Annotated in this window: 93 protein-coding genes, 1 rRNA gene, 1 pseudogene and 1 riboswitch (1 of these 96 cut by a window edge); of the genes and pseudogenes, 79 read left to right on the plus strand and 16 right to left on the minus strand. The window is 38.3% G+C overall.

Annotated features, from left to right (window positions below):
- The first annotated feature begins 75 nt into the window (after positions 1 to 75).
- Positions 76 to 1035: an NAD-dependent epimerase/dehydratase family protein gene (locus IGJ49_RS04290; protein ID WP_010735925.1), complete on the plus strand. Its 960-nt coding sequence runs from the start codon at positions 76 to 78 to the stop codon at positions 1033 to 1035.
- Positions 1036 to 1146: 111 nt separating this feature from the next.
- Here IGJ49_RS04290 and IGJ49_RS04295 read toward each other — a convergent pair whose 3' ends face one another.
- Positions 1147 to 2301 (minus strand): serine hydrolase domain-containing protein, encoded by a 1155-nt coding sequence (locus tag IGJ49_RS04295; protein WP_438722521.1) that lies wholly within the window; start codon positions 2299 to 2301, stop codon positions 1147 to 1149.
- 216 nt (positions 2302 to 2517) lie between these two features.
- Here IGJ49_RS04295 and mltG point away from each other — a divergent pair, with 216 nt between their 5' ends.
- The 10 genes from mltG (at position 2518) to IGJ49_RS04345 (ending at position 14415) form a co-directional block, all read left to right on the plus strand.
- Complete coding sequence (gene mltG, locus IGJ49_RS04300) at positions 2518 to 3693, plus strand: endolytic transglycosylase MltG (protein ID WP_224434607.1); 1176 nt, start codon at positions 2518 to 2520, stop codon at positions 3691 to 3693.
- A gap of 139 nt (positions 3694 to 3832) precedes the next feature.
- Positions 3833 to 4312: a transcription elongation factor GreA gene (gene greA, locus IGJ49_RS04305; RefSeq protein ID WP_010735922.1), complete on the plus strand. Its 480-nt coding sequence runs from the start codon at positions 3833 to 3835 to the stop codon at positions 4310 to 4312.
- 180 nt (positions 4313 to 4492) lie between these two features.
- Entirely contained in the window at positions 4493 to 5224 is a 732-nt protein-coding gene (liaF, locus tag IGJ49_RS04310) for a cell wall-active antibiotics response protein LiaF (RefSeq protein WP_010735921.1), read from the plus strand.
- Positions 5221 to 6294 (plus strand): two-component system sensor histidine kinase LiaS, encoded by a 1074-nt coding sequence (liaS, locus tag IGJ49_RS04315; protein ID WP_019723158.1) that lies wholly within the window; start codon positions 5221 to 5223, stop codon positions 6292 to 6294. The genes liaF and liaS overlap by 4 nt, the downstream gene beginning before the upstream one ends.
- Positions 6291 to 6923 carry a response regulator gene (locus tag IGJ49_RS04320; RefSeq protein WP_438722525.1) on the plus strand — a complete coding sequence of 211 codons (633 nt, stop codon included), beginning with the start codon at positions 6291 to 6293 and terminating at the stop codon, positions 6921 to 6923. The genes liaS and IGJ49_RS04320 overlap by 4 nt, the downstream gene beginning before the upstream one ends.
- A 289-nt stretch (positions 6924 to 7212) precedes the next feature.
- The gene (locus tag IGJ49_RS04325) at positions 7213 to 10284 is read left to right on the plus strand and encodes an N-acetylmuramoyl-L-alanine amidase (protein WP_438722527.1); all 3072 of its coding nucleotides are present in this window, start codon (positions 7213 to 7215) and stop codon (positions 10282 to 10284) included.
- A gap of 84 nt (positions 10285 to 10368) precedes the next feature.
- A riboswitch (M-box (ykoK) riboswitch) is annotated at positions 10369 to 10544 on the plus strand.
- Between the two features lie 145 nt (positions 10545 to 10689).
- Positions 10690 to 12081, plus strand: a complete 1392-nt coding sequence (gene mgtE / locus IGJ49_RS04330) for a magnesium transporter (protein WP_153830341.1) — start codon at positions 10690 to 10692, stop codon at positions 12079 to 12081.
- A 186-nt stretch (positions 12082 to 12267) separates the two neighbouring features.
- Positions 12268 to 12933, plus strand: a complete 666-nt coding sequence (locus tag IGJ49_RS04335) for a potassium channel family protein (RefSeq protein ID WP_010735916.1) — start codon at positions 12268 to 12270, stop codon at positions 12931 to 12933.
- 15 nt (positions 12934 to 12948) lie between these two features.
- Entirely contained in the window at positions 12949 to 13251 is a 303-nt protein-coding gene (locus IGJ49_RS04340) for a HesB/YadR/YfhF family protein (RefSeq protein ID WP_010735915.1), read from the plus strand.
- Positions 13252 to 13467: 216 nt separating this feature from the next.
- Positions 13468 to 14415, plus strand: a complete 948-nt coding sequence (locus tag IGJ49_RS04345) for a phosphoglycerate dehydrogenase (RefSeq protein ID WP_438722531.1) — start codon at positions 13468 to 13470, stop codon at positions 14413 to 14415.
- A gap of 55 nt (positions 14416 to 14470) precedes the next feature.
- Here the strand turns inward: IGJ49_RS04345 and IGJ49_RS04350 are convergent, their stop codons facing one another.
- Complete coding sequence (locus IGJ49_RS04350; RefSeq protein ID WP_349520060.1) at positions 14471 to 15277, minus strand: DUF1189 domain-containing protein; 807 nt, start codon at positions 15275 to 15277, stop codon at positions 14471 to 14473.
- A 188-nt stretch (positions 15278 to 15465) separates the two neighbouring features.
- Here IGJ49_RS04350 and IGJ49_RS04355 point away from each other — a divergent pair, with 188 nt between their 5' ends.
- From IGJ49_RS04355 to IGJ49_RS04370, 4 genes are all read left to right on the plus strand, one after another.
- Positions 15466 to 15939, plus strand: a complete 474-nt coding sequence (locus IGJ49_RS04355; RefSeq protein WP_438722533.1) for a GtrA family protein — start codon at positions 15466 to 15468, stop codon at positions 15937 to 15939.
- A gap of 81 nt (positions 15940 to 16020) precedes the next feature.
- Positions 16021 to 16623: a superoxide dismutase gene (locus IGJ49_RS04360; protein ID WP_010735911.1), complete on the plus strand. Its 603-nt coding sequence runs from the start codon at positions 16021 to 16023 to the stop codon at positions 16621 to 16623.
- A gap of 128 nt (positions 16624 to 16751) precedes the next feature.
- Positions 16752 to 16952 carry a cold-shock protein gene (locus tag IGJ49_RS04365; RefSeq protein WP_010735910.1) on the plus strand — a complete coding sequence of 67 codons (201 nt, stop codon included), beginning with the start codon at positions 16752 to 16754 and terminating at the stop codon, positions 16950 to 16952.
- A 134-nt stretch (positions 16953 to 17086) separates the two neighbouring features.
- Positions 17087 to 18514 (plus strand): IS1182 family transposase, encoded by a 1428-nt coding sequence (locus IGJ49_RS04370; RefSeq protein ID WP_438722536.1) that lies wholly within the window; start codon positions 17087 to 17089, stop codon positions 18512 to 18514.
- Between the two features lie 79 nt (positions 18515 to 18593).
- On the opposite strand, the gene IGJ49_RS04375 is transcribed toward IGJ49_RS04370, so the two are convergent.
- On the minus strand, positions 18594 to 18866 hold the full coding sequence (locus IGJ49_RS04375) for a hypothetical protein (RefSeq protein ID WP_438722538.1): 273 nt from the start codon (positions 18864 to 18866) through the stop codon (positions 18594 to 18596).
- Positions 18867 to 19332: 466 nt separating this feature from the next.
- On the opposite strand from IGJ49_RS04375, the gene IGJ49_RS04380 reads away from it, so the two are divergent.
- Together IGJ49_RS04380 and IGJ49_RS04385 are read left to right on the plus strand one after the other, a co-directional pair.
- On the plus strand, positions 19333 to 20547 hold the full coding sequence (locus IGJ49_RS04380; protein WP_224434610.1) for an LCP family glycopolymer transferase: 1215 nt from the start codon (positions 19333 to 19335) through the stop codon (positions 20545 to 20547).
- Between the two features lie 398 nt (positions 20548 to 20945).
- Entirely contained in the window at positions 20946 to 22709 is a 1764-nt protein-coding gene (locus tag IGJ49_RS04385) for a carbohydrate-binding protein (protein ID WP_438722541.1), read from the plus strand.
- Positions 22710 to 22822: 113 nt separating this feature from the next.
- Here IGJ49_RS04385 and IGJ49_RS04390 read toward each other — a convergent pair whose 3' ends face one another.
- A complete protein-coding gene (locus IGJ49_RS04390) occupies positions 22823 to 23305 on the minus strand; it encodes a TspO/MBR family protein (RefSeq protein WP_438722543.1) in 483 nt (160 codons plus the stop codon).
- 365 nt (positions 23306 to 23670) lie between these two features.
- On the opposite strand from IGJ49_RS04390, the gene IGJ49_RS04395 reads away from it, so the two are divergent.
- The 3 genes from IGJ49_RS04395 to IGJ49_RS04405 all read left to right on the plus strand — a co-directional run bounded on the left by IGJ49_RS04395 (position 23671) and on the right by IGJ49_RS04405 (position 27095).
- The gene (locus IGJ49_RS04395) at positions 23671 to 25221 is read left to right on the plus strand and encodes a fibronectin type III domain-containing protein (RefSeq protein ID WP_438722545.1); all 1551 of its coding nucleotides are present in this window, start codon (positions 23671 to 23673) and stop codon (positions 25219 to 25221) included.
- Between the two features lie 364 nt (positions 25222 to 25585).
- On the plus strand, positions 25586 to 26164 hold the full coding sequence (locus tag IGJ49_RS04400) for a lytic polysaccharide monooxygenase (RefSeq protein ID WP_010735899.1): 579 nt from the start codon (positions 25586 to 25588) through the stop codon (positions 26162 to 26164).
- A 214-nt stretch (positions 26165 to 26378) separates the two neighbouring features.
- Complete coding sequence (locus tag IGJ49_RS04405; protein WP_010735897.1) at positions 26379 to 27095, plus strand: YcjF family protein; 717 nt, start codon at positions 26379 to 26381, stop codon at positions 27093 to 27095.
- A 115-nt stretch (positions 27096 to 27210) separates the two neighbouring features.
- Here IGJ49_RS04405 and rlmD read toward each other — a convergent pair whose 3' ends face one another.
- Complete coding sequence (gene rlmD, locus IGJ49_RS04410; protein ID WP_010735896.1) at positions 27211 to 28587, minus strand: 23S rRNA (uracil(1939)-C(5))-methyltransferase RlmD; 1377 nt, start codon at positions 28585 to 28587, stop codon at positions 27211 to 27213.
- Between the two features lie 105 nt (positions 28588 to 28692).
- Here rlmD and recX point away from each other — a divergent pair, with 105 nt between their 5' ends.
- From recX to ntdP, 3 genes are all read left to right on the plus strand, one after another.
- Positions 28693 to 29493 carry a recombination regulator RecX gene (gene recX, locus IGJ49_RS04415; protein ID WP_010735895.1) on the plus strand — a complete coding sequence of 267 codons (801 nt, stop codon included), beginning with the start codon at positions 28693 to 28695 and terminating at the stop codon, positions 29491 to 29493.
- Positions 29486 to 30670, plus strand: a complete 1185-nt coding sequence (gene mutY, locus IGJ49_RS04420; RefSeq protein ID WP_010735894.1) for an A/G-specific adenine glycosylase — start codon at positions 29486 to 29488, stop codon at positions 30668 to 30670. The genes recX and mutY overlap by 8 nt, the downstream gene beginning before the upstream one ends.
- Positions 30671 to 30762: 92 nt before the next feature.
- Positions 30763 to 31296, plus strand: a complete 534-nt coding sequence (gene ntdP, locus IGJ49_RS04425; RefSeq protein WP_010735893.1) for a nucleoside tri-diphosphate phosphatase — start codon at positions 30763 to 30765, stop codon at positions 31294 to 31296.
- Positions 31297 to 31356: 60 nt separating this feature from the next.
- Here ntdP and IGJ49_RS04430 read toward each other — a convergent pair whose 3' ends face one another.
- Positions 31357 to 31791: a GNAT family N-acetyltransferase gene (locus IGJ49_RS04430; protein WP_023519399.1), complete on the minus strand. Its 435-nt coding sequence runs from the start codon at positions 31789 to 31791 to the stop codon at positions 31357 to 31359.
- A 135-nt stretch (positions 31792 to 31926) separates the two neighbouring features.
- On the opposite strand from IGJ49_RS04430, the gene IGJ49_RS04435 reads away from it, so the two are divergent.
- The 4 genes from IGJ49_RS04435 to IGJ49_RS04450 all read left to right on the plus strand — a co-directional run bounded on the left by IGJ49_RS04435 (position 31927) and on the right by IGJ49_RS04450 (position 36845).
- The gene (locus tag IGJ49_RS04435) at positions 31927 to 33051 is read left to right on the plus strand and encodes an AI-2E family transporter (RefSeq protein ID WP_023519400.1); all 1125 of its coding nucleotides are present in this window, start codon (positions 31927 to 31929) and stop codon (positions 33049 to 33051) included.
- 126 nt (positions 33052 to 33177) lie between these two features.
- Entirely contained in the window at positions 33178 to 34554 is a 1377-nt protein-coding gene (locus IGJ49_RS04440) for a hemolysin family protein (protein ID WP_010735890.1), read from the plus strand.
- 245 nt (positions 34555 to 34799) lie between these two features.
- Complete coding sequence (locus IGJ49_RS04445; RefSeq protein ID WP_010735889.1) at positions 34800 to 36380, plus strand: peptide chain release factor 3; 1581 nt, start codon at positions 34800 to 34802, stop codon at positions 36378 to 36380.
- A gap of 243 nt (positions 36381 to 36623) precedes the next feature.
- Positions 36624 to 36845: a hypothetical protein gene (locus IGJ49_RS04450; protein WP_010735888.1), complete on the plus strand. Its 222-nt coding sequence runs from the start codon at positions 36624 to 36626 to the stop codon at positions 36843 to 36845.
- 18 nt (positions 36846 to 36863) lie between these two features.
- Here the strand turns inward: IGJ49_RS04450 and IGJ49_RS04455 are convergent, their stop codons facing one another.
- A complete protein-coding gene (locus IGJ49_RS04455) occupies positions 36864 to 37184 on the minus strand; it encodes a DUF1827 family protein (protein WP_438722551.1) in 321 nt (106 codons plus the stop codon).
- A gap of 195 nt (positions 37185 to 37379) precedes the next feature.
- Entirely contained in the window at positions 37380 to 39617 is a 2238-nt protein-coding gene (locus IGJ49_RS04460; RefSeq protein ID WP_137072107.1) for an ATP-dependent Clp protease ATP-binding subunit, read from the minus strand.
- A 542-nt stretch (positions 39618 to 40159) separates the two neighbouring features.
- Here IGJ49_RS04460 and IGJ49_RS04465 point away from each other — a divergent pair.
- The 6 genes from IGJ49_RS04465 to IGJ49_RS04490 all read left to right on the plus strand — a co-directional run bounded on the left by IGJ49_RS04465 (position 40160) and on the right by IGJ49_RS04490 (position 45896).
- Positions 40160 to 40426 (plus strand): phosphocarrier protein HPr, encoded by a 267-nt coding sequence (locus IGJ49_RS04465; RefSeq protein ID WP_002287602.1) that lies wholly within the window; start codon positions 40160 to 40162, stop codon positions 40424 to 40426.
- The gene (gene ptsP, locus IGJ49_RS04470; protein WP_019723966.1) at positions 40426 to 42153 is read left to right on the plus strand and encodes a phosphoenolpyruvate--protein phosphotransferase; all 1728 of its coding nucleotides are present in this window, start codon (positions 40426 to 40428) and stop codon (positions 42151 to 42153) included. Before IGJ49_RS04465 ends, ptsP begins: the two co-directional genes overlap by 1 nt.
- 164 nt (positions 42154 to 42317) lie before the next feature.
- Positions 42318 to 43358, plus strand: a complete 1041-nt coding sequence (locus tag IGJ49_RS04475) for a glycosyltransferase family 4 protein (RefSeq protein ID WP_349520048.1) — start codon at positions 42318 to 42320, stop codon at positions 43356 to 43358.
- 23 nt (positions 43359 to 43381) lie between these two features.
- Positions 43382 to 44605 (plus strand): glycosyltransferase family 4 protein, encoded by a 1224-nt coding sequence (locus IGJ49_RS04480; protein ID WP_349520046.1) that lies wholly within the window; start codon positions 43382 to 43384, stop codon positions 44603 to 44605.
- Positions 44606 to 44692: 87 nt separating this feature from the next.
- Complete coding sequence (locus IGJ49_RS04485; protein ID WP_023519406.1) at positions 44693 to 45580, plus strand: NAD(P)-dependent oxidoreductase; 888 nt, start codon at positions 44693 to 44695, stop codon at positions 45578 to 45580.
- An 85-nt stretch (positions 45581 to 45665) separates the two neighbouring features.
- Positions 45666 to 45896: a YkuJ family protein gene (locus tag IGJ49_RS04490; RefSeq protein WP_010735881.1), complete on the plus strand. Its 231-nt coding sequence runs from the start codon at positions 45666 to 45668 to the stop codon at positions 45894 to 45896.
- A gap of 30 nt (positions 45897 to 45926) precedes the next feature.
- Here IGJ49_RS04490 and IGJ49_RS04495 read toward each other — a convergent pair whose 3' ends face one another.
- On the minus strand, positions 45927 to 46883 hold the full coding sequence (locus IGJ49_RS04495; protein ID WP_438722554.1) for a GIY-YIG nuclease family protein: 957 nt from the start codon (positions 46881 to 46883) through the stop codon (positions 45927 to 45929).
- 309 nt (positions 46884 to 47192) lie between these two features.
- Between IGJ49_RS04495 and fabT the strand changes: the two genes are divergently transcribed.
- From fabT to IGJ49_RS04550, 11 genes are all read left to right on the plus strand, one after another.
- Positions 47193 to 47633 (plus strand): fatty acid biosynthesis transcriptional regulator FabT, encoded by a 441-nt coding sequence (gene fabT, locus IGJ49_RS04500; protein WP_010735879.1) that lies wholly within the window; start codon positions 47193 to 47195, stop codon positions 47631 to 47633.
- 9 nt (positions 47634 to 47642) lie between these two features.
- A complete protein-coding gene (locus IGJ49_RS04505; protein WP_010735878.1) occupies positions 47643 to 48605 on the plus strand; it encodes a beta-ketoacyl-ACP synthase III in 963 nt (320 codons plus the stop codon).
- A gap of 54 nt (positions 48606 to 48659) precedes the next feature.
- Positions 48660 to 48884 carry an acyl carrier protein gene (locus tag IGJ49_RS04510; RefSeq protein WP_010735877.1) on the plus strand — a complete coding sequence of 75 codons (225 nt, stop codon included), beginning with the start codon at positions 48660 to 48662 and terminating at the stop codon, positions 48882 to 48884.
- Positions 48885 to 48993: 109 nt separating this feature from the next.
- Positions 48994 to 49914 (plus strand): ACP S-malonyltransferase, encoded by a 921-nt coding sequence (fabD, locus tag IGJ49_RS04515; RefSeq protein WP_438722557.1) that lies wholly within the window; start codon positions 48994 to 48996, stop codon positions 49912 to 49914.
- 10 nt (positions 49915 to 49924) lie between these two features.
- On the plus strand, positions 49925 to 50662 hold the full coding sequence (fabG, locus tag IGJ49_RS04520) for a 3-oxoacyl-[acyl-carrier-protein] reductase (RefSeq protein ID WP_010735875.1): 738 nt from the start codon (positions 49925 to 49927) through the stop codon (positions 50660 to 50662).
- Positions 50663 to 50674: 12 nt separating this feature from the next.
- Positions 50675 to 51910 (plus strand): beta-ketoacyl-ACP synthase II, encoded by a 1236-nt coding sequence (fabF, locus tag IGJ49_RS04525; protein ID WP_010735874.1) that lies wholly within the window; start codon positions 50675 to 50677, stop codon positions 51908 to 51910.
- Positions 51911 to 51912: 2 nt separating this feature from the next.
- The gene (gene accB / locus IGJ49_RS04530; protein WP_438722559.1) at positions 51913 to 52392 is read left to right on the plus strand and encodes an acetyl-CoA carboxylase biotin carboxyl carrier protein; all 480 of its coding nucleotides are present in this window, start codon (positions 51913 to 51915) and stop codon (positions 52390 to 52392) included.
- A gap of 19 nt (positions 52393 to 52411) precedes the next feature.
- Positions 52412 to 52831, plus strand: a complete 420-nt coding sequence (fabZ, locus tag IGJ49_RS04535) for a 3-hydroxyacyl-ACP dehydratase FabZ (RefSeq protein WP_010735872.1) — start codon at positions 52412 to 52414, stop codon at positions 52829 to 52831.
- A gap of 7 nt (positions 52832 to 52838) precedes the next feature.
- Positions 52839 to 54218, plus strand: a complete 1380-nt coding sequence (locus IGJ49_RS04540) for an acetyl-CoA carboxylase biotin carboxylase subunit (RefSeq protein ID WP_023519411.1) — start codon at positions 52839 to 52841, stop codon at positions 54216 to 54218.
- Position 54219: 1 nt separating this feature from the next.
- Complete coding sequence (gene accD, locus IGJ49_RS04545; RefSeq protein ID WP_023519412.1) at positions 54220 to 55089, plus strand: acetyl-CoA carboxylase, carboxyltransferase subunit beta; 870 nt, start codon at positions 54220 to 54222, stop codon at positions 55087 to 55089.
- The gene (locus IGJ49_RS04550) at positions 55082 to 55867 is read left to right on the plus strand and encodes an acetyl-CoA carboxylase carboxyl transferase subunit alpha (RefSeq protein ID WP_010735869.1); all 786 of its coding nucleotides are present in this window, start codon (positions 55082 to 55084) and stop codon (positions 55865 to 55867) included. Before accD ends, IGJ49_RS04550 begins: the two co-directional genes overlap by 8 nt.
- 772 nt (positions 55868 to 56639) lie before the next feature.
- Here the strand turns inward: IGJ49_RS04550 and IGJ49_RS04555 are convergent.
- The 3 genes and pseudogenes from IGJ49_RS04555 to IGJ49_RS04565 form a co-directional block, all read right to left on the minus strand.
- Positions 56640 to 56972: a hypothetical protein gene (locus IGJ49_RS04555; RefSeq protein WP_409173782.1), complete on the minus strand. Its 333-nt coding sequence runs from the start codon at positions 56970 to 56972 to the stop codon at positions 56640 to 56642.
- Positions 56969 to 57223 (minus strand): annotated as a pseudogene (locus tag IGJ49_RS04560) (hypothetical protein); the annotation flags it as partial. The gene IGJ49_RS04555 and the pseudogene IGJ49_RS04560, both read right to left, overlap by 4 nt.
- Positions 57207 to 57380, minus strand: a complete 174-nt coding sequence (locus IGJ49_RS04565) for a hypothetical protein (protein WP_438722562.1) — start codon at positions 57378 to 57380, stop codon at positions 57207 to 57209. The gene IGJ49_RS04565 and the pseudogene IGJ49_RS04560, both read right to left, overlap by 17 nt.
- Positions 57381 to 57509: 129 nt before the next feature.
- Between IGJ49_RS04565 and IGJ49_RS04570 the strand changes: the two genes are divergently transcribed.
- From IGJ49_RS04570 to IGJ49_RS04645, 16 genes are all read left to right on the plus strand, one after another.
- Complete coding sequence (locus tag IGJ49_RS04570) at positions 57510 to 58025, plus strand: hypothetical protein (RefSeq protein WP_438722564.1); 516 nt, start codon at positions 57510 to 57512, stop codon at positions 58023 to 58025.
- A gap of 465 nt (positions 58026 to 58490) precedes the next feature.
- A complete protein-coding gene (locus IGJ49_RS04575; protein ID WP_137072119.1) occupies positions 58491 to 59084 on the plus strand; it encodes a type IV toxin-antitoxin system AbiEi family antitoxin domain-containing protein in 594 nt (197 codons plus the stop codon).
- Positions 59085 to 59096: 12 nt separating this feature from the next.
- Entirely contained in the window at positions 59097 to 59954 is an 858-nt protein-coding gene (locus tag IGJ49_RS04580) for a nucleotidyl transferase AbiEii/AbiGii toxin family protein (protein ID WP_153830347.1), read from the plus strand.
- A gap of 327 nt (positions 59955 to 60281) precedes the next feature.
- Positions 60282 to 61100 carry a transporter substrate-binding domain-containing protein gene (locus IGJ49_RS04585; RefSeq protein WP_137072123.1) on the plus strand — a complete coding sequence of 273 codons (819 nt, stop codon included), beginning with the start codon at positions 60282 to 60284 and terminating at the stop codon, positions 61098 to 61100.
- A gap of 11 nt (positions 61101 to 61111) precedes the next feature.
- Positions 61112 to 61801: an amino acid ABC transporter permease gene (locus IGJ49_RS04590; RefSeq protein ID WP_019724123.1), complete on the plus strand. Its 690-nt coding sequence runs from the start codon at positions 61112 to 61114 to the stop codon at positions 61799 to 61801.
- A gap of 13 nt (positions 61802 to 61814) precedes the next feature.
- Complete coding sequence (locus tag IGJ49_RS04595; protein ID WP_349520034.1) at positions 61815 to 62549, plus strand: amino acid ABC transporter ATP-binding protein; 735 nt, start codon at positions 61815 to 61817, stop codon at positions 62547 to 62549.
- 316 nt (positions 62550 to 62865) lie between these two features.
- On the plus strand, positions 62866 to 63393 hold the full coding sequence (locus tag IGJ49_RS04600) for a YqeG family HAD IIIA-type phosphatase (RefSeq protein ID WP_010735865.1): 528 nt from the start codon (positions 62866 to 62868) through the stop codon (positions 63391 to 63393).
- Positions 63390 to 64499, plus strand: a complete 1110-nt coding sequence (gene yqeH, locus IGJ49_RS04605; RefSeq protein WP_349520032.1) for a ribosome biogenesis GTPase YqeH — start codon at positions 63390 to 63392, stop codon at positions 64497 to 64499. Before IGJ49_RS04600 ends, yqeH begins: the two co-directional genes overlap by 4 nt.
- A gap of 15 nt (positions 64500 to 64514) precedes the next feature.
- Entirely contained in the window at positions 64515 to 64826 is a 312-nt protein-coding gene (gene yhbY / locus IGJ49_RS04610; protein ID WP_019724120.1) for a ribosome assembly RNA-binding protein YhbY, read from the plus strand.
- 12 nt (positions 64827 to 64838) lie between these two features.
- Complete coding sequence (locus IGJ49_RS04615) at positions 64839 to 65486, plus strand: nicotinate-nucleotide adenylyltransferase (RefSeq protein WP_137072127.1); 648 nt, start codon at positions 64839 to 64841, stop codon at positions 65484 to 65486.
- Positions 65476 to 66060, plus strand: a complete 585-nt coding sequence (yqeK, locus tag IGJ49_RS04620; protein WP_023519420.1) for a bis(5'-nucleosyl)-tetraphosphatase (symmetrical) YqeK — start codon at positions 65476 to 65478, stop codon at positions 66058 to 66060. The genes IGJ49_RS04615 and yqeK overlap by 11 nt, the downstream gene beginning before the upstream one ends.
- Before the next feature lie 24 nt (positions 66061 to 66084).
- Entirely contained in the window at positions 66085 to 66438 is a 354-nt protein-coding gene (gene rsfS, locus IGJ49_RS04625) for a ribosome silencing factor (RefSeq protein WP_034688417.1), read from the plus strand.
- Position 66439: 1 nt separating this feature from the next.
- A complete protein-coding gene (locus tag IGJ49_RS04630; RefSeq protein WP_010735859.1) occupies positions 66440 to 67201 on the plus strand; it encodes a class I SAM-dependent DNA methyltransferase in 762 nt (253 codons plus the stop codon).
- A gap of 77 nt (positions 67202 to 67278) precedes the next feature.
- Complete coding sequence (locus tag IGJ49_RS04635) at positions 67279 to 68460, plus strand: nucleotidyltransferase (protein WP_137072130.1); 1182 nt, start codon at positions 67279 to 67281, stop codon at positions 68458 to 68460.
- A gap of 98 nt (positions 68461 to 68558) precedes the next feature.
- Positions 68559 to 69278: a YebC/PmpR family DNA-binding transcriptional regulator gene (locus IGJ49_RS04640; RefSeq protein WP_029594248.1), complete on the plus strand. Its 720-nt coding sequence runs from the start codon at positions 68559 to 68561 to the stop codon at positions 69276 to 69278.
- Positions 69279 to 69758: 480 nt separating this feature from the next.
- Positions 69759 to 70397 carry a hypothetical protein gene (locus tag IGJ49_RS04645; RefSeq protein ID WP_019724515.1) on the plus strand — a complete coding sequence of 213 codons (639 nt, stop codon included), beginning with the start codon at positions 69759 to 69761 and terminating at the stop codon, positions 70395 to 70397.
- Between the two features lie 199 nt (positions 70398 to 70596).
- On the opposite strand, the gene helD is transcribed toward IGJ49_RS04645, so the two are convergent.
- Positions 70597 to 72879, minus strand: coding sequence for an RNA polymerase recycling motor HelD (gene helD / locus IGJ49_RS04650; protein WP_137072131.1), 2283 nt, complete (start codon positions 72877 to 72879; stop codon positions 70597 to 70599).
- Between the two features lie 196 nt (positions 72880 to 73075).
- Here helD and IGJ49_RS04655 point away from each other — a divergent pair, with 196 nt between their 5' ends.
- The 7 genes from IGJ49_RS04655 (at position 73076) to IGJ49_RS04685 (ending at position 82380) form a co-directional block, all read left to right on the plus strand.
- Positions 73076 to 74887 (plus strand): heavy metal translocating P-type ATPase, encoded by a 1812-nt coding sequence (locus tag IGJ49_RS04655; RefSeq protein WP_409173785.1) that lies wholly within the window; start codon positions 73076 to 73078, stop codon positions 74885 to 74887.
- A 110-nt stretch (positions 74888 to 74997) separates the two neighbouring features.
- Positions 74998 to 75177: a 2-hydroxymuconate tautomerase gene (locus IGJ49_RS04660; protein WP_002287649.1), complete on the plus strand. Its 180-nt coding sequence runs from the start codon at positions 74998 to 75000 to the stop codon at positions 75175 to 75177.
- A gap of 324 nt (positions 75178 to 75501) precedes the next feature.
- Positions 75502 to 77436 carry a threonine--tRNA ligase gene (gene thrS, locus IGJ49_RS04665; RefSeq protein WP_019723795.1) on the plus strand — a complete coding sequence of 645 codons (1935 nt, stop codon included), beginning with the start codon at positions 75502 to 75504 and terminating at the stop codon, positions 77434 to 77436.
- Positions 77437 to 77595: 159 nt separating this feature from the next.
- Complete coding sequence (locus IGJ49_RS04670) at positions 77596 to 78351, plus strand: AraC family transcriptional regulator (RefSeq protein WP_349520022.1); 756 nt, start codon at positions 77596 to 77598, stop codon at positions 78349 to 78351.
- Between the two features lie 89 nt (positions 78352 to 78440).
- On the plus strand, positions 78441 to 78845 hold the full coding sequence (locus IGJ49_RS04675) for a VOC family protein (RefSeq protein WP_349520020.1): 405 nt from the start codon (positions 78441 to 78443) through the stop codon (positions 78843 to 78845).
- Positions 78846 to 79123: 278 nt separating this feature from the next.
- Positions 79124 to 79969: a MurR/RpiR family transcriptional regulator gene (locus IGJ49_RS04680; protein WP_010735849.1), complete on the plus strand. Its 846-nt coding sequence runs from the start codon at positions 79124 to 79126 to the stop codon at positions 79967 to 79969.
- A 254-nt stretch (positions 79970 to 80223) separates the two neighbouring features.
- On the plus strand, positions 80224 to 82380 hold the full coding sequence (locus IGJ49_RS04685) for a peptidoglycan D,D-transpeptidase FtsI family protein (RefSeq protein ID WP_041684181.1): 2157 nt from the start codon (positions 80224 to 80226) through the stop codon (positions 82378 to 82380).
- A gap of 154 nt (positions 82381 to 82534) precedes the next feature.
- Here the strand turns inward: IGJ49_RS04685 and IGJ49_RS04690 are convergent, their stop codons facing one another.
- The gene (locus IGJ49_RS04690; RefSeq protein WP_010735846.1) at positions 82535 to 83344 is read right to left on the minus strand and encodes a Cof-type HAD-IIB family hydrolase; all 810 of its coding nucleotides are present in this window, start codon (positions 83342 to 83344) and stop codon (positions 82535 to 82537) included.
- Between the two features lie 292 nt (positions 83345 to 83636).
- Between IGJ49_RS04690 and IGJ49_RS04695 the strand changes: the two genes are divergently transcribed.
- Positions 83637 to 85073 carry an NCS2 family permease gene (locus tag IGJ49_RS04695; RefSeq protein WP_010735845.1) on the plus strand — a complete coding sequence of 479 codons (1437 nt, stop codon included), beginning with the start codon at positions 83637 to 83639 and terminating at the stop codon, positions 85071 to 85073.
- Between the two features lie 154 nt (positions 85074 to 85227).
- Complete coding sequence (locus tag IGJ49_RS04700) at positions 85228 to 86424, plus strand: multidrug efflux MFS transporter (protein ID WP_010735844.1); 1197 nt, start codon at positions 85228 to 85230, stop codon at positions 86422 to 86424.
- Between the two features lie 45 nt (positions 86425 to 86469).
- Here IGJ49_RS04700 and IGJ49_RS04705 read toward each other — a convergent pair whose 3' ends face one another.
- Positions 86470 to 86664: a YjzD family protein gene (locus tag IGJ49_RS04705; protein WP_010735843.1), complete on the minus strand. Its 195-nt coding sequence runs from the start codon at positions 86662 to 86664 to the stop codon at positions 86470 to 86472.
- A gap of 223 nt (positions 86665 to 86887) precedes the next feature.
- Here IGJ49_RS04705 and dnaE point away from each other — a divergent pair, with 223 nt between their 5' ends.
- The 3 genes from dnaE to pyk all read left to right on the plus strand — a co-directional run bounded on the left by dnaE (position 86888) and on the right by pyk (position 93244).
- Positions 86888 to 90202, plus strand: coding sequence for a DNA polymerase III subunit alpha (gene dnaE / locus IGJ49_RS04710; RefSeq protein ID WP_349520015.1), 3315 nt, complete (start codon positions 86888 to 86890; stop codon positions 90200 to 90202).
- A gap of 166 nt (positions 90203 to 90368) precedes the next feature.
- Positions 90369 to 91331, plus strand: coding sequence for a 6-phosphofructokinase (pfkA, locus tag IGJ49_RS04715; RefSeq protein ID WP_034691339.1), 963 nt, complete (start codon positions 90369 to 90371; stop codon positions 91329 to 91331).
- Positions 91332 to 91459: 128 nt separating this feature from the next.
- Entirely contained in the window at positions 91460 to 93244 is a 1785-nt protein-coding gene (gene pyk / locus IGJ49_RS04720) for a pyruvate kinase (protein WP_010735840.1), read from the plus strand.
- A gap of 80 nt (positions 93245 to 93324) precedes the next feature.
- Here pyk and IGJ49_RS04725 read toward each other — a convergent pair whose 3' ends face one another.
- Positions 93325 to 94215, minus strand: a complete 891-nt coding sequence (locus IGJ49_RS04725) for a LysR substrate-binding domain-containing protein (RefSeq protein ID WP_019723060.1) — start codon at positions 94213 to 94215, stop codon at positions 93325 to 93327.
- 234 nt (positions 94216 to 94449) lie between these two features.
- Here IGJ49_RS04725 and IGJ49_RS04730 point away from each other — a divergent pair, with 234 nt between their 5' ends.
- The 7 genes from IGJ49_RS04730 to IGJ49_RS04760 all read left to right on the plus strand — a co-directional run.
- Positions 94450 to 95415 carry an AEC family transporter gene (locus IGJ49_RS04730; RefSeq protein ID WP_019723059.1) on the plus strand — a complete coding sequence of 322 codons (966 nt, stop codon included), beginning with the start codon at positions 94450 to 94452 and terminating at the stop codon, positions 95413 to 95415.
- A gap of 175 nt (positions 95416 to 95590) precedes the next feature.
- Positions 95591 to 96160 (plus strand): YceD family protein, encoded by a 570-nt coding sequence (locus IGJ49_RS04735; protein WP_010735837.1) that lies wholly within the window; start codon positions 95591 to 95593, stop codon positions 96158 to 96160.
- 57 nt (positions 96161 to 96217) lie between these two features.
- On the plus strand, positions 96218 to 96397 hold the full coding sequence (gene rpmF, locus IGJ49_RS04740) for a 50S ribosomal protein L32 (protein ID WP_010735836.1): 180 nt from the start codon (positions 96218 to 96220) through the stop codon (positions 96395 to 96397).
- Positions 96398 to 96602: 205 nt separating this feature from the next.
- Complete coding sequence (gene gndA, locus IGJ49_RS04745; protein WP_023519428.1) at positions 96603 to 98024, plus strand: NADP-dependent phosphogluconate dehydrogenase; 1422 nt, start codon at positions 96603 to 96605, stop codon at positions 98022 to 98024.
- A 187-nt stretch (positions 98025 to 98211) separates the two neighbouring features.
- Positions 98212 to 98898 carry a response regulator transcription factor gene (locus tag IGJ49_RS04750; RefSeq protein ID WP_010735834.1) on the plus strand — a complete coding sequence of 229 codons (687 nt, stop codon included), beginning with the start codon at positions 98212 to 98214 and terminating at the stop codon, positions 98896 to 98898.
- Positions 98895 to 100397, plus strand: a complete 1503-nt coding sequence (locus IGJ49_RS04755) for a HAMP domain-containing sensor histidine kinase (RefSeq protein ID WP_065096743.1) — start codon at positions 98895 to 98897, stop codon at positions 100395 to 100397. Before IGJ49_RS04750 ends, IGJ49_RS04755 begins: the two co-directional genes overlap by 4 nt.
- A 732-nt stretch (positions 100398 to 101129) precedes the next feature.
- Positions 101130 to 102494, plus strand: a 16S ribosomal RNA gene (locus IGJ49_RS04760) (it continues 196 nt past the right edge of the window).

The raw sequence follows: 102494 nt of genomic DNA on the forward strand, positions 1-102494 counted from the left end.
ACACTGCATAGTGTTCAATATCTTATCATGGTAAAATAGGTTTATATTTTTTAATAAATAATTGGAGTGAATAAAGTGGATAAAATATTAATTACCGGTGGAGCCGGGTTTATCGGTTCAACAATGGCAAATCATCTAGGAGATCATAACGATATTGTAGTTATTGATGATTTATCAATGGGGAATAGAGAGAATTTAGATCAAACAAAAAAAATCACTTTTATTGAAGGTGATGTCAGTGATAAGCAAAAAATGGAAAAGATTTTGCAATCTCACCAGTTTGACTATATCTTTCATTTAGCTGCTATAGCTAGTGTTGCTGATTCCGTTGAACGGCCGTTGGAAACTCATCGAGTGAATTTTGATAGTGTCTTGATGTTACTTGAGTTGATTCGTAAGTATCAGCCAAATTTAAAGCGTATTGTATTTAGCTCTTCTGCAGCTGTTTATGGAGATGAACCAACACTACCTAAAAAAGAAGAGTCAGTTATTCGACCGTTGACGCCTTATGCTATTGATAAATTTGCCGCTGAACAATATGTACTTGATTATTGCCATTTGTATGATGTGCCAGGAACTGCGGTACGTTTCTTCAACGTATACGGTCCAAATCAAAATCCAAATTCGCCATATAGTGGGGTGATCTCGATTTTAGTGGATCGCTATAAAAAGCAACTTGCAGGTGAAAAAGCGTCATTTACTTTATTCGGCGATGGGAGTCAATCAAGAGATTTTGTCTATGTCGAAGATGTTGTGCAAGCTTTATTACTTGTTTCAAAAGAAGAAAAAGCATTAGGGCAACAATTCAATGTTGGAACGGGAAACAGTACAACTTTACTTGAGTTGATCCAGACAATCAATCAGATTCTTGAAGTTGAATTACTGTTAGATTATCAAGAGGAGAGAGCAGGAGATATCCATGACTCTTTAGCTGATATCACTAAGCTTTCAACCCTTGGTTACCAACCTAAACATAGCATACTAGATGGCATGAGAAAATATTTAGCAACAGAAATAAATATGACAAAATCATAAAATTTCTATATCTAGGGAACAACTGAGAAAACCTTGTATCAAGCCAAATTACTTATACAAGGTTTTCTTCATTCTTATTCAATTATCACAGATGACAGGTAAGCAAATTGCTTATTCATCATTTCCCATCAATTTATAAATCTGATCTCTAAGATCGGTGGCTGTTGTTTTATATTTTTTATCGGCTTGGATATTACTTTCTAATACAACTGCATCAGAGGTATCTTTTTTCATTGCTAATACCGCATGGAAACGATTGATGTTTCCTTGAGCAAATATGGTATCTCTCCCACTGTAGACCCCGCCGTTATATGGACGTCCATTCAAATTCTTTCCCCAAAGAGAAAAAAGTAAATCTTGTGGAATCAATTTTCCTTTTAATACTTTTGTAAAAAATTCATTCAAGTCATAGACGGACATACTGATATTTCCAGTTCCTAATTCATTACGTATATCTGTTTCAGATTCAGTCAAAGCTTGATGATAATCATCGTCTGGACTCATTTGATAAGAGACTGCGTGTTCTGAAGTGTTTTTGACTTGGTCATAGAAGGTCGTCTGTTTTAATTGTAAAGGAGTGATGATTTGGTCATACACCAACTTTTCGTATGGCTGATGAGTTAATTTCATTAAAATACCTGTTAGTAACGTGAAATTCAATGGTTCATATTTGTAACTTTGATCATTGGTATATTCGAGATGGTCTAGGGCAAACTGGATCACCTCTTGGTCATTCATCGGTACGGTCGGAGAAGCTGTTTTTTTCAATCCTGATCGCATATATAATAAGTCTTTGATCGTGATTTTATTGCTACCGTTGATTTGGGGATAAAATTTATCCAGTTTTGTATCTAGAGAAAGTTTCCCTATATCAACTTGTTTTAGAATCAGTAGTGCAGTCATTGCTTTTTGGATCGAGCCAATTTGATAATACAAAGATGGAGTATTTGGTTGCTGTGCTTCTTCGTTAGCGTATCCGTAGCCCTTTTCAAGGATCACTCGATTGTTTTTACGAATATAGATAGATCCGACATAATCATTTTTTTGTAATAATTGGTCGATTTGATCGGCAAGGACCTGTTCATCTTTGGTCAAATCTAGGGAATCGTTTGCCACTTGAATCGAGGCGGATACTCTTGACTGGGCCATTTCATAGGTAGCCCAAGTGATAATCCCAATAGTGACGACTAAAATGAATAAGCAGATTTTTTGAGAAAAAGAAAAATGGGAAGCTTGTTTTCTTCTTAAATGTTTCCTTGTGTTCATGTACATCAATCCTTCCTGTCAAAGAGCTTAGTGATTTAAATAAGCAGATTATTGTTATTTAGTAAATAAGAATTATTTTATTTTCTATTTTAAGCCGAAGATAATCGATTTACTACTTACAATTTTGACATAAGAATTGTTAAAAATAATTCACCTCCGCCTGAATTTCATGTATAATGAATAAAGTTATGAAGTTGATAGTAAGGAGGAGTTGTTTTGTCAGAAAACAAACAACATCCAGATGAGAAGAGACGACGACAAAAGAATGCAACTGATTCGACAGATGTAGTCAGTAAGCGAAAAGACCTACGTAAAAAAGAAGATAAAATCGTAGGAAAAATTATTTTAGTGATTGCGCTTACGTTGCTAATTATTGGATGTGTATTTGGTTTTACGGTCTATCGCTATATTGATAGTGGCTTAAAACCTTTAGACCCAGAGAATGAACAATTGGTTTCAATCGAAATCCCTAGTGGTTCTTCAAATAAGCAAATCGGAGAGATTTTAGAACAAGACCATATCATCAAGAGCGGTATCGTATTTAATTATTATACAAAATTTAAAAATATGACTGGCTTTCAGGCTGGCTTCTACCAATTAGCCCCTAACATGACGTTAGATGAAATCGGTAAAGAGCTCCAAGAAGGTGGAACCTCAGAACCTACAGAAGTGGCAGATGGGAAGATCACGATACCAGAGGGATTTGATGCAGAGCAGATTGCAGAACGAGTAGCAAAAATCACTGGGAAAGATAAACAGGAATTTTTAGATCTACTAAAAAACGAAGCCTTTTTCACGGAATTGACCCAAAAATATCCTGATTTATTAGAAAGTGCAGCTAAGGCAGAAAACACCAAGTATCGCTTAGAAGGTTACTTATTCCCAGCGACTTATGATTACTATAAAGATATGTCACTCAAAGATCTGATCATTCAGATGGTCGATAAAACGAATACCGTGTTACAACCATACTTCTCAACGATCAAGCAGCAAAATCATACGGTTCAAGAAATCATGACACTTGCTTCATTGATCGAAAAAGAAGGGGTATCTGAATCAGATCGTAAAAATATTGCCAGAGTTTTCTATAATCGGATTGACATAGGGATGCCATTACAATCAGATATTTCTATTTTATATGCGTTAGATGAACACAAAGAATTTGTCTCTTATGAAGATACGGCAGTCGATTCACCATATAATCTTTATACAAATAAGGGATATGGTCCAGGACCGTTCAATAGCCCGAGTGAAGCAGCTATCCAAGCTGTTGTTGAACCAGCAGAGAATGATTATTATTATTTTGTCGCAGATATCTCTACAGGTGAGGTTTATTTTGCAAAAACATATGAAGAGCATATAGAATTAGTACAAAAATACGTAAATAATTAAAATTGAGCGCTGGCTGTAACTTTATTTATTTTTAGAAAAACATTTACATTTTAGAAAAAGCATGGTAATCTTTTTTGGACTGTAGTCCGTAAAAGATTACCTTTTGCGGTATTCCATAGAAAAAGGAGAAGAGTTATACATGGTAGAAAAAGTATATCCTATGACGCTTGAAGGAAAAGCGAAGTTAGAGCAAGAATTAGAAGAATTAAAAACAGTTAAACGGGGAGAAATCATTGAACGAATCAAAATTGCCCGTGGCTTTGGTGATTTATCTGAGAACTCAGAATATGAGGCAGCTAAAGATGAACAAGCTTTCGTAGAAGGACGTATCACGACAATCGAGAATATGATCCGTTTTGCACAGATCATTGACAATGATGGCGTTGATTCGGATGAAGTATCTATTGGTAAAACAGTGACGTTCATTGAGTTACCAGATGGTGAAGAAGAAGAGTATACGATCGTGGGAAGTGCTGAGGCAGATCCTTTCTCAGGAAAAATCTCAAATGATTCACCGATTGCACAAGCTTTGATTGGCAAATATAAAAATGATGAAGTAACAATTTCAACACCTGGTGGCGATATGCAAGTAAAAATCGTCAAGGTTGCGCAAGCATAAGTTGAAATTTAGACACAGATAATCAATTATTGGTTTGTCTATACAAAAAGGTCTGGGATCATGACACAAAGTCCCAGGCCTTTTGCTGTAGAAAGCGATAGTTACATCTAAAGTCCTATAGCATCTCGAAACAAAAATAGGTATGATAAAAAAGAGAATGAAAAGGAAAGGAGAATAGCGATGAATAGCTCTTGGCGCTTTTTTATAGTAGTAGAAGCCTTACTATTGATCTTTGCAGTTTGGCAAATCGTAAATAATGTTGAATTATTACTATTAGTTTTATTTGGTATTTTTAATATCTATCTTGCATTGCGAAAATCACCGAGATCGGGATTTCAGAATTTTCAATTTGTACTAGGTGGACTAGTTATTTTTTTCAGTTTGATCAATAGTCCTGCGCTATGGATAATGGCAGTCTTTGCTGTCTTGTTCATCGGTCTTAAAGGTGTAGAGATTTCTGGGATCGATCTAACCAAAAATGCTTTTTGGCGAAAAAAACAAATCATTATGGTTCAAACAGAGCAAGTGAAGTCCCACAATAATGAACGAAAAAAACAACAATTATTCGGTAACCAGCGAATTGGTAATGATGTGTACGAATGGGATGATATTAATATCTCTCTACTTTCAGGAGACACGATCATCGATTTAGGGAACACCTTGTTACCTAAAGACGATAATATCGTTATCGTCAGAAAAGGAATCGGTCGGACACGCATCTTAGTTCCTTTAGGGATTGCAATCAGTCTCGAACATGCAACGTTAGTAGGAAATGTACAATTTGAAGAAGAACAATTTGCATTGAAGAACGAGTCGATTAAAATCTATAGTAACGATTACGATGAAAATCCACGTCGTTTAAAAATCATTACGAACACATTACTTGGGGATATCGAGGTGATTCGAGCATGATAGAGAAACTTTCTCGACCGATGCTAGCTATTTATGCTTCGATCGCCTCATTTATCGTCATTTTATTTTCTTTTTTTACTTATTTTTACGCAAGTAATCAAACTCATTTTTGGCGTACTTTATTAAGTGCCAGAATTTTATACGTGCCATTGATCTTTCACTTACTAGCAATTTCGTCAGGTGTCGGTTTAATTGTTTTTTTGATTGTCTCTCTTTTACAAAAAGCACGTTATGGGAAAATCGAAGAGCAGTTACGGGCAATTTCATCCGGTAACTATGAAGCAAAAGTTTTAAATGATTCCTTACCAAGTGCATCTGACGATATATATGTTAAAGAAATTGAAAAGGAAATCACTAAAATCAAAGAAAAAATGATCGAAGTGTCAAGTGAACTTCAAATATTGACGAGTCGACCTCAATATGTCGATGGACAAACAAAAGAAGAAATCTTAGAATTAGAAAGACATCGTTTAGCGCGTGAGCTACATGATTCAGTTTCCCAGCAATTATTTGCAGCGATGATGATGATGTCTGCTCTGACGGAACAAGCAGAAAAAAGTGATACGCCTGAAATGTTTCGTAAACAACTAAGGATGGTAGCAGATATCATCAATGCTTCACAATCTGAAATGCGTGCGTTGCTACTACATTTGCGACCAGTCAATCTTGAAGAAAAAAGTTTGAAACAAGGGATTGAACAATTATTAAAAGAATTAAAAAACAAGATACAAATTGCATTGAAATGGGATATTGAAGATATCACTTTGTCTGATTCGATTGAAGATCATCTCTTTCGGATCGTTCAAGAATTACTTTCAAATACGTTACGCCATGCAAAAGCAAATGAATTAGAAGTGTATCTGCATAAAATCGATAATAATCTTTTATTACGAGTGATCGATGACGGTACTGGCTTCAATATGAATGAAACAAAAACTGGCAGCTACGGACTAAACAATATTAGAGAACGTGTAGCAGGTATTGGTGGGACAGTAAAAATCATTAGTTTCAAAGGACAAGGGACAAGTGTAGAAATTAAAGTTCCTTTAATAAAGGAGGCGGAAAAATGATAAAAGTATTACTAGTCGATGATCATGAAATGGTACGTTTAGGGGTTTCTTCCTATTTGTCGATCCAAGAAGATATCGAAGTAATCGGAGAAGCAGAAGATGGACGAAAAGGCTACGAAAAAGCCATGGAACTTCGTCCGGACGTGATTCTAATGGATTTAGTCATGGAAGAAATGGACGGGATCGAATCTACAAAAGCAATCCTCAAAGATTGGCCAGAAGCAAAAATCATTATTGTCACGAGTTTTATTGATGATGAGAAAGTATATCCGGCTATTGAAGCTGGCGCAACAGGCTACTTACTTAAAACATCGACAGCCCATGAAATCGCCGATGCGATCCGCGCGACTCAAAGAGGTGAACGTGTGCTTGAACCTGAAGTAACCTCGAAAATGATGGAAAAGATGAGTCGGCGTAATGAGCCAATCTTGCACGATGATTTAACGAATCGTGAAAATGAGATTCTTATGTTGATCTCTGAAGGAAAGAGCAATCAAGAAATCGCAGACGAATTGTTTATTACTTTGAAAACAGTCAAAACACATGTTTCTAATATTTTAACAAAATTAGAAGTGGAAGATCGTACGCAAGCTGCCATATACGCATTCAAGCATGGATTAGTGAAGTAAGTAGACTTATGACTTATGATCTAAACAGTAAGCACATTTTTGCTAAGTATAAATTGGAACATAAATTATAAAGTATCCCTGTTTTCACATTGATAAGGGAAAACAGTACCCTGATCCAAAGCAAAATGTTATTACTTTTGTTTTGGATTTATTTGTGTTTGCTAATTACAAATTACATTGTTTGTTATTTTGAATTCTTTGTTATCATGTTCTTTTCATTTGGGTCTTTTTATAGTTTAATATATTATAGGACAATATAAGTTCGATTTAAAAAATAAAGGAGAATGTCATGAGAAAAAATTGGATAGGCATGTTATTAAGTTTCTTATTACTGTCAGGCTCGATCACGCCAAGTGTTTACGCATTATCGATAAACGATAGAACAAATACGTCACAAGGAAGTACTTCGCAAACAAACGAAACTACAGCAACATCATCTAATGTCCCTTTGATAGAAAGTACTAATCCCACCACAGAGGAAACCACAGGAACAACAGAAAACTCTGCAGAAAATTCATCTAAAGATATTTCTGTTGATGAAGTTCATTTCCCAGATCAAAATTTCCGTCAAGTATTGATTGAAATGATGGAGAAGAATCATAGTAACGTATTATCCGATGAATTATTGGCTACAACTGAGTTGGATCTTAGTGGTAGAAATATCAAATCATTGGATGGTATCGAATATTTTAAACAGTTAAAAAAACTGGAAGTTCAAAATAATGAGTTAGAACAAGTAGATGTCTCGGCTCTTTCAGAGTTAACTTACCTTGATGTTTCTAAAAATAAACTGTCAACAATTGATTTGTCGATGAATGATCATTTGACTTATTTTAACGGGAAAGAACAATTGATTAATGCAGAAGCATCAAAAGATGATCGTGAATGGGTGATCAATCAAGACAATCTAAAACCGGAATTAAATAAGATCGATATTAACTCAACTAATTGGGAATACAATGGATCCGTTTTTACTACTGTTGAACCTTCGGCACTAAATTATAGTTACCAAGTAGAGTTTTCACAAAAAGCAATTTTAGAAGAAACATCTAATCGCTCACTAGATATCACTGTAGACGTGAAATTTTTAGAACAAAATAGCGTTGAATCAATTATTCCAAAAGAAGAAAAAATAGAAATGATCCAAGGCGAAACTAAACAACTTGAGTATTCGCTTGTTCCAGAAAATGCTGAGATTATTACTCCAAATTGGGTATCAGTAGACAATAATATTGTTGAAGTGGATGAAAAGGGTCTGGTGACAGCAAAAGCAATCGGTGAAACAGAAGTATTATTAAAAGATGGCGAGAGAACATTAGGAAAGTTCAACATACAAGTAGAAAAAAATAACAATGATTCAATAACCCAAGCGAATCGCCCAGAACAAACGGTGAGCAATCGTGCAGAAGTTTCTAAACCATCCGTCAGTTATCAAACACACGTGCAAACTTACGGTTGGCAAAGTACCGTAGCTGATGGTGCTACTGCAGGTACGATTGGTCAAGGTAAAAGAATTGAAGCCATTAAAATCCAATTACCAAATAATTCATTAAATGGCGATATTGAATATAGTAGTCATGTACGAACGATTGGCTGGCAAAATTATGTGAAAAATGGTGCTACATCAGGAACGACAGATCTTTCTTTACGAACAGAAGCAATTAGGATTCGCTTGACTGGAGAGATAAGTGAACAATATAGCGTCTATTATCGTGTGCACTCAGCTTATTTTGGTTGGTTAGGTTGGGCAAAAGATGGCGAAGATGCAGGTAGTTCAGGATTTGGGTACCAAATGGAAGCTATCCAGATCCAACTAGTCAAAAAAGGAGAAGTTGCCCCAACTCAGAGCACAGCTTTCTATGACAAAGATAAACTCCCTAATCCTAATGTCAATTACCAGACGCACAGTCAGTCAGTCGGGTGGCAACCCTATCAGTCAAATGGTTCAACTGCTGGAACGATGAATCGTGGATTAAGAATAGAGGCTGTAAAAATAAATGTTTCGGATACACCAATCCCTGGCTCCATTGAATATTCTAGTCATGTGCGTTCTATTGGTTGGCAAAATTATGTGCGAGATGATGCGATTTCCGGAACAACTGATCGTAAACTTCGAACAGAAGCAATTCGAATACGTTTAACTGGTCAGTTAGCAGAACACTATGATGTTTATTATCGCGTGCACTCAGCTTATTTTGGTTGGCTAGGTTGGACAAAAAATAATGGCAATGCAGGAAGTGCAGGATTTGGTTATCAGATGGAAGCTATGGAAGTAAGGCTGGTAGCCAAAGGGCAATCTGGACCAGCAGCTAGTACTGCCTTTTATGATAAGGATACAATAAAAAATCCTAATGTTAATTACCAAACGCATAGTCAATCGATTGGTTGGCAAGGTTATCAAATGAATGGTGCAACTGCGGGAACAGTGGGACGTGGCTTTAGATTAGAAGCATTACGAATGAATATCTCTAGTACACCTATTCCAGGAACAATAGAATATAGTACACACGTTCAATCGATTGGCTGGCAAAACTATGTGAATAATAATACTCTTTCGGGAACAGAGGGTAGAAAATTACGAGCTGAAGCGATAAGGGTGAGATTAACTGGTCAGTTAAGTCAACATTATGATGTCTATTATAGAGTTCACTCTGCGCAACTTGGATGGTTAGATTGGGCCAGAAACGGTCAAAATGCTGGGACGTCCAATGTAGCATTACAAATGGAAGCTATCCAAGTTGTACTAGTTAAAAAAGGAGCACCAGCGCCAGGACCTACGTCAAATCCGTACCAAACCTCAATCAATCATCTATTTGTAATGGGACATGGAGCAGGAGATCCAGGGGCTTCATATAACGGTATCAACGAGCGAGACTTTACAAGAAATGAACTTATGCCATATTTACAAAAATGGGCAGGGCGCTTAAAAACAAATCGTATAACCTTTTATGATACAAATGCGGATATGTTCCAAGACACTCGTAGAATGCAGGGTGCGTATACGATTAGTAGTAGTTTTTCTTCTGTAACAGAATTTCATTTAGATGCAGGAGCGATTGGTATTAGTACTGGTGGGCATGTGATTGCGCATCGTAACGGCAACTCATATACGACACAAAATTATGCCATTGCTAATGTGATACGCACACATGTAGGTTTATGGGGCTCTGTTCAAAATACCGGTGGTATCAACTTAAGAAGTGATTTATTGAATTTGAATGTACTACATTCTCGTGGTATCCCTTATCGACTAGCGGAACTAGGATTTATCACCAATACTCGTGATGTAGAAAATATTCGTAGAAACATGGATCAAATTGCTAAAGGGATTGTAGAAGGAGTGACAGGAGAAAGATTGTAAAGTAATCATTTCTGTTTTATCAATTTTTTATCAAATATTAATCCTCTTATTGACAAAAACCAATTTTACCTGTAGGGTTTAATTATAAAAACTTGTTAGGTGAGGCTCCTAAAAGAACACAGGCTACTGCCCTCAAACGTCGAGAGACGCCACAGGGTATAACAGGCAACGTCGGCTTAAGGCGTGCTTAACGTAGCTATCTGGATTATATTTCCAGAATTACGTCTTTTAGTGCTAAAGCTCAGACGAGAAGTTCGTTCAGGTAAACACTGGTACCATTTTGATGGGATCTTATGAGACGGCTTCTTTTGGAGGCCGTCTTTTTTATGTACTTCCTGTTTTTTCCAAACGAATCCATCCAACAAGTTTATATCGAAAAAACGATGTAACAAAGGAGAATACGAGATGAGAACATTAAATGATACAAATAACCTAGAAACACAATTGAAGATTCTTAATTATCTTGAGCAAAAAAAGCTTGAAGAATTGAAGAACTATTTAGCAACGATCGAGAAAGTGGAATTGATCCAACTATTTGTTACGTTACCTTTAGATAAGCAAGTACTGGTCTTTCGATTATTATCAAAAGACAAAGCCCTCGAAATCTTTGAAACATTTGAACCGTCTGTCCAACAAGATTTGCTTCGTTCGTTTACGGATGATGGTGTGATTGAATTTGTGAATGAGATGGCTCCAGATGATCGGGTAAGGTTGTTTTACGAACTACCAGCAAGTGTGACTAAAAAACTATTGGCAGAGCTTTCTGAAGAAGAGCGAGCAACAACGAATCGATTGATGGGCTATGAACATGAGACAGCTGGACGGATCATGACGACTGAATTTATTTCAATTAAAAAAGAAATGACTGTTGAAGAAGCACTGCATAAAATCAGAAGATTAGCGAAAGAAATGGAAACAATCTATATTTTGTATGTGACAGATATGGCGAAAAAAATTGAAGGAGTACTATCGTTAAAGGATCTAGTCATTGCAGAAAGTGATCAACAGATTGAAGAAATCATGATCAAGCACGTCGCTTATGTAACCACAGATACAGACCAAGAAGAAACTGCACGATTGTTACAAGAGTTAGATTTGATCGCTATTCCCGTCGTAGATAAAGAAACACGACTAGTAGGTATTGTGACAGTGGATGACGCCATCGATGTCTTAGAGCAAGAAACGACCGAGGATATGTTCAATGCTGCTGGTTTAGCAGACGTCGCCTCTGTAGAAGCTGATCGTAGTACAGTACTGATTAACGGGAATCTTTGGCAAATATGGAAAGTCCGGTTGCCTTTCTTAGCGATCACATTGGTTGCAGGGATGTTAGCTGGTCTAGTAATCGATGAGTTTGAACAAACGTTAGAATCTGTGGCTGCTGTTGCTATTTTTATTCCTTTGATCATGGATATGGGTGGAAATGTAGGGACGCAATCATCGACGGTTTTTGTTCGTGGATTATCTTTAGGGCACATTGATCTCAACACATTTATCAAGCACTTTTTGAAGGAAACAGGGATTGGTCTAAGTTTAGGGATTGTTGTAGGGATCGTATCTGGAATAGTCGCTTCTGTGTGGCAAGGCATACCATTGTTAGGTGTAGCTGTGGGGATCTCTCTGGTCTTTGCAATGACCTTAGCTGCCGCCCTTGGTTTTTTGATTCCTTTTATCTTATTGAAATTGAATATTGATCAAGCTGCTGGATCTGCACCGATTATTACATCGATCAAAGACATTGCTGGGTTGTTTATTTACTTTATTTCAGTTAACGTATTCTTAGGCTACCTATTGTAGGAATAATTAGTAATATAGCCATACCTTTTTAGTAGAAACATCAAGAAATATTCTATGATCTACCATAGTAGGCCTTCTCTTGATCCTCCATTAAAATGAGTCTTTTCCGTAAAGAAAAGCAGGGTTGCTTTTGTTTTTACAGTGGCTTTGCTATACTTGAAATGGAATGGATAAAGGAGGAGAAAAGTGAAACAGAATTTTGCAATCGTAGGACTTGGACGTTTTGGTGGCAGTATCTGTCGTACGTTAGTCGAAGCTGGTCAAGAAGTTTTAGCTATTGATAGCAGTGAAGACCGAGTGAATGAATATATGAATATCGCAACACATGCAGTGGTTGCGAATGCACAAGATGAAATGACTTTACGATCTTTAGGAATCAGAAATTTTGATCATGTGATCGTAGCAATTGGAGAAGATATCCAAGCAAGTATTTTAGTGACACTGATGGTTAAAGAAATGGGCGTTCCGAATATCTTAGCCAAAGCACAAAATGAGTATCATGCTCGTGTTCTTGAAAAGATCGGTGCAGATCGCGTTGTTCATCCTGAGAGAGATATGGGGATACGGATCGCACATAATCTTGTTTCTAAAAATATTTTGGATTATTTAGAGCTGTCAGACAAATTCTCGCTCGCTGAGATTCGGGTATCTAATCCCAAGTTCTTTAATAAAACATTAGCAGAACTAAATTTCAGACAGCGATTTGATTTGACTGTGGTAGCCATCCGACGCTTCGATCGTTCTGTCGTAGTGTCACCAGCCGCAGACGAATATGTACGTGAAAATGATAATTTACTTGTTATCGGAGAAACAGAAGATGTAGATATACTTGATGATAAAATGAATCAATAAAAAGGGGCTCATCACATGCAATTAACAATAACGGACAAAGCAAAAGAATGGTTTCAAGCAGAGGTAGATTTACCTGAAAATTATGGTATCCGTTTTTTTGGGAAAGTATATGGCAAAACAGAAGTACATGAGGGATTTTCAATCGGTATGTCTGTGGAGTTACCAGAACGTCCGATGAAACAAGAAACGATCGATGGTCTATTATTCTTTATTGATGAAGCCGATGATTGGTTCTTCAAAGGATATGATCTGGTTGTTGATTATGATCCACAATTAGAGGAACCAACGTATCATTTCCAAGAAACAGCAGATGTATAAGGTGAGAAATAGTCTTTTATCTTTAGGAAAAAAGCCTGACGAACGAAAAGTAAGTTTTACTTACTTTCGGATTGTTAGGCTTTTTTTTAGACAGTCAAACGCTGATCCACTTTTACTGTGTTCATTATAGGAAAAAGTCATTCAAAGAATGAAGTGCAACATACTTCATTCTTTTGAGGGATTAAGCTAGACTGATAAGTAGAGAGGATGGGTGTGATGACAAAAAAAATAATTTATTCAGTACGTTCATTTCGTGAAGAATTTATCGAAAAGATCAAAGAAATAGCACCAGAATATTCATTTCAAACGGAAGTAGCATCCGACGAACTTTCTGAAATAGCGATCAGTATCGGCTGGAATGGAGATTATCAAGAAGATATATTCGCTTCTGACAGCTTAAAATGGGTCCAATCTATTTCTGCTGGAGTAGATAATCTTCCATTAAACGAATTCGCTGACAAAGATATTTTACTTTCCAATGCGAGTGGTATCCATGTAGAATCGATCAGCGAGCATACCATGGGCATTATTTTAGGCTATTCTCGTGGATTGTTCCAAGCCCAACGAGCGCAGTTCCTTAAAGAGTGGCTAGGATCAGATATCCATTATCAAGCATTGGCAGATCAAAAATTACTAATTATAGGAACTGGACATATTGGAAAAAAATTGGCACAACATGCAGCTGTATTTGGTTTAGAATGTATCGGCATCAATACATCTGGACATCCAGTGGAAGGATTCAAAGAGACTTATCCATTAGAGAAATTAAAAGAAATTTTACCGAAAGCAACGATTGTGGTGAATATCTTACCTTTGACAGATCAGACAAAAGGGTTATTTGACGCAAAAGTATTTGAAGCTTTTGATAAAGAAGCGCTATTCATCAATGTAGGACGTGGGCCTTCCGTAAAAACATCTGATTTAATAGCTGCGTTAGACGATGGACAACTGGCTTTTGCGGCTTTAGATGTGTTTAAAGAAGAACCATTAGCAAAAGATAGCCCATTATGGGAAAGAGAAGATGTGTTGATCACCTCTCATATTGCAGGTCAGACACCACATTTCCAAACGAAGTTTATGGATATTTTTCTAACAAACTTAAAATCCTACGTAGACAAAACAGAATTAGAAGTAAATGAAATCGATTTGAATGAAGGCTATTAAATGAAGAAGAATCTCTAGAAGAGGTGTGTAATGACTACCTCTCCCAGAGATTCTTTTATTTTGGTAATTGGATTTTTGGCCAGCCTTTGACTGCTTGAGCAAAAATGAATATGCCCGCAAATGCAATAAACGCTGTTGTATCAAAAGTTGGTGCAAAAATCATCAGGATCGTTGCAATAACAGTGGGTAATGATATCGCATAGATCATTGTTTTTAGACAATCGAGAAAAGTTACTTTAGCTAAACGTAATCTTGCATATACATAAGCCGCAAAATTTGCCATAAGTAAAGTGATGATCAGATTTAAAAAGCTAGGATAAATGGAAATCAAAAATACTAATGCTTTGATCCAAAAAGGGATCGTTGCTTCACTTAATGTCCTACGTAAGCTTTCGCCAGTTAGATTTTTTAAAGCATTATTCGTGTACTCAAATTCAAACTGATTATTGTTCAGCAATGCCGAAGTCGTGCCGGTATTCGGTAAAGCTAGAACCAATTTATCCTTTAGCAGACCGACACTTAGGAAATTCCCTATCAAATCTGAAGAGATATCTTCAGGGGTACGTTTTCCTTCGGGGTCAAAGGTAAAGATGATCGAATCCGTTTGATAAATAAAACCTTCATTTGTTGGCGAATCGATTTGTCCATCACGAATCTTAAAATCTGGAATTTCAGCTGCAATTTTTTGACCATCGGACTTGATAGTGTCCAGCACTTGAAAAATTTGGTAAGAAATAGGTAATGCCATTAGTACACTCAAACATAAAAGATAGACTAATGATTTTCCAAATGATACGTTTTTAGCATTTTTAAGCTCGGTGAATCGAGCAAATGAGCTAATGATTAGTTGTTTTGTTGTCATAATTACTCCTTCTGTAGAATTGTCATCACTAGCAATTCTAGCGGAGTATGCTATGAATTACAAGAGTTCTAAAACATTCTCTCACGATAGATAAGGTTATATTCTTATCGATCATTGTTTTCTAGAGATGAAAATTATTAGCAGATAGAGTATGATAGGAAAGAATGATAAATAAGGTAGGTAGAAAAATGAAGATTTATGTTCAATTTAAAAGCTATTTAGAAAGTAAAGGATATTGGGAAGTTTTCATCTATCTATTTTTTGGTGGATTAGCAACAGTTGTCAACTTCGTCAGTTATGCAATCGCGCAACAAATCTTCCAGTTATCGATGCCAGTATCGAATACGATTTCTTGGATTTGTTCTGTTTTATTTGCATTTGTCACCAATAAGGTATGGGTGTTTCAATCCAAATCTCCTAGTTATACGCATTTATTTATCGAATTTGGGAAATTTGTTTTTTACCGAATCGTTTCTTATGGACTAGACATGGGCGCCATGTTCTTGATGATCAAAGGGTTTGAAATGAATGATTATGTCGCTAAAATCATTACACAGATCTTAGTCGTATTGGCAAATTATGTCTTTAGCAAATTATTTATTTTCAACAAGACAGAAATTATCGAAGAACCAGCAGAAACCAGTAAAAAATTGGAAGACTAGGCATAACAATTGAAGAATTTCCCTCACTTTGTTACTCTTTTAGTGTAAAGAGACCCAACAAATTTGAGGAGGAATTTTTTTATGACTTACACATTACCAGATCTACCTTATGCATTTGATGCATTAGAACCATATATCGACGAAGAAACGATGCATTTGCATCATGACAAACATCACAATACTTATGTGACAAACTTAAATGCAGCAATCGAAAAATATCCTGAACTAGGCGAAAAAACAATAGAAGAATTGCTTTCAGACATGGATGCTATTCCATCTGACATTCAAACTGCTGTACGTAATAATGGTGGTGGACATGCGAACCATTCATTCTTCTGGAAAATCATGGCACCAAATGCTGGTGGCGAGCCAACAGGAGCAATCAAAGACGCAATTAACGAAACATTCGGCGATTTTGCAACATTCAAAGAAGAATTCAAAAAAGCAGCGGCAGGACGTTTCGGTTCTGGCTGGGCTTGGTTAGTACTTGAAGATGGTAAACTTGCAATCACTTCTACAGCCAACCAAGACTCACCATTGATGGAAGGCAAGAAACCTGTTCTAGGTTTAGATGTTTGGGAACATGCTTACTACTTGAAATACAAAAATGTACGTCCTGACTACATTGAAGCTTTCTGGAATGTTGTGAATTGGGATGAAGTGAACAAGCATTTCGCAGGCTAAAATAGCGTTCTTCCATTTGCCATGGAATTTAGAAAATTAACGGGGCAATGCTTGCGAGCGTTTTCTAAATTCGGTATAATGTTTTTGCAAGGGTTACTTGCAAGAACTTTTTTGGAGGCTATATATTTATGGAACACGGAACAGTAAAATGGTTCAACAATGAAAAAGGATTTGGGTTTATTACAGTAGACGGTGGAGACGATGTATTCGTACATTTCTCAGCAATCCAAGGCGATGGCTTCAAAAGCTTAGAAGAAGGCCAAGAAGTAGAATTCTCTATCGTTGAAGGTGCGCGTGGTCCTCAAGCTGCTGAAGTATCTAAATTATAAGATCATGTTGACAAAAAAAGAAGATACGGCTTTCCGTATCTTCTCAGACTGTAGACAAACTCCTAAATTTGGAGTGTTGTTTGCAGTTTTTTTGTTTTATACTCATTGTATAAACTATTCTGGGAGTGATTCTAATGATGAGAAAACAATCGATTGAAGGTAGAAATCAATTTGCTATGTTAACAATTGATGATCTTGTACCTAAAGATCACTTAGTTCGAAAGATTGATGCTGCGATTCAGTTTGATTTCATTTATCCCATTGTAGAATCTACGTATTCGACCCATGGTCGTCCCAGTATTGATCCAGTGGTCTTAATTAAATTAGTATTTATCCAATATTTATTTGGTATCCGTTCGATGAGACAGACCATTAAAGACGTTGAAACAAATGTTGCTTATCGTTGGTTTTTAGGTTATTCATTCGAGGATCCTATCCCGCATTTCTCTACTTTTGGTAAAAACTATGTTCGAAGATTTAGAGAAACAACTTTATTTGAAGACATTTTCTCTCATATTCTAGAACAAGCTGTAAAAGCTGGCTTCGTTACGGAAGACAACCTTTATATTGATTCTACTCATATTAAGGCAAATGCCAATAAACATAAGTTCACAAAAGAAATGACCTACGGTCAAGCTAAAGCTTATCAAGATGAATTAGAAGATGAAATAAATAAAGAACGTATTGCTGTAGGAAAACGTCCTTTTACATGGGACACAGAAAGTGAGTTGAGTCTTCAAAAAATAAGTCATTCAGATCCAGAAAGTGGTTACTATGTTAAAGGTGAACGAGAAAAACAATTTGCTTATTCCGCGCATACTTCCTGTGAAGATAATGGTTTTATCTTATCTACATTAATCACACCAGGAAATGTACATGACAGCCAAGTCGCAATCGATCTGGTCAAACAGTCGAAAAGAGCTTTTCCAAATATAAAGCGTGTTGTCGCTGATGCAGGATATAAGACGCCTAAATTTGTTCATTTTCTGTCACACTTGAAACTCTACCCGATTCTTCCATATACTGTACCTCATGGAGTAAAAGGAATGTTTCGTAAAAAAGACTTTGTTTATGATGCCTATTTTGACTGCTATTTATGTCCCAATAATCAACCGTTGTTATTTTCAACTATCACTCGTGATGGTTATCGAACCTATAAATCAAATCCAAAATTCTGTAGGAGTTGTCCATTACTTAAAAACTGTACTTTGAGTACAAAACATCAAAAAATAGTAACTCGACATGTTTGGGCGGATCTTATGGATGAACTTGAACACCAACGCCATACGGCGTTGAATAGAGAAATTTATAAAAAGAGAAAACAAACTATTGAACGAATAGTTGCAGATGCAAAAGAAAAGCATGGTATGCGTTGGACAAAATATCGAGGTCTCGAAAAAGTCGCCACGCACACGATGCTTACGTTTGCTGCCATGAATTTAAAAAAACTAGCCTCATGGCTATGGAAAGCAAAAAAGCCTATGGCTTTTTATTTCAAATTTCTACAAAGACTAATAAAAAGGAGTTGGCAATTAAGCCACTCCTTTTTGTCTACAGTCTGAGAAGATACGGCTTTCCGTATCTTCTTTTTGTTTCTTTATTTTCTCTTTCTGAAAAAAATGGTTTTACAAGAAAAATTAGTTAATTTTGGTTATTGCCAAACATAATTTCTTTGATTTTTTGGACTAAGTGCTTATTATCTGAAGTAGAAAAATCATTGCGGATAGTAATATAAGGAATTTCATTTTCATAGCTGATTATTTTGGTGGGGGCCTCAGTTGTACGAATAATCAATTCAGGATTCAGCAATAATTCATTTGTGAAAAGGACATTCAAATACAAACCTAAATGGTTTTGTAAAACTTTTACATATAATAATTCGATACTTAAAGGATAATCACTTTCTAATTTCACTTTGATCTCTTTATCAAAAAATGTGGGTGGGGCAATGACTAAAAATGCTTCGATCTCTCGCGTATGGAGAGCTACTAGAATGTTTTAACAATATTTACTTGAACAATCACTTATAACAAATAAAAAAGACGGAGAGAACGGAGAAGTTGTTTCATTTCCGGATTTCTCCGCTTTTTTTTGCTGGAAATGCTTAATAGGAAGGCATAAACAAAGTTAAAAAAACTAGTTTTTTTAATTTATTGAACAAAAAATCATAAAAATCCAATAAAACGTATAAAAAGAATCGCTTTCTTTCTTTTCTGTTTATGCGCCCTATGGTATGATAATTAAGAATTTTAAAAAAAATACATATGAATCACGAAGAAAAACACTATTTTTTAAAGTTTTATTAGGATTAAGTAGTTGGATTGCTGAATGATTGGGTGTATGAGAGAATAATCAAGAATATGTATGATAGAGGTGTAGTATGAAGCGGTGGCAAAAAGTGATATTGACTTTGTTGGGAATAGTCGTACTTCTCATCGGCGGAGTTTCAGCTTATGGAATCAAGTTTATGGGAGAGGCGAGCCAAACAGTCAATCGGATTTCAAAACAATCTGATCGTGTATCAGCAAAACGTGACGATCGAGTAAGTATTGATGATCAAGAACCCTTTTCAGTATTATTATTAGGATTAGATACAGGAGGCCTTGGACGAACAGAACAAGGGAGATCCGATACGATGATGGTCGTGACTGTCAATCCACAACAAAAGAAATCAACGATTATTAGCTTGGATCGAGATATCTATACGAATATCGTCGGTTATGGGACGGTCGATAAGTTGAACCATGCCTATGCATTTGGTGGCGTAGAGATGGCAATGGATTCGATCGAACAATTACTTGATATCCCTATTGACCACTATGTCACAATCAATTTGGATGGTATGAAGGACTTGATCGATGCAGTAGGTGGGATCGAGATCGACAATAAAATCGACTTTACTCTAGATGGCGTCCATGTTCCAGAAGGAAAACAAACAGTTGATGGTGAAAAAGGGTTGGCGTATGCAAGAATGCGGCATGAAGATCCTGAAGGTGATATCGGCCGACAAGCACGTCAACGAGAAGTTGTAACGAAAATCGTCAATAAAGTACTCAGTCTTGATGGCGTTAGCAATTATCGAAAACTTTTAGATGCGGCAGGTAACAATGTGACAACTGATTTGGATTGGGATGACATGCTAGATATCGCAACGAATTATACCTCCGCTTTCCAAACAATCAAGCAAGACCAGCTAAAAGGAAAAGATACGACGATCAATGATGTGTACTACCAAATACTAGGTCAAAATGACTTATTATCGATCCAAAATCAATTGAAAAAACAATTAGAGATCAAGCCAAGTGATACGTTGCCTAACTTAAAAAATGATAATGCCTATATGATGTTTTATGATGACTCAGAAAATGGTGAAGGAGATACCACTGCTAATACCACAACCGGTGAGACGTCTGAATATTCACAAGATACGTACAATCAGTATGGCACCGATGGGTACGGTCAGCAGTCGGTCTATTCAGAAGACACCTCTCAATACTACGACCCAAATCAGTATAACCAGCAACAATATTATGACCCATATGGCGGTCAACAAAATGATCAAAGCACAGAGACTTGGACAGGCAATGGCTATTAACAAAGCTTTGTTCTTATGATTTAAACAATAAATAAAACGAGTAGATATCGAAATTTAAGGATACATCCTTAAATTTCGATATTTTTTTAGTTTTTTAAGTTATGTTATTTTTATTTTGTTTTAAGTGTTTTTCTTATAACGGAAAATAATTTAAAATGATAGATAGATTTTATTTGATTACAGAAATGTCTTGAAAATGTTTGTTTATCAGATTTTTTTACGTTAATTTATTCAAAACAGAGTAGTTTTATATATTTTTATTTTTATACTCAAAATTAAAAAACGCTAATTCTTATTTAAAAATGTTATATTTTTAGTTTTTATTTGTTATGATATCGTTGTGCAAGAGGGAAATACATAGCACGAGATAAAATTGTTGATGGGGGATATACATACTAATGAAAAGAAATGTTCGTCTAAAGAAATTATTGGCTGGCGCTGCATTATGCAGTCTGCTAGTCGTACCATTGTTTTTGAATGAACAACAAAGTGCAGCAACAGAACAAACAATCAAAACAACACCTGATTTTGGTGTAGGTCAAGGTATTGAATGGCCAGAACAAGTCGTTGCACCATTTGTTGATATGACAGCTTATACATCAGGTACAGAGTTGTCGAATAATGGCGCGTTGAATCTAGCGGCAATTGCAAAGGAAACTGGGAAAAAATTCTTTAATTTAGGATTCATGCAAGCGAAAGGAATCAAAGATGGTAAGATCGATTGGGCATGGGGCGGATTTGCCGGATTGAGTGAGAATGACAGTGATCAATGGCAATATAAAGGTATCAAAAAAACAATCCGTGAATTAAGAGTGGTTGGTGGAGATGCTGCTGTTTCATTTGGTGGACTGAACACAGGTGCTTTCTGGGAAGTCAGCCATGATGAAGATATGCTTTATGATGCTTATATGGAAGTGGTTCAAGGATATGGCTTTACTCGTGTAGATTTTGACGTGGAAGCAGGGGCGATGGGCTATACAGAAAACTTACTCAATGCGAAAGCAGTCAAACGACTACAAGATACTACAGGAGTACAAGTAACGTTGACATTACCTGTTATGCCGACTGGTTTGATTTCGACTGGACTATCCGTATTGCAAGCTTATTTAGAAGCAGGTGTCGATTTGACCAATGTCAATATTATGACGATGTGTTATGGTCCGAGCGTCATTGATTATGCACAAGGATCATTAGATGCGGTCGACAATACAATGGTCCAATTGAAGAATCATTATCGCCAATATGCTGGTATCACTTTGACTGATGAAGAAGCGTATACAAAATTAGGTACAACTCCTTCGATTGGTTTTGAGAACGAACAACATCCGTACTTCACGACAGAAATGTTCAATCAAGTTGTCGAACATGCAAGAGAACGTAAAATTGGTATGGTTTCTTATTGGTCGATGAACCGTGATGCAAAAACAGATGGTGGACAAGGACAAATAAAGAACCAATTTGAATTCTTAAAAGTGAGTGAAGCATTTGCTGAAGGTAATGAGGGCGGCGGAAGCGAAACTCCGGAAGATAAAGAAAAACCGTCTGTTCCGACAAATCTTTCTGTTGGGGACATTACAAAAAATAGTGCGCATATCAACTGGACGGCGGCGACTGACAATGACCGTGTGGTAAAATATAACGTGAGATTAGTAGGGAATGGACAAACGATCAATGTTACGACTACTTCTCTTTCATACGCGTTTGCAAACTTAAAAGCCGATACAGAATATATGGTAGAAATCAATGCAGAAGATCGTTCTGGAAATATTTCGGATACGGCAAAAGTTGCATTCACAACTTTAGCGGATGTAGTAGATCCAGAGGAGCCGGGAGAACCTGGTGAACCAGGGGAGGCACCTGCATGGGAGGCGACAAAGGTTTATTTAGGTGGAGAAGTTGTATCTTATAAAGGTGCTTTATATCGCGCTAAGCATTGGACGCAAAACAATGTACCGAGCGAGTCAGGCCAATATGGTCCTTGGGAATTGATTTCAGGAACGCCAGAAGGTGGCGATGAGATCGCCGCGTGGGAAGCGAATAAAGTTTATGTACAAGGAAATCGAGTGATGTATAATGGGATCGTTTATGAAGCGCAATATTGGACACAAAACAACAAGCCAAGCGAAGCTGGATTGTACGGTCCTTGGAAACAGGTTGGATAAAACATTCGAATAATAGAATCATATAAAAAAGCTACGTGAGCGATCACGTAGCTTTTTTAAATCATTGTTGTGTGATTCATTCTAGTACGTTGTTATTAGTTAAAACCTATCGATTAATTCAAAATAAAAATCGCGTAATTCAAGATAGATGCAAAAAATACCCATAAATAGTAAGGAATCGTCAACCACATTGCTGTGCGATTGTGCAGCCATAAATGATAGACCAAAGCTGTTAAGAAAATCATTAATAAAGTGATATCGATTGTTGAAATCAAAGTATTTCCAAGGTTGAAGAATAAAGCTGACCATAAAAGGTTGAAGATGAATTGAATAGTAAAGAGCCACAGTAGTTTAGAGCGGTGTTTTTGATTTTGTGTATTTAGAATAAAGTACAAAGAAATGCCTATTAAAATGTAGAGGACCGTCCACATAGGACCAAAAATCCAACTAGGTGGTGCAAAAGCTGGGAGTTGTAACGAGTAATAATATTTTCCTGGATTGCCGCTAAGAATGCCAGATAAAAATCCCAAAGCAACGATTCCGATAATGCAAACCCACAAACGATAATCTTTTAATCGATTGATAGTGTATACCATAACAAAAACTCCTTTCTTTAGACAGTTTAACATAATTATTTATAACAGCACCTATTTATGGCTTGTGATTTATTAAGTTATTTTAAAAAATGTTGATATAGCGTACGTATTGACCGAAATAAATTAGTGACGAGGTGATTAAATCGGTGGTAAAAGCTTTTTTAGGTTGATTTTTAAACGTTGTTGCAATACCGAACATTTTTGTTTTTACTTTTTTATTTAACTATAAAACGGAGATAAAACGATTAAATAACCTTAATTTCTTTTTTGTTTTCGTTATATTATTTTGAGTTATCTGATATTATAAAATTTGTAATCGATTACGAACAAGGAAATGAATTAGTTGAATGGGGAGAGTTTGGAAAATGAAGAAAAAAAGTGTAAAAAGATTATTAGCTGGAGTAGCATTGTGTAGCTTATTAGTTGCACCGTTGTTTTTAAATGAAGAGCAAGGAGCGGCAACAGTGCAAACAGTTCGCGCAACACCTGATTTTGGTGTAGGTCAAGGAATCGAGTGGCCAGAACAAGTCGTAGCGCCATTCGTAGATATCACGGCGTATACTTCAGATGAAGTGCTGTCAAATAAAGGTGCCTTGAATATGGCAGCAATCGCTAGAGAAACAGGTCAGCGTTTCTTTAATCTAGGGTTTATGCAAGCTAGAGGGATCAAAAATGGGAAACTTGATTGGGCTTGGGGAAGCTTCAATGGATTGAGTGAAAGTGATAGTGACCAATGGCAATATGAAGGAATCAAGCAATCGATCCGTGAGTTAAGAGAAGTAGGCGGAGATGCAGCTGTGTCATTTGGCGGATTAAATTCTGGTGCCTTCTGGGAAGTAACGCAAGATGAAGATATGCTTTATGATGCTTACATGGAAGTTATCCAAGGTTATGGTTTTACACGTATTGACTTTGACGTAGAAGCTGCTGCTATGGGGTACCACGAAAATTTAGCAAATGCGAAAGCAGTAAAACGATTACAAGATGCAACTGGGGTTGACGTGACGTTGACATTACCAGTTATGCCTACAGGATTGATCTCAACAGGATTATCTGTCTTGCAAGCTTATTTAGTAGCGGGTGTTGACTTAACTAACGTGAATATCATGACGATGTGTTATGGATCAAGTGTTACAGACTATGCGCAAGGTTCGTTAGATGCGGTAGACAATACAATGGTCCAATTGAAAAATCACTACAAACAATACGCTGGTAAAACATTAACGGATGAGCAAGCTTATGCAAAATTAGGTACGACTCCTTCTGTAGGATTTGAAAATGAACAACATCCTTACTTTACAACAGATATGTTCAACTTAGTTGTACAACATGCCAAAGAACGCAAAATCGGTATGGTCTCATACTGGTCAATGAATCGTGATGCCAGAGTAGATGGCGGACAAGGGCAAGTGAAAAATCAATATGAATTCTTAACTGTGGGTCAAAGATTTACAGATGGTTCTGAGATGCCTGAAGATACACAAAATCCATCAACACCGACAAATGTAGCTTCAGATTTCATTACGACACAGCGTGCGCGTATCAATTGGACGGCATCAACGGATAATGACCGCATTGCTCGTTATAACCTTAAATTAACTGGTGCAGGCGAAACAGTATCAGCGACAACAATGGCTGTTTCTCATACCTTTGAAAACTTAAAGAGCAATACGACTTACACAGTTGAAGTGATTGCAGAAGACCGTTCTGGAAATGTTTCGGATGCAGCAACTTATACTTTTACTACGCTTGAAGAATCAGAATCTACTCTGCCCGCTTGGGACCCTGCAACAGTTTACTTAGGTGGAGAGCGTGTTACATATGAAGGGCTGATCTATGAAGCGAGACATTGGACACAAAACGATATTCCAAGTGAATCTGGTCCTTATGGTCCATGGAGACTTGTGACTAAATAATCCGGCGATTTCTTATTACTCCATAGATAAAATGATAAATAGTAAAAATTATTAATAACTTCTATTGTAAAATGATATTTAAGTTATTATTTATATAGATGTGTAAAAGAAGAGAGTCTTAAATAAGCTCTCTTCTTTTTGTTGGAAAAACAATATGTATATTGAAACATTAAGAAAATATTAAGTGTACAATAGAAACATTTAGGTGATTAACTATCCTTATTGCTAGTTAAATCCTATTAAATCAATCTTTTTATTAGATGTTTTAAATTAGCTTATCTGCAATAAAGTTATAAAAGCATAACGTTTGTTTTTATTTTAGAAAACGTTTACAATAAACCTATCAAATATAGGAGGTTCAGTTATGAAAAAGTTTAGTATTATGATGTTCGTAGGAATTGTTATGTTAGGTTTGTTTGGTTTTGGTACATCTGGTTATGCACATGGTTATGTAACATCTCCAGGGAGTCGTGCCTATTTCGGTACAGCAGCTGCAGGTAATTTGAATCAAAACGTTGGGCGCGCACAATGGGAACCACAAAGTATTGAAGCGCCTAAAAATACATTTATTGATGGAAAAATCGCAAGTGCAGGTGTTAGTGGGTTTGAACCATTAGATGAACAGACAGCAAATCGTTGGCATAAAAGTGTAATTAATGCTGGTCCTTTGAATATCACTTGGAACTTAACTGCACAACATCGTACAAGTACTTGGGATTACTATATTACAAAACCAGGTTGGAACCAAAATCAACCTTTGAAATTCAGCGATTTTGAATTGATTACAAAAATCGATGATAAAGCAACAGTTCCGCCAAAAACAGTAAATCAAACAATTACTGTTCCTCAGGATAGAAAAGGCTACAACGTGATTTTAGCTGTTTGGAATATTTCAGATACAACAAATGCGTTCTATCAAGTAATTGATGTCAATGTTCAATAGAAAAACCTTGAAGAGAAACCTTTTTAACTGATCATATAAAGAACACCTATGAAGTGACTCTCATTTTCACTTCATGGGTGTTTATTTGTATGTTCGAACCATTTAAAATCAATAGGACGAGGTTCGATGATGATCCCATTTTTTGGCGAACTTCAGGTTGTATTGTATGATAGAAATAAGGATACCAAAAGGGAAGGGTTACGGAGGAAATCAAATGAAAAAATTTTTACGGAAAAAAAAGAAAAACAAAGAATCGATTGAAGATACTGTAATCGAAAACGAAGAAACAAAAGTAGAAGAAACATTGGAGCAAACACCTGAGGAACAAAAGGAATTTGCTTCCTTTTTCGCTGAAACAATGAAAAGACTTCCTCAAAAAACAACCGCAGCTATTTTACGAAATTTTGATTCGTCAAAAAGCAAAGCGGAACAAACATTAGCAAAGAGTAAAACACAATTCGATCGTTTATTTGAAGAATTCTTAAAAGGGGTAGATGAACCCTTACGTAGAAAATGCCATGCAACGATTCATGCGGCCTCTTTGACAGCGGCGATCATCGGTTGTTCACCGATCCCTTTTTCAGATGCTTTTTTACTTGTACCAGTTCAGCTAACGATGATGGGACGTCTCCACAAGTTATTTGGACAATCATGGTCTGAATCATTAGGTAAAAGTGTCTCAAAAGAGTTGATCGTTGTTAGTTTAGGTAGAAGTGCAGTAGGGAATATCATTAAGATCATTCCGGCAGTAGGTACAGTGGCTGGTGCAGCGATCAACGCAACAGTCGCTAGTACGATCACCGAATCATTAGGGTGGATCACAGTAAAAATGTTGAATGATGGCGAAGATATTTTTGATGATGTCATGTCTTTCAAAGGGCAAGTTCAAACACTTTTTACTTTATTGAAACGAAAAAAACAAATGAAATAAGGTTTAATCAGAAATAATCGGATAAAAAAATAAGCATTGACCTCGGAAATAGTTTTGACTATTAAGTAAAGGAAAATGCTTATTTTTTATAAGGATTCTGGCTGGCGCTATTGAATTATTTTTTTGTTAATTTCACGACGACTTCACAACGTGCTGTCTGAGGGAACATGTCGACAGACTGTAGATACTCGACGTGAAATACTTTCGCTAATTGGACGAGGTCCCTTGCTAAAGTCGAAACATTGCAAGAAATATAAACTAATTTTTGCGGTGGGTTTTTTAAAATTGCTTGGATCAACTGCTCATCCAAACCAGTACGTGGCGGATCAACAATGATCCCATCCGGACGAAAGCCTTTATTCAACCACTTTGGTAAGAGCTCTTCTGCCGTACCCACTTCATAACGAGTATTCTCATAGCCTAATCGTTGTGCGTTTTTCTGTGCATCTGAAATGGCTTGGGGGATGGTATCCATTCCGCGTACTTCTTTTGCTTTGTTTGCCACACTCAAACCAATTGTCCCAACACCACAATAAGCATCTACGATCGTTTCTTCTGGTTGGATGGCTAAAGCTTTGATTCCCTCACCGTATAAGACTTCTGTTTGTTGAGGATTCAACTGGAAAAAGGCACGAGGTGAAAGATCAAAAGTTACTTCATTGATCCGTTCCTCAATGGCTTCTTTTCCCCAAAGGTGTTTTGTTTCGTCACCCATCACGAGGGAGGTTTTTAAAGGTTGCACGTTTTGCATGATCGAAACGACTTCAGGGAGTTGCTGATTGATCTCACGAATCAGGGCATTTTTTTGTGGGAATTTTTGACTCCTGGTGATAAAGACAACTTGTAGCTCACCTGTCTGTATACCCACTCGAACCATGATCGTGCGGAAAATTCCGCTATCCGCACGTTCATCATAAATCGGTAAATCATATTTATTCAATAAATCGACGACTGTATTCATCACTTTTTGTGTCGCAGGCTCTTGCACTAAACAATCAGTAATTGCCACTAAGTCATGAGAATTGGCTTGATAGAGTCCAGCTTCGATTTTGTCTGTCTGTTTATTTTTTCTCAATTGAAATTGCGCTTTGTTCCGGTAACGCCATGGATCCTCCATTCCAATCGTTGGTAAAAGTGGATACTCACGATAACCGGCGGGTTTGAATTTTTCTAAAGCCTGCAAAAGCAAATCTTTTTTGAAATCGAGTTGTGCATGGTACGCTAAATGTTGCAATTGGCAACCACCACATTCATAGTAGACTGGACATGGAGCAGTCACACGGTCACTACTTGTTTTTTTGACTTTAACGAGTTGTCCTTCGGCATAGCGAGGGGTCGCTTTGGTGATCTTCACTAGGACTTCTTCTTTAGGAAGGGCATACGGAACAAAAACGATCATGCGTTTAAAGTAGCCGATTCCTTCTCCGTTGATCCCTAAACGTTTGATTTTTAATGTGATCGTTTGGCCGTTTTTAACAATTGCTTCTGGCATAGGTATCTCCCTTTTTATCATTATGTGGCTATATTCTAACATATTATAGCGAAAGTTGGGGATTTTCTATGTTATGATAGGAATATATGTTCGAGGAGGGATAGTTTGCTTTCTATTGCAAGAATCAGTAAAGGCAAGGGGCCTTTTTATCAGATCGATCTATCAGATGGCGAAACACTACAAGTATCAGAAGATATTTTAGTACGCTATCGTTTATTAAAAGGACAAGAATTGACAGAAGATAAATTAGCTGAAATCAAAAAAAGTACAGGTTATGATTTTGGTTTACAACAAGCATTAAATTATTTGAGTTACCAATTACGAACGGAAAAAGAAATTCGGATCTATTTAAAAGATAAAGAGATCGGACAAGAAGACCGTCATAAAATCGTTGAAAAACTAAAAGAATTAGGTCTTGTTGACGATTTGACGTTTGGTGAAAGTTACGTCCGAACGAATATGCGTTTGAGTGACAAGGGACCAAAAAAATTAGCACAACAAATGCAACAAAAAGGGCTATCACCAGAAGTGATCGAGCAGTCTTTAAGCCAGTACCCATTTGAAGAGCAAGTAGAAAATGCACGGCAAACAGCGGAAAAGACTTACGAAAAAAATCGTGCCAAAAGTCAAAAGGATCTATTACGGAATATCCAACAGAAATTGATGACAAAAGGATTTACCAATGATGTGATCCAAGAAGCGATGCAAACCTTACCTCAAGAAACTGATCCAGAAGTTGAATATGAGCTTTTAGTACAACAAGGAGAGAAGATCTGGCGTAAGAATAGTCGCTTTGAACCTCAAAAGAGAAAGATGAAAGTAAAGCAGAGTCTCTATCAAAAAGGCTTTGATTTTGAGATGATCCAGCGCTTTATTTTAGAAAAGGAAGAAGAAGCAAGTGAGTAGAGAATGGGAAAACTGGTCCTTAGAAAAAACAAAAGAATTTCAAGAACGTTTTATTGAATGGTATGAGCTTGAAAAGAGAAATCTCCCTTGGCGTTACAATCAAGACCCTTATCGTATTTGGATATCAGAAATCATGTTGCAACAAACCAGAGTCGATACAGTCATTGATTATTTTTATCGCTTTATGGAGTGGTTCCCAACCATCGAAGCGTTGGCGCAAGCACCCGAAGAAAAACTGTTGAAAGCTTGGGAAGGCTTAGGTTACTACTCACGGGCCAGAAATATTCAAGCTGCTGCAAAACAAATCATGGAAGATTTTGACGGAAAGATGCCACGAACACCGGAAGAAATCAGTACATTAAAAGGGATCGGTCCTTATACGACAGGGGCAATCGCAAGTATTGCTTTTGGGCTACCTGAACCAGCGATCGATGGAAATGTCATGCGTGTGGTTAGTCGGCTGTTCTGTATTGAAGAAGATATTGCGAAAGCATCGAGTCGCAAAGTGTTTGATCAAGCCATGCGGAAAATCATTGACGAAGAGCATCCGGGTGAGTTCAATCAAGCATTGATGGATCTTGGCTCAGCAATCTGCACGCCGACCTCGCCTAAATGTGAGGAATGCCCAATCCAAGCATTTTGTTTAGCAAAAGAAAAAGGGATCCAAACCGCCTATCCTGTCAAAACAAAAAAAGCAAAGCCGCGAGATGTTTATTATGTTTGTGCAGCGATTGAAAACGCAGAAGGTGCATTTTATTTTGAACAACGAGATCAACAAAAATTACTGGCTGATATGTGGACATTTCCGATGGTAGAAGTAACGAAAGAGGTATACGAAAAACTAGAAGCAGACTGGCAACCTAAGAACGAAATCAGTTTGTTCGATGAGGTTTTAGTCGCTGAAGAAGGTGCTTCAGTATTGCCTTTTGCTCATGCGGACAAAATCGTATGGCAAAAAAGGCATCTAGGGGAAGTGACGCATATCTTCAGTCATTTGAAATGGCATGTTTTATTGTTTTATGGTCGGTTGCCTAAGACTGAAAAAGACCTATCTGAGACTGGCAAACAGACGCAGTGGCTGATACCAGAAGCATTTGAACAAGTGGTTTTCCCAAAAGTACAAATGAAGCTAGTCGAGCAGTTGGATAAAAATCGAAACAATAGTAATCCTTTCTAGGCAAAGATGATTTTTATTGCTATAATAATTACGATGTCGGTGTAATGAACACCCCAACACAAAGCACAAAATGTTGCTAAGGAAGGATTGCGATGGGAGTTCCAAAAGAAGGAGAGTTTGTAACGATCCAAAGTTATAAACACGACGGCAAATTGCATCGAACGTGGCGCGATACCATGGTATTGAAAACAAGCGAACATTCAATGATCGGTGTCAATGATCATACTCTTGTAACAGAGTCTGATGGACGACGTTGGGTGACGCGAGAACCAGCGATTGTATACTTTCACAAAAAATACTGGTTCAATGTAATAGCAATGATCAGAGAAAAGGGGGTTTCCTATTATTGTAATCTGGCTTCACCTTTTTTATTAGATGATGAAGCATTAAAATATATTGATTATGACTTAGATATCAAGGTTTTTCCTGATGGCGAGAAGCGCTTGTTAGATGTCGATGAATATGAAATGCACAGTCAAATGATGAATTATCCAAGTGATATTGACTTCATTTTAAAAGAAAACGTGAAGATTTTGGTTGACTGGATCAATAATGGAGATGGCCCATTCTCAGAAGGCTATATTGATATTTGGTATGACCGTTACAAGCAATTGTCGCAAAAGTAAACGAAAACAGTAAGTAAGTGAAGGAATCTTCATCTTGCTTACTGTTTTTACTTGGATGCTTCACAAGTTTTTTTTCATGTTGAGATGTTGGATGCCCGCATCTTCGAAGACTTCACCGTAGGCTTGATAATCAAGCTTCTCGTAAAAAGGAATAGCAGTCAGTTGAGCGCCTAATTTTATCGTATCAAATCCTTGTTTTTTAGCAAAAGCCTCTGCTTCTCTTAGCAAGACTTGCCCCAAACCTTGTTGACGGTATTCAGCAAGGATTGCCATACGTTGGACTTTTATCTGGCCATTTTCGAGTGGCAGTAAACGAACAGTACCTTGCGCCTCCTGTGCATCTGTATAAAGGACGAAATGGATACAATGCGCTTCATCCTGATCGATTTCTCTCTCAAAGGGAACACCTTGCTCGACAACGAAGACTTGGTTTCTGATACGTACAGCATCGAGATAGATCGGACTCATCGTATCTTTTGTATGAACTACTTTCATCAAATAGCCACCTTTCTTTTCAGTAGTATACTGTAAAGTGATCGGAATGGAAAGTGCATAAAATAAAATCAAAAATAACAGATTTTTTCAAAAGAATGTTATATACTATCATAAAAAAGGAAAGAAGTGAATTATTTGTTCGATAAGTTAAAACAATCAAAGTTGATGTTCTGGTCATTTGAATTGCTGATTTTAGCAACATTGATCTTAGTCTCCTCGAAAATCAGCTTTGTCTTCCAACCAATCGGGACATTCTTCTCCACATTATTTGCACCAGTTTTGATTGCTGGTTTTTTATATTATATTTTGAATCCAATCGTTGGATTATTGATGAAAACAAAAATGAAACGGATCTGGGCAGTAGCAATTGTACTGTTATTGTTAGTTGCCGCTCTGGTCTGGATCTTGTTAAGTGTCATCCCAAGTTTAGTCCAACAAATATCTTCCTTGGCCTCTAACACGCCGAACTTTATTCGCCAAGTAGAGACTTGGTTAGCAGAAGTTGCACAATGGTCCGTATTCAAAGATGTCGATATCAATAAATATTTTGAACAACTGGATATTTCATATGGCACGATCATCCAACAATTTCTGAGTGGCTTATCTAATAGCTTAGGTTCGATCGTTGGAACGATTGCTTCAGCGACCATCGTTATTATTACCGCGCCGTTTATCTTGTTTTACATGTTGAAAGATGGCGAAAAACTTGTACCGAACATCAAACGTTTCTTTCCAGAAAAACGAAGAGAACAAATCGTCGAGTTGTTAGGACAGTTGAATAAAACGTTAGCTAATTATATTAGTGGCCAAGCAATCGAATGCTTATTCGTTGGTACATTCACCTTTCTAGGTTACTTTGCTCTAGGCGTAGACTATGCCTTCCTTTTCGGAGTAATTGCTGGATTGACCAACCTCATTCCTTATTTAGGCCCATATTTAGGTTTAGCTCCTGCCTTTTTAGTGACAGTATTCAATGATCCATTCAAAGCATTGCTATGTTGTGTAGTCGTTTTGATCGTTCAGCAACTAGATGGAAATATCATTTATCCGAATGTCATTGGTAAATCATTGAAGATCCATCCACTAACGATCATTATCGTTTTACTTGTTGCGGGAAACATTGCCGGTTTACTAGGGATTTTTCTAGGTGTACCTTTTTATGCGATCTGCAAAACAATCATTTCTTATGTCGTCAAGATCGTAAAAGAAGATAAACAAAACGAGAACAAGAAAAAAATCGCGACGACTCTTGAATCTTAATGATCGAATGGCTATTTTTATTGCAAAGAAAATCGCTTTATGATACCATTTTAACGTGGCTACCTTTAGCCACGTTTTTTTCTTTAAAAAAATAAAAATTTAAATGAATAAGGAGAGAATGCGATTATGAATGCTGACCCTGAGAGTCAGTCGCTGTTAGCGCAAATTTTATTATTGATCATTTTGACATTGATCAATGCTTTTTTAGCAGCTTCCGAAATTGCAGTTGTATCGATCAATAAAAATCGGATCGAACAAAAAGCGGAAGAAGGAGATGTTAAATCTAAAAAGCTTTTAAAAATATTGCAGAACCCAAATAACTTCCTATCAACTATCCAAGTAGGAATCACTTTGGTCAATATTTTATCTGGTGCATCTTTAGCTAATACTTTATCCGTAAGATTAGCCCCACTACTAGGTGGCGGTGCCGCAGCAAGAAGTATTGCAAATATTATCGTACTGGCTATTTTGACCTATGTTTCGATTGTTTTTGGAGAATTATACCCGAAAAGGATCGCTTTGAATAAATCAGAAGAGGTAGCGAATTTTACCTCAGGTATGATCCGAATGATCGGTGTCGTAGCGAAACCTTTCGTGTGGCTGTTATCTGCATCTACCAGCTTGCTGGCACGGATAACACCAATGACTTTTGACGATGAAGATTCAAAGATGACCCGCGACGAAATGCGGTATATGCTTGAAAACGAAGGGGTATTGAACAACGAAGAGTTGGAAATGCTTCAAGGTGTCTTTTCCTTAGACACAAAAGTTGCAAGGGAAGTAATGGTTCCTCGAACAGATGCTTTTATGATCGACATTAATGACTCCATTGAAGAAAATGTCAACGAAGTACTATCGGAGAATTACTCAAGGATTCCTGTTTATAATGAAGACAAAGATAAAGTTGTCGGAATCCTTCATACGAAAAATTTATTAAAAGCTGCCCATAAATTTGGGTTCGAAAACTTAGAGATCAAAAAAATCATGCAGGAACCACTTTTTGTTCCAGAAACGATTTTTATTGATGATCTATTGTATGAAATGAAAAAAACACAAAACCAAATGGCGATCCTATTAGATGAATATGGCGGAGTCGTAGGTTTAGTGACCTTGGAAGATCTACTTGAAGAAATCGTTGGAGAAATCGATGATGAATCAGATGAAGTAGAAAATCTCTACGAACAAGTCGGTGACTATGAATACATCATTCAAGGTCGAATGCTGATCGATGAATTCAATGAGGCGTTTGAAAGTAATCTCCACATGAGTGATGTGGATACGATGGCCGGCTACTTGATCACAGCTTTAGGCATGATTCCCGATGAAGGAGAAAAACTTTCATTTGATGTTGAAAACATTACCTTGATTTCTGAAGAAATGGAAGGTTCTAGAGTACTCAAAATTCGTGTGATCTTCCATGATCCAGAAGAAATAGAAGCTGAGCCTGAAGAAGAACGTCGCTATTTCAAAAAAGATTTTGAAGACGACGAACCACGAAGATAAAGCACCTTCGATGATCTTTTAACGAAACGAAGAGCGGATATATTACTTGCTTTCTGAAGTGATGTATCTGTTCTTTTTTTGGAGATATCAAATGAAAAGAAAAAGTAAAACTGTTTCGCTTACTTTTTCAAATTGAATATCCATGCTATACTATTTGAGTTGAAGAAAAGGATAGAGGAACTATCGAATAGTCGAAGGGGTTCTCTTTTATGAAGCAATAGACAAATGAAGAATGGAGTAAATTTATGAACAATCCAGAATTAAAACAGCAAGTGGACAATCGACGCACATTTGCGATCATTTCCCATCCGGATGCGGGAAAAACAACGATCACCGAACAACTGCTTTTATTCGGTGGTGCGATTCGCCAAGCAGGAACGGTCAAAGGAAAGAAAACAGGTAATTTTGCAAAATCTGACTGGATGGAAATCGAAAAACAACGTGGGATTTCTGTTACCAGTTCAGTGATGCAATTTGATTATCACGGAAAAAGAGTCAATATTCTAGACACCCCTGGGCATGAGGACTTTTCAGAAGATACGTACCGTACGTTGATGGCGGTCGATAGTGCGGTCATGGTCATCGATAGCGCAAAAGGGATTGAAGCGCAAACGAAAAAACTTTTCCAAGTAGTCAAAAGAAGAGGAATTCCTATTTTCACCTTCATCAATAAGTTGGACCGAGATGGTCGAGAACCGCTTGATCTATTAGAAGAATTAGAAGAGTTATTAGATATCGAATCTTGCCCAATGAATTGGCCGATCGGTATGGGGAAAGGATTGGAAGGATTATACGATATCCATCATAACCGAGTAGAATTTTATCGTCCTGAGAATTATCAAGATGAACGCTTGGCTCAATTAGATGAAGAGGGTCACTTACCGGAGGATCATCCACTAAGAAATAATTCATTGTACGAGCAAGTATTAGAAGAAGTAGAGCTGTTAAAAGAAGCCGGAGATTCCTTTAATGAAGAAAAAATTGCACGTGGGGAGCAGACGCCAGTATTTTTCGGTTCAGCTTTAACTAATTTTGGTGTTCAGACATTTTTAGAAACATTCGTTGATTTGGCGCCATCTCCTTATGGACATAAAACACGTGAAGAGCAAGTAGTCAGCCCGTATGAACAAGAGTTTTCTGGTTTTGTCTTTAAGATCCAAGCCAATATGAATCCAGCTCACCGAGATCGTATTGCATTTGTACGAATCTGTTCAGGTACATTTGAACGTGGAATGGACGTCTCATTAGAGCGGACGAACAAAAAATTGAAATTGAGTAATGTCACGCAGTTTATGGCAGATGCCAGAGAAAACGTTGAAAATGCTGTGGCAGGAGATATCATTGGTGTGTATGACACTGGAAATTATCAAATCGGTGACACATTATATGAAGGAAAACTAAAAGTAGCTTATGAAGAGTTACCTTCATTTACCCCTGAGCTTTTCATGAAAGTAACGGCTAAAAATGTGATGAAACAAAAATCATTCCACAAAGGAATCAATCAATTGGTACAAGAAGGTGCCATCCAATTATATAAAACCTATGTGACCGAAGAATACATCATCGGGGCAGTTGGACAATTGCAATTTGAAGTTTTCCAATATCGGATGTTGAACGAATACAATGCAGAAGTGATCATGTCGCCGATGGGGAACAAGATTGCCCGTTGGATCGAACCGGAAGATCTGGATGAGAAAATGAGTTCAAGCCGTAATATCTTAGCGAGAGATCGCTTTGATCAACCGCTATTCTTATTTGAGAATCAGTTTGCAGAGCGTTGGTTTGCTGACAAATATCCAAACGTAAAATTAAAAAGTTTGATGTAATCAGGGATTCCCATTAACTGTACAGTTGTTTCCTTTTAAAATAAAAACTTAAAAATATTCATTTAGTATATAAATTAAAACGAACACACGACGATTCATATTTTCAGTGAATTGTCGTGTGTTTTTGTTGGATTTTAACGTTTTTTTGTTTATTTTGAAAAAATCAATTAAAAACAAATAAAAAATAGATTAGAATATTTTTGCGTACATATATATAAAATAAGCAAAGAAAGTAGGGATCAAATGGAAACAGAAATCGAAAAAAAACAGCGTATTGAAAGAAAAAAAGCAAAAATGCGTCGAGTATGTCAAATGTTGGATATTGAGAACTGGGAAAAAAATGAACGGATCGTCAATGAAATCCGCTCGATCATCCAAGCGGATCGACCTGTAAAGGGGAGGGAAGTTGGAAATAGTAAAAAGAAAAAAAGGGAATGCCAAGTGCCTTCGACAAAACCCTTTTGATTCATGATTTATTTTTTTCTACATAGCAATTGGTGCATTTAAATTTCTTTTTGGAATAGAGATTTCTACTAAGCCCGGTAACTCGATCACTTGGATGTCTTCAGGATGGTACAAAGCGTCATGGATTTTTTTTAAGAAGTAGTGTTGGATTTCTTCAATTTCCTTTGGTTGGATATTGCGGTTTTCATTCATCAGGACGATTTCATTGTGCTCAGGAGCTTCTGTGTAAATAACAGTTGTATTTCCTGCGGTATACACCTTGACCATATGTGCATCTGTATTTTCTAATTGGTTCAAAACTAATCGTGAATAGCTGTTTGTTACATTAACTAGTTTCATGGCGCTCACCTCTCTTATGTATTTAAGAAATAACTTATATTAAGTATAATTTTTTTTTAGTAAAATGAACAGCATTTTGTCTTCTTAAAAATAAACGAATAAGAAAAAAATTGTTACTTTCTTTTCCAAAAATAAAATCAAAAGCGGAGAGTGGCAAACTCTCCGCTCCATTTTTTCTACCATTTGAGTGTGAAATTATTCTGTCGGTTCATTGTTTGCTTCTTTGACTAAACGTTCAGGTTTAGAAGTAATGACGATTTTGTCGTCTTTATCTAATTTTGCTTTAAGATCTGAGATCGTTGGATGATCAAGATAGAATTCGGCAATGCCGTCTTCGATTTGTTCTTGGATCGTCCGACGTAATGGTCGGGCACCCATTGCTGGATCGTAACCAAGATCAACCAGCTTTTCTTTGACATTTGTAGGAACGTCCACATGTAATTGTTGAGCCGCCAATAGTTGGTTGACATCATCAAGCATAAGAGTCACGATCATCATCAAGTTTTCTTTTGATAAAGCACTGAACTCAATGATTCCATCAAAACGATTCAAGAATTCTGGTGTGAAGTAGTTGTTCAATTGATTCAAGACAGAACGAGTCACACCTTCACGAGCAGCACCAAAGCCAACATTGGCTTCTACTTTTCCAGTTCCTGCATTACTTGTCATGATGATGATTGTATCTTTGAAGCTGACCGTACGACCTTGCGCATCGGTTAAACGTCCATCATCTAAGATTTGTAGGAACATGTGCAAGACATCTGGATGTGCTTTTTCTACTTCATCAAGCAGAACCAAACTATACGGATTTCGACGTACTTTTTCAGTCAATTGACCAGCTTCTTCATAGCCGACATAACCTGGAGGGGAACCAATCAATTTTGCGACACTGTGTTTTTCCATGTATTCTGACATATCGAAACGGATCATCGATTCTTCAGATCCAAATAATTCATAGGCTAGTTGCTTCGCTAATTCTGTTTTACCAACACCAGTAGGACCAACAAATAAGAAAGAACCAATTGGACGGTTTTTCTTGCTTAAACCAACTCGATTACGACGAATGGCTTTGGCTACCCGATCAACCGCATCGTTTTGCCCGATCACATGTTTTTTCAAGTCGTCCGCTAAGTTTTTCAATTGAGTTTGTTCTTTTTCTTTCAGTTCACCAACTGGGATGCCTGTACGTTGTTCAACGATTTTTTCCATATCCTTTTCAGAGATTACTGGGATTTCTTCTTCTGAAAGTTGGCGTTCTTGCATTTTTTTCAATTTATTGATTTGATCGCGATAATAAGCTGCTTTTTCGAAATCTTCTTCTTTAGAAGCCAACAACTTTTGTTCTTCCGCTTCTTCCAATTTCTTTTCGATCATTTTTGGATCAACGATTTGGATCGTTAAATTTTTCTTAGATCCTGTTTCATCCAGTAAATCAATGGCTTTATCCGGTAAAAAACGATCTTGGATATAGCGATTGGACAATCTAGCCGCAGCTTCGATCGCAGCATCTGTGTATTTGACATGATGGTAGTCTTCATAGCGCTTTTGCAATCCTTTTAAAATACTGATCGTTTCATCTACAGAAGGTTCATCGACACGAACAGGTTGCATGCGGCGCTCTAACGCAGCATCTTTTTCAATGATCCGGTATTCATTCAATGTCGTTGCTCCAACCATTTGTAATTCACCACGAGCTAACGCAGGTTTTAATATGTTTCCGGCATCCATGTTACCATCACCAGCTGAACCAGCCCCAACGATTTCATGAACTTCATCTATAAATAAAATAACGTTTTCTGCTTGTCTGATTTCTTCGATCAGTTTTTGCATCCGTTCTTCAAATTGTCCTCTGATTCCTGTGCCTTGGACAAGTGAAACAACATCTAAGCGAATCACTTCTTTATCTAGTAATTTTTGTGGTACATCGCCATCAACGATTTTTTGAGCGAGTCCTTCAACCACAGCCGTTTTACCGACACCTGGTTCTCCGATCAATACAGGGTTGTTCTTTGTGCGGCGATTCAAGATTTCGATCACGCGCTTGATTTCATCATCTCGACCGATGACTGGATCGATTTCACCTTGGCGTGCTTCTTCTGTAATATTGATACCGTATTCGCCTAAAAGACCATCTGAAGCGAGTCCTTGTGGTGGTTGTCCACCATTGAAGTTGTTGTTCCCACCAAATTGAGTAGGGGGTGTTTGTTCGTAATTTCCTTGTTGTTGCATTTGACGAGACATCGAACGAAACAGATCGTCCAGACTACCAAAGCCAAATGGATCATTTTGGGCCATACTTGTTAGACCTCCATTTTGCTGATTTTTAATTTTTTGGTAACAGCTCTGACAATAGTCAAGTTGTGTACGTTGGCCATTGACAGTCGCATACAAGTGAATCGTTGCTTCATTTTTTCCACAGTTTTGACAAAGCATAAAACATTCACGTCCTTTCAAACATTGGTCATTAAGTCTATTTTACATCGCGCCTATCTTTGGGTAAAAGAATAACACTCGATCAACAAAACTTGTAAAAGTCATACCTCGTTGACCATTACTGACCATTTAATTTTATTATACTAATTTTTTGAATTGACGCAAGCAATTGATTCTTTTGTTCAGACAATGTGACAAAACATTTGGGTAAGAACCTTAAGTTGTCGACAAATTTGTAGGGGATAAAGCTGAAATTTCATGAATCGTTCAATTACTCGACAAACATGATTGGTCAATCGATTTATGAGATATAAAAAAACATGGAATTTATTAAAACAGGAATAATCATCACTATGCATGAAACAGTTCTACAGAATAGTTTATTGGATTTTCTCTCAATTTAAATGAAAACTGTTGTATCTAAGGAAAAAAAATGGTAATCTTTACAGATGAAAGGGTTCATCTGATTAGTTCTATCATGGATTGCTAAAAAAGAAAACCCTCACATAAAAACAACACTCACTTAAAGGAGACCGATTAATATGGAAAAGAAAGAATTTCACGTAGTAGCAGAAACTGGGATCCACGCACGTCCAGCTACACTATTAGTACAAACAGCAAGCAAATTTAACTCTGATGTAAACTTAGAGTATAAAGGTAAATCAGTAAACTTAAAATCTATCATGGGCGTTATGTCTTTAGGTGTAGGTCAAGGTTCTGACGTTACTATCACTGCTGAAGGTGCTGACGAAGCTGACGCTATGGCAGCTATCGTTGAAACAATGAAGAAAGAAGGCTTATCTGAATAATGGTTGAAATGCTAAAAGGGATCGCCGCTAGTGACGGAGTAGCCGTTGCAAAAGCTTACCTGCTAGTTCAACCGGATTTATCATTCAGTAAGACGACAGTTGAGGATACTTCAGCTGAAGAAGCTCGCTTAGATGATGCTTTAGCAAAATCAACTGAAGAATTACAACAAATTCGTGAAAAAGCAGCGCAAAGCTTAGGTGAAGCAGAAGCGCAAGTATTTGACGCACATTTAATGGTTCTTTCAGATCCTGAAATGATAGGTCAAATCAAACAAAACATCAAAGATAACAGTGTAAATGCTGAATCAGCTCTTAAAGAAGTAACGGATATGTATATCGGTATGTTCGAAGCAATGGAAGATAATGCTTACATGCAAGAACGTGCAGCAGATATTCGTGACGTTGCAAAACGTATTTTAGCACATCTATTAGGTGTGACTTTACCAAACCCTTCAATGATCAATGAAGAAGTTGTTGTCGTGGCGCATGATTTGACGCCAAGTGACACTGCTCAATTAGATCGTAACTTCGTAAAAGCTTTTGTAACAGATATCGGTGGACGTACATCGCATTCTGCAATCATGGCTCGTTCTCTTGAAATTCCAGCAATCGTTGGAACAAAAGAAATCACTGCGAAGGTCAAAGAAGGCGTAATGTTAGCTGTTAATGGGATCGAAGGCGATGTAGTCATTGAACCAACAGCAGAACAAAAAGCCGAATTTGAAAAAATCGGCGCAGATTATGCTGCACAAAAAGCAGAATGGGAAAAACTGAAACATGCTGAGACAGTGACTGCCGATGGCAAACACTTTGAATTAGCAGCCAACATTGGTACACCTAAAGATTTAGTTGGTGTACACAACAATGGTGGTGAAGCAGTTGGACTTTATCGTACTGAATTCCTTTATATGGATTCACCAGATTTTCCTACTGAAGAAGACCAATACGTTGCTTACAAAGCAGTATTGGAAGGAATGGAAGGAAAACCTGTCGTTGTTCGTACAATGGATATCGGTGGAGATAAAGAATTACCATACTTGCAATTGCCGCATGAAATGAATCCTTTCTTAGGATACCGTGCATTACGTATTAGCTTGTCAGAACAAGGTGACGATATGTTCCGTACGCAAATGCGTGCGTTATTACGTGCCTCTGTACATGGAAACTTGCGTATCATGTTCCCAATGGTTGCTACACTAAAAGAATTCCGTGGTGCAAAAGCAATCTTTGAAGAAGAAAAACAAAAATTAGTAAATGAAGGCATTGAAGTCTCTGATTCGATCCAAGTAGGGATTATGATCGAGATTCCAGCTGCAGCCGTTATTGCGGACAAATTTGCTAAAGAAGTAGACTTCTTCTCAGTAGGAACAAACGACTTGATCCAATACACAATGGCAGCTGACCGTATGAACGAACGTGTTTCTTACTTGTACCAACCATACAACCCATCAATTCTACGTTTGATCAAAAACGTCATTGATGCAGCACATGCTGAAGGTAAATGGGCTGGTATGTGTGGAGAAATGGCCGGCGATCAAATGGCTGTTCCTTTACTAGTAGGTATGGGATTAGATGAGTTCTCAATGAGTGCAACATCGATCTTAAAAACACGTAGCTTGATGAAACGTTTAGATACAAGCAAAATGGCTGAACTAGCGGATCGTGCCCTAAACGAGTGCGACACAATGGAAGAAGTCGTAGAACTTGTGAATGAATATCTAGCTTGATTTTTGGAACAGGCACAGTATTTTGCTGTGCCTGTTTTTTTGTCTTCTTGCAATAATAAATAAAATTCTGTCCAAACTTACAAGTTTGTTGGGAAAAAATCGGACTTAAGGTTGAGTGACAGCTTTCACGCTGTGTTATAATATAAGAGTGAGGGGGAACGTAGATGAAGGTATTATTATATTTTGAAAGTGAGAAGATACTTTCTAAGTCCGGCATTGGTCGTGCACTTGATCATCAAAAGCGTGCGCTTAAAGATGTAGGGATCTCCTATACTTTAGATAGTAAGGAAGACTATGATATTTTGCACATCAATACATATGGTATCAATAGTCACAACATGGTCAACAAAGCGCGTAAAAATGGTAAAAAAATAATTTATCATGCGCATTCAACGGAGGAGGATTTTCGTAATTCCTTTATCGGTTCGAATCAATTAGCACCATTTGTAAAAAAATATTTAGTCGGATTGTATGAAAAGGCAGATTACTTGATTACACCAACCCCATATTCAAAAAAATTATTGCAAAGTTATGGCATTGATTTACCTATTCAATCGATTTCCAATGGGATCGATTTGGAAAAGTACCAACCAGACTCTGTCAAAGAACAAAAATTCAGGGAGTATTTCAATCTTTCACCTGATCAAAAAGTGATTATTTGTGTAGGACTGTTCTTTGCAAGAAAAGGAATCATTGATTTTGTTGAAATAGCCAAACAATTACCGGAATATACATTCATCTGGTTTGGTCATGTGCCGATGTATTCGATCCCAAGTAATATCCGAAAAATCGTGAAAGAAGATCATCCCGATAATGTCATTTTTCCAGGCTATATTCGAGGAGAGATCATCGAAGGAGCTTACTCAGGAGCGGATTTGTTCTTTTTCCCTTCTTATGAAGAAACGGAAGGTATTGTCGTACTGGAAGCTTTAGCAAGTAAACAAAATGTGTTAGTACGTGATATTCCAGTCTATGATGGTTGGCTTGAAGATCAAAAAAATTGTTATATGGGGCGAAACAATGAAGAGTTTTCACAACTCATTAAAAAAATCATTCAACATGAAGTACCTAGTTTAGTTGAATCTGGCTATCAAACGGCTGAAGAACGAAGTATCAAAAGAATTGGTGAACAACTTCAATCCGTTTATCAACAAGTGCTAAAGGCATCCGATTCTTCAGATGAACAAATGCAAGAATCAAAATAAAGGTAGTTTGGAGGCGAAAAAAGATGAAAATCGGCTTTTTTACCGATACCTATTTTCCACAGGTAAGTGGTGTAGCTACATCGATCAAGACATTAAAAGAAGAACTCGAAAAAATGGGACATGACGTGTATATATTTACGACAACAGATCCCAATGCAGACAAGTTAGAAAAAGATGTAATTCGTATGCCAAGTGTTCCTTTTGTATCATTTAAAGAACGTCGAGTAGTGGTACGAGGAATGTGGTACGCCTATTTAGTGGCAAAAGAATTAGAGTTAGATCTTATCCATACGCACACTGAGTTTGGAGCGGGTGTTCTTGGCAAGATGGTCGCAAAAAAATTAAAGATCCCATCGATTCATACGTATCACACGATGTATGAAGATTACCTGCATTATATTGCAAAAGGGAAAGTGATTCGACAATCCCATGTCAAATACTTATCTCGTCTATTTGTGAACCATACGACAGGTGTGGTTTGCCCAAGTGAGCGTGTGATCGAAACACTGCGAAGCTATGGGGTGACAGCGCCATTACGAGTGATACCAACAGGAATCGATATCGAAAAATTCAAACGTCCAGAAATTACACAAGAACAAATCAACGAATTACGTACCTCATTAGGAGTTAAAGAAAACGGCTTGATGATTTTATCTTTAAGTCGAATCTCTTACGAAAAAAATATCCAAGCGTTGATCCAAGGGTTTACAGAAGTCATCAAACACTATCCAGATGCACGACTAGTCATAGTCGGAAACGGACCTTATGTTGAGCAACTAAAAGAACTGATCACGTCGCTGGATTTAGCTGATGCGGTTCAATTTACTGGGGAAGTCGATAACAATGACGTCGCGTTCTATTATCGTGCGGCTGATTATTTTGTGTGTGCTTCGACATCAGAAACACAAGGATTGACGTATACAGAAGCAATGGCGGCTGGTACACCATGTGTAGTTGAAGGAAATGATTATTTGAATCGTTTATTTGATCATGCTTCCCTTGGCCGAACATTTGAACGAGATGAAGACTTTGCACCTGCACTTATTGATTATATTGAAAGCAAAGTTGAAAAAGATCCAGAAGTGTTTGAAAAGAAACTTTACGAGATCTCAGCTACTCATTTTGGTCAATCAATGATCGAATTTTATGAAGATATGCTTGTGTATTACAAAGAAGAGATGCGTAAAAAAGAAGAAGAAGCATCCATCGAACGGATTAAAATTAAATTAAATTCTTTCAAAAGATAAAAAAACAGTGAATAATCCTAAAAAAATCCTTGTTTCTAGCGTATACTAGCATAGAAACAAGGATTTTATCGTTTAGGAGGGCAAAAGATGAAAATTGGTTTTATCGGTACAGGAGTTATGGGAAGCGCGATTGTTCGTCATTTACAAAAAGCTGGCCACGAACTGACTGTTTATAATCGTACGAAAGCAAAAGCTGCGCCACTTATGGAAGAAGGGGCAGTATGGGCAGATAGTCCACAAGAAGTAGCTGAGATGAGCCAAGTTATCTTTACAATGGTTGGCTATCCTCAAGATGTGGAAGAAATCTATTATGGTGAGAAAGGCATTTTCCAAGCAGCTATAAATGGAAAAACAGTCATAGATTTATCGACAAGTACGCCAACACTTGCTGAAAAAATTGCAGCAAGCGCACAAGAGCTTGGAGCGGATGCCTTAGATGCCCCTGTATCAGGAGGCGATCTAGGTGCAAAAAATGGCACCTTAACGATCATGGTGGGTGGAAAAGAGAATGTCTACGAGCAAGTATTACCACTATTTCGTGAGTTTGGAACAACATTTACATTACATGGTTCAGCTGGAAAAGGACAACATACAAAAATGGCAAACCAGATCATGATTGCCGGAACAATGACTGGTATGACAGAGATGCTTGTTTATGCACAGAAAGCTGACTTAGACTTAGAAAAAGTGATTGCCACGCTTTCAGGCGGTAGTGCGGCAAACTGGTCATTAAGTAATTATGCACCTCGTATTTTACAAGAGAACTATACACCAGGATTTTTTGTCAAACATTTTATCAAAGATTTGAAGATTGCTTTAGCCGAAGCAGAAAAAGTAGGGTTGGACTTACCAGCGACCAAAGAAGCCCGAAAGCTGTATGAGAAGTTAGCAGAAAAGGGTTTTGAGAACGATGGAACACAAGCATTGATCAAGCTTTGGTGGGAAGATGGCAGACAGCCGAAAAAAAAATCCTAAAAAACTAGTTTTTTTGGAGAAAATCAATGCAAGTCGACGATGCTTTTGATACAATATAACAGAACTAAGAAAAGGAGGACCTCCGATGGCACATTCACAATTAGTCGCAATCATTAAACGACTGGAGGCTATGGTCGAATCAGCAGACAATGAGCTGCAAGTTCGTCGTTTTGAAAAAGAGGGCGTAGAAAAATGCACCGTAACTTATGATAAAGCGACAGAAACATTTGAACTAACTGAAACAGACACACATCAACAATACGAATTCGACAATATCGATATCGTTGCGATGGAGATCTATGATTTGATTCAATAAGATTTCGAGCTAGCTAAAAGAGCCTGGGATTCAACCAATGCGTTGGATTCCAGACTCTTTTTTTGTTTCCTGTTCGTCTTTTGCCAGTTTACGTTGGTAGCTGATCAAGATTTGAACAGGATCGATTTCTTCTTGAGACAGTTGTCGCTTGAGTGACAACCTGTTGTCTTTTTCATAATAGAAATGAGGCGCTTGTCCAGGTTCTGTGATCGTTGTATCAGCCACTTGTCCGTAGGAAACCAAGAAATGCTTGATCTTGGTCTCATCGTTAGCTAACGGCATGCTCAATGTGATTCTCGGTGTTCGCAAAAATTTTTTTTGTTCTTGTATCCGACCAGTAAAGTACGTGATCAATTCGATATCTCGTTGCAGAATAGCCGCCTTCTCAAAATTAAGCTGGTTAACAAAATGTAATTGTCGTTTTTTTAAATAGCCTAACAATTTCTTGTTTCTTCCTTGCAATAGACCTTGGATCTCTTTCTTTTTTTGATCAAAGCTCAATGCCTTCATTTCAGGAAGTTGAACTTGTAACGCCAAATGACTGATTTCAGAAAGCCAAGGCATTTGATAGTTTTCTTCGATGATTCGAAGGATACTAGGCATTTTTTTATAAAGACGAAAAGGGCCATAAGTTCTTGCGGTAGGAATATTCGTGAGAAAAAGACCATCGGATTGAATATGTAAATAGTTATAGTTGTCAAAATAATTCATCCGACGATTGTAGATAGGACGATAGTGTTGGATCAATTGACACTCTAATAATAAGGCATCTAGTTCAGTATCAACGACAACGATCTCAAAATCTGCAATCGAACGAACTAAGCGCAAGACTTTTTTCGAGTGTTGTTTATTTTGATGAAAATACGTACTTACGCGATTTTTTAAATTTTTAGCTTTCCCCACATAAACAATTTTTCCATCGCTGTTTTTCATCAAGTAAACACCAGGTAATAAAGGCAGGTTTTTTACTTTCTCTTTTAAGTGCATAAGCGCTCCCCTAATTGAATTTGAACTAAAAAGATTATAACAGATTTAAAAAAATGAACAATAAAAGGGATTATATTTTATAAATAAATTATAGAGATACTTTGATAATCAAAGTATTTTTTTATTCTTTTATTTTAATTTTTAGAGGTTGAAAGGGTGATATTAAAGCATTTTGTCATAAATTTAAAATTAAAAAAAATTAATAATGCAAAAAAATCTAGCTAAAAGGTTGCATTTTGAAAAAAGTTAAGATATAGTTTGAACATCAAAAGATTTGATAATCAAACTAATTTTAGTGGATGGTGGAACATGGAACCTGATTTTAATACAGTAAATGATTATCTCGTTAGTGTCTTCAATGATATTTTGACGATCGAAGAATCCGAATTAAAAAAGTCACAATTCAAAGATCTGTCGATTACAGAGATGCATACGATCGAGGCAATCGGTATGTACAAGAAAAAGACAACTTCAGAAGTAGCCAAAGAACTGTCGATTACTGTTGGGACCTTGACCACTGCTATCAACAAGTTAGTTAGGAAAGGCTACGTTGAGCGTATCCGTAGTGAAGACGACCGACGAGTGGTGAAGCTGGGGTTGACCAAAAAAGGTAAGTTACTTTACCGCGTGCATCAGCATTTCCATCGTGAAATGGTCAAAAACATTATGGATGGTATGGCTACCGACGAACAACAAGCTTTGCTGTCTGCATTGAAAAACTTGCATGATTTCTTGCGAGATTACAAGTGAGGAAGTTTAATGGAACAATTTGGAACGATCACAGCAACGGCAAGTGTCTTACCGGAAAAAATCATCACAAACGATGATCTCTCAAAAATGATGGACACTTCGGATGAATGGATTTCATCCCGTACAGGAATCAAAGAGAGACATTGTGTGACCGAGCAGGAGACTTCCGATTTGTGTTACCTCGTTGCCGAAAAATTACTAAAGAAAAAAACACTCGATCCAAAGGAACTCGATTTTATTATCGTTGCTACGATGTCGCCTGATTATACATCGCCTTCTGTCGCAACTTTAGTTCAAGGAAGGATCGGCGCAACCAAAGCAATCGCCTTTGATATCAGCGCCGCATGTTCAGGATTTGTTTATGCCTTGAGTGTTGCAGAGAAACTGATTCGCTGTGGCTCAATGAAAGGTTTAGTAATTGGTGGCGAAACATTATCTAAACTGATCGATTGGACGGATCGTTCAACCGCTGTCTTGTTTGGTGATGGTGCTGGTGGGATTTTGTTAGAAGCTGGCTCAGATCAAAAATTATTGAGAGAATCGCTAGCGGCAGATGGTTCGCGTGCGCAATCTCTTACTTCTGGCTATCTACCAAATCAATCGCCTTTATACACGAAAGATTCAGAAGGTTCTTACTATTTAAAAATGGTTGGACGGGATATTTTTGACTTTGCTGTAAGAGACGTCGCGATGAACATCAAGGAACTCATTCAAGACACACCTGTTGATTATCTGCTTTTGCATCAAGCAAACTTACGAATCATCGAAAAGATTGCTCGCAAGGTAAAAATTCCCCAGGAGCAATTCCTAACGAACATGGATAAATATGGCAATACTTCCGCAGCAAGCATCCCGATTCTTTTAGATGAAGCGATAGAAAGCGGAAAAATTACCTTAGGTCAAAAACAAAAAGTGGTATTTACAGGTTATGGTGGAGGATTGACATGGGGAAGTATCCTCATGGAACTATAAACTGATAAAAATAAAAAATATAAAATAAAGAAACAATATCGGAGGAATTATCATATGGTATTCGAAAAAATTCAAGAAATCATTGCGGAAGAATTAGGGAAAGACACAGAAGAAATCAAATTAACGACAAACATCCAAGAAGACCTTGAAGCAGATAGCTTGGATTTATTCCAAATCATCAACGAGATCGAAGATGAATTTGATGTGAAAATCGAAACAGAAGACGGCATCAAAACAGTTCAAGATTTAGTCACTTATGTTGAAAAACAAACTGCATAATCATCAAGATTAGGTTGGGGGCTGGGACATTTTCCGAAAAAGGAATGTCTTAGCCTTTTTTTAAATGAAACAAAAAGCTATCTATCCTGAATATAAATTGGAGACTATGATGAAAACAGCATTTTTATTTAGCGGACAAGGTGCACAATACCAAGGAATGGGTCAAGACCTTTACCATGAACCCATCGTGAAACAGACTTTTGATGAAGCTAGTCAGATCTTAGGCTATGATATGGCGGAGCTTTGTTTTTCAACAAATGAACGTTTGGATCAAACGATCTATACGCAACCAGCTATTTTAACTGTCAGCATTGCGTTCTATCGTTTGCTGAAAGAACATGGGATCACTCCTCAAGCCGTTTTAGGGCTTAGTTTAGGTGAGTATTCTGCTTTAGTAGCCAGTGGTGCGCTCTCCTTTAGTGAAGCAGTCGCATTGGTCGAAAAAAGAGGCACGTTTATGACAGACGCTGCACCTACCGGTAGTGGGAAAATGGTAGCTGTGATGAATGCACCGGTAGAGGTTATCGAGAGCTGTTGTAAGCAGGCGGAAGAAATGGGGATCGTTTCCCCTGCAAATTACAATACACCCCAGCAAATCGTCATCGGAGGCGAAGAAAAAGCAGTGGATCAAGCGGTAGCACTATTACAAGAACAAGGGATCAAACGAATGATCCCACTCAATGTAAGTGGCCCTTTCCATACAGCAATCTTAGAACCTGCTGCTAGACAATTAGCGGAGGAACTAAGCAAGATCGTTTTTTCAGAACCTGAAATACCTGTGATCAGCAACACCACGACAGAGATCATGACGAAAGAAAGAATCCCAGGTTTACTTGAACAACAAGTGATGAAACCCGTTCGTTTTTACGAAAGTATCGAAAAACTTAAAGATTTAGGAATCGACCAAGTGGTCGAAGTCGGGCCCGGTAAAGTATTAAGTGGCTTTATGAAAAAAATCGACAAGTCGATCGCCGTTGCACTTGTGGAGAATCAACAAACATTTGAAGAAACAATCAATCGATTGTCATAGGAGGCAAGTTATGGACGTAACTGGAAAAAATGTATTTATTACAGGCAGTACACGAGGAATTGGTGAAGCAATCGCTTTAGCTTTTGCCAAAGCAGGCGCAAACATCTTCTTAAATGGTCGTGGAGAGATCCCAGCCGAAAAAATCAATGCGATCAAAGCGCATGGGGTTGAATGTGTAGGAATCTCAGGTGATATCTCCGATTATGATAAAGCAGGAGAGATGATCAAAGAAGCAGAACAGCAGCTGGGGTCTGTCGATATTTTGGTCAATAATGCGGGAGTTACGAATGATAAACTTGTCTTACGTATGGATGCAGATGATTTCAAAAAATGTTTGGATATCAATCTAACAGGAACTTTCAATATGACACAGCACGTGTTAAAGAAAATGATGAAAAAAAGAGAAGGCGCGATCATCAATCTTTCAAGTGTTTCAGGATTGATCGGTAACTTGGGTCAAGCCAATTATGCAGCAAGTAAAGCAGGAGTTGTCGGTTTTACTAAATCTGTGGCAAGAGAAGTTGCTACACGAGGAATCACATGTAATGTGATTGCTCCGGGGTTTGTCACTACAGATATGACAGATGTATTATCCGAAAAAGTAAGAGAACAAGCAGAAAAACAAATTCCAATGCAACGTTTCGGCCAAGTGGAAGATATTGCGGAAGCCGCATTGTTCTTAGCGAAAAGTTCGTATATCACAGGTCAAGTCATCAATGTTGACGGCGGATTGGTCATGCACGGATAGGGAGGAAAATTTATGAATCGAGTAGTAATTACAGGTTATGGAGTCACTTCACCGATCGGTAATGATGCAGATAGTTTTTTAGCTAGTTTAAAAGCTGGGACGAATGGCATTGCACCGATCACAAAATTTGATGCAACAGATACAGGAATCACTTTAGCAGGTGAAGTAAAGGACTTTCCTTTTGATAAATACTTTGTAAAAAAAGATAGCAAACGCATGGATATGTTTTCGATCTATGGCATTTATGCTGCGATGGAAGCATTGACGATGAGTGGGATCGAAAAAGAAACGATCAACCAAGATCGTTTTGGTGTTATCGTTGGCTCTGGGATTGGTGGTTTACCAACAATCGAAAGCCAAGTCATCCGCATGCACGACAAAGGGGCCAATCGCGTATCCCCTATGTTTGTTCCAATGTCGATCGCCAATATGGCAGCTGGTAATATTGCGTTGCGTGTAGGGGCGAAAGGAATTTGTACGTCGATCGTGACCGCTTGTGCCAGTGGAACGAATGCGATTGGTGAAGCATTCCGCAACATCAAACATGGTTATTCCGATATCATCCTTGCAGGTGGAACAGAAGCAACAATCTGTGAAATGGGGATCGCCGGATTTGCGGCATTGACTGCTTTGTCAACATCGACAGATCCTGAACGTGGTTCGATGCCATTTGATGAAGACCGTAATGGTTTTGTCATGGGTGAAGGGGCAGGAGTATTAGTCCTTGAATCACTGGAGCATGCACAAGCTCGTGGCGCAAAAATTTATGGTGAAGTCGTGGGTTACGGCTCAAATTGTGATGCTTACCATATGACAGCTCCAACACCAGATGGTTCTGGTGCGTCAAAAGCAATGAAATTGGCGATGGAAGAAGCCGGGATCGATGCAAAAGAAGTGGGCTATATCAACGCACACGGAACAAGTACACCTGCAAATGATCAAGCAGAAGCTAAAGCGATCCAAATCGCATTAGGAGACTCTTTCAAAGAAACCTATGTCAGCAGTACGAAATCAATGACTGGTCACTTATTAGGTGCTGCAGGTGGGATTGAGGCACTTGCCACTTTGATGGCGTTAGAGCATCAGTTTATTCCACCAAACATCAATGTTGAAAAACAAGATCCTGAAATCGATCTGAACGTTGTGATCAACGAAAGTAAACCAGCTGAACTGTCTTATGCCATGAGTAATTCATTAGGATTTGGTGGACATAATGCTGTACTATGTATGAAACGCTGGGAGGAATAATGTTGAAGATCCATGAAATCAAAGAATTAGTCAGTCAATTTGATCAGTCAACTTTAACAGAATTTGACTTGAGAGACGGACAATTTGAATTATATATGAATAAAAATGAAATGAGTCGGGGAATGGGGCAAACAGTACCAACAACGAGTGCTTCTGAACCACAACCTCAACAAGTTGTACCGGCTTTACCAAAAGAAGAAAGCCATTCTGTTCAACCAGAAGCAGTTGCGCCGACAATTGATGGGACTGAAGTGAAATCACCAATCGTTGGAATCGTCTATCTACAACCATCTCCTGACAAACCAGCATTCAAAAAAGTAGGAGATAAAGTCGCTAAGGGTGAAGTGATCTGTATCATTGAAGCAATGAAATTGATGAACGAAGTAACTAGTGATGTCGATGGTGAGATCGTTGCGATCTTGATCGACAATGAAGAAGTCGTAGAATACGGACAACCACTCTTTATCATCCAACCAAATTAAGCCAAGGAGAACCAGACCTATGAATATACAAGAAATCAAAGAAATCATCCCTCATCGCTATCCGCTGTTGCTGATTGATCGAGTGGAAGAAATTGTCGAAGGCGAACGGATCGTTGCTAAAAAAAATGTGACGATCAATGAACCTTTTTTCCAAGGACATTTTCCAGAAGAACCTGTGATGCCGGGGGTATTGATCGTAGAAGCGATGGCCCAAGCAGGAGCAGTAGCTCTATTATCATTGGAACAGTTCAAAGGAAAAACTGCTTACTTTGGCGGATTAGATAAAGCGAAGTTTCGTAAAAAAGTGACTCCTGGAGATACGTTGATATTAGAAGTGGAAATCACTAAAATCAAGTCTTCTGCAGGAATAGGCAAAGGAATTGCAAAAGTGGACGGCAAAAAAGTTGCTGAAGCTGAATTAACCTTTATGATTGGATAGGTGAGTTATGTTTTCAAAAGTCTTGATAGCAAATCGCGGCGAAATAGCCGTACGGATCATTCGTGCCTGCCGTGAGCTTGGAATCCAAACCGTTGCGGTCTATTCTGAAGCGGATGCGGAGGCATTGCACACACAATTAGCAGACGAAGCCGTCTGCATCGGTCCTGCAAGAGCAACAGATTCCTATTTGAATGTACAAGCAGTTCTAAGTGCAGCCATCGTTACAAAAGCAGAAGCAATCCATCCTGGATTTGGATTCTTATCTGAGAACAGTCGATTTGCTTCGATGTGTGAAGAATGTAATATCGTCTTTATTGGACCTAAAAGCAAAACGATCGATGATATGGGGAATAAAATCAACGCACGTCAGTTGATGCAACAAGCAGATGTTCCTGTGATCCCAGGTAGTGATGGTGTGCTATCGACTGTTGAAGAAGCACTGGAAGTGGCAGAAAAAATTGGCTATCCAGTGATGCTTAAAGCCGCCGCTGGTGGTGGCGGTAAAGGAATCCGCAAAGTCTTGTCAAAAGAAGAATTACCACAACATTTTTCATCCGCCCAACAAGAGGCAGCAGCTGCTTTTGGTAACGATGATATGTATTTGGAAAAAATCATTTATCCCGCAAGACATATTGAAGTGCAAATATTAGGTGATCAATTTGGTCATGTTCTGCATCTAGGTGAACGTGATTGTTCCTTACAACGGAATAATCAAAAAGTCTTAGAAGAATCACCATCTGTTGTGATCTCTGAGGAAAAACGAAATCACTTAGGTGCAGCAGCTGTCAGAGCAGCAAAGGCAGTGAATTATGAAAATGCAGGAACGATCGAATTTTTAATGGATGAATCCGGTGATTTTTATTTTATGGAAATGAACACCCGCATCCAAGTTGAACATCCAGTAACAGAAATGGTCACAAATATCGATCTTGTCAAAAAACAAATCGAGGTTGCGGCCGGACGACCACTAGAGATCCAACAAGAAGATATCATTTTCCAAGGGCATGCGATCGAATGCCGGATCAATGCAGAAAATCCAGTATTTCATTTCGCTCCTTCACCAGGCAAAATCAAGAATTTGTTGCTACCAGCTGGTGGTATGGGATTAAGGGTCGATAGTTCGGTTTATTCAGGTTACACGATTCCCCCTTATTATGATTCAATGATTGCTAAGGTCATCGTACATGGCGATACACGTTTCGATGCGTTGATGAAAATGCAACGGGCATTGAGCGAGATCGTGACAGATGGCGTGATCACGAATGCTGAATTCCAAATGGATCTGATCAGTCACCCTGCAGTGATTGCTGGTGATTACAGTACCGCATTCTTACAAGAAGAGTTTTTACCAAACTGGATTCCCGAGACGGAGATAGGAGACGAATAAGATGGCTTTATTCAAAAAGAAAAAATACATTCGAATCAATCCTAATCGAGAAATCAAGCCAACGAATGCACCATCGGTCCCTGACAATATGTGGGCGAAATGCCCAAATTGTAAACATATCATCTACACAAAAGATATCGGGGAAGAAAAAGTATGTCCACACTGTAGTTATAACTTTAGAATCGGCGCATGGCAGCGATTAGCGTTGATCATTGATGAGAAAAGTTTAGAGGAATGGGATACGGATCTCGTCACAAAAGATCCTCTTGATTTCCCTGATTATCAAGAAAAGATCGGCAAGATGCAAGAAAAGACTGGCTTACATGAAGCAGTTCTAACTGGTCAAGCGACTATTAAAGGCATTCCTTTTGCTATTGGTGTCATGGACCCTAATTTTATCATGGGAAGTATGGGCACGATCGTAGGGGAAAAGATCACTCGTTTGTTTGAACGTGCGGCGAGTAAAAAATTACCCGTCGTATTATTCACTGCTTCAGGGGGCGCCCGGATGCAAGAAGGAATTTTCTCTCTCATGCAAATGGCCAAAATCTCCGCAGCGGTCAAACGTCATAGCAATAAACAGCTATTTTATTTGACTGTCTTAACAGATCCGACGACAGGTGGTGTTACCGCCAGCTTTGCGATGGAAGGGGATATCATCTTAGCTGAACCGCAAAGTTTGATCGGCTTTGCTGGCCGCCGAGTGATCGAACAAACGATCAAACAAGAACTACCAGAAGATTTTCAAAAAGCAGAATTTTTACTGGAACATGGCTTTGTGGATCAAATCGTTCCAAGAAAAGAACTCAATGACACGATCCATCAATTATTAGAATTGCATACGCAGAAAGGATGGATCAACCATGAATAAAACTGCTCATGATATCGTCCAACTGGCGCGGGCAAAAGATCGTTGGACAAGTCTTGATTTTTTTGAAACGATTTTTGAAGGGTTCCAAGAATTTCATGGTGATCGCTTATTTGGTGATGATGAAGCGATTGTCGGAGGCGTAGCAAAATTAGCCGGAAAACCAGTGACCGTCATTGGCATCCAAAAAGGCCGTGACTTGCAAGAAAATATTCGTCGGAATTTTGGCTCTCCTCATCCGGAAGGTTATCGTAAAGCACTGCGTTTAATGAAACAAGCAGAAAAATTCAACCGTCCGGTCATTACGTTGATCAACACTGCGGGTGCCTATTGTGGGATCGGTGCAGAAGAACGTGGTGAAGGGGAAGCGATTGCCCGTAATCTATTAGAAATGTCGGATTTGAAGGTACCGATCATCAGTATTATTATTGGTGAAGGCGGTAGTGGTGGGGCACTAGCCTTAGCATTAGCCGATGAAGTCTGGATGTTAGAACAAACGATCTATGCTGTTTTATCACCAGAAGGTTTTGCTTCGATTCTTTGGAAAGACGGCAGCCGAGCAGCCGAAGCCGCTGAATTGATGAAAGTCGCTGCTGGTGAATTATTAGAGTTAGACGTCATTGATCGAGTGATCCCCGAAACATTCAATGGAGAACCTTTAGGCAAAGAAAAAGTTGCGCGTATGATGCAAAAAGCATTGATCGAAAAACTGACCGAACTTTGTCAGAAACCAACCGAAGAATTGATCGAACAACGCTACCAACGTTTTCGTAAATATTAAGAAGTTTTTTGATTTAAACTGTAGAGAATTGCCTCTACAGTTTTTTCTGATTTATCCTATAAATGGATAAATATTGGTTTATGATTTATATATTTAATGTGTTTATTTGTATGATTTGCTAGTTAGAAGGGGAAATAAAATAGGAATTATATGATTTTTTTAGAAAATATTCTTGTTTCTTTTTGATTGTAAGGGTTAAAATGGAAAAAATTTTATGATATATATTTAACTTAATATAAAAAACTAATTTCATTGAATTTTCTTAGATTTTTAAACTTACACTGATATTTAGTTATTAGAGATTGTATCTTGATGTGTAATTATTTAGGTATTAGATTTTGATTGTTGATTATATAAAAGAAAAATGGAAAATGTTAATTGGAAGAATGATATTAAAGATAGAGATAATTTGAATTTCTGTAACTTAAAAAAATTTAGTGATTTTTCATAGAGTATATATTGAATGTTGTGTTATACACTAAAAATTGAAAAAAACTAGGTTAACGCGTAATTAAATGTACCGTTTTTATTCTTTTAATGAAGTATATCCCACTTATTTACTGTGTAATTATCGCAATACATAAAAATAAACATCTTCTAACCACAAATAACCTGATTTGGTTTATCAAATCGGGCTATTTGTGGTTAAATACTACTATTCAATATATATATGTACAAGCTTTTTGAGATGTCTAAGATAATAGCGAGAAAAAATGAAGTGAAGTTGTCCTTTATTGCAGTTTATTTATTGTTCATTTTTCTCACTAATTAATTAACCAATAGGACAACCACCATTAGAACGTACAGTTCCTTTATATATACCCACATACCACATTCTTCCAGTTGAAAAATCTTTTTCATAAGACCAAGACTGTAAAGTTAATTGTCCGCAATAAATTCCATCATTATAAATCATTGTGTTAGTTAACCCGACTAACGTAGTAGATCGTCTTGTGTGATAGATGATTTTACTACCTAAAGGTTCTATAGATATTGAGGTATATTCCGCTATTGCTAAGTTTGTGTTTGCATTGTGTCTTTCAGTAAATAAAAATAGACCAGAAATTACTATTGAAGCTATTAAAATTTGTTTGAAATATTTCATTTTAGATCATCCTCATCAATTGGTGATAATAAGTCATTGTTCAAAATATTTAATTTTGATGGAACTGGAAATGGAACGGAGTTATGATAAAAGTAACCTTCATAATAACCAGTTGTACCATAATGACTTGGTAGTTCACGATATCTGCTTAACCATCCCCTATATGCACCGCTTTGAAAGAAAGCTACTGCGGGAGCGGGGCTACCTGTTTTAATCCATCCTGACGTCCAATATCTAGTCAATATTGCTTTTTGAGTCTAAGTTATCTGAATTTGAACCTATTGATTGGATGCTAGAAAATGGTTCTGTATGCTCGATTATTTCTTGGGTCTGGACGATTTGGCTAGGTAACAACATACTGAAAAAAGTAACGCCAACAAAACAACTAAAAATAACATTTTTTTTCATATTAAACCTCTTTTTTTTATTTGTTACAATTTTATTATAGTTAGTTTATTATTTCCGATCAAATCATAACTTAGTTATTATTTGATATTTTTTTGTGTGTGATATTCTTATTAAAAAGGAGTTGATGTTGTGTTTTATAAGTCGTTAAGTAAGTTATTTTATGTTCTTTTTTTGGGAGGTGTAATTTCTTTGTCGCTATTCTTGACTGGCTGCTCTAAATCGAATGAGGACCGATTAAAAAACGTCGAAATTGTTCAAGTGACGAATGCTGGGACGCTACAAAATAGAGGAAGTTATACTCTTAAAGAGGGAAATTTAGAAATCATGAAAGAAATCCAACTGGCACAAAGCCTTGATCAAGATCCCGCAGATTTAAAACTCTCAAGCAGTGAAGAACAAGAAATCAAAAGTTTGCTGACACCAGATTTTACATCCGCAGAACAAGACCTAAAAACGAATGAACTTTTTCAAACATTTGTTAAAGAGATCGAACATGTAACAGTCGAAGTCAATCAGGAGAAGAAAACGACAACGTTAGTCGGAAAGGATTATCGAAAAGAATTTTCTTGGGTAGGTGAAAGTGGAAATCGTTTATCTGACTCACATAAGATTGAATATAGTTTTGTGTCAGGGAATGAGGAATAGTTGAGTAAAGGAATAGCCTTAAAAAACGATGCTTCTTGCAAAATGATTATTGAAGTAGAGGAATTTCAGAATAATTTGAACAGAAAGAAGGGGGCACCATCTTTTCCCTGTTCTTTTAATTGATTAAAAATATTTTTCTGTACCGAATCAGGATTTTTGATTTGAAATTTTAAAAGTTGTTGAAACCATAGGTATTTCTTTTTAGTGCTGGATATTGGTACTTAACTATTTAAGTAGGCCATCTGAATAGTTATAGTGTAAGGCGTTCTTGGTGTGTGCATAAACTTGCTAACGTATCTTATCGTCTTGGTATAGCTTTCAGGAAGTTATATTGTCCAGATATTCGCGAAACATCCATTACACAGTAATCGACCATTTCTTTCCCGCATGAAGAATGCCTTGTTACAATTACACTATTATGATAAGTTTAATGTAGTGTATTTGTAACGTAAGTGAGGGGATTAAATGCAAGATAAGCTGAAAGAGTTGTTGCGTATTCGCGATGGAAATTTATCTATGAAGGAAGCTAGAAAATTAGGAATTTCAGCAACTACTGTACAAAGATTGGTGAATCAAGGAATTTTGATGAAAGTTGATCGTGGTTATTATGTAGAGACTGGTCATGGAATCGATGATTTATTTTGTTTTCAGCAACGATTTTCCAGAGGAATATTTTCTCATGAAACGACATTAGATATATATCAACTTTCTACAAACATGCCGAACTTCATTCATTTGACTTTTCCACATGGTTATAATGTGAATCGTTCAATTACGAAAGAGCAACAGTTACAATTTCATTTTGTGAAGAAGGAAGTATACGAGTTAGGGAAAGTGGAGGGCACTTCCTTTCAAGGAAATCCTATTATTATATACGATAAGGAACGAACTCTTTGTGATATTTGGAATCCGAGATATGAAATTGAATATGAAATGAAATTAGAAGCTTTAAAAGAGTACATGAGAGATCCTAGGAGAGACCCAAGTAAATTAAGAGATTATATGACAAAACTACATGTAGAAAAAGAAATGAAATATCATATGCAGAGTTTGTATTGATGGAGAGAAAATATGACCCCTACACAATTTACAGCAAAAACAAGAAATCTTGCAAAAAGTATAGGATTAAATGCACAGTTAGTTCAAAGGCATTTTATGATGGATCGCTTAGTTGAACAAATCTCTGAATCGAAGTATAAAAATGACTTTATTTTGAAAGGTGGTTTTCTATTAGGTTCAAAATATGGAATTGATAGAAGAACAACAATTGATATTGATACGACATTTAGAAATAGTAAATTAACTAAAGAAAAATTGAAGAACATCTTTAAAGAATTAACTAGTAAACCTACGAAAGAGGGAATTGTTTTCTCTGTTCAAGAGATTAAAGAGACAAGGGAAATTGATTTTTATCCTGGGTTTCAAATTAAATTGATTGCTCATTTAGAAAAAATACGTGTCCCATTTAAATTGGATGTAACAACAGGAGATTCTATTTATCCTGAAGTAGATATACATCATCATCAATTGATGTTTGAAGATAAAAAAGTGGAGATTCCAGCTTATCCAACAGAACAGATTATTGCAGAAAAGCTGAGTGCTACATTTAACTTTGGGACAGACAATTCGAGATTGAAAGATTACTACGACCTATTTGCCATCAGAAAACTAGAAAATATTGATATGAAAGAGCTATATAAAAGTGTCCGAAATACATTTACAAAACGTGGAGACAACAAACCGTTATCTTTTTATTATGAAAGGGAAATCGAAAAGATAAAAGGGAGCGGTTATTTGGAAAAACTATGGGACAAATATCGCTCAGTTAATTCTTTTGCGAATTCTATTTCATTTGCAGATACAGTTAACGGAGTTGCTTATCTAATGCAAAATGTAATCAAAATTGAAAATCAAGAAAGAAAACAATAGTTTACAAGAATTGAACAAATCAAGATGACAAACGATATTAATTGTGTGATTTAGCGTAAATCAGCGGAACCAATGAGCTTGGTACAGAGGTGTTTGGCTTTGAGAAACAAAGTAAAATAGACTGAAAATCAAATAAAAAAGCTGAGACTTGGTTCTTAGCTTTTTCATTTCTTCCCTTGAAATATTAAAAAAAATATTCTTAATTTGTGATTATTATTCATTTTAAAAGCATAAAAACGAATAAAATTAAATAAATATACAAAAAATAGTTTATTTTTGAAATTTTCATGCTATAATGACAGAACAAAATGAATAAGGGGCGAGACAATGAAAAAGATTTCCGGAATTATTTTATTTTTAGTTACAACATTCGCATTAGGAGCTTGCGGGAATGGGGATGCAGCTGAATCAAACGATCAATTAGCAGCAATCAAGGAAAGTGGTGTATTGAAAGTGGCGACGTCTGCTGATTATGCGCCGTTTGAATTTCATACGATCGTCGATGGGAAAGATCAAATCGTCGGATCGGATATTGATTTAGCTAAAGCCATCGCAGATGAGCTTGGTGTGAAATTGGAGCTCTCAGATATGAGTTTCAACACGGTGTTAGCCTCTTTAAAAGAAGGGAAAGTCGATGTAGCGATCTCAGCGATTTCAGCGACCGCAGAACGAAAAGAACAATTTGACTTCACCGACAACTATTACAATCCGCCACAAGTTCTCGTGATCAATAAAAAAGATAAAAACACGTTCACAAGCATTGATCGCTTGGCAGGTAAAAGCTTAGGGGCGCAAAAAGGCTCGATCCAAGAAGCAGTGATCAACGAACAAATCAAAGAAGCTAAAGTAGTCACGATCGATAAAGTGCCAAATATGGTGATCGAGATCAATCAAGGTTCACTGGATGGCATGGTCGTTGAACAAACGATTGCCGAAGCATATATTGCTCAGAACCCCAACTTGATGATTGCAGATATCCCTTTGGAACAATCAGATGATGAAGCTTTTGCTGTTGCCTTACCAAAAGGGAGTACAGAATTACAAGAAGAGTTGAATAAAATCATCAAAAAATTAAGTGATGAGGGAAAAATCGATGAATTCATCAAAAAAAATCATGAACTAGCTGAACAAACAGCGACAGAATAGAGGGACGCAGTGTGAATTTTTCGTTTTTAGATAAGTACTTACCGTATTTTTTATCCGGCGCGGTCGTTACGATCGTCATTTCGATCTTGACAGTCATCTTTGGTACAATGATTGGCCTAGCCATGGCATTGATGAAGCGCTCAAAGATCAAGCCTTTGAATTGGTTAGCTAATAGTTATATCGAATTACTAAGAGGCACACCGATGTTATTGCAGATCATGATCGGATTCATCTTATTGCAACGTTTCTTTCCAGCGGTGGATTGGTCCGTGGGGATTTTAACCATCGACTTAGGGCGTTTGATACCAGGAATCATCGTATTATCACTGAACTCTGGGGCGTATGTTGCTGAGATCATTCGTGGAGGGATTGCGGCTGTTGATATGGGACAAACAGAAGCTTCGTATTCACTAGGCTTACGTCCTATACAGGCGATGCGTTATGTCATTTTCCCACAAGCGTTGAGAAATATCCTGCCACCATTAGGAAATGAGTTTGTCACGTTGATCAAAGATTCTTCTTTACTGACAGTGATCGGTATCAATGAATTGATGGGATCTGCTCAGATCGTTATCTCAAACTCCTATATCCCATTGGAACCTTATTTTATTGCCGCAGGGTTATATTTCGTTATGACCTTTGTAACATCGCGGTTGTTGAGTAGTTGGGAGAAAAAACTCGGAAAAGGGTATCAACGTTAGGAGAGAATGTCGTATGGAAAAATCAATAGTAACGATCAAACAATTAAATAAATCATTTGGGGAAACAGAAGTATTGAAAGGAATTACTACGACTATTTCCGCCGGGGAGGTCGTAGTGATCATCGGCCCTTCAGGTTCAGGGAAAAGTACGTTTCTCCGTTGTTTGAATCTACTCGAATCTCCTACAGCCGGTACGGTGGAGTTTGAGGGAACGGATATCACACATAAGAAACACGATATTTTTAAAACAAGAGAAAAAATGGGGATGGTTTTTCAACAGTTCAATCTATTTCCCAATATGACAGTATTAGAGAATATCACCTTATCACCAATCACAGTGAAAAAAATGCCTAAGAAAGCAGCCGAGGCGATCGCTTTGGAATTATTGGCAAAAGTTGGTTTGTCAGATAAAGCCACCGCCTATCCTTACTCTTTATCAGGTGGACAGCAGCAACGGATAGCGATTGCCCGAGCGTTGGCAATGCAACCAGACGTCATGTTGTTCGATGAGCCTACTTCGGCACTTGATCCAGAAATGGTGGGTGAAGTACTCTCGGTTATGTTGCAATTGGCACAAGAAGGGATGACGATGGTCATTGTCACTCATGAAATCGGCTTTGCGAAAGAAGTGGGTGATCGAATCATCTTTATGGATCAAGGACAGATCGTGGAAGAGGGGACACCTAGTGAGGTGCTGGAGCGGACGAGCCAGCCTCGGACTATCGATTTTTTGGCCAAAGTATTGTAGTAAAAAATAAGATATAAGAAATGGCGCTCTTTTCCAACATTACCTATGGATAGTGATTTCAGTTCTTTAGGTTTTTCTAAAATTATATGAATGATGTTCCAAAAGCAACTCTTTCAGTAATAAGCAACCAACTCAAGAATATAGAAGAATCTATTTTATGAGCTGATTGCTTATTTTTTGGAGCTGGTTCCTTCTGTTATTACCTCCATTAAAAGGTTTAATGTATAGAGGTAGTTTTTTTTTAGATTTTACAGTATAATATGGGGTTGAGGAGTACATATCGTGCTCCTTCATTTTTTGCAGATGAGGAGACAACATGTTTTCAAATTATAAACCTACATGGATGGTAGAAGCCGTCTATAAAATTACCCCTGCACAACTGAAAAAACTAGGGATCAAAGCCGTCTTGACGGACCTTGATAATACACTGATTGCTTGGAATAATCCAGATGGAACGGAAGAATTGTTCACTTGGATTTTAGAAATGAGAAATGCGGGCATACCAGTAGTCGTTGTTTCTAACAACAACTCAGAACGCGTAGCTCGTGCAGTTAAAAAATTTGAGCTACTTTATGTTGCAAGAGCTTTGAAGCCTTTGCCAGTGGGAATCAATAAAGCAAAAAAAATGTTGGATCTGGCAGATGAAGAAATCATCATGATTGGTGATCAGATCATGACCGATATTCGTGGCGCGAATAGTGCCGGTATCCGTAGTGTCTTAGTTAAACCAATCATTGAAACTGATAGTTGGAAGACGAAATTCAATCGGTTCTGGGAACGTAAGATCATGAGTTATTTAGTAAAGAAACATCCAGATATGGATTGGCGAGGTGGCATTGAATGAACGAAGAATTGCAATGTATCGGTTGTGGCGTGATGATCCAAACTGAACATCCTGATGAATTAGGCTATACACCAAAAGCAGCACTCGAAAAAGGGTTAGCAACAGGGGATGTTTATTGTCAACGTTGTTTCCGTTTGAGACATTATAATGAGATCCAAGATGTATCACTGACAGATGATGATTTCTTGCGATTACTAAATGAATTAGGTCAAAAAGACGCATTGATCGTCAATGTGGTGGATATTTTCGATTTCAACGGTTCACTGATTCCTGGATTACATCGTTTTGTCGGAAACAATCCAGTTCTTTTGGTTGGGAACAAAGTCGATATTTTACCTAAATCATTAAAAAAATCAAAAATGATCCAATGGATGAATGAGCGTGCCCATGAAGCAGGGCTAAGACCTGTCGAGGTGTTGTTGACAAGCGCAAAAAAAGCACCTGAAATGACAACACTTCTAGAGAAAATCGAAAAATATCGTGAGGGTCGAGATGTGTATATCGTTGGTGTGACGAATGTCGGGAAATCGACATTGATCAATCAGATCATCAAAAATACGGCAGGCGTCCAAGAAGTGATCACGACTTCGCAGTTCCCAGGAACAACGTTAGATAAAATCGAGATCCCATTGGATGATGGCCAATTTTTGATCGATACACCAGGAATTATCCATCGCCATCAAATGGCCCACTATTTAGGCAAAAAAGACTTACGTATCATCGCACCGACGAAGGAAATCAAGCCTAAGGTGTATCAGCTGAATGAAGGTCAAACGCTTTTCCTTGGAGGATTAGCTCGATTCGACTTTATCAGTGGCAAACGATGTTCATTTATTGCTTATGTATCAAATGATGTCAATTTACATCGGACAAAATTAGAAAAAGCCGATACTTTTTATGAAAAACATGTAGGCGGCTTATTGCAACCACCACGTCCGAATGAAGTCAGTGAATTCCCTGAACTTGTTCGCTTTGAGTTTTCTGTAAAAGAAAAGACAGATATCGTCTTTGCAGGACTAGGCTGGATCACGGTAACGGAACCAGCAGTCATCGCAGGCTGGGCGCCAAAAGGGGTACATGTGTTAAGAAGAAAAGCACTGATTTAAGAAAGAAGGAAAAACATGAGTTTAAGAGGAAAGCAAAAACGATTTTTACGTAGTCAGGCACACCATCTTCAACCGATCTTCCAAATCGGTAAAGGTGGGATCAATGAAGCAATGATCGTCCAAATCGAAGAAGCACTTGAAAAAAGAGAATTGATCAAAGTATCATTGTTGCAAAATACAGATGAGATCGCAGAAGATGTGGCACAAGTATTAGAACAAGCTATCGCATGTGAAGTGGTTCAGATCATCGGACGCGTGCTTGTTTTATACAAAGCATCATCTAAAGAGAAATACCAACGGATATCTAAAGAAGTACATGCAATCTAAGGAGTGACGAAGATGAAATCGCAAGCGAAATCCTTTGTTCGACCTCAAGTATTTCCAAAAGAAATGCCCCATCTTTATGCGAAAAGAAAACAGGTGGGGATCTTGGGCGGAACTTTCAATCCTGTGCATCTAGCCCATCTAGTGATGGCAGAACAAGCAGGACAGAATTTAGGACTAGACCATGTCTGTTTAATGCCTTCCTATCAACCACCTCATGTGGATGAAAAGCCAACTATACCGGCAGAACATCGCTTAAACATGCTGGAACTTGCGATCGAAGACAATCCTTTTCTAACGATTGAAACGATTGAAATCGAACGAGGCGGCAAAAGCTATACGTATGACACGATGAAGGCTTTGACTCAAAATAATCCTGATACGGACTACTATTTTATCATCGGCGGTGATATGGTCGAATATTTACCAAAGTGGTACAAAATCGACGAGTTATTGACAATGGTCCACTTTGTCGGTATCCATCGACGTGGGTATCAAGTGGAAACCCCGTATCCTGTGATCTGGGTCGATGTCCCTGAGATTGATCTAAGTTCGACAAAGATTCGTCAAAAAATTCAACAAGGTTGTTCCGTCCGTTATTTGATCCCAGATAAAGTCTTGGATTATATTCAGAAAGAAGGATTGTATCAACATGAATTATAGTACAGATTATACGGCCTATACTCGAGAAATCTTGATGCAAAAAGTCCAAATGAGAATGAGTGAACAACGCTTCAAACATGTTTTGGGTGTAGAACAAACAGCTGTTGCACTTGCTGAAAGGTATGGTTGCTCGCCAGAAAAAGCGAGTATCGCCGCATTGACACATGATTATGCGAAAGAACGACCAGACGATGAGTTTATCTTATTCATCGAACGTGAGCAACTTGATCCAGAGTTATTAGCTTATGGAAATGCAATTTGGCACGGATTAGTCGGTGCATCATTTGTTGAACGAGAATTAGGCATCACTGATGAGGAGATCTTACAAGCAATCCGTCTCCATACGACAGGAGCTGCTGAGATGTCCTTACTCGATAAAGTCATCTATGTGGCTGACTATATCGAACCAGGACGTTCTTTTCCAGGTGTCAAAGAAGCCCGTGAGATTGCCATGATCGATTTAGATGAAGCAGTTGCATTCGAAACCAAACATACATTAGCACATTTGATTGCGCAAGAGAGCAAAATTTATCCAAAAACAATTGAAACATATAATCATTGGGTGGCAAAATAGCTGACCCATTAGGAGGAAATCATCATCGATAGTAAAGAACAATTAAAAATCGCTGTCCAAGCAGCAGATTCAAAACGTGCAGAAGATATTTTAGCTTTAGACGTCCGTAAAGTGTCGCTATTAGCTGACTACTTTATGATCTGTTCAGCAAACAGTGAACGTCAGATCAATGCCATCGTGGAAGAAATCATTGAAAAAGAAGAAGAAAGCAAATACGAAGTAAAACGCGTAGAAGGAAAAGAAGGGGGCAAATGGATTCTGATCGATCTAGGTGATTTGATCATCCATGTATTCCATGCCCCAGAACGTGGGTTTTATAATTTAGAGAAGTTATGGTCAGATGCGCCACTTGTCGATTTGACTGAATGGTTGGATTAACATGGCCTACGAAACATTTGCCTTTATTTACGATGAAGTCATGGATGACGGGCTTTATGAACAATGGCTCGCATTTTCTAAACGCCATTTGCCTGAAACAACTAAAAACATCCTTGAACTAGCTTGTGGTACAGGAGCATTAGCTGTGGCTTTTGCCAAAGACGGCTACAATGTAACTGGCTTGGATCTATCAGAAGAAATGCTGATGATCGCCAGTCAACGTGCCTATGAAGAAGAAGCATCGGTACAGTTTGTTGAAGGGAATATGTTAGATCTATCAGAGAGTGGGCAATACCAAGCCATCACTTGTTTCTCAGATTCTTTGTGCTATATGCAAAACGATCAAGAAGTACAACAAGTATTCGATGAAGTCTATCAGGCATTGGAAGAAAACGGCCGTTTCTTGTTTGATGTCCATTCCGTTTATCAAATCGATCAAGTATTTCCGGAGTATAGTTATCATTACCAAGGAGACGATTTTGCCTTTCTTTGGGATAGTTATACGGGGAAAGAAAAACATAGCATTGAACATTATTTGACATTCTTTGTCGAATCACAAGAAAAAGACGGTACGTTCACACGTGAAGATGAATTACATCAAGAACGTACGTATCCACTAGAAAACTACTTGCGGATGTTAGAGAATAGCGGATTTGCTAAAGTAGAAGTATTCGCTGATTTTACAGACGAAACACCTAACGAAGAATCCAGACGTTGGTTTTTTGTCGCCCAGAAAGAAGAAGGCGAAATCGACGAACTGTAGCAAACAATAAAAAGGAGAGACGGCTGGATCAAAAAGCTTAGTCTCTTCTTTTTTACTAGGCGAAAGGAGAAAAGCGAATGAAAGTATGTGGCATCATTGTTGAATATAATCCCTTTCACAATGGTCATCTTTATCATGTCCAGCAAGCACGGGAACGAACCGGTGCCGACGTAGTGATTGCGGTGATGAGTGGCAATTTTTTGCAGCGAGGTGAACCGGCGATTTTAGATAAGTGGCAACGTGCAGAAGTAGCCTTGAAAAACGGAGTGGATCTCGTGGTTGAATTACCAATCGAGTGGGCAGTACAATCTGCTGATTATTTTGCTAAAGGAGCAGTTCAACTGTTGCAAAAATTAAACTGTGACTATTTATGTTTTGGAACAGAAGATGAAGCGACCTTCGATTATCAAGCATTTGGTCAATTTGTTTTGCACCATCAGGATCAAATCACCAAAGCATTTCAAGAGTTGCCCGATCAGACAATGAGTTATCCGCAAAAGATGACACAGGTATTCAAGCACGTCTACCCAGAAATCTCACTTGATTTTTCCTCGCCTAATCATATTCTAGGGCTGAGCTATGCAAAAGAAAATGCTACCTATGAACATCCAATGGAACTAGTTCCGATCAACCGTAAAGGGGCTGGTTATCATGATGAAGAGTTACCAAAAGAAACAATAGCCAGTGCCACAGCGATTCGTAAAGCATTAACGGAAAATCGATCGATTTCTGCAACAGTTCCCTCAGAGACAGAGAGATTTTTAAAGACAGAAAGTTTGCAAACTTGGACATCCTATTGGCCCTTGCTAAAATACCGTCTTCTTTCTTCCACCGTTGACTCGTTGCAAAAAATCTACCAGATGACGGAAGGTTTAGAGATCAGGATGTTAGAAGCGGCCAAGACAGCTAATACATTTTACGAGTTTGTCGAACAAGTCAAAACAAAACGCTATACGTGGACGAGGATCCAACGCCTGTCGTGCTATGTGTTATTGAATATCCAAAAAGAAGAGATGAGAGAGCAACAGATGCAAGAATACATCCATGTGTTGGGCTTTACAGCAGCAGGTAGAGCATGTCTCAAAAATAAAAAAGCCTTAGCCCTTTTTGCGAAAATCGGCAAAAAAGAAGCGCAAGTGGCAAAACTACTCGTTCGCAGTGATCAAATCTATCGCTTAGGTGGCGAGGTAGCGGAACAAGTATTTGGGCGAAAACCAGTCTTTATCGAAACGATCGAAGAGAAAAAAAGCTTCACATAAACCTGATTCACAAGTATAATGAAACAGGACGTTTTGTGTGTTCCCGCACGAATCAAAAAGAATCTATCCTATATCAAATCAGAAAGCGAAGTGAAACTATGGGACGTAAATGGGCCAATATCGTAGCTAAAAAAACAGCTAAAGATGCAAACAACAGCCGAGTTTATGCGAAGTTCGGAATTGAAATCTATGCAGCAGCAAAATCAGGTGATCCTGACCCACACGCTAACCAAAAACTACGTTTCGTCATTGAGCGCGCTAAAACTTACAATGTACCAAAACATATCATCGACCGAGCAATTGAAAAAGCAAAAGGTTCAGGGGATGAAACATACTCTGAATTGCGCTATGAAGGATTTGGACCAAATGGCTCAATGGTGATCGTAGACACATTGACCAACAACGTAAACCGCACAGCCGCTGATGTGCGTGCAGCATTCGGTAAAAACGGCGGAAATATGGGTGTCTCTGGGGCAGTATCTTATATGTTCGACAATACCGCGATTTTTGGTTTTGCCGGTGAAGATGCAGATGAGATCTTAGAATACTTGATGGAAAAGGACATCGATGTACGTGATGTCATGGAAGAAGATGGCCAAATCATCGTTTACGGAGAAGTGCCAGATTTCCACAGTATTCAAGAAGCACTAAAAGAAAAAGGCATCACTGACTTTTCAATTGCGGAGATCCAAATGATCCCTCAAAATGAAGTGACATTGACTGGCGAAGACTTGGAACAATTCGAAAAAATGATCGATGTATTAGAAGATCTAGAAGATGTCCAACATGTCTTCCATAATGTTGCTTTAGAAGATTAATCGAATAAAGCGGATAAAAGAGGTCGGAACAGAAGTGTTTAACCTCGAGAAATAAGGCGCCAGCCACGAAAATTGTTTTTCAAATTTTTGTGGCTGGCGCCTTATTTGTGAAGAGATACTTCTGTTCCCGCCGTTTGTTCAGTTTTAAGTGTTACGAGAGGATGAATGTCCAGACACTTTTTTATTTTCCTAAAAAAACAAACAGCTGTTATCCTGCTTAAAAAGCTAATGTCATGTTTTGCTTTCGTACTTTTATTTATACGATTTTTTCGGAGAAGAGAAAATATTGGTGAAGCTAAAAAAGAAGTATAGTCATACGATATGAAAGAAAGAGAACAAATACAGAGTAGTTAAATTAAAAATCCTGTGTTATTTGTTACAGTTTTTTTGTGATTTATTATCATTTCTATTTCAACCTGTGTTATTATTAAAGTATCGTGAGTAAACGAATAGTAATTTGATGTAGGCGGGGAAAGAATAATGGAAGCAAAAATTAATCTAGAGCCTTTCGAACGTATTCTAAGCGGTTACCAAAAAGTAGAAGAGTTGGCAGTCAATATCACCGATTGCTCAAAGCTTGCACAAAAATATGCACCTTATGGGGTAGAAGGCTATCGTTTAGGAAACTATATAGGCACAGGCTATTTGAATCGTTATCTAGAATGTATGGTTGATCGCGCGCCCATGCTGATCTATAAAAAAAAATATTTGATTCCATTGCTTTTTCGACGTTCTGACTCAGCATTTCAGTTGTTTGAAGAAGATTATCGGATGGAAGCTTTCTTTTTATTATTGGACTGGAGTCTGAAGCATCAACCAGAAAAGATATTGATCGAAACAAGTCAAAAAGTAGATACGAAAAAAGAAAAAGTCATTGATACAGCTTATTTGGCTTTTCGTGTATCAGAAATATTAGATAGTGGGGGTTACCCGATCAGTAATTTCCAAACAGTCGAACAATTTATGGATTGGAATCGTATTTATCGTCTGATCGATAACGGAGGGATTGGTCGCCATAGTAAAGTATTTGACCCAGAATATCCCGAAAATATCGAAGAATTGCGAATGATCGTTTCACTTGTTCGTTTGAAATACCCAAACACAGAATTGATGTTATGATCGATAGATGAATAAAAAGAGGCAGAGACAGAAGTGTTTAGCCTCGAGAAATAAGGCGTCATCCACGAAAATTGTTTTTTCAATTTTTGTGGATGACGCCTTATTTTTTGAAGAGGTTACTTCTGTTCTCGCCGTATATTCAGTTTAAAGTGGTGCGAGAGGACTGATTCCCCTGATGCTTTTTATTTTTAATAACGAATCAATCTAAAGCGAGAGACTCATGATTTTCAGTAGCCAATGCTTGTAGAAAAGAAGCGTCTTTCGCTGATGTAAATAGGATCAATTCATGCATGGCACGCGTACACATTGTATATAAGATTTGTTTGTCATGACCAGAATTAAAATGTGCATCATCGACATTCCATAAAAAGACTCGGTCAAATTCTAATCCTTTTGCTAGATAAGCAGGAAGAAGAATAATCGAACGTTTCATAAAATCAGATTCATCAGCAATCAATTGGACTTGATCTTTCAGGGATACAGGCAATTGTTCATAGAGTGCTTCACATTCAGCGATCGTTTTACCAATGATCGCGGTACGCCAATATTTTGCTTGCTCTTTCGTGTCAATGATCGTTTGTTCCAACCAGTTGATTTTGCTTGTAGATGAATCACTTTGGACGATCAACGGTAGGCGACCTTCACGAGCCGTTGTTTCTACAAGATTGTCGTGAGCTAAGAAATGATTGGCAAAATCAGTGATTTGCTTCGTGGAGCGATAGCTCGTCGTCAATTGGAATTGGGTCACTTCTTTCTCTGGGAAAAGCGACTCTAACGAACCAGTGATCGTCTCGTTCCCAAAAACATTTTGGTTCAGATCCCCACAAAATGTTAGATTGGCAGTTGGATAGATTGATTGCAGCAATGCGACCTGCGAAGGAGCAAAATCTTGCATTTCATCAATAAAAATATACCTTGCCTTTTGTGTGACTGATACAGGATGGATTCGACGCATCAATAGGAAGTACAAGACGGCGTCTTCCTGTGGCAATTCTCTTTTCCGTAAGTTCATTTTGACTTCTTGAAGATGTTCGTTCCAAGAAGTTTCGCTGATTCCATGTGCGGTTAACATCGTTTTAGGAATCGTTTGTAAAAAGTGAAGAAACTGTTTCGGTAAGTTGACGAATTGATAATGTAAAATTCCTCGGTGAACTTTACGGAATCTTTTTTTCACGATTTGATTCGTAAGTTTTTTACGCAATGATTTTTCTTTTTGTTCGGTGTATTCTAAATTTGGATCGGTTGCATATAGTTCTTGAAGTTGTTCTTCAGCAAGCTCTTTGACCCACTTCTGACGGGTTTCATCCTTTTGCAGACCGCCTAATTTTTTCAATAACTTTGTCTGTAATAAAGATAGACGTTGATGCAATGGAAGTAGTTCATTGGTTTCTTGGTACCATTTTCGGATCGCTTCTTTGGATAGGATCGTTCGACCATTGATTTTCATCTCACGGAACAATGGCCCAAAATCAGTGATCGTCTGGATGTAAGTCTCCAGGAGATCAACGAAAGTCAATCCGGATTTCAACGTTTTTATCGGGTCATCAGCACCAGAAAGGAAACCGACTTCTTGTTGTTCTTCTTCAGTCAACTCAAATTCAGGAACTAATTGCTGTAAATAATTTTTGAAGGTTTGTGTCGGAACACCACTTTCACCAAGAGATGGTAAAACAGTGGAGATGTAATCAGAAAACAGATGGTTTGGTGAGAACAATAAGACGTTCTCAGCATCTAGCCATTTCCGATTGTGATAAAGGATGAATGCGATACGTTGAAGTAATGCTGAAGTCTTACCGCTTCCAGCAATTCCTTCGATCAGCATCACTTTACTGTTGGTGTCACGGATAATGGCATTTTGTGCTTTTTGGATCGTCGACACGATGTTTTTCATGTGAGCACTTGATGCGTCATCCAAGATTTCTAATAGAAAATCATCATTGATGACTTCAGATGTATCGACCATGGAGACGATTTTTCCTTCAACGATTTTGAACTGTCGTTTCAAGAGAAGTTCGACGTCGATTTTTTCGACATCTGTTTCATAAAAAGCAGGGCCGATTTCTCCTTCGTAATACAGGTTAGCGATCGGTGCACGCCAGTCGATCACGATGGTTTCTTCTTCTGTATCTCTCAATGAGGCGATGCCAAGATAGAGAGTTTCTTTTTCCGTCTCTTCTTTGAAATCGATACGAGCAAAGTAAGGACTTTCTTTCATTACTTCTAATGTTTGCAGACGTTTTTGCTGAGATTCTAATGTATGGTATTTTAAAAGCAATTCTTGTTCATGTTGGCGGTATTCGACCACTGACTCATAAAAAGACTCGTTGGAGCCGCTACGTATTTTGTGATTAGCTGTTTCTTTTGTGGAGTCATTCATTTTTTCAGTCAAGTCGCTTAATTTGCGATTCAATAGGCGTTGTTCAAGTTGGATCATTTGTGTGGTTTCTTCCACATGCTGTTGTTCTAATTGTCTTTCATTCATTGCATCGTTTACTCCTTCCGCCGTAAATAACGAATTAAAAGTATAGCACAGTTTGACTAAAAAAGGTACACAAGTGAGTTAACTAAAAATAAACGCAAAACTACATGAGAGTGATAGTTGTTTTCATTTAGGGGTTTTTAGTTTAAATGGCTTTAGAGAACAGGTATTCTAAATGTGGAGAAAGGAGCTGAACGAAATGACACATTTTAAAAAATTTGCAATGACACTACTGATTGGAGCGGTGGCCCTCATCAGTGAGTTTATGTTCGACCGTCCTCGCCTTGCGTTTATGATCATTGCTATCACCGGTGGCACACTCGCCTTCTTGATGTTTGTCGAAATGATCAAAACACTGCGTTCAGGGAAATATGGGGTCGATATTTTAGCGATTACAGCTATTGTTGCGACATTGCTCGTCAATGAATATTGGGCGAGTTTGATGATTTTGATCATGTTGACAGGTGGCGAAAGTTTGGAAGACTATGCGCAAAAAAAAGCAGGTCAGGAATTGCAATCCCTATTAGATAATACGCCAAGAACCGCCCATAAATTGCAAGGAGATCAACAACTTGATGTTGCGGTAGACACACTTGAGATCGGCGATCATCTGGTGATCAAACCAGGGGAAATCGTTCCAGCTGATGGACGAGTGATCATGGGGGAATCTACTTTTGACGAAGCGTCATTGACTGGAGAAGCAAAACCGATGAGCAAGAAAGTCGGTGATGAATTGATGTCCGGTTCGGTCAATGGGGACTCATCTGTCAAAATGGTGGTTGAGAAACGGGCAGAAGATAGCCAGTATCAATTAATTATCAAACTAGTAGAGGAATCGAAAGAAAAACCCGCACGTTTTGTCCGTCTAGCAGATCGTTATGCTGTTCCCTTTACTTTGATCGCTTACTTGATCGGCGGAATCGCTTGGTGGGCTAGTGGTGATCCTGTACGCTTTGTGCAAGTCTTAGTTGTAGCATCGCCATGTCCATTGATTTTGGCTGCACCTGTTGCTCTAGTAGCGGGAATGAGTCGTTCAAGTAAAAGTGGGATCGTTGTCAAGACTGGTACCGCTGTGGAAAAATTAGCAGAGACTAAAACGATTGCCTTTGATAAGACAGGAACAATCACCAAAGGGATGCTTGAAGTAACTGGTGTCGCTCCCGTTCAAGGGTTTTCAGAAGCGGAATTATTACGTGTGGCGGCGAGTGCGGAACAAGGCTCAGCCCATATCTTGGCCCGTTCCTTAGTTCAAGCAGTTCCCCGATTGTTGCCAGTCACTGATTTGAAAGAAATCTCAGGGCAAGGGATTACCGCTACGGTTGATGGCAGGCAGGTTAAAGTAGGGAATGCACGCTTTATTGATGTTCCAGAAGCTAAAACAGATACAACTGCGATCTATGTGGCGATTGATGAAAAATACGCCGGCACGATCTACTTCTCAGACACAATCCGTCCAGAAGCAAGTAAAACAATCGCTCGCTTGAAAGCTCAAGGCATCACCGACTTACTGATGGTGACTGGGGACGGTCGTACGGTTGCAGAAGCAATTGCCGAGGAAGTTGGCTTGACCGAAGTTCATGCTCGTTGTTTACCACAAGATAAATTAACGATTTTAACTAGTATCCCCAAAGAAAAGCGGCCTGTCACGATGGTAGGAGATGGTGTCAATGATGCTCCTGCCTTGACTGTCGCAGATGTAGGCATCGCCATGGGCGCACATGGCTCAACTGCTGCAAGTGAAAGCGCAGATGTCGTCATTTTGAAAGATGATTTAGAACGAGTAGCAGAAGCAGTGATGATTTCTAGAGAAACGATGAAAGTAGCGAAACAATCTGTTTTGATTGGGATTTTTGTCTGTGTCTTTTTGATGCTCGTTGCCAGTACAGGAGTCATTCCAGCATTGTTTGGCGCGATGCTTCAAGAAGTGGTTGATACAGTTTCCATTTTAAGTGCGTTACGTGCAAAAAAATCAGCGAAACAACAACCACATGCCATGATCACACAAAATTAAAGGCAAAATGATAAAAGAGACTTTTCAGCAAAATCTTTTTGCGGTATGATGCAAAGAGAGAAGCAATAGTTGATCAATACAAAAGTGAACGATGAAAGGAAGTTGAAAACATGCCATTCGTACATGTTGAATTAGTCGAAGGACGTAGCCCAGAACAATTAGAAAACATGATGAAAGATATCACCGAGGCGGTCCATAAAAATACGCAAGCACCAAAAGAACACATTCATGTAATTATCAACGAAATGAAAAAAGGCACGTATGGTGTCAATGGTGAATGGAAAAAATAAGTGAATTCGAGACTTGATTTTTTGAAATAATAGTGGTTAAATAAACACATAGATGATTGATGAGAAAGACAACTGAATTTGAGAGTCTTCGATAAGAGAGGAAAAGCTAGGCTGAAACTTTTCCAGGAGAAAACCAAAGGATGACCACTTTCGAAACCTTTGTTGAAACAGAGGCGGTCGTACCGTTATCACGCTTGAGGAATACGCATGTCGTATTTAAAATTAGGTGGAACCACGAATTTTTCGTCCTAGTATCTGTACAGATACTAGGACTTTTTTTATTGGTGGCGAAGCTAAAAACGGAAATTTAAAGGAGGAACCCTTATGATAAAAATGACATTTCCTGATGGTGCAGTCAAAGAGTTTGCGCCAGGGATCACCACTGCAGAAATTGCAGAAAGTATTTCTAAAAGTTTAGCCAAAAAAGCCTTAGCTGGAAAAGTGAATGGTGAACTGATCGACTTGAACCGCGGGATCGAAGAGGATGGCTCAATCGAGATTGTGACACCTGATCATGAAGACGCACTTGCTTTGATTCGTCATTCAAGTGCTCATTTGATGGCACAAGCCATGCGCCGTTTATATCCAAATATCCACTTTGGTGTAGGACCAGCAATCGATTCAGGATTTTACTACGATACTGATAACGGTGAGAGCCAAGTCAGTGCCGAAGACCTACCAGCGATCGAAGCGGAAATGATGGCGATCGTCAAAGAAAATTTGCCGATCGAACGTCGTGTGTTATCAAAACAAGAAGCATTAGAAATCTTTGCAAGTGACCCTTACAAAGTGGAACTGATCAGCGAATTACCAGAAGACGAAGTCATCACTGCCTACCAACAAGGAGAATTCATCGATTTATGCCGTGGGCCACATGTCCCATCAACTGGTCGTATCCAAGTCTTCAAATTATTATCTGTGGCAGGAGCTTACTGGCGTGGAAATTCAAATAACCAAATGATGCAACGTGTTTATGGAACAGCATTTTTTGATAAAAAAGCGTTAAAAGCGTTTATCCAAATGCGTGAAGAAGCAAAAGAAAGAGACCATCGCAAACTAGGAAAAGAGCTAGAATTATTCATGGTAGCTCCTGAAGTTGGCTCTGGTTTACCTTTCTGGTTACCAAAAGGTGCAACAATCCGTCGTACGATCGAACGATACATCGTAGACAAAGAAATCAGCTTAGGCTATCAACATGTGTATACACCGATCATGGGGGACGTAGAGTTATACAAAACTTCAGGTCACTGGGATCATTACCAAGAAGATATGTTCCCACCAATGGATATGGGAGATGGCGAGATGCTCGTGCTACGCCCAATGAACTGCCCACATCATATGATGGTCTACAAAAATACAATCCATTCTTACCGTGAGTTACCGATCCGTATCGCTGAACTTGGTATGATGCACCGTTATGAAAAATCAGGTGCGTTGTCTGGATTACAACGTGTACGTGAAATGACATTGAATGACGGACACACATTCGTTCGTCCTGATCAGATCAAAGATGAATTCAAACGTACGTTGGAGTTGATGGTCGCAGTTTACGCTGATTTCAATATTACAGACTATCGCTTCCGTTTAAGTTACCGTGATCCAAACAACACAGACAAATATTTTGACGATGATGCCATGTGGGAAAAAGCACAGATCATGTTAAAAGCTGCGATGGATGAAATGGAACTTGACTATTTCGAAGCGGAAGGAGAAGCAGCCTTCTATGGACCAAAATTAGATGTCCAAGTTAAAACAGCATTGGGAACAGAAGAAACATTATCAACGATCCAATTAGACTTCTTATTACCAGAACGCTTTGATTTAACTTATGTAGGAGAAGATGGCGAAAATAATCATCGCCCAGTCGTTATCCACCGAGGCATCGTTTCAACAATGGAACGCTTTGTGGCATACTTGACAGAAGTATACAAAGGCGCATTCCCAACTTGGTTGGCACCGATCCAAGCAACGATCATCCCAGTTTCAGTTGATGCTCATTCAGATTACGCTTATGAAATCAAAGAACGTCTACAAATGAAAGGCTTGCGTGTAGAAGTCGACGATCGCAATGAAAAAATGGGTTATAAGATCCGTGCCTCACAAACGCAAAAAATCCCATACCAAATCGTAGTTGGGGATAAAGAAGTGGCAGATGCAACAGTCAATATCCGCCGATATGGTAGTAAAGAAACTGCTGTAGAGGACTTGAATATCTTTGTCGATGCAATGGCAGAAGAGGTTCATAATTACAGCCGTTAAGACGAGTTAACAAGAGAACCAACGCCTAATTTAATAAAAACAGGAAGGACAACAAAGAATTGTTCCTTCCTGTTTTTTTATGGGGCACTCATTACACACGTCAAAACGCTAGATCGTGCTAAAATAAATGTATTAGATAAATAAGGGGGAACGTAGAGAATGTATCAACCGATCCAACCTCATCATCTGTTTCATCAAGCATATGAAGAAAAAATACATTATAAAGAAACGGTTCTCCCAGTCTTAGCAGATGTCTTGGTGTGTATGTGGGAGTCTATTTCATTTGACTTTAGCGGTACGGTCACCGACGTGATCATCGCCGACGGTTGCATTGATTTGATTGTCAATGTTTTGGAGCAATCTGTTTTCTATACTGGTTCAAGTAAAACGGACTTCAACTTTCTCTCAAGGTTTCCCGAACACTATATTGGTTTTCGCTTAAAGCCAGGTGCTTTTTCTGCTTTAACTGGTCGAGAGGCAACAGCAGCGATGGATCAAGTGTTGTTCATTGAAGAAGTAGATGTTGGGTTTGATACAACCCATCTTTTTGCGCTCACGATTGAAGAAATGAAAGAATCGCTGATCAGCGATTTATCCGGATTAGCCAAATGTATCTCTTCGACGGAATACATTCAGTTATTTGAAAAACTATATATAAAAAAATTAGCTTCCCCACAAGCATTATACGAATATACGAGACTTAGTCCAAGGCATGTCCAACGGCTATTCAAAAAGCATTACGGTCTCACCCCACAATTGGCTCTATCGACCATAAAATTTCATCATAGTTTGACCATTTTATTAAAACAACCTGCCGATCGAAGGGAGCTTGTTGGAAATTATTATGACCAGTCCCATTTTATCAATGAGTTCAAAAAAATATTGGCCTCACACCCATTGAGTTTGTTAAGTTGAGTGAGCAGCGAAAAATGTCGCTTCTATCCAATACGTTACTAACCTAAGTTGCTACAATAAAACTAACTTAAAAAAGGAGTGGTCGATAGATGAACTTTAATCAGGCAAAAATTGGATTGTTGATTCAAAAAGATTATGGGGAATGTTATGATTTTTACACAAAAAAATTAGGATTGGTTCCTACATGGGGAAATCGAAAAGGTCCGTATACGTCATTTGCTATGGCAAAAGGAGAACCTAACTGTTTTGATATGACGTCAGCAAAAGAAATGTCTTTGGTCAAAGGGTATATACAGTCTGCTAAAAATGGAATATCTGATACAGTGGTGATCATATTACCTACGAAGGATATCCAAAAGGACTATGCGAAGTTAACCGCAAATGGTGTCACTTTTTTAGGTGACCCTCAGAAAATAGAGGCTTGGGGAGGATTTGCCAGTGCCTACTTTAGAGACCCAGAAGGCAATTTGTTTGAACTGAATGATGGGTATTAGTTTCTTTTTGGATGTTGCTTTTTTCTTTTTTTTGTTTTTAATAGCTGATTCTGTGAAACTCCATAAATGATAAGTCAAAAGAAACCAAGATAAGGGTGTGACATGTTGCCACTTATACCTTGGCTTCTTTTTTAGCGATTGATTTTTAGGAATAACAGTAATCGGTTGAGCAGGCAGAGAACAAAGGATATTCTCTATTTTCTTGTTTAGTATGAGAATTGTTTGCCTTTGAGTATGATATAATGACATAGACATTTAGAAAAAGGGATGTGTATGAGATGAGCGTAGTGAGTCGCATTGAAAGTATGATGAATGACTATTCTTCTGCCGAAAGAAAACTAGCAGATTATATCGTAACACATGTAGAAAAAATACCAACGATGACAGCCAATGAGTTAGCAGAAGCGGCGGGCCTGAGCGCTCCCACAGTTGTTCGTTTCTCCAAAAAACTTGGCTTTCAAAGTTTAACGGATTTTAAAATCACTATTTCCACCGAATTACAAGCAGGTATCGTGGAAGGATTCAGCGATATTGAACCAAATGAATCATTTTATTCAATCAAACATAAATTAGGGAATAATGCGCAAGTAGCGATCAAAGAAACCGTGGATATTTTAGAAGAGGAGATGATCCAACGTGTCGTTGAGCGTCTGGAAGAAGCACAAACAGTTTATCTATATGGTGTGGGCGCATCTTCTTTAGTCGTTGAGGATATCCTCCAAAAATGGTCTCGTGTAGGAAAACCAATCATTTTTGAAAAAGACATCCACGTCTTATTGCCACAATTAGTGAGTAATGAAACAAAAAAAGTGCTATGGCTTGTCTCTAACTCAGGAAACAGCAAAGAAGTGGTGATGATCGGACAGTTAGCCAAAGAAATGGGAATCGATATTATCGCATTGACTCAATTTGGAAATAACCGATTAAGTAAATTGGCCGATGTCGTTGTCCAGACATCAAGACCAAAAGAAATCACGAACCGAAGTGCAGCAACTAACTCATTATTGGCTCAATTTGCAACGATTGATATCATTTTTTATCTTTATATGGCAAAGAATGAAAAATTAACCGAGAAAGTCACTCAAACCAAAGAAGTGATCAAAAATTATGTCAAACAAAAATGAAATAACAGATGATAGTTTTCCACAATGTCATATTTGTTTCCATTGTTTCACAGTAAAAGAAAACTTTATTTTCAAAAATAACCATATTTTTTAAAGTTTTTTAGAATCCATTTGTGTGACACATTACTTGTTTGTGAAACAAACTAGTCTTTTTTGGGTCGAGAATTAAAGAATTTCTTGCGGATCAGGATTTTACTTTTTAATTTTGTTTTTTTTAGGTACAATGGAGCCTATAAGTAGGCGAAAAAGAAGGAATGATGAAAAGTTTTATGAAAAAAAATACAAATAATTCTTGGTTAGATCGAATAAAAAAAGGAACACAAGAACCAAAAAATAAAACGTTTCGACGGTCACATGTTCCCTTTCGTTTAAATTTCCTTTTTTTCATTATATTTACGTTGTTCGTGTCATTGATTGCTCGATTAGGTTATTTGCAGATCGTAAACAGTGAGGAACTAGAAGCAAAAGTCAAATCATCTTCGTCTCTAACGGTACAAGTAAGTTCACCCCGAGGCATGATCTACGATGCCACCGGGAAAGCTTTGGTGACAAACCAAGCCAACCAAGCAATCACATTCACGAGAGGCAGAAATATGACAGCGGAGGATTTGCTGAAAACAGCAAATACCTTGACACAGTTGATCGATATGCCAGTGGATGAAAATTTGACTACACGTGATAAGAAGGATTTTTGGTTAGCAGATCCCGATCATTTGAAAGCTGCGACTGAACGCCTATCGGCAAAAGAAAAAAGCTTGAGTACGAGTGAGCAATACCAAGCAACTGTAGATAAAGTGACAGATGAGGAAATCAATTTCAATGAGGAACAATTGAAAGCAGCAACGATTTTTAAACGAATGAATAATGCGTATGAATTGAATACAGTTTTCATCAAAAATTCTGGTGTTACAGATCAAGAATTGGCGATCGTGGCAGAACATGCATCAGACCTGCCAGGTGTTTCAACAGGAACTGACTGGGTACGCCAGTATAATGCGGCGGATTCCATAAAGAGTATTCTAGGAAGCGTAACATCAGAAAAACAAGGCTTACCTGCCGATCAAGTGGAAGAATTCTTGGCAAAAGGCTACTCACGTAATGACCGAGTAGGCCAAAGCTATTTAGAAAAACAATATGAAGATGTCTTGCAAGGCACAAAGACACAATATGAAATCACTTTAGATAACAATGGAAATGTCATTCAACAAAAAGAATTGTATGCAGGAGAAAAAGGATCGAATTTGATGTTATCGATCAATGCAGAGTTCCAAGCGAAGGTCGAAGAGATTCTTAGAAACAATTATCAAAAATTAGTCGATAATGGAAAAGCCCAATACTCACCAGGTGCGTATGTAGTCGCGATGAATCCTCAAACAGGTGAAGTATTAGCGATGACGGGTTTCAGCCATGAGCAAGGCTCAAAAGAGTTGACTGAAAATGCCCTTGGTACGATCACGAATGCCTTTGTTCCAGGATCTGTTGTAAAGGCAGGTACGTTAGCCGCCGGTTGGCAAAGTGGCGTGATCAGCGGTAATCAAGTATTAGTAGATGAACCGATTCGATTACAAGGCTCTTCAGAAAAAAGCTCCGTCTTCAATCGTACTGGATCTGTACCTTTGGATGTGGTCCAAGCGTTAGAGCTTTCATCAAATACCTATATGATCAAAGTAGCGTTGAAGATGCTAGGGTTAGAGTACGTACCAAATATGGGCTTACCTAGTCTAAGTGAAGAGGCACAAGCGTATGAACAATTGCGTGACGGCTTTAAACAATTTGGACTTGGAACAGTCACAGGGATCGATTTACCAAATGAGTCTGCGGGGATCTCACACTCTGTTGAATACATGAAGAAATTCAATGCAGACAACGGACAAGACTGGTTCACACCAGGAAACTTTACTGACTTGGCATTTGGCCAGTTCGATACGTATACCCCGATCCAGTTAGCGCAATATGCAGCAACAGTAGCAAACGGTGGGAAAAGAATCCAACCACGCATTGTCAAAGGCATTTACGGGAACGACGAGAATGGTAACTTAGGTGAAGTGAAAAAAGAGATGGAACCAGTTGTCGAAAATACAGTAGACGTGTCTCCTGAAGAGATGGCCCTTTTACGTGAAGGATTCCATCAAGTAGTCCATGGAACAAATAACTACACGACTGCTCGATCATTAGCAGATGCAAAAATGGATCTTTCTGCTAAAACAGGGACAGCCGAAACAGTCGCTGAAGGTCATCCCGATATCGTAACAGTCAATAGTAATATTGTGGCTTACGGACCAACAGAAAACCCTGAGATTGCGGTAAGTGTTGTCTTACCAAACCTGCTAGATGAAAAAGACCATATGAATTCGGTCATAGCCAAAGAAATCATGAATGCTTATTACGATATGTTCATGGCAAACAGATAACAGAGGTCAGAGCCGAAGTATTTAGCCTCAAGAAATAAGGCGCCATCCACGAAGATTTTGTGGATGGCGCCTTATTTTCGAAGAGCTTACTTCTGATCCCTCTGTTTATTTGGTTTTAAGTGGTGCGAGAGGACGAATGCCCCAGACGGATTTTTTATAATGAAAGTAATTTTTCAAGGTAATTCGCCAAACCGTCTTCTTCATTTGTTTGTTCAGTGACATCGTTGGCTACGCCTTTTAGTTGCTCAGTCCCATTAGCCATTGCCACACCCCAGCCCGCATATTCAAGAAGTTCTAAGTCATTGTGTTCATCACCAAAAGCAATCACATCTTTTTGTTCGATCGATAGATAATTCGCTACTTGATGGATTCCTTTCGCTTTTTCGATCCCTTTTGAAACAATCTCTAGTATCGCCATTGGTCCACCCCAAGTCCTTACATCGACATGCTTCCCAAATTGACGTGTTAGTTCGGCAGAAACTTGTTCAGCATATTGTTTTTCTGTACGTACCAATAAGGACGTAGGGTTAGTTGTTAGATTTCGTGGAGACAGTAGGTTTTCTGGTTTAGGATTTGGTGAAGCAAAGAATTTTGCGTCAAAAAAATCAAAAGTATCGATAAAGAAAGTGTCGCGATTCTCCGCAGCAATAAAATCTAGATTCAATTGATTTTTTTGCGCTAAGATCTCAAAAACAATCTCTTTATTGATCAATGTTTCTTGTTCTCCAGCCCATTGTTGGTTTGGGATATGCACAAGCGCACCGTTAAAGTTGACCATCGGTGTTGTCAATTCTAACTGTTGATAATATTGATAACTCATTCGATAAGGACGTCCGGTTGCAATACTGACATGATGGCCAGCATCAATGGCTTTTCTCAATGTCTCTTGGGTTTTAGAAGTAATGATCGACTCAGGATTCAACGTTGTTCCATCCAAGTCGATCGCAATCAATTTTTTGTTCAATGCTGTCATTCCTTTCAAACAACGATTTGTTTCAGTCTAGCATATTTCAATGAATAAACAAGGTACAGATCTTTCTGAAAAATAAATGCTTTAAAGCAAAAATAGAAAAGAATCAAACCAAATTTAGCTAAACACGAACATTAAAATATAAAAATGACATTTCATAAAGTTTTGTGTTGAAAAACGAATGAAATGTCTATATAATCTATAAATGTTCGACGGAAAATTATATTTGGATTTATTTTTACATATTATATAGTCCGTTAGAAAAAATCAGGGAGTGGAAATTTTTATGGAAAAGTTTTTCCAACTAAAGAAAAATAATACAAATGTACCAACAGAAATAATGGCTGGTGTAACAACGTTTTTTGCCATGAGTTATATATTATTTGTTAATCCGACGATCTTGTCAGCTGCTGGCATGCCATTTCAGGCAGTCTTTTTAGCGACGATCATTGCTTCGATCATCGGTACTTTAGTTATGGGATTATTTGCTAATGTGCCTTATGCACAAGCCCCAGGAATGGGTTTGAATGCTTTCTTCACATTTACAGTTGTTTTTGGGTTAGGTTATTCTTGGCAAGAAGCATTAGCCATGGTCTTTATTTGTGGGTTGATTAATGTATTTATTACAGTAACAAATATTCGGAAAATGATCATCCATGCTATTCCTGAGAGTTTACAACATGCAATCGGCGGTGGTATTGGGATTTTTGTTGCATACGTTGGGATCAAAAATGCTGGATTTTTGTCTTTCTCTGCAGATCAATCAGCGATAACTAGTTCTGTGTTTGATAATGGTCAAGTGACGAATGTGACGATCAACGGTGGCATCGTTCCAGAACTTGCAAACTTTAATAATGCGCCGATCCTACTAGCTGTCATTGGATTAGTTTTGACATCGATCTTAGTTGTTAAAAATGTTCGTGGTGCAATCTTGATCGGTATCGTAGTAACAACGATCATCGGGATCTTGATGGGTGTTGTTGATCTAGGAACGATCGATTGGGAACAAAATTCTTTAGGCAATTCAATCAATGAACTAGGCACGACGTTTGGTGCAGCATTTGGTGCGGAAGGGATGCAATCTTTATTCAGCGATAGCTCTAAGATCCCACAAGTCCTGATGACGATCATTGCCTTTAGTTTATCCGATACATTTGATACGATCGGTACGTTCATCGGTACTGGACGGCGTACAGGTATTTTCTCTAAAGAAGATGAGGAAGCTTTGGAAGATGGACGAGGATTCAAAACTAAAATGGATAAAGCGTTGTTCGCTGACGCAATCGCAACATCGATCGGTGCGATTTTCGGAACATCGAATACAACGACTTATGTCGAATCAGCAGCTGGTATTGGCGCTGGTGGTCGTACAGGTTTGACTTCAGTTGTCGTAGCCGCATTATTTGCTTTAAGTAGCTTATTTTCTCCACTGATCGCTATTGTACCGGCACAAGCAACTGCACCAGCATTGATCTTAGTTGGTGTGATGATGATGGCTTCGTTTGCTGATATCAATTGGTTAGATATGGAAGAAGCATTACCTGCCTTTTTTGCTTCGATCTTCATGGGATTAGCTTACAGCATCTCTTACGGAATCGCTGCTGGTTTTATCTTCTACACGATCATGAAAGTGATCAAAGGTAAAACAAACGAGATTTCAATTGCTTTATGGGTTGTTGATATTTTATTCATTCTCAACTTCGTCATTTTAGCAATCATTTAAAAGACATTTTTAATAGGAGTGAAGAGTAGGCTAACTCTTTGCTCCTATTTTATTTGGTCTATGTCCTCTTTGACAAAAATGAATGATACTGGCACATACGTTGCACACACGTACAAAAATAGGTATGATAATAGAGACGAAAGAAGGGTGATAGATGAAGGTTCAATGGAGAAAAAATTTATTCGTAGCTTGGATAGGCTGCTTTTTTACTGGTTCAAGTATCAGTTTAGTCATGCCGTTCATTCCAGTTTACGTCGAACAACTAGGTACACCTAAGGATCAAATTGAATTATTTTCAGGATTAGCGATTTCAGTAACAGCCTTTGCTGCGGCGATCGTTGCGCCTATTTGGGGAAATCTAGCTGATCGAAAAGGACGGAAAATGATGATGATCCGGGCAGCAGCAGGTATGACGATCACTATGGGATCACTAGCTTTTGTCCCAAATGCTTATTGGCTTTTAGTCATGCGTTTCTTTAATGGGATTTTATCTGGATACATACCTAATGCGACAGCGATGATTGCTTCACAAGCGCCTAAAGAAAAAAGTGGTTGGGCGTTAGGCACGCTTTCTACTGGGGCAGTGGCAGGGACGCTGATTGGTCCGTCAATGGGAGGCGCTTTGGCGCAATGGTTCGGAATGGAAAATGTTTTTTTGATTACTGGAGGGTTATTACTGATCACCACGATCTTAACGATTTTCATGGTAAAAGAAGATTTCCAACCGGTAGAGAAAAAAGATATGATCAGTACCAAAGAAGTTTTTGCTAAAATGGATCACTTTTCTGTGTTAGTCGGTTTATTTGTTACTACTCTGATCTTACAGTTAGGGATCACCACGATCAGTCCAATCTTGACATTGTACATTCGGGAATTGAGTGGTGACACATCAAATATCTTATTTGTTAGTGGATTGATTGTTTCAGTATCAGGTGTTTCAGCAGTATTTTCTTCTCCAAGACTGGGGAAATTAGGGGATAAGATCGGAAATCAGAAGGTGCTGTTAGCAGGTTTGGTACTTTCGTTTTGTTGTTACTTACCAATGGCATTTGTGACTACGCCCTTACAATTAGGGATCTTACGTTTTATATTAGGTTTTTCGACAGGTGCGTTGATGCCATCGATCAATACATTGATCAGCAAGATCACACCAGAAGAAGGTGTCAGTCGAGTATACAGCTATAACCAAATGTTTACGAACTTTGGTCAAGTACTAGGACCGATGTTAGGTTCGACAGTCGCTCATGCGTACAATTATAGTACAGTGTTTATTGTGACTAGTCTCTTTGTTCTGACGAATATTCTTTTATCACTATTTAATTTTAGAAAAGTACTTCATCAAAAACTATGATCAAGAAAAAAACAGATTGGAGTATTTCTCCAATCTGTTCGGCTTTTATGAATGTGAAGCGGACGAAGTTTCTTTTTTAGGTGTTGCAACAGCGCTGATCAAAATGACGATCAATCCTGCAACCAATGAAATAATAGTCGTCATGGTAAAATCATATGGGCTACTAGACAATGCACCACCGATATAGCCAACCACTTGACCTAAAATGACTGCCCAAAATAATGTGACGATATATCGCATATCAAACACCTCTTTTCTAAGTTCAGTTTACCAGATTTTTTTTGAATGTAAAGGGAGAAACAGGCATTCAACGTCAGTGGATAGTATAAAAAGTATAGATCGTTCATCGGATGGGAAAAGCATGATGAAAGACGAATACACGTAACCAGTCATACAAGATAACGAGCTGATGTTACGAATATTCCCCTAAAAAGAAAGTGAATGGAAAAGGTGGTATGTAAAAATGTTTCTTCCACAACTTTATACGATCACCTCGTATTCTTTGTTGCAAAGTACGATTCGCATAAACGAATACGTTCGAGAAGCAAAGAAACTAGGCTATCAGACATTAGCGATCACAGATAAGGATGTGCTATCTGGGGCAGCGGAATTTTACCGCATCTGTATGAGTGAAAAAATACAACCAATTATTGGACTGAACTTGACCTACCAGTTTCAAGAACGTCATTATGAGTTACTACTCTACGCAAAAGATAGGATCGGCTACCAACAATTGATCAAGCTCTCAAGCAAGAAAATGATCCGAGAAAAAATCGAGCTTCACGAGATCGATGAACTCGATCATTTGCTTGTCGTTTTACCAACCAAAAAATCGATTGCTGATGACTACGGTGTGTCAGCATTATTTGATAGCCATTGGCAAAGTTTGCAAGAAAAAATAGCATCTTCTCATCTTTATGTAGGTGTCACAGAAGAAACGCCTCTAGAAGCTCCAGAATGGCTAGCTTATTTACGAGCAAATCAATTTCAACTTTGTGCAGTACATCCGATTGCTAGTTTGCACCAAGAGGAACTTTTTTCTTTGGAAACAATGAAACATCTGCGTGAAGGAACGCAACTCTCTTTTGATGAAGTGCGACAAACGACTCGTGATTCAGCCACAGGTTTTTTACTTCCCGAAGCAGAATTACGACAAAGATTCATAAACGCAGGATTGGAAGAAGCGTTGAACAATGCGCAGCAATTAGCTAAAATAGTAACTTTTGAATTTCAGTTCCATCAGAAATTACTACCACATTATCCGGTACCAGAAAATCGAAGTGCAGGAGAGTATTTACAGGAACTTTGTCAGAAGCAATTAGGTAAGCGTGTAGAAAAGATCACTGCAGCTTATCAAGAGCGCTTAGATTATGAACTGTCAGTGATCCACCAGATGGGATTTGATGATTATTTCTTGATCGTTTGGGATGTCATGGCTTTTGCTCATAAAAACAACATCGTTACTGGTGCTGGTCGTGGTTCAGCTGCGGGGTCATTAGTCGCCTATGTGTTGGAGATCACAGATGTAGATCCATTGGAGTACGACTTGCTATTTGAACGTTTTTTGAATCCAGAACGATACACGATGCCAGATATCGATCTAGACATTCCTGATAATCGCAGAGAAGAAGTGCTGATTTATGTTCGTGAGAAATATGGTCAATACCATATGGCACAAATCGCCACGTTTGGGACCATGGCAGCTAAAATGGTACTAAGAGACGTGGCACGTGTCTTTGGCCTTTCACAAAGCGAAGCAAATCGTTGGTCTAAAGCGATTCCTAATCAATTGAAAATGACGTTGAATGAGGCTTATCGAACTTCTAACAAGCTGGTTGAATTAGTACAAGCGAGTGAAAAAAATCAATTGTTGTTCCATACTGCAAAAATACTTGAAGGTTTGCCAAGACACGTTTCTACTCATGCAGCTGGTGTCGTTTTAAGTGATAAGAATCTACTAGAGTTAGTTCCTTTACAAAAAGGATCAGATGAAGCATATTTGACTCAGTATACAATGAATGATGTCGAAGCTATTGGGTTGTTAAAAATGGATTTTCTTGGATTAAGAAATCTGTCTATTATCGATTACACAGTGAAAGCAATCAAACGTGTCGAAAACAAAGATATCGAACTAAAAGAAATACCATTAGATGATCCTAAAACTTTACAGCTTTTCCAACGTGGCGAAACAACAGGGGTCTTTCAATTCGAATCTGCCGGGATTCGGAATGTCTTGCGAAGATTAGGACCAGAAAACATTGAAGATATTGCCGCTGTCAACGCCTTGTATCGTCCTGGACCAATGCAAAATATCGATACATTTATCGCTCGTAAGAAAGGGAAGGAAAGAATCCATTATCCCGACGATTCACTACAACCGATGTTGAAAAATACGTATGGCGTCATTGTGTATCAGGAACAAATTATGCAGATTGCTTCAACCATGGCTGGATTTTCTCTTGGACAAGCGGATATTTTGAGGCGAGCAATCAGTAAAAAGAAAAAAGACGTGATTGATCAAGAAAGAGATCATTTTGTTCAAGGTGCCAACCAACAAGGGTACAGTAAGGAAAAGGCCAATGAAGTGTACGAATATATCGAACGCTTTGCTAACTATGGGTTCAATCGTTCCCACGCGTTTGCTTACTCCTTTGTTGGCTTTCAAATGGCCTATCTCAAAGTTCATCACCCTGGTGCATTTTTTATGAGTTTGATGAATTCCGTCCGTCACAACACGGCAAAGTTAAAAGAGTATATTGCTGAGGCAAAAAAGTATAAAATAAAGCTGACCCCTCCATCCATTAATCAAAGTTTTTATGGTTTTGAGCTGACGGATAAAGGAACCATTCGTTTTGGATTGACAGCAATCAAAGGTGTTCGTCGAGATTTTGTTGAGGAGATCATTCGTGAACGAAAAGAAAATGGGCCATTCCGTTCGGTTGATCAGTTTCTGATTCGTATCAATAAACGTTGGCTCAAATTGGAGTTGCTACAAACGTTAGTTGCATCAGGTGTTTTTGATGAATTAGTAGGAAATCGCAGACAGTTGATGTTGGATCTGGAAGGTAAGATCCAAAACATCTTATATAGTGGTGGTAGTTTAGACCTTTTAGATATCATGGCTTTAAAAGAGGAAGAAGTCGCAGATTATAGCCTCGAAGAGAAGCTTCAATTAGAAGAAGAGCATTTAGGTGTCTATTTATCTGGTCATCCGACAGAAGGGTATGAGCGACTTAAATTAGCAAAAAAAGTCCATTTAGTCACAGAAATCGTCCCTAAACAAGCTACAAATGTTTTAGTGATGGTCAAAGAGGTAAGAGAGATCCGTACGAAAAAAGGAGCGTTGATGGCTTTTGTCAGCGGAACAGATAGTAGTGGAGAAATAGCTATTACCGTTTTTCCAGAGCTGTACCGACAAGCGCGTCCATTATTCAAAGAAAATCAAGTGATTTTCGTGCAAGGACGTTCAGAAATCAGTAAATACAATCAAGAATTGCAGCTGATTGCAGAAGTAGTCGCTGATCCTGAAGAATTGCAACAGCAGTATCCAGAACAAATGTGTTATTTGAGAATCAGAGAAGAGGCAGATCAACCAGATACGATGAAACAACTGCAAGAATTGTTCAAAAAATTCCCAGGATATATTCCTGTTGTGATGTATCATGAAAAAGACCAACGAAAAGTTGTGTTATCTGAAGCCTTTTGGCTCGATGGTTCAGACAGTCTCAAGAAGCAATTAGCTTACCTTTTAAAAGAAGAAAATGTTGTTTTCAAATAACTTACGGTAAAAGATACTATTTGCTTTCATTTTTTTTCATTTTTTTATCAGGAAATCAAGACAAGTGAGCAAAATAATGTTAGAATGTTAGTCGTGGTTAATACAAAGAAGGTTATAAACCTAAGTCTTGCTTAGGATAAAGTAATTTAATGAGGTGAAGATGAATATGAAACGCATCGGAATTTTGACTAGTGGTGGAGATGCTCCTGGGATGAATGCAGCAGTTCGTGCAGTCGTTCGTAAAGGTATATATGAAGGATTGGAAGTTTACGGGATCAATTATGGTTTTGCTGGACTAGTTGCCGGAGATATCCGTCGATTAGATGTTGCAGATGTCGGTGATAAGATCCAACGCGGAGGTACATTCTTATACTCTGCACGTTATCCTGAATTTGCAACAGAAGAAGGACAATTAAAAGGAATCGAACAATTGAAAAAATTCGGTATCGAAGGTCTTGTTGTGATCGGTGGCGATGGTTCTTACCATGGCGCGATGGCTTTGACTAAACGTGGTTTCCCAGCAGTGGGTGTACCAGGTACGATCGATAACGATATTCCAGGAACTGATTTTACGATCGGTTTTGATACAGCAATCAACACAGTATTAGAATCAATCGACCGTATCCGTGATACAGCAACTTCGCACGTTCGTACATTCGTGATCGAAGTGATGGGACGTAATGCTGGAGATATCGCTTTATGGTCAGGTGTTGCTGGTGGAGCGGATGAGATCATCATTCCTGAGCATGATTTTGATATGGCAGTTGTTGCCAAAAAAATCCAAGATGGCCGCGATCGTGGCAAAAAACATTGCTTGATCATTTTGGCAGAAGGCGTAATGGGCGGAAACGAATTTGCAGAAAAATTGTCAGAATATGGCGATTATCATACACGTGTATCGATCTTAGGACACGTTGTACGTGGTGGTTCACCAACTGCACGCGACCGTGTATTAGCAAGTAAATTTGGTGCACATGCTGTTGAACTATTGCAACAAGGTAAAGGTGGTTTGTGTATCGGTATTCGCGACAACGATATCGTTGAGGCTGATATCATCGACACACTAGAAAATAACAAACACCAACCAGATTTATCATTATATGACTTGAACAACTCACTTTCTTTCTAATAAAGAAAAGTAGTCAGATAAATCAATAGATATATATGGGAGTGGGAAGCAGGTCTTCCCAATATCTAACAGATATTTAAGCTTTGAATGGCTTTAAATAAACAATTTGAATGGGAGAGTTTTGTAAAATGAAAAAAACGAAAATCGTTAGTACATTAGGACCAGCCAGTAATTCAGTAGAAACTATTTCTAAATTGATTGAATCTGGAGCAAATGTCTTCCGCTTCAACTTTTCACATGGTGACCATGAAGAACAATTATCACGTATGGTAATGGTTCGCGAAGCAGTGAAGAAAACTGGTAAAGATGTTGGCATCCTTTTAGATACAAAAGGTGCAGAAATCCGTACAACAGTTCAAGGCACAACTGAAGAAGATTTTGGCCGTGCAGGCTACATCAAATTTGAAGTTGGCGACAAAACACGCATCTCAATGGACCCTGAACATGTAGGTTCAAAAGAAAAAATCGCAGTAACTTATCCAGGTCTTTTTGAAGACGTTCATGTAGGTGGACATATCTTATTCGATGATGGTTTGATCGACATGGAAATCATTGAAAAAGATGAAGCAACGCGTGAATTAGTAGTAGAAGTGAAAAATGCAGGTATGCTGGGATCACGTAAAGGTGTTAACGCACCAGGCGTTTCAATCAGCTTACCAGGTATTACACCAAAAGATGCAGACGATATCCGCTTCGGACTAGATAACGACATCGACTTCATCGCTGCAAGTTTTGTTCGTAAAGCACAAGACGTATTAGATATTCGTGAAATTTTAGAAGAAAAAGACATGACACATGTTCAAATCTTCCCTAAAATCGAATCTCAAGAAGGTATCGACAACATTGATGAAATCATCAAAGTTTCTGATGGTATCATGATTGCTCGTGGAGACATGGGTGTTGAGATCCCTGCTGAATTAGTACCAATGGTTCAAAAACGTATCATCAAAAAATGTAACGCTGCGGGTATCCCAGTAATCACTGCAACACAAATGTTAGAATCAATGCAAGAAAACCCACGTCCAACACGTGCGGAAGCATCTGACGTTGCCAATGCAGTATTTGACGGAACAGACGCAACAATGTTATCAGGTGAATCAGCAAATGGTGACTATCCTGTTGAAGCTGTTGCAACAATGGCTCGTATCGACCAACAAGCTGAATTAGCATTAGCAGAATTAGGTTCATTCCAATTAAATGAATTTGACAAAACTGATGTAACAGAAACAATCGGTCTATCAGTGGCACGTGCTGCGAAAAACTTAGGCGTAAAAACAATCGTTGCTGCAACTGAATCTGGTTATACAGCAAAAATGATCTCTAAATACCGTCCAGATGCTGATATCTTAGCTGTCACATTTGACGAACGCACAAAACGTGGTTTGATGCTTAACTGGGGTGTATATCCAACAGTTGCAGAAAAACCAACAACAACAGACGAAATGTTTGAATTAGCTGCGAAAAAAGCAGTCGAATTAGGTTTCGCTTCAGAAGGTGACTTGATCTTGATCACTGCTGGTGTACCAGTTGGTGAACGTGGAACAACAAATGTAATGAAGATTCAAATGATTGGTTCAAAATTGCTTGAAGCACAAGGAATCGGTCAACAATCTGTTGTAGCGAACGCTGTAGTTGCTTCATCAGCAGCAGAAGCAATCAAAAAAGCAAAAGATGGTATGGTATTAGTTGTTCCTTCAACTGACAAAGAATTCATGCCTGCAATCGAAAAAGCAGCAGCAGTAGTTGTTGAAGAAGGCGGTTTGACTTCACATGCAGCAGTTGTGGGAATTGCACAAGATATTCCTGTAATCGTTGGTGCGAAAGATGCAACTTCAACGATCAAAGATGGTGAATTGATCACTGTTGACGCTCGTCGTGGTATCGTTTATCGCGGAGAAACAACAGCTATCTAATTGAAATCAAAATCAAAAAGAGTGTTGAGAGAAATCTCAGCACTCTTTTTTTGTTTTTTATTGTGTGTGAGTTGAGCAAGTCATTTTTGGGTTTTCATAAATTCATGGATGACTTCGATCACGTTTTCATGTAAAACCGTTGGTAACTGCTGTGCACGAGTGGCTAATGAAATCAAAAAACGTGGTTGAGCAGTATCTGCTAAAGGAATAGCTACGAGATTATCTTCAGGATGAATCGCGATCTCGGTGAGAAAGCCAATCCCGATATTTTCTCGGATCATGCTTTTCAAAATAGTTAAGTCATTACTCTGATAAACGATCTTAGGTACAATATGCGTTTGCTTAGAAAGCTTTGTAAACGCAGCAGGATGGACGTAGTGTTCATTTAATAAAACAAATTGATCGTTGACTAGCTCCTTAAAAGAAACGCTTGTACGATCTGCTAGAGGGTGTGAAGGGGACACAACGATCATGAAGCATTTATCCAACAATGGCTCGACTTCTAGCTTTTGATCAACGATCGGTTGCGTTGATCCAAGAATCGCAAGATCAATCCGCCCTTGATGAATCATGCCATATAGATCACGAGAACCTCCGTCGATGATATCGATTTGACCCATTAATTGATGCTTGATAAAATAGCTCGATAATTTTGGGAAATATTCATTGCCAATGATAGGTGGCATACCAAAGCGCAATTTTTTCTTTTGTAGCTGAGCAATCTCTGCCTTAGCAAGTGTAATTTCTTGTAAGACGGATTGTGCATGGATCAATAATTGCTTACCAGCAGGAGTGATAATCAATTCATGATGGGAACGATCTCTTGTAATCAGTGTGGCACCAATTTCTTTTTCTAGGCGTTGTAAGGCATAAGTAATCGTCGGTTGACTGACCTCAAAAAACTTAGCCACCTTAGTAAAGTTTTTTTGTTTGACGATTTGAACATAGTATTCAAGATCTCTTGTATTCATGAATCGATTCGCTCCCTTGACATATAAATAATGTTTATTGTAATCGATAATTTTGACTATAACAAACCTAAAAGACTACACTTAAAAAAGAAATAAGTAATCTGCTAGGCTAGTGGCACGCGAATCGTCTTTTAGATTAAAACAAAAAATAGAAGAAGCAACATGTTTGAGCAGTGCTGGCTCATATCTACAAAGAGATTGCTTCACTAAATGGTTACTGAGGAGATGGAAGAAATGGTATTTTTTCAATCAATTGAAAGTGTGATCAGTATAATCTTGATGATTGGATTAGGCTATGTACTAAAAAGCTTGGGGTGGTTTGATGAACAGTTTGGGGGAAGTATCTCTTCCTTGATCACTAAAGTAGCTTTACCCGCCTCGATTTTTGTTTCAGTTATGAAGAATTTAACTAAAAGCAGTTTGATTGAACTATCTGGAAGTTTGATATATCCGATCGCTGCAGTGATCATTTCCTACTTGATTGCTTATGTACTAACAAAATTACTCAAGATACAACCAGGTAGACGGGGGATTTTTATGAATGCAGTAGTGAATGCCAATACGATATTTATTGGCTTGCCACTCAATATTGCCCTTTTTGGCGAAGCCTCTTTACCTTACTTTTTAATTTATTATGTGACAAATACCGTATCGACCTGGGCATTTGGTGTGTTTTTGATCGCTAATGATGACCCGACAAAAGATCGAACAGAAAAGAAAACGAAGCTGAATTGGAAAAAGCTTTTGCCAGCGCCTTTATTAGGTTTTATCCTTGCGCTTTTCTTCTTGGTGTTAGAGATCCCTGTACCTGATTTTGTCAATTCAACACTAAATTATGTAGGCGGGATCGTGACGCCATTATCATTGATCTATATCGGAATTGTTTTATACGATGCAGGGTTGAAAAGTATTCGATTTGATCGGGATACGATCGTGGCTTTGATCGGTCGATTTATCTTAGCACCAGCTATATTGATTGGACTGATGGTAATAGGTAAATATGCCTTTGGTGCAGAACTAGCCCCTCTACTGAAACAAACGTTGATCGTACAGTCAGCTACACCTATGCTAGCTGTCTTACCAATCCTTGCAAATGAAGCACACGGTGATGTGAAGTATGCAACGAATCTTGTCACGACGAGTACCTTACTATTTGTGTTCGTTGTACCTATTTTAATGCAATTGATCCAATACATTTGATATCTGATCAAACGGTGATAGCTAGCGACAAAGTAAACGCAGAGCGAATAAATCTCACGTAGATGAGAAAAACGCTCTGTGTTTTTTTATGAAGTGTAAGGTGTCAAGAAAATTTCATTGACAACCGACTTTTTGCCCTGTATAATAGCTTTTGTTGCTTAGGAGTGATGAAACTATGAAATGGTCTTTATTGGAATTGAGAAAATACCAAGAGACACCGTTAACTTTTCATGAGACCCTTGACGTAAAAAAGGCTCTTATGAAGCGAGACGATTCAATTTTAGATGTTGCGCCTGTGGAAGTCGAAGGTCTAGTCTCAGTAGATAACAAAGGCTATCTCGTTCATTACACTGCGCAGACGACATTGACTGTTCCGTCCACTCGTTCATTGACACCAGTTGAATTACCAATCAAACTGTCTGTAGATGAATTGTTTATGACGATGGAGCAATACCAACGTAGAGATGTACAGTTACCTTCAGAAGAGATCCTCTTAATCGAAGGAACGCATCTAGATGTGACAGAGTCGATCGAAGACAACATTTTATTGGCGATTCCGATGCGTGTACTCACAGAAGAAGAAGAGCATTCCACTGAATTACCGAAAGGGAACGATTGGGAAGTGCTATCCGAAGAAGAGTACGAAAAACGCAAAACGGAAGAAGCTGAGACAAAAGTAGATCCTCGTCTTGCAAAACTATCAGAATTTTTTGATTCAGCATCAGAAGAAGATGATAACGCGTAAGATTGGAATATATTGTATCAAATATTGATACGAGACTTTACAAGGAGGTGTAGCAAAATGGCAGTACCAGCTAGAAGAACATCGAAAGCTAAAAAAGCAAAACGTCGTACTCATTACAAATTGACAATCAAAGGATTGAACGAATGTCCAAACTGTGGTGAAATGAAAAAAAGCCATCACGTATGTGCAAGTTGTGGTTACTACGATGGTAAGGACGTAATGTCTAAAGAAGCTTAATACATTTTATTTAGAAAATGTAAAACCTCAAGGCTAACCATGGAGCCTTGAGGTTTATTTTTTTGATTCTGAAATAACAATTGTATTCGGAATGATAAGAAGTAAGAAACATCACCGATTCGTACTTATTTGGTTTGCAAGTAAGCTATGTTAAGCTATAATTAGAGAGATTAGGGAGAACATCCCATATGTAGGAGGAGTTTATATGTCAAAACAACAAATCGGCGTTGTCGGAATGGCCGTCATGGGTAAAAATCTAGCCCTTAACATTGAAAGCCGCGGCTACTCTGTTGCACTATTCAACCGTACAGGAGCAAAAACAACAGATGTGGTAGAAGAACATCCAGACAAAAACTTCAAAGCAACATACACGATCGAAGAATTTGTTGATTCAATCGAAAAACCACGTCGTATTCTTTTGATGGTCAAAGCAGGACCAGCAACAGATGCAACGATCCAAGAATTATTACCACATTTAGACAAAGGTGATATTTTGATCGATGGCGGGAATACCTTCTTCCAAGATACGATTCGTCGAAATGAAGAATTAGCCAACTCTGGTATCAATTTTATCGGGACTGGTGTTTCAGGTGGAGAAGAAGGTGCGTTGAAAGGACCTTCGATCATGCCTGGTGGACAAAAAGAAGCGTATGAATTAGTTGCACCGATCCTTGAACAAATTTCTGCAAAAGCAGAAGACGGCACCCCTTGTGTAACTTACATTGGTCCAAATGGTGCAGGTCATTATGTCAAAATGGTCCACAATGGGATCGAGTATGGTGATATGCAACTGATTGCTGAATCTTATGACTTGATGAAAAATATTTTAGGTTTATCTGTCGATGAGATGGCTGATATCTTCAAAGAATGGAACGAAGGTGAATTAGATAGCTACTTGATCGAAATCACTGCGGACATTTTGACACGTAAAGACGATGAAGGTACAGGTCAACCGATCGTAGACGTGATCCTTGATGCTGCAGGGAATAAAGGAACAGGGAAATGGACAAGTCAAAGTGCTTTAGACCTTGGTGTGCCACTTCCATTGATCACAGAGTCTGTCTTTGCCCGTTATATCTCTGCATACAAAGATGAACGTTTACAAGCAAGCAAAATCTTGACACATACGAATGATTTTGAATTCAACGGCGATAAAAAAGAATTTATCGAAAAAATTCGTGAAGCGTTATACTTCAGCAAAATCATGAGCTATGCACAAGGGTTTGCACAGCTACGTGTCGCATCGAAAGACTATGGCTGGGATTTACCATTCGGTGAAATTGCAAAAATCTGGCGTGCCGGCTGTATCATCCGTGCTCGTTTCTTACAAAAAATCACTGATGCCTACGAAAACAATCCTGACATTGAAAATCTATTATTGGATGACTACTTTGTTGAGATCACTAAGAAATACCAACAAGCCGTGCGAGAAGTTGTTGCGTTAGCTGTTCAAGCAGGCGTACCGGTACCAACATTCTCTTCAGCGATTGCTTACTTTGATTCATACAGAGCCGAACGTTTGCCTGCAAATATCATCCAAGCACAACGTGATTATTTTGGCGCACACACGTATGAACGTGTTGACAAAGAAGGAATCTTCCATTACTCATGGTATAACGAAGATTAATCAGCTTCTCTATTCTTCAACATGCTAAACAAATAAGTAATAAATGAAAGAGCTGAGGTCATTTTATAGAGGGCGACTTCAGCTCTTTTTTAAAATAGTATTCCATGATAAAATGATTATAGATTTTAAATTAACTATTGGTATAATAATGGAGTTTAGAAGCCTAGGAGAGAAAGGACAAAATTGAATGAGTAATATTCTAATCATTGAAGATGAGAAAAACTTAGCCCGATTTGTCGAGTTAGAATTAAAACATGAAGGGTATAATGCTGAAGTACATTACAATGGACGAACAGGTCTGGATGCTGCTTTGAATAATGAGTGGGATGCAATTTTATTAGACTTGATGTTACCTGAATTGAACGGACTTGAAGTTTGTCGTCGCGTACGCCAAGCGAAAAATACACCAATTATCATGATGACTGCGAGAGATTCTGTCATTGATAGAGTTTCTGGTTTAGATCATGGTGCAGATGATTACATCGTCAAACCATTTGCAATCGAAGAATTGTTAGCGCGTCTACGTGCTTTATTACGCCGCATCGACATCGAAGGAGACAAAAATGTGGCAAAACAAACAACGATCACTTATCGCGACTTAACGATCGAAAAAGAAAATAGAGTCGTACGTCGTGGCAATGAAGTCATTGAATTAACGAAGCGTGAATATGAACTATTACTTACTTTGATGGAAAATGTCAACGTGGTACTTGCACGGGATGTTTTATTAAACAAAGTTTGGGGCTACGAAACCGAAGTGGAAACAAACGTAGTGGATGTGTATATTCGTTATCTCCGTAATAAAATCGACGTTCCTGGTGAGGAAAGCTATATTCAAACAGTACGTGGGACTGGTTACGTGATGCGCTCGTGAGCAATTACAATCAAACCGAAAAAAGAGAACTTAAAGGTCCATCCTTGACGATCAAGTGGGCCTTTGCAAGTTCTTTCTTCATATTTGTCGTCTTTACGATTTTTGCAGTGATCACCTATAAATCATCGATCAATCTGATCGTAGCTAAGGAAAGAGCAAATGTCGAACATACCATTTCTGAAGCGGCTTCTCGTTTATCAAATTCAGATGAGGAGTTGACATTGATCAATGCCTATCGAAACTTAACGAACGCTGACCAAACCGGTGGTACTGGAGATGATACTGCTGTCATTGAAGGGAACTTGATGAAAATCGACTCCTTTATTTCCGAACTTGGTCAAGCATCGATGGATCTGTATGTTTACGATCTGGATGAAAAATTGATTTTTAAAACACACGAAAAAAGTCGTTCATTGATCCAAACGACCAGGAAGATCCCAACGATCGTTACTTTAGACGGGAAAACTGGCTTTTTATCGATCCAACCTATTTATTCTAAACAAACAAGAGAAAAAATCGGCTATACTCAAACGTTTTATGAACTTTCATCTTTCTATGATATAAGAAATAATCTTTTGTTGACTTTGATCGTGCTAGAGATTGTCTCCTTGATACTAAGTAGTATCTTAGGTTTCTTCCTATCTTCCTACTTCTTAAAACCGTTAAAAGTATTACGAGATACGATGGATACGATCCGTAAAGATCCACAATCAGATATCCATATGCCAGAGATTGATACAGATGATGAGTTAGCAGACCTTGCTGAGATCTTCAATGAAATGCTAGATCGTATGCGTCTGTATATCGAACAACAAGAACAATTTGTGGAAGATGTATCACATGAATTAAGAACACCTGTAGCAATTATTGAAGGGCATCTCAGCTTATTGAATCGCTGGGGGAAAGATGATCCCGAAATTTTAGAAGAATCCCTAACTGCAAGTATGCAAGAAATCAGTCGGATGAAAAGCTTAGTACAAGAAATGCTAGATCTATCACGTGCAGAGCAAGTGGATGTTTATTATGCCAACGAAACGACGAATGCAAAAGAAGTGACTTACCAAGTATTCAATAATTTTAAATTACTTTATCCTGATTATGTTATTACACTGGATGATGACTTACCTAAAGAAGTAACACTACAAATTTTTAGAAATCATTTTGAACAATTGATTATCATCATTTTAGATAATGCGGTAAAGTATTCAACGACAAGAAAAGAAGTCCATATCTCCATTTCATCCACGCTTAGCGAATTTGAGATCGCGATCCAAGATTTTGGTGAGGGAATACCTGAAGAGGACTTGAAGAAAATATTTAATCGTTTTTATCGTGTAGATAAAGCAAGAGCACGAACAAAAGGTGGAAATGGCTTAGGATTGTCGATTGCCAAACAACTTGTAGAAAGCTATAAAGGAAGAATATTAGCAGAGAGTGTAGTAGGGCAAGGGACGATTTTTAGAATTTTTGTACCAATTGTACGAACAGAAGACAAGTAAAGTGATGACTTTGCTTGTTTTTTTTTATGGGTTTATCGACAAACTTCCCTAGGCTATTGATTTCTAAGAAGTTCTTACGTAGCTTTCCCCTTAAAAAGAGACGAACTTTAATTGAGAAATACTAGAATAATACAATTAAATAACATCAAAAAACTGTTGATTTTTAAACATCTTCTACGAATATTCGGCTTTGAAAATAATCGTTGAAAAAAGCATTTTTTCTATTGCAATTTTTTTAAGTCCTTGATATATTATTATTTGTTCTGACAAAGCAGTAAGAAACGTCATGATAAATTGTTGAATTTAAATGTTGACGAGGTTTTGATGCTGTGTTATAATAACGGAGTCGTTAAAAATAAGGTGATAAAAACCTTAATATACCAACAAAAAAAGTTGTTGACAAATAACAGCTGACATGATATATTAATGAAGTCGCCAAGAAACAACGACAAACAACTTTCTAAGTTAAGAAAGAAAAACTTATTGACAACTTCTTAAAGAAATGTTAAGATATAAAAGTTGTTAAATAAGAAAGAATAGACCTTTGAAAACTGAACAAAGTAAGACAAACCAAATGTGTAGGGCGTCTTGATTCAATTCAAGACAACAAACATTTTTAACAAGCAAGCAATATGCTAGCAAACAATTGAGCTTAACAAATGAACTATATGATGTTCGAAAGTAAATTTCGAACTACAGTTCCACATCAGCTTTCGCTGTGAGGAACTAGCATATTATGAGAGTTTGATCCTGGCTCAGGACGAACGCTGGCGGCGTGCCTAATACATGCAAGTCGAACGCCTCTTTTCCCACCGGAGCTTGCTCCACCGGGAAAAGAGGAGTGGCGAACGGGTGAGTAACACGTGGGTAACCTGCCCATCAGAAGGGGATAACACTTGGAAACAGGTGCTAATACCGTATAACAATCGAAACCGCATGGTTTCGTTTTGAAAGGCGCTTTACGGTGCCGCTGATGGATGGACCCGCGGTGCATTAGCTAGTTGGTGAGGTAACGGCTCACCAAGGCCACGATGCATAGCCGACCTGAGAGGGTGATCGGCCACATTGGGACTGAGACACGGCCCAAACTCCTACGGGAGGCAGCAGTAGGGAATCTTCGGCAATGGACGAAAGTCTGACCGAGCAACGCCGCGTGAGTGAAGAAGGTTTTCGGATCGTAAAACTCTGTTGTTAGAGAAGAACAAGGGTGAGAGTAACTGTTCACCCCTTGACGGTATCTAACCAGAAAGCCACGGCTAACTACGTGCCAGCAGCCGCGGTAATACGTAGGTGGCAAGCGTTGTCCGGATTTATTGGGCGTAAAGCGAGCGCAGGCGGTTTCTTAAGTCTGATGTGAAAGCCCCCGGCTCAACCGGGGAGGGTCATTGGAAACTGGGAGACTTGAGTGCAGAAGAGGAGAGTGGAATTCCATGTGTAGCGGTGAAATGCGTAGATATATGGAGGAACACCAGTGGCGAAGGCGGCTCTCTGGTCTGTAACTGACGCTGAGGCTCGAAAGCGTGGGGAGCAAACAGGATTAGATACCCTGGTAGTCCACGCCGTAAACGATGAGTGCTAAGTGTTGGAGGGTTTCCGCCCTTCAGTGCTGCAGCTAACGCATTAAGCACTCCGCCTGGGGAGTACGACCGCAAGGTTGAAACTCAAAGGAATTGACGGGGGCCCGCACAAGCGGTGGAGCATGTGGTTTAATTCGAAGCAACGCGAAGAACCTTACCAGGTCTTGACATCCTTTGACCACTCTAGAGATAGAGCTTCCCCTTCGGGGGCAAAGTGACAGGTGGTGCATGGTTGTCGTCAGCTCGTGTCGTGAGATGTTGGGTTAAGTCCCGCAACGAGCGCAACCCTTATTGTTAGTTGCCATCATTTAGTTGGGCACTCTAGCAAGACTGCCGGTGACAAACCGGAGGAAGGTGGGGATGACGTCAAATCATCATGCCCCTTATGACCTGGGCTACACACGTGCTACAATGGGAAGTACAACGAGTCGCGAAGTCGCGAGGCTAAGCTAATCTCTTAAAGCTTCTCTCAGTTCGGATTGTAGGCTGCAACTCGCCTACATGAAGCCGGAATCGCTAG

This window comes from Enterococcus sp. AZ171, assembly GCF_051714005.1.
Taxonomy (GTDB): Bacteria; Bacillota; Bacilli; order Lactobacillales; family Enterococcaceae; genus Enterococcus_B; species Enterococcus_B pernyi.

What these genes read in the sequence shown, in the direction of transcription:
- IGJ49_RS04295 (WP_438722521.1), bottom strand. Translation starts at nt 2,301, where the DNA reads ATGAACACAAGGAAACATTTAAGAAGAAAACAAGCTTCCCATTTTTCT.
- greA (WP_010735922.1), top strand. Translation starts at nt 3,833, where the DNA reads ATGGTAGAAAAAGTATATCCTATGACGCTTGAAGGAAAAGCGAAGTTA.
- liaF (WP_010735921.1), top strand. Translation starts at nt 4,493, where the DNA reads ATGAATAGCTCTTGGCGCTTTTTTATAGTAGTAGAAGCCTTACTATTG.
- liaS (WP_019723158.1), top strand. Translation starts at nt 5,221, where the DNA reads ATGATAGAGAAACTTTCTCGACCGATGCTAGCTATTTATGCTTCGATC.
- IGJ49_RS04320 (WP_438722525.1), top strand. Translation starts at nt 6,291, where the DNA reads ATGATAAAAGTATTACTAGTCGATGATCATGAAATGGTACGTTTAGGG.
- IGJ49_RS04325 (WP_438722527.1), top strand. Translation starts at nt 7,213, where the DNA reads ATGAGAAAAAATTGGATAGGCATGTTATTAAGTTTCTTATTACTGTCA.
- mgtE (WP_153830341.1), top strand. Translation starts at nt 10,690, where the DNA reads ATGAGAACATTAAATGATACAAATAACCTAGAAACACAATTGAAGATT.
- IGJ49_RS04340 (WP_010735915.1), top strand. Translation starts at nt 12,949, where the DNA reads ATGCAATTAACAATAACGGACAAAGCAAAAGAATGGTTTCAAGCAGAG.
- IGJ49_RS04345 (WP_438722531.1), top strand. Translation starts at nt 13,468, where the DNA reads ATGACAAAAAAAATAATTTATTCAGTACGTTCATTTCGTGAAGAATTT.
- IGJ49_RS04350 (WP_349520060.1), bottom strand. Translation starts at nt 15,277, where the DNA reads ATGACAACAAAACAACTAATCATTAGCTCATTTGCTCGATTCACCGAG.
- IGJ49_RS04355 (WP_438722533.1), top strand. Translation starts at nt 15,466, where the DNA reads ATGAAGATTTATGTTCAATTTAAAAGCTATTTAGAAAGTAAAGGATAT.
- IGJ49_RS04360 (WP_010735911.1), top strand. Translation starts at nt 16,021, where the DNA reads ATGACTTACACATTACCAGATCTACCTTATGCATTTGATGCATTAGAA.
- IGJ49_RS04365 (WP_010735910.1), top strand. Translation starts at nt 16,752, where the DNA reads ATGGAACACGGAACAGTAAAATGGTTCAACAATGAAAAAGGATTTGGG.
- IGJ49_RS04370 (WP_438722536.1), top strand. Translation starts at nt 17,087, where the DNA reads ATGATGAGAAAACAATCGATTGAAGGTAGAAATCAATTTGCTATGTTA.
- IGJ49_RS04380 (WP_224434610.1), top strand. Translation starts at nt 19,333, where the DNA reads ATGAAGCGGTGGCAAAAAGTGATATTGACTTTGTTGGGAATAGTCGTA.
- IGJ49_RS04385 (WP_438722541.1), top strand. Translation starts at nt 20,946, where the DNA reads ATGAAAAGAAATGTTCGTCTAAAGAAATTATTGGCTGGCGCTGCATTA.
- IGJ49_RS04390 (WP_438722543.1), bottom strand. Translation starts at nt 23,305, where the DNA reads ATGGTATACACTATCAATCGATTAAAAGATTATCGTTTGTGGGTTTGC.
- IGJ49_RS04395 (WP_438722545.1), top strand. Translation starts at nt 23,671, where the DNA reads ATGAAGAAAAAAAGTGTAAAAAGATTATTAGCTGGAGTAGCATTGTGT.
- IGJ49_RS04400 (WP_010735899.1), top strand. Translation starts at nt 25,586, where the DNA reads ATGAAAAAGTTTAGTATTATGATGTTCGTAGGAATTGTTATGTTAGGT.
- IGJ49_RS04405 (WP_010735897.1), top strand. Translation starts at nt 26,379, where the DNA reads ATGAAAAAATTTTTACGGAAAAAAAAGAAAAACAAAGAATCGATTGAA.
- rlmD (WP_010735896.1), bottom strand. Translation starts at nt 28,587, where the DNA reads ATGCCAGAAGCAATTGTTAAAAACGGCCAAACGATCACATTAAAAATC.
- ntdP (WP_010735893.1), top strand. Translation starts at nt 30,763, where the DNA reads ATGGGAGTTCCAAAAGAAGGAGAGTTTGTAACGATCCAAAGTTATAAA.
- IGJ49_RS04430 (WP_023519399.1), bottom strand. Translation starts at nt 31,791, where the DNA reads ATGAAAGTAGTTCATACAAAAGATACGATGAGTCCGATCTATCTCGAT.
- IGJ49_RS04440 (WP_010735890.1), top strand. Translation starts at nt 33,178, where the DNA reads ATGAATGCTGACCCTGAGAGTCAGTCGCTGTTAGCGCAAATTTTATTA.
- IGJ49_RS04445 (WP_010735889.1), top strand. Translation starts at nt 34,800, where the DNA reads ATGAACAATCCAGAATTAAAACAGCAAGTGGACAATCGACGCACATTT.
- IGJ49_RS04450 (WP_010735888.1), top strand. Translation starts at nt 36,624, where the DNA reads ATGGAAACAGAAATCGAAAAAAAACAGCGTATTGAAAGAAAAAAAGCA.
- IGJ49_RS04455 (WP_438722551.1), bottom strand. Translation starts at nt 37,184, where the DNA reads ATGAAACTAGTTAATGTAACAAACAGCTATTCACGATTAGTTTTGAAC.
- IGJ49_RS04460 (WP_137072107.1), bottom strand. Translation starts at nt 39,617, where the DNA reads ATGCTTTGTCAAAACTGTGGAAAAAATGAAGCAACGATTCACTTGTAT.
- IGJ49_RS04465 (WP_002287602.1), top strand. Translation starts at nt 40,160, where the DNA reads ATGGAAAAGAAAGAATTTCACGTAGTAGCAGAAACTGGGATCCACGCA.
- ptsP (WP_019723966.1), top strand. Translation starts at nt 40,426, where the DNA reads ATGGTTGAAATGCTAAAAGGGATCGCCGCTAGTGACGGAGTAGCCGTT.
- IGJ49_RS04475 (WP_349520048.1), top strand. Translation starts at nt 42,318, where the DNA reads ATGAAGGTATTATTATATTTTGAAAGTGAGAAGATACTTTCTAAGTCC.
- IGJ49_RS04480 (WP_349520046.1), top strand. Translation starts at nt 43,382, where the DNA reads ATGAAAATCGGCTTTTTTACCGATACCTATTTTCCACAGGTAAGTGGT.
- IGJ49_RS04485 (WP_023519406.1), top strand. Translation starts at nt 44,693, where the DNA reads ATGAAAATTGGTTTTATCGGTACAGGAGTTATGGGAAGCGCGATTGTT.
- IGJ49_RS04490 (WP_010735881.1), top strand. Translation starts at nt 45,666, where the DNA reads ATGGCACATTCACAATTAGTCGCAATCATTAAACGACTGGAGGCTATG.
- IGJ49_RS04495 (WP_438722554.1), bottom strand. Translation starts at nt 46,883, where the DNA reads ATGCACTTAAAAGAGAAAGTAAAAAACCTGCCTTTATTACCTGGTGTT.
- fabT (WP_010735879.1), top strand. Translation starts at nt 47,193, where the DNA reads ATGGAACCTGATTTTAATACAGTAAATGATTATCTCGTTAGTGTCTTC.
- IGJ49_RS04505 (WP_010735878.1), top strand. Translation starts at nt 47,643, where the DNA reads ATGGAACAATTTGGAACGATCACAGCAACGGCAAGTGTCTTACCGGAA.
- IGJ49_RS04510 (WP_010735877.1), top strand. Translation starts at nt 48,660, where the DNA reads ATGGTATTCGAAAAAATTCAAGAAATCATTGCGGAAGAATTAGGGAAA.
- fabD (WP_438722557.1), top strand. Translation starts at nt 48,994, where the DNA reads ATGAAAACAGCATTTTTATTTAGCGGACAAGGTGCACAATACCAAGGA.
- fabG (WP_010735875.1), top strand. Translation starts at nt 49,925, where the DNA reads ATGGACGTAACTGGAAAAAATGTATTTATTACAGGCAGTACACGAGGA.
- fabF (WP_010735874.1), top strand. Translation starts at nt 50,675, where the DNA reads ATGAATCGAGTAGTAATTACAGGTTATGGAGTCACTTCACCGATCGGT.
- fabZ (WP_010735872.1), top strand. Translation starts at nt 52,412, where the DNA reads ATGAATATACAAGAAATCAAAGAAATCATCCCTCATCGCTATCCGCTG.
- IGJ49_RS04540 (WP_023519411.1), top strand. Translation starts at nt 52,839, where the DNA reads ATGTTTTCAAAAGTCTTGATAGCAAATCGCGGCGAAATAGCCGTACGG.
- accD (WP_023519412.1), top strand. Translation starts at nt 54,220, where the DNA reads ATGGCTTTATTCAAAAAGAAAAAATACATTCGAATCAATCCTAATCGA.
- IGJ49_RS04550 (WP_010735869.1), top strand. Translation starts at nt 55,082, where the DNA reads ATGAATAAAACTGCTCATGATATCGTCCAACTGGCGCGGGCAAAAGAT.
- IGJ49_RS04555 (WP_409173782.1), bottom strand. Translation starts at nt 56,972, where the DNA reads ATGAAATATTTCAAACAAATTTTAATAGCTTCAATAGTAATTTCTGGT.
- IGJ49_RS04565 (WP_438722562.1), bottom strand. Translation starts at nt 57,380, where the DNA reads ATGAAAAAAAATGTTATTTTTAGTTGTTTTGTTGGCGTTACTTTTTTC.
- IGJ49_RS04575 (WP_137072119.1), top strand. Translation starts at nt 58,491, where the DNA reads ATGCAAGATAAGCTGAAAGAGTTGTTGCGTATTCGCGATGGAAATTTA.
- IGJ49_RS04580 (WP_153830347.1), top strand. Translation starts at nt 59,097, where the DNA reads ATGACCCCTACACAATTTACAGCAAAAACAAGAAATCTTGCAAAAAGT.
- IGJ49_RS04585 (WP_137072123.1), top strand. Translation starts at nt 60,282, where the DNA reads ATGAAAAAGATTTCCGGAATTATTTTATTTTTAGTTACAACATTCGCA.
- IGJ49_RS04595 (WP_349520034.1), top strand. Translation starts at nt 61,815, where the DNA reads ATGGAAAAATCAATAGTAACGATCAAACAATTAAATAAATCATTTGGG.
- IGJ49_RS04600 (WP_010735865.1), top strand. Translation starts at nt 62,866, where the DNA reads ATGTTTTCAAATTATAAACCTACATGGATGGTAGAAGCCGTCTATAAA.
- yqeH (WP_349520032.1), top strand. Translation starts at nt 63,390, where the DNA reads ATGAACGAAGAATTGCAATGTATCGGTTGTGGCGTGATGATCCAAACT.
- yhbY (WP_019724120.1), top strand. Translation starts at nt 64,515, where the DNA reads ATGAGTTTAAGAGGAAAGCAAAAACGATTTTTACGTAGTCAGGCACAC.
- IGJ49_RS04615 (WP_137072127.1), top strand. Translation starts at nt 64,839, where the DNA reads ATGAAATCGCAAGCGAAATCCTTTGTTCGACCTCAAGTATTTCCAAAA.
- yqeK (WP_023519420.1), top strand. Translation starts at nt 65,476, where the DNA reads ATGAATTATAGTACAGATTATACGGCCTATACTCGAGAAATCTTGATG.
- IGJ49_RS04630 (WP_010735859.1), top strand. Translation starts at nt 66,440, where the DNA reads ATGGCCTACGAAACATTTGCCTTTATTTACGATGAAGTCATGGATGAC.
- IGJ49_RS04635 (WP_137072130.1), top strand. Translation starts at nt 67,279, where the DNA reads ATGAAAGTATGTGGCATCATTGTTGAATATAATCCCTTTCACAATGGT.
- IGJ49_RS04640 (WP_029594248.1), top strand. Translation starts at nt 68,559, where the DNA reads ATGGGACGTAAATGGGCCAATATCGTAGCTAAAAAAACAGCTAAAGAT.
- IGJ49_RS04645 (WP_019724515.1), top strand. Translation starts at nt 69,759, where the DNA reads ATGGAAGCAAAAATTAATCTAGAGCCTTTCGAACGTATTCTAAGCGGT.
- helD (WP_137072131.1), bottom strand. Translation starts at nt 72,879, where the DNA reads ATGAATGAAAGACAATTAGAACAACAGCATGTGGAAGAAACCACACAA.
- IGJ49_RS04655 (WP_409173785.1), top strand. Translation starts at nt 73,076, where the DNA reads ATGACACATTTTAAAAAATTTGCAATGACACTACTGATTGGAGCGGTG.
- IGJ49_RS04660 (WP_002287649.1), top strand. Translation starts at nt 74,998, where the DNA reads ATGCCATTCGTACATGTTGAATTAGTCGAAGGACGTAGCCCAGAACAA.
- thrS (WP_019723795.1), top strand. Translation starts at nt 75,502, where the DNA reads ATGATAAAAATGACATTTCCTGATGGTGCAGTCAAAGAGTTTGCGCCA.
- IGJ49_RS04670 (WP_349520022.1), top strand. Translation starts at nt 77,596, where the DNA reads ATGTATCAACCGATCCAACCTCATCATCTGTTTCATCAAGCATATGAA.
- IGJ49_RS04675 (WP_349520020.1), top strand. Translation starts at nt 78,441, where the DNA reads ATGAACTTTAATCAGGCAAAAATTGGATTGTTGATTCAAAAAGATTAT.
- IGJ49_RS04680 (WP_010735849.1), top strand. Translation starts at nt 79,124, where the DNA reads ATGAGCGTAGTGAGTCGCATTGAAAGTATGATGAATGACTATTCTTCT.
- IGJ49_RS04685 (WP_041684181.1), top strand. Translation starts at nt 80,224, where the DNA reads ATGATGAAAAGTTTTATGAAAAAAAATACAAATAATTCTTGGTTAGAT.
- IGJ49_RS04695 (WP_010735845.1), top strand. Translation starts at nt 83,637, where the DNA reads ATGGAAAAGTTTTTCCAACTAAAGAAAAATAATACAAATGTACCAACA.
- IGJ49_RS04700 (WP_010735844.1), top strand. Translation starts at nt 85,228, where the DNA reads ATGAAGGTTCAATGGAGAAAAAATTTATTCGTAGCTTGGATAGGCTGC.
- IGJ49_RS04705 (WP_010735843.1), bottom strand. Translation starts at nt 86,664, where the DNA reads ATGCGATATATCGTCACATTATTTTGGGCAGTCATTTTAGGTCAAGTG.
- dnaE (WP_349520015.1), top strand. Translation starts at nt 86,888, where the DNA reads ATGTTTCTTCCACAACTTTATACGATCACCTCGTATTCTTTGTTGCAA.
- pfkA (WP_034691339.1), top strand. Translation starts at nt 90,369, where the DNA reads ATGAAACGCATCGGAATTTTGACTAGTGGTGGAGATGCTCCTGGGATG.
- pyk (WP_010735840.1), top strand. Translation starts at nt 91,460, where the DNA reads ATGAAAAAAACGAAAATCGTTAGTACATTAGGACCAGCCAGTAATTCA.
- IGJ49_RS04725 (WP_019723060.1), bottom strand. Translation starts at nt 94,215, where the DNA reads ATGAATACAAGAGATCTTGAATACTATGTTCAAATCGTCAAACAAAAA.
- IGJ49_RS04730 (WP_019723059.1), top strand. Translation starts at nt 94,450, where the DNA reads ATGGTATTTTTTCAATCAATTGAAAGTGTGATCAGTATAATCTTGATG.
- IGJ49_RS04735 (WP_010735837.1), top strand. Translation starts at nt 95,591, where the DNA reads ATGAAATGGTCTTTATTGGAATTGAGAAAATACCAAGAGACACCGTTA.
- rpmF (WP_010735836.1), top strand. Translation starts at nt 96,218, where the DNA reads ATGGCAGTACCAGCTAGAAGAACATCGAAAGCTAAAAAAGCAAAACGT.
- gndA (WP_023519428.1), top strand. Translation starts at nt 96,603, where the DNA reads ATGTCAAAACAACAAATCGGCGTTGTCGGAATGGCCGTCATGGGTAAA.
- IGJ49_RS04750 (WP_010735834.1), top strand. Translation starts at nt 98,212, where the DNA reads ATGAGTAATATTCTAATCATTGAAGATGAGAAAAACTTAGCCCGATTT.